The sequence below is a fragment of the Streptomyces sp. H51 genome, from assembly GCF_035656535.1.
Classification (GTDB): domain Bacteria; phylum Actinomycetota; class Actinomycetes; order Streptomycetales; family Streptomycetaceae; genus Streptomyces.
The window spans coordinates 113,510-228,852 of record NZ_JAYMHD010000061.1 but is presented as its reverse complement, the minus strand read 5'-3'; the positions used below and the strand labels follow the sequence as shown (position 1 = coordinate 228,852).

General features: G+C 72.2%; 76 protein-coding genes and 1 pseudogene (2 of these 77 running past the window's edge). 40 read left to right on the top strand and 37 right to left on the bottom strand.

Annotated features, from left to right (window positions below; translation table 11 throughout):
- The 8 genes from VKA29_RS21375 to VKA29_RS21340 form a co-directional block, all read right to left on the bottom strand.
- On the bottom strand, nucleotides 1–270 hold the start of the coding sequence (locus tag VKA29_RS21375; protein ID WP_324787493.1) for an ABC transporter ATP-binding protein. Its footprint begins 792 nt before the window's first position; 270 of the gene's 1,062 nt are visible here — the first part of the coding sequence; its start codon is at nucleotides 268–270; its stop codon lies off the left edge, out of view.
- A gap of 21 nt (nucleotides 271–291) precedes the next feature.
- On the bottom strand, nucleotides 292–1,272 hold the full coding sequence (locus tag VKA29_RS21370; RefSeq protein ID WP_324787492.1) for an ABC transporter permease: 981 nt from the start codon (nucleotides 1,270–1,272) through the stop codon (nucleotides 292–294).
- 95 nt (nucleotides 1,273–1,367) lie between these two features.
- Nucleotides 1,368–3,170 carry an ABC transporter substrate-binding protein gene (locus VKA29_RS21365; protein ID WP_324787491.1) on the bottom strand — a complete coding sequence of 601 codons (1,803 nt, stop codon included), beginning with the start codon at nucleotides 3,168–3,170 and terminating at the stop codon, nucleotides 1,368–1,370.
- A gap of 84 nt (nucleotides 3,171–3,254) precedes the next feature.
- Nucleotides 3,255–4,289, bottom strand: coding sequence for an ABC transporter permease (locus tag VKA29_RS21360; protein WP_324787490.1), 1,035 nt, complete (start codon nucleotides 4,287–4,289; stop codon nucleotides 3,255–3,257).
- A 634-nt stretch (nucleotides 4,290–4,923) separates the two neighbouring features.
- Entirely contained in the window at nucleotides 4,924–6,840 is a 1,917-nt protein-coding gene (typA, locus tag VKA29_RS21355; RefSeq protein WP_324787489.1) for a translational GTPase TypA, read from the bottom strand.
- 138 nt (nucleotides 6,841–6,978) lie between these two features.
- Nucleotides 6,979–9,201: an ABC transporter family substrate-binding protein gene (locus VKA29_RS21350; protein ID WP_324787488.1), complete on the bottom strand. Its 2,223-nt coding sequence runs from the start codon at nucleotides 9,199–9,201 to the stop codon at nucleotides 6,979–6,981.
- 529 nt (nucleotides 9,202–9,730) lie between these two features.
- Nucleotides 9,731–10,054, bottom strand: coding sequence for a hypothetical protein (locus tag VKA29_RS21345; protein WP_324787487.1), 324 nt, complete (start codon nucleotides 10,052–10,054; stop codon nucleotides 9,731–9,733).
- 4 nt (nucleotides 10,055–10,058) lie between these two features.
- Entirely contained in the window at nucleotides 10,059–11,045 is a 987-nt protein-coding gene (locus VKA29_RS21340) for an aminoglycoside phosphotransferase family protein (protein ID WP_324787486.1), read from the bottom strand.
- Nucleotides 11,046–11,402: 357 nt separating this feature from the next.
- Between VKA29_RS21340 and VKA29_RS21335 the strand changes: the two genes are divergently transcribed.
- Nucleotides 11,403–12,956, top strand: a complete 1,554-nt coding sequence (locus tag VKA29_RS21335; protein ID WP_324787485.1) for a hypothetical protein — start codon at nucleotides 11,403–11,405, stop codon at nucleotides 12,954–12,956.
- A 249-nt stretch (nucleotides 12,957–13,205) separates the two neighbouring features.
- On the opposite strand, the gene VKA29_RS21330 is transcribed toward VKA29_RS21335, so the two are convergent.
- The 8 genes from VKA29_RS21330 to VKA29_RS21295 form a co-directional block, all read right to left on the bottom strand.
- Entirely contained in the window at nucleotides 13,206–15,893 is a 2,688-nt protein-coding gene (locus VKA29_RS21330; RefSeq protein WP_324787484.1) for a SpoIIE family protein phosphatase, read from the bottom strand.
- A gap of 289 nt (nucleotides 15,894–16,182) precedes the next feature.
- Nucleotides 16,183–16,590: an ATP-binding protein gene (locus VKA29_RS21325; RefSeq protein WP_324787483.1), complete on the bottom strand. Its 408-nt coding sequence runs from the start codon at nucleotides 16,588–16,590 to the stop codon at nucleotides 16,183–16,185.
- A gap of 330 nt (nucleotides 16,591–16,920) precedes the next feature.
- Entirely contained in the window at nucleotides 16,921–17,325 is a 405-nt protein-coding gene (locus VKA29_RS21320; protein ID WP_324787482.1) for a (deoxy)nucleoside triphosphate pyrophosphohydrolase, read from the bottom strand.
- 42 nt (nucleotides 17,326–17,367) lie between these two features.
- On the bottom strand, nucleotides 17,368–17,559 hold the full coding sequence (locus tag VKA29_RS21315) for an SPOR domain-containing protein (RefSeq protein WP_324787481.1): 192 nt from the start codon (nucleotides 17,557–17,559) through the stop codon (nucleotides 17,368–17,370).
- Nucleotides 17,560–17,900: 341 nt separating this feature from the next.
- Nucleotides 17,901–18,653 (bottom strand): GntR family transcriptional regulator, encoded by a 753-nt coding sequence (locus VKA29_RS21310; protein WP_324787480.1) that lies wholly within the window; start codon nucleotides 18,651–18,653, stop codon nucleotides 17,901–17,903.
- A gap of 147 nt (nucleotides 18,654–18,800) precedes the next feature.
- On the bottom strand, nucleotides 18,801–20,075 hold the full coding sequence (locus VKA29_RS21305; RefSeq protein ID WP_324787479.1) for a DUF4190 domain-containing protein: 1,275 nt from the start codon (nucleotides 20,073–20,075) through the stop codon (nucleotides 18,801–18,803).
- A gap of 141 nt (nucleotides 20,076–20,216) precedes the next feature.
- Nucleotides 20,217–23,240 (bottom strand): SpoIIE family protein phosphatase, encoded by a 3,024-nt coding sequence (locus VKA29_RS21300; protein ID WP_324787478.1) that lies wholly within the window; start codon nucleotides 23,238–23,240, stop codon nucleotides 20,217–20,219.
- A 126-nt stretch (nucleotides 23,241–23,366) separates the two neighbouring features.
- A complete protein-coding gene (locus VKA29_RS21295) occupies nucleotides 23,367–23,981 on the bottom strand; it encodes a response regulator transcription factor (RefSeq protein WP_324787477.1) in 615 nt (204 codons plus the stop codon).
- A 752-nt stretch (nucleotides 23,982–24,733) separates the two neighbouring features.
- Here VKA29_RS21295 and VKA29_RS21290 point away from each other — a divergent pair.
- The 10 genes from VKA29_RS21290 to VKA29_RS21245 all read left to right on the top strand — a co-directional run bounded on the left by VKA29_RS21290 (nucleotide 24,734) and on the right by VKA29_RS21245 (nucleotide 55,653).
- Nucleotides 24,734–25,348, top strand: coding sequence for a response regulator transcription factor (locus VKA29_RS21290; RefSeq protein ID WP_324787476.1), 615 nt, complete (start codon nucleotides 24,734–24,736; stop codon nucleotides 25,346–25,348).
- A gap of 166 nt (nucleotides 25,349–25,514) precedes the next feature.
- Entirely contained in the window at nucleotides 25,515–25,853 is a 339-nt protein-coding gene (locus VKA29_RS21285; RefSeq protein ID WP_324787475.1) for a hypothetical protein, read from the top strand.
- Nucleotides 25,854–25,898: 45 nt separating this feature from the next.
- On the top strand, nucleotides 25,899–26,222 hold the full coding sequence (locus VKA29_RS21280; protein WP_324787474.1) for a WXG100 family type VII secretion target: 324 nt from the start codon (nucleotides 25,899–25,901) through the stop codon (nucleotides 26,220–26,222).
- A 101-nt stretch (nucleotides 26,223–26,323) separates the two neighbouring features.
- Nucleotides 26,324–26,794, top strand: a complete 471-nt coding sequence (locus tag VKA29_RS21275) for a type VII secretion system-associated protein (RefSeq protein WP_324787473.1) — start codon at nucleotides 26,324–26,326, stop codon at nucleotides 26,792–26,794.
- A 31-nt stretch (nucleotides 26,795–26,825) separates the two neighbouring features.
- The gene (locus VKA29_RS21270) at nucleotides 26,826–29,900 is read left to right on the top strand and encodes an AAWKG family protein (RefSeq protein WP_324787472.1); all 3,075 of its coding nucleotides are present in this window, start codon (nucleotides 26,826–26,828) and stop codon (nucleotides 29,898–29,900) included.
- Nucleotides 29,901–30,058: 158 nt separating this feature from the next.
- Nucleotides 30,059–30,484 (top strand): YbaB/EbfC family nucleoid-associated protein, encoded by a 426-nt coding sequence (locus VKA29_RS21265; RefSeq protein ID WP_324787560.1) that lies wholly within the window; start codon nucleotides 30,059–30,061, stop codon nucleotides 30,482–30,484.
- On the top strand, nucleotides 30,477–30,830 hold the full coding sequence (locus VKA29_RS21260; protein ID WP_324787471.1) for a hypothetical protein: 354 nt from the start codon (nucleotides 30,477–30,479) through the stop codon (nucleotides 30,828–30,830). The genes VKA29_RS21265 and VKA29_RS21260 overlap by 8 nt, the downstream gene beginning before the upstream one ends.
- A 19-nt stretch (nucleotides 30,831–30,849) precedes the next feature.
- Entirely contained in the window at nucleotides 30,850–53,031 is a 22,182-nt protein-coding gene (locus VKA29_RS21255) for an EndoU domain-containing protein (protein ID WP_324787470.1), read from the top strand.
- Nucleotides 53,032–53,174: 143 nt separating this feature from the next.
- Complete coding sequence (locus VKA29_RS21250) at nucleotides 53,175–54,335, top strand: RICIN domain-containing protein (RefSeq protein WP_324787469.1); 1,161 nt, start codon at nucleotides 53,175–53,177, stop codon at nucleotides 54,333–54,335.
- A 58-nt stretch (nucleotides 54,336–54,393) separates the two neighbouring features.
- Nucleotides 54,394–55,653, top strand: a complete 1,260-nt coding sequence (locus tag VKA29_RS21245; protein WP_324787468.1) for a phenylacetate--CoA ligase family protein — start codon at nucleotides 54,394–54,396, stop codon at nucleotides 55,651–55,653.
- A gap of 129 nt (nucleotides 55,654–55,782) precedes the next feature.
- Here the strand turns inward: VKA29_RS21245 and VKA29_RS21240 are convergent, their stop codons facing one another.
- The 3 genes from VKA29_RS21240 to eccD all read right to left on the bottom strand — a co-directional run bounded on the left by VKA29_RS21240 (nucleotide 55,783) and on the right by eccD (nucleotide 59,809).
- Nucleotides 55,783–56,265 carry a helix-turn-helix transcriptional regulator gene (locus VKA29_RS21240; protein WP_324787467.1) on the bottom strand — a complete coding sequence of 161 codons (483 nt, stop codon included), beginning with the start codon at nucleotides 56,263–56,265 and terminating at the stop codon, nucleotides 55,783–55,785.
- 271 nt (nucleotides 56,266–56,536) lie between these two features.
- The gene (gene eccB / locus VKA29_RS21235; RefSeq protein ID WP_324787466.1) at nucleotides 56,537–58,051 is read right to left on the bottom strand and encodes a type VII secretion protein EccB; all 1,515 of its coding nucleotides are present in this window, start codon (nucleotides 58,049–58,051) and stop codon (nucleotides 56,537–56,539) included.
- Between the two features lie 357 nt (nucleotides 58,052–58,408).
- On the bottom strand, nucleotides 58,409–59,809 hold the full coding sequence (eccD, locus tag VKA29_RS21230; RefSeq protein WP_324787465.1) for a type VII secretion integral membrane protein EccD: 1,401 nt from the start codon (nucleotides 59,807–59,809) through the stop codon (nucleotides 58,409–58,411).
- 205 nt (nucleotides 59,810–60,014) lie between these two features.
- Between eccD and eccCa the strand changes: the two genes are divergently transcribed.
- The gene (eccCa, locus tag VKA29_RS21225; RefSeq protein ID WP_324787559.1) at nucleotides 60,015–63,962 is read left to right on the top strand and encodes a type VII secretion protein EccCa; all 3,948 of its coding nucleotides are present in this window, start codon (nucleotides 60,015–60,017) and stop codon (nucleotides 63,960–63,962) included.
- Nucleotides 63,963–64,564: 602 nt separating this feature from the next.
- Here eccCa and VKA29_RS21220 read toward each other — a convergent pair.
- A complete protein-coding gene (locus VKA29_RS21220; RefSeq protein WP_324787464.1) occupies nucleotides 64,565–65,206 on the bottom strand; it encodes an MBL fold metallo-hydrolase in 642 nt (213 codons plus the stop codon).
- A 72-nt stretch (nucleotides 65,207–65,278) separates the two neighbouring features.
- Between VKA29_RS21220 and VKA29_RS21215 the strand changes: the two genes are divergently transcribed.
- A complete protein-coding gene (locus tag VKA29_RS21215) occupies nucleotides 65,279–65,797 on the top strand; it encodes a MarR family winged helix-turn-helix transcriptional regulator (protein ID WP_324787463.1) in 519 nt (172 codons plus the stop codon).
- Nucleotides 65,794–66,450: a fumarylacetoacetate hydrolase family protein gene (locus VKA29_RS21210; RefSeq protein ID WP_324787462.1), complete on the top strand. Its 657-nt coding sequence runs from the start codon at nucleotides 65,794–65,796 to the stop codon at nucleotides 66,448–66,450. The genes VKA29_RS21215 and VKA29_RS21210 overlap by 4 nt, the downstream gene beginning before the upstream one ends.
- A gap of 123 nt (nucleotides 66,451–66,573) precedes the next feature.
- Here VKA29_RS21210 and VKA29_RS21205 read toward each other — a convergent pair whose 3' ends face one another.
- On the bottom strand, nucleotides 66,574–67,791 hold the full coding sequence (locus VKA29_RS21205) for a S8 family serine peptidase (RefSeq protein WP_324787461.1): 1,218 nt from the start codon (nucleotides 67,789–67,791) through the stop codon (nucleotides 66,574–66,576).
- Nucleotides 67,792–68,045: 254 nt separating this feature from the next.
- Complete coding sequence (locus tag VKA29_RS21200) at nucleotides 68,046–71,378, bottom strand: right-handed parallel beta-helix repeat-containing protein (protein ID WP_324787460.1); 3,333 nt, start codon at nucleotides 71,376–71,378, stop codon at nucleotides 68,046–68,048.
- Nucleotides 71,379–71,752: 374 nt separating this feature from the next.
- Here VKA29_RS21200 and VKA29_RS21195 point away from each other — a divergent pair, with 374 nt between their 5' ends.
- Complete coding sequence (locus VKA29_RS21195) at nucleotides 71,753–72,022, top strand: type II toxin-antitoxin system prevent-host-death family antitoxin (RefSeq protein WP_324787459.1); 270 nt, start codon at nucleotides 71,753–71,755, stop codon at nucleotides 72,020–72,022.
- A gap of 33 nt (nucleotides 72,023–72,055) precedes the next feature.
- Here VKA29_RS21195 and VKA29_RS21190 read toward each other — a convergent pair whose 3' ends face one another.
- Complete coding sequence (locus tag VKA29_RS21190; RefSeq protein WP_324787558.1) at nucleotides 72,056–72,427, bottom strand: ATP-binding protein; 372 nt, start codon at nucleotides 72,425–72,427, stop codon at nucleotides 72,056–72,058.
- A gap of 362 nt (nucleotides 72,428–72,789) precedes the next feature.
- On the opposite strand from VKA29_RS21190, the gene VKA29_RS21185 reads away from it, so the two are divergent.
- The 4 genes from VKA29_RS21185 to VKA29_RS21170 all read left to right on the top strand — a co-directional run bounded on the left by VKA29_RS21185 (nucleotide 72,790) and on the right by VKA29_RS21170 (nucleotide 74,963).
- Entirely contained in the window at nucleotides 72,790–73,635 is an 846-nt protein-coding gene (locus VKA29_RS21185; RefSeq protein WP_324787557.1) for a helix-turn-helix transcriptional regulator, read from the top strand.
- Nucleotides 73,636–73,644: 9 nt separating this feature from the next.
- Nucleotides 73,645–73,836 carry a hypothetical protein gene (locus VKA29_RS21180; protein WP_324787458.1) on the top strand — a complete coding sequence of 64 codons (192 nt, stop codon included), beginning with the start codon at nucleotides 73,645–73,647 and terminating at the stop codon, nucleotides 73,834–73,836.
- 303 nt (nucleotides 73,837–74,139) lie between these two features.
- On the top strand, nucleotides 74,140–74,610 hold the full coding sequence (locus VKA29_RS21175; protein ID WP_324787457.1) for a prevent-host-death family protein: 471 nt from the start codon (nucleotides 74,140–74,142) through the stop codon (nucleotides 74,608–74,610).
- Complete coding sequence (locus tag VKA29_RS21170) at nucleotides 74,607–74,963, top strand: hypothetical protein (RefSeq protein ID WP_324787456.1); 357 nt, start codon at nucleotides 74,607–74,609, stop codon at nucleotides 74,961–74,963. Before VKA29_RS21175 ends, VKA29_RS21170 begins: the two co-directional genes overlap by 4 nt.
- 415 nt (nucleotides 74,964–75,378) lie before the next feature.
- Here the strand turns inward: VKA29_RS21170 and VKA29_RS21165 are convergent, their stop codons facing one another.
- The 3 genes from VKA29_RS21165 to VKA29_RS21155 form a co-directional block, all read right to left on the bottom strand.
- On the bottom strand, nucleotides 75,379–76,233 hold the full coding sequence (locus tag VKA29_RS21165) for a carbohydrate ABC transporter permease (protein WP_324787455.1): 855 nt from the start codon (nucleotides 76,231–76,233) through the stop codon (nucleotides 75,379–75,381).
- Complete coding sequence (locus VKA29_RS21160; RefSeq protein WP_324787454.1) at nucleotides 76,230–77,210, bottom strand: sugar ABC transporter permease; 981 nt, start codon at nucleotides 77,208–77,210, stop codon at nucleotides 76,230–76,232. Before VKA29_RS21160 ends, VKA29_RS21165 begins: the two co-directional genes overlap by 4 nt.
- A gap of 86 nt (nucleotides 77,211–77,296) precedes the next feature.
- Nucleotides 77,297–78,616, bottom strand: a complete 1,320-nt coding sequence (locus tag VKA29_RS21155) for an ABC transporter substrate-binding protein (protein WP_324787453.1) — start codon at nucleotides 78,614–78,616, stop codon at nucleotides 77,297–77,299.
- 297 nt (nucleotides 78,617–78,913) lie between these two features.
- Here VKA29_RS21155 and VKA29_RS21150 point away from each other — a divergent pair, with 297 nt between their 5' ends.
- Nucleotides 78,914–81,319, top strand: coding sequence for a glycoside hydrolase family 2 protein (locus VKA29_RS21150; RefSeq protein ID WP_324787452.1), 2,406 nt, complete (start codon nucleotides 78,914–78,916; stop codon nucleotides 81,317–81,319).
- Nucleotides 81,316–82,347: a LacI family DNA-binding transcriptional regulator gene (locus VKA29_RS21145; protein WP_324787451.1), complete on the top strand. Its 1,032-nt coding sequence runs from the start codon at nucleotides 81,316–81,318 to the stop codon at nucleotides 82,345–82,347. The genes VKA29_RS21150 and VKA29_RS21145 overlap by 4 nt, the downstream gene beginning before the upstream one ends.
- Before the next feature lie 297 nt (nucleotides 82,348–82,644).
- On the opposite strand, the gene VKA29_RS21140 is transcribed toward VKA29_RS21145, so the two are convergent.
- Entirely contained in the window at nucleotides 82,645–83,079 is a 435-nt protein-coding gene (locus VKA29_RS21140; protein ID WP_324787450.1) for a VOC family protein, read from the bottom strand.
- A 138-nt stretch (nucleotides 83,080–83,217) separates the two neighbouring features.
- Between VKA29_RS21140 and VKA29_RS21135 the strand changes: the two genes are divergently transcribed.
- Nucleotides 83,218–83,571, top strand: coding sequence for an antibiotic biosynthesis monooxygenase (locus VKA29_RS21135; protein WP_324787449.1), 354 nt, complete (start codon nucleotides 83,218–83,220; stop codon nucleotides 83,569–83,571).
- Nucleotides 83,572–83,645: 74 nt separating this feature from the next.
- Here the strand turns inward: VKA29_RS21135 and VKA29_RS21130 are convergent, their stop codons facing one another.
- Nucleotides 83,646–84,062, bottom strand: coding sequence for a PIN domain nuclease (locus VKA29_RS21130; protein ID WP_324787448.1), 417 nt, complete (start codon nucleotides 84,060–84,062; stop codon nucleotides 83,646–83,648).
- Nucleotides 84,059–84,310 (bottom strand): type II toxin-antitoxin system VapB family antitoxin, encoded by a 252-nt coding sequence (locus VKA29_RS21125; protein ID WP_019889147.1) that lies wholly within the window; start codon nucleotides 84,308–84,310, stop codon nucleotides 84,059–84,061. Before VKA29_RS21125 ends, VKA29_RS21130 begins: the two co-directional genes overlap by 4 nt.
- 451 nt (nucleotides 84,311–84,761) lie before the next feature.
- On the opposite strand from VKA29_RS21125, the gene VKA29_RS21120 reads away from it, so the two are divergent.
- Together VKA29_RS21120 and VKA29_RS21115 are read left to right on the top strand one after the other, a co-directional pair.
- Nucleotides 84,762–85,142, top strand: coding sequence for a CPCC family cysteine-rich protein (locus VKA29_RS21120; RefSeq protein ID WP_324787447.1), 381 nt, complete (start codon nucleotides 84,762–84,764; stop codon nucleotides 85,140–85,142).
- Nucleotides 85,139–85,870, top strand: a complete 732-nt coding sequence (locus VKA29_RS21115) for a HEAT repeat domain-containing protein (protein ID WP_324787446.1) — start codon at nucleotides 85,139–85,141, stop codon at nucleotides 85,868–85,870. The genes VKA29_RS21120 and VKA29_RS21115 overlap by 4 nt, the downstream gene beginning before the upstream one ends.
- A gap of 52 nt (nucleotides 85,871–85,922) precedes the next feature.
- Here VKA29_RS21115 and VKA29_RS21110 read toward each other — a convergent pair.
- Nucleotides 85,923–86,168: pseudogene (locus tag VKA29_RS21110) on the bottom strand (ATP-binding protein); the annotation flags it as partial.
- A gap of 249 nt (nucleotides 86,169–86,417) precedes the next feature.
- On the opposite strand from VKA29_RS21110, the gene VKA29_RS21105 reads away from it, so the two are divergent.
- The 4 genes from VKA29_RS21105 to VKA29_RS21090 all read left to right on the top strand — a co-directional run bounded on the left by VKA29_RS21105 (nucleotide 86,418) and on the right by VKA29_RS21090 (nucleotide 92,087).
- On the top strand, nucleotides 86,418–87,662 hold the full coding sequence (locus VKA29_RS21105; RefSeq protein WP_324787445.1) for a helix-turn-helix transcriptional regulator: 1,245 nt from the start codon (nucleotides 86,418–86,420) through the stop codon (nucleotides 87,660–87,662).
- Nucleotides 87,663–87,985: 323 nt separating this feature from the next.
- Nucleotides 87,986–88,777: a toll/interleukin-1 receptor domain-containing protein gene (locus VKA29_RS21100; protein ID WP_324787444.1), complete on the top strand. Its 792-nt coding sequence runs from the start codon at nucleotides 87,986–87,988 to the stop codon at nucleotides 88,775–88,777.
- Complete coding sequence (locus VKA29_RS21095) at nucleotides 88,774–90,759, top strand: hypothetical protein (RefSeq protein WP_324787443.1); 1,986 nt, start codon at nucleotides 88,774–88,776, stop codon at nucleotides 90,757–90,759. Before VKA29_RS21100 ends, VKA29_RS21095 begins: the two co-directional genes overlap by 4 nt.
- A gap of 239 nt (nucleotides 90,760–90,998) precedes the next feature.
- On the top strand, nucleotides 90,999–92,087 hold the full coding sequence (locus VKA29_RS21090; RefSeq protein WP_324787442.1) for a hypothetical protein: 1,089 nt from the start codon (nucleotides 90,999–91,001) through the stop codon (nucleotides 92,085–92,087).
- A gap of 631 nt (nucleotides 92,088–92,718) precedes the next feature.
- On the opposite strand, the gene ychF is transcribed toward VKA29_RS21090, so the two are convergent.
- Entirely contained in the window at nucleotides 92,719–93,807 is a 1,089-nt protein-coding gene (gene ychF / locus VKA29_RS21085) for a redox-regulated ATPase YchF (protein WP_324787441.1), read from the bottom strand.
- A 337-nt stretch (nucleotides 93,808–94,144) separates the two neighbouring features.
- Here ychF and VKA29_RS21080 point away from each other — a divergent pair, with 337 nt between their 5' ends.
- Complete coding sequence (locus VKA29_RS21080; protein WP_324787440.1) at nucleotides 94,145–94,582, top strand: DUF6542 domain-containing protein; 438 nt, start codon at nucleotides 94,145–94,147, stop codon at nucleotides 94,580–94,582.
- Between the two features lie 110 nt (nucleotides 94,583–94,692).
- On the opposite strand, the gene ppgK is transcribed toward VKA29_RS21080, so the two are convergent.
- Complete coding sequence (ppgK, locus tag VKA29_RS21075; RefSeq protein WP_324787439.1) at nucleotides 94,693–95,433, bottom strand: polyphosphate--glucose phosphotransferase; 741 nt, start codon at nucleotides 95,431–95,433, stop codon at nucleotides 94,693–94,695.
- 29 nt (nucleotides 95,434–95,462) lie between these two features.
- Nucleotides 95,463–96,473 (bottom strand): 4-hydroxy-3-methylbut-2-enyl diphosphate reductase, encoded by a 1,011-nt coding sequence (locus tag VKA29_RS21070; protein ID WP_324787438.1) that lies wholly within the window; start codon nucleotides 96,471–96,473, stop codon nucleotides 95,463–95,465.
- A gap of 91 nt (nucleotides 96,474–96,564) precedes the next feature.
- Between VKA29_RS21070 and xseA the strand changes: the two genes are divergently transcribed.
- Both xseA and VKA29_RS21060 read left to right on the top strand, forming a co-directional pair.
- On the top strand, nucleotides 96,565–97,773 hold the full coding sequence (gene xseA / locus VKA29_RS21065; RefSeq protein WP_324787437.1) for an exodeoxyribonuclease VII large subunit: 1,209 nt from the start codon (nucleotides 96,565–96,567) through the stop codon (nucleotides 97,771–97,773).
- 9 nt (nucleotides 97,774–97,782) lie between these two features.
- On the top strand, nucleotides 97,783–98,016 hold the full coding sequence (locus VKA29_RS21060; RefSeq protein ID WP_324787436.1) for an exodeoxyribonuclease VII small subunit: 234 nt from the start codon (nucleotides 97,783–97,785) through the stop codon (nucleotides 98,014–98,016).
- Nucleotides 98,017–98,128: 112 nt separating this feature from the next.
- On the opposite strand, the gene VKA29_RS21055 is transcribed toward VKA29_RS21060, so the two are convergent.
- Complete coding sequence (locus VKA29_RS21055) at nucleotides 98,129–98,650, bottom strand: DUF4245 domain-containing protein (RefSeq protein ID WP_324787435.1); 522 nt, start codon at nucleotides 98,648–98,650, stop codon at nucleotides 98,129–98,131.
- Between the two features lie 125 nt (nucleotides 98,651–98,775).
- Between VKA29_RS21055 and glpX the strand changes: the two genes are divergently transcribed.
- Nucleotides 98,776–99,810 (top strand): class II fructose-bisphosphatase, encoded by a 1,035-nt coding sequence (gene glpX / locus VKA29_RS21050; protein WP_324787434.1) that lies wholly within the window; start codon nucleotides 98,776–98,778, stop codon nucleotides 99,808–99,810.
- Between the two features lie 120 nt (nucleotides 99,811–99,930).
- On the opposite strand, the gene VKA29_RS21045 is transcribed toward glpX, so the two are convergent.
- Complete coding sequence (locus VKA29_RS21045; protein WP_324787433.1) at nucleotides 99,931–100,305, bottom strand: WhiB family transcriptional regulator; 375 nt, start codon at nucleotides 100,303–100,305, stop codon at nucleotides 99,931–99,933.
- A gap of 260 nt (nucleotides 100,306–100,565) precedes the next feature.
- Nucleotides 100,566–101,258: a DUF1707 SHOCT-like domain-containing protein gene (locus VKA29_RS21040; protein ID WP_324787432.1), complete on the bottom strand. Its 693-nt coding sequence runs from the start codon at nucleotides 101,256–101,258 to the stop codon at nucleotides 100,566–100,568.
- A gap of 183 nt (nucleotides 101,259–101,441) precedes the next feature.
- Between VKA29_RS21040 and VKA29_RS21035 the strand changes: the two genes are divergently transcribed.
- The 5 genes from VKA29_RS21035 to VKA29_RS21015 all read left to right on the top strand — a co-directional run bounded on the left by VKA29_RS21035 (nucleotide 101,442) and on the right by VKA29_RS21015 (nucleotide 109,032).
- The gene (locus tag VKA29_RS21035) at nucleotides 101,442–103,142 is read left to right on the top strand and encodes a fumarate hydratase (RefSeq protein ID WP_324787431.1); all 1,701 of its coding nucleotides are present in this window, start codon (nucleotides 101,442–101,444) and stop codon (nucleotides 103,140–103,142) included.
- A 208-nt stretch (nucleotides 103,143–103,350) separates the two neighbouring features.
- The gene (locus VKA29_RS21030) at nucleotides 103,351–104,361 is read left to right on the top strand and encodes an endonuclease/exonuclease/phosphatase family protein (RefSeq protein ID WP_324787430.1); all 1,011 of its coding nucleotides are present in this window, start codon (nucleotides 103,351–103,353) and stop codon (nucleotides 104,359–104,361) included.
- Between the two features lie 98 nt (nucleotides 104,362–104,459).
- Entirely contained in the window at nucleotides 104,460–105,863 is a 1,404-nt protein-coding gene (locus VKA29_RS21025) for a class II fumarate hydratase (RefSeq protein ID WP_324787429.1), read from the top strand.
- Between the two features lie 72 nt (nucleotides 105,864–105,935).
- The gene (locus tag VKA29_RS21020) at nucleotides 105,936–106,652 is read left to right on the top strand and encodes a DUF402 domain-containing protein (RefSeq protein ID WP_324787428.1); all 717 of its coding nucleotides are present in this window, start codon (nucleotides 105,936–105,938) and stop codon (nucleotides 106,650–106,652) included.
- A gap of 292 nt (nucleotides 106,653–106,944) precedes the next feature.
- On the top strand, nucleotides 106,945–109,032 hold the full coding sequence (locus VKA29_RS21015) for a SpoIIE family protein phosphatase (protein WP_324787427.1): 2,088 nt from the start codon (nucleotides 106,945–106,947) through the stop codon (nucleotides 109,030–109,032).
- Nucleotides 109,033–109,119: 87 nt separating this feature from the next.
- On the opposite strand, the gene VKA29_RS21010 is transcribed toward VKA29_RS21015, so the two are convergent.
- Entirely contained in the window at nucleotides 109,120–111,489 is a 2,370-nt protein-coding gene (locus VKA29_RS21010) for a transglycosylase domain-containing protein (protein WP_324787426.1), read from the bottom strand.
- A 369-nt stretch (nucleotides 111,490–111,858) separates the two neighbouring features.
- On the opposite strand from VKA29_RS21010, the gene VKA29_RS21005 reads away from it, so the two are divergent.
- The 3 genes in view from VKA29_RS21005 to VKA29_RS20995 are tightly spaced (each overlapping or abutting the next) and all read left to right on the top strand, a layout consistent with a single transcriptional unit that may run on beyond the window.
- Complete coding sequence (locus VKA29_RS21005) at nucleotides 111,859–112,383, top strand: PadR family transcriptional regulator (protein ID WP_324787425.1); 525 nt, start codon at nucleotides 111,859–111,861, stop codon at nucleotides 112,381–112,383.
- Nucleotides 112,380–113,090, top strand: a complete 711-nt coding sequence (locus tag VKA29_RS21000) for an ABC transporter ATP-binding protein (RefSeq protein ID WP_324787424.1) — start codon at nucleotides 112,380–112,382, stop codon at nucleotides 113,088–113,090. The genes VKA29_RS21005 and VKA29_RS21000 overlap by 4 nt, the downstream gene beginning before the upstream one ends.
- Nucleotides 113,087–115,343: the 5' portion of an ABC transporter permease gene (locus tag VKA29_RS20995; RefSeq protein ID WP_324787423.1), read on the top strand. It continues 80 nt past the right edge of the window; only the first 2,257 of its 2,337 coding nucleotides appear in the window; the start codon lies at nucleotides 113,087–113,089; its stop codon lies off the right edge, out of view. The genes VKA29_RS21000 and VKA29_RS20995 overlap by 4 nt, the downstream gene beginning before the upstream one ends.

Genomic DNA, 115,343 nt, shown 5'->3' with positions numbered 1-115,343 from the left:
CTCCTGTCCCTCCAGGAGGATCTCGCCCTCGACGGTGGTGAACATCGGGTTGTGCAGCCCGAGGATCGTCAGGTTGGTGACGGACTTGCCGGATCCCGACTCGCCGACGATGCCCAGGGTCTTGCCGCGCTCCAGGTCGAAGGAGAGCCCGTTGACGGCCTTCACGACGCCGTCCTCGGTCTTGAAGCTGACGTGCAGGTCCCGCACCGAGAGGAAGGCGCCCGCGTCGGCCGGCACGGGTGCTCCGGCTTCCTTGGTCAGAGTGGTCACGACTGTGCTCCTAAAGACGGCCTAGGACAGCCGCACGCGCGGGTCGATGAAGGCGTAGCAGGCGTCGACGAGGATGTTGAACAGCAGGATCATGGCGGCGGAGAAGAGCATCACGCCGAGCAGCAGCGGCAGGTCGCTGAACTGCACGGCCTCCACGGCGAGATGGCCGAGTCCCGGCAGGCCGAAGGTGTACTCCGTGATGATCGCGCCGCCCAGCAGCGAGCCGAGGTCGATGCCGAAGATGGTGACGATCGGGATCAGCGAACCGCGCCAGGCGTACCGGAAGAACACGTACTTGCGGGACATGCCCTTGGCGCGGGCGGTGCGGACGTGCTCCTCCTGGAGCTGCTCGATCATCGAGGAGCGCGCCATACGCGTGTACTGCGAGGCGAAGATCGTGGACAGCACCACCCAGGGGATGATCAGCCCGGAGAACCAGGTGACCGGGTCCTTGGTGAACTCGTTGTACGCGGGCTTGTCGAAGATGTGCGACTGGTACACCAGCGCCGCGAGGGCGAGCGGGCCCAGGAAGTAGATCTGCATCGAACTCAGCACCATCGACCCGGCGGTGACCGTCTTGTCGAGCATGCTCCCCCGCTTCCAGGCGGCGAGCATGCCGGTGCCCAGGCCGACCGCCAGGAAGACCACGGCGGCACCGATCGTCAGCGAGACGGTGGTGGGCAGACGGTCCGTCAGCGTGGACCAGACCTGGTCGTTGGTGTGGTACGAGTACCCGAAGCACGGGGCGGGGCAGGGACCCTGGGCGAAGTCGCTGCTGCCCAGGAAGAGGTTGTGCAGGAAGATCCCGTACTGCTCGGGGATCGACTTGTCGAGCCCCAGAACGTGGTGGATGTTCTCGATGTTCGCGGGGGTACACGTCTTGCCGCACATCAGCAGCGCCGGGTCACGGGGCATCCCGAAGAACAGCACGAATGTCACGATGCTCAACAGGAAGAGGATGACGACGGCACCGAGGATCCGGCGGACGAGGAAGCGCAGCATGACAGGGGCAGCTCTCTGACGTCGGCAGGCCGGGCGGTACCCGGTGCGGTGTCGCCCTCGTGGGGCTCACGCACCGGGTACCGGTCGGACGGTGGTTACTTGATGAACAGACGACGCGGGTCGAGGCCGCCGATCACGTCGTCGTAGACGAGGCCGCCGACCTTGGAGCCGGCGATCTGGGTCTGCTTGTAGTAGGCGGTCGGAACCTCGTTGACCACCTTGGTGAGCAGGTACTTGTCGAGCTTCTCCCACTCGGCCGCGGACTTGACCGGGTCGGTGATCTTGTTGATGCGGTCGATCTCGCTGTTCACGTGCGGGTCGTTGACCTGCGAGTAGTTCTGCGAGCCGTCGGCGATCAGCCGGCCGTCGTACAGCGGCGGGAGGACGGTGGAGGCGGACGGCCAGTCAGCGCCCCACGCGGTGTGGAAGATGTCGTAGCTGTTGTTGACCTTGCTGACCTGGTCGTAGTACGACTCGGCCGGGATCTCCTGGCGCTGGACGTTGAAGCCGGCCTTCTTCAGACCCGCCGCCATGGCCGTCGAGTACTGCTGGCCCTCGTTGGTGTTGATGTAGGCGAAGGTCAGCTTCATGTTGAGCTTGCCGGCCTTCTTCAGCAGCTCCTTGGCCTTGGCCGGGTCACCCGCGGGCTTCTCCTTCTTGCCGAACGGGTCGAAGGAGGCGTCGTAGCCGCTGACGGTCGGGCTGAGCAGGCCGCCGGCGACCTCCATCGCGTCCGTGCCGCCGTAGGCGCGGACGAACGGCGTGACCGGCAGCGCGTAGGCGATGGCCTTGCGGACGTTGATGTCCTTGAGCTCCGGCTTGGCCATGTTGATGTTCATCTGGCCGACGTACGGCTGGTAGCCGGAGACGATGCGGGACTTCAGCTTCGGGTCGGCGAGCACCTTGGACAGGTTGCCCGCGTCGACCGCGTTGCTGAAGCTGACGCCGGTCTGGTCGGCGCCGGTGTCGGCCAGCAGCGCCTTGGTGGACTGCTCGTACTGCTGGTTGAACTGGATGTTGAACTGGTCCACGTACTGGTGGCGGATCGGGTCCGTCTTCGCGTCCCAGTTGGTGTTCTTGACGAGCACCATCGACTTGCCCGACTTGAACGACTGGATCTTGTACGGGCCGCTCGTCATCGGCTTCTTGTCGTACTTCTCCTTGGTGTCGCTCTTGGCGGAGACGACGGAGTAGCCCGACATGGCGAGCGCGTACGGGAGGTCCGGGTGCGCCGTCTTGAAGTGGAAGACGATCGTCTTGTCGTCCGGCGTCTCCATGACGCTGTCAGGCAGGTGCTTGCCCTTGTACGGGCCGTCCTTCAGCAGCTTGCGGTAGTCCGTGGAGTCGGCGAGCCACTGCTGGATGTAGCTCGGGCCCTGGTTGATGAAGGGCGCGAACAGCCGCTCGAAGGTCTGGCGGACGTCCTTGGACGTGATCGGCGTGCCGTCGGCGAACTTGACGCCGTCCTTGAGCGTGTACTTCCAGGTCTTGCCGCCGTCGGTGGTGGTGCCCGAGTCGGTGGCGAGGTCGCCGACCACCTCGTGCGACTTGCCGTCGTCGCTGGTCGCCTTGTAGCCGGTGAGCCCGCGGTGGATCAGCTGCGAGAGCGCCATCTCGTCGGAGACGTAGATCTGGCCCGGGTCCAGGTGGGCGAAGCTGTCACGCTGGAGGACCTCCATCGTGCCGCCCGCCTTGGCGCCCTTCACCTCGGCCGCGGGGCCCTGGGAGGCCGCGGCGTCGCCGAACTTGATCGAGGATTGCTGCCGCTTGGCGTTCTCCTCGCTCTTCTTGTCATTCTTGCCGGTGTCGCTGCCGCCCTTGCTGCAACCGGTGAGCACGAGTGCCCCCGCCGCCAGCACGGACAAAGCGGCGTATGCGTGGCGTCCGCCCCTACTCATCACTCAGTTTCCACCCATCTGTGTATCACCAGTGCCGAATTCGGCCGTGCGGTATCCGGGGCGAGGACGCCCACAATCTGTCGGTCAGCGAGCCGTCTTGGGGTCGAAGGCGTCCCTGACCGAGTCCCCGAGCAAGTTGAACGCGACGACGAAAATGATCATCGAGATGCCGGGGAAGAACATGTACGTGATGTCGTTCTGCAGCACGAGCTCGGTCGACGCCTTGGAGAACATCTGGCCCCAGTCGGGCGTGGGCTCGACGATGCCGACACCGAGGAAGGACAGGCCGGCCTCGATCGTCACGAAGTTCGGCAGCATGTAGGTCGTCTGCACCAGCAGCGGCGTCACCACGTTGGGGAGCAGCTCCTTGCGGATGATCCGCCACGGGGACGCTCCGCTCACCCGGGCGGCCTCGATGAACTCACGTTCGCGCAGGGCGAGTGTGGTGCCGCGCAGGATGCGGGCGAGGCTCATCCACCCGAGGACCCACTGGACGACGATCAGCGCGACCACGCGCACGTAAGTCGGCGTCTCGTCACGCGGGCTGACGAACAGTGAGACCACGACCGGCATGCTCGCGATGAAGAACAGCTGCGAGGGGAAGGCGAGCAGGAAGTCGATGACGCGGCCGATCGCGTAGTCGGCCTTGCCGCCGAGGTAACCCGCCGTCACACCGAGCAGGATGCCGGTCAGCACGACCGCGAGCGTCACCGCCACGGAAATCATCAGCGAGGTGCGGATGCCGAAGATCAGCTTGGTGAACACGTCGTAGCCGTTGCCCGGTTCGAGACCGAACCAGAACTCGCCGCTGATGCCGCCGTTGGGCTGCACCGGGACGCCCGCGCTGTCGAAGAGTTCGGGGCGCTCGTCCGCGTAGATCGTGTACGGGTCCTTGCCGTACAGCTTCGAGATCAGCGGCGCGGCCAGTGCGACGACGAAGAAGAACGCCACGACGCAGGCCGAGATCACCCCCGTGCGGTCGCGCTTGAAGCGGATCCACATCAGCCGGCCGGGGGAACGCCCCTCGAGCTGATCGGCCTCGGCCTTGGCGTGAGGCTGCGGGGTGCCGTCGACGACGACCGACGCCTCGCCGCCTTCAACGTCGATAGGACTGGTCACAGTTGGCCCATTTCACAGGTGTGGGTGTACCGGGTCGCCGACCGCCGCGGGATGTGCGCGGTCACGGACCGGATCATGGGGAAGCCGCAGCCGGACGCGCGTAGCGTAACCACGCGGTGAGCGGCCTGCGCAATCCTCAGAGAGAACTGCCGTATGCGGTGAAGCAGTTGCGGGCGACTGTCGACCTGACCCACTTGGTGCTCGTGACACCGCGCATGGGGCTCCTCCTCGTGACTGCACATGCTCACCGACGATTGGGGGCCCACGCCTGTCCTCCGTCACCCCTGACGAAGGGTCAGACACCCCCTGGTGCTCTCGTGAGTCGCCGCTGTCCCCACAGCGAGACCCATCGACCCGAGCGCTACGCGGCTAACTATCTGCCATGAGCCGACGGCCGAACCACTGTCTTTAAATCTCAATTCAGTCACAGCTCGTGCGTACTTCTTCCGAATTCTGGACAAACGGTTCGGGACGAGAAGGCCGCGAAACGGACTTGTTACATGGCTATCGGGCAGTGATCTCCGCATTTCGGACACCTGGCGCCCGAAAACCGGTTGCAAAAAGCCCGGGTGCCCCCAAGATGGGGGCACCCGGGCTCGGAGGGTGCGGCCAGGACGCGGTCCCGGCCGTCGGCTCAGCCGTGCTTGGCGCGGCTCGCGGCGCGGGCACGCTCCCGCTGGTCCAGGTTGACCTTGCGGATGCGAACGGCCTCCGGAGTCACCTCGACGCACTCGTCGTCGCGGCAGAACTCCAGCGACTGCTCCAGCGACAGCTTGCGCGGCGGCACGATCGACTCGGCCACGTCGGCCGTCGAAGACCGCATGTTGGTGAGCTTCTTCTCCTTGGTGATGTTGACGTCCATGTCGTCGGAGCGCGAGTTCTCGCCGACGATCATGCCCTCGTACACCTCGGTGCCGGGCTCCACGAACAGCACGCCGCGCTCCTGGAGATTCGTCATCGCGAACGCTGTGACAACACCGGCGCGGTCGGCGACCAGCGAGCCGTTGTTACGGGTCTGCAGGGTGCCGAACCAGGGCTCGAAGCCCTCGTGGATGGAGTGGCCGATGCCCGTGCCGCGGGTGCTGGTGAGGAACTCGGTACGGAAGCCGATCAGGCCCCGGGAGGGCACCACGAACTCCATGCGGACCCAGCCCGAGCCGTGGTTGGACATGTTGTCCATCCGGCCCTTGCGCACGCCCATGAGCTGCGTGACCGCGCCCATGTGCTCCTCGGGCACGTCGATCGTCATCCGCTCGACGGGCTCGTACGTCTTGCCGTCGATCTCCTTGGTGACGACCTGGGGCTTGCCGACGGTCAGCTCGTAGCCCTCCCGGCGCATCGTCTCGACCAGGATGGCGAGCGCCAGCTCACCGCGGCCCTGGACCTCCCAGGCGTCGGGACGGTCGGTGTCCAGGACGCGGAGCGAGACGTTGCCGATCAGCTCGCGGTCGAGGCGGTCCTTGACCTGGCGGGCGGTGACCTTGCGGTCCTTGACGGCCGACTTCGCGTCGGCGCCCTTGCCGGTGCCGCCGCGGCCGACCAGCGGCGAGGTGTTGGTGCCGATGGTCATCGAGATGGCGGGCTCGTCGACCGTGATCAGCGGGAGCGGGATCGGGTTCTCGGTGTCCGCGAGGGTCTCGCCGATCATGATGTCCGGGATGCCGGCGACGGCGCAGATGTCACCGGGGCCGGCCTTCTCGGCGGGCTTGCGGGTGAGCGCCTCGGTCATCATCAGCTCGCTGATGCGGACGTTGCTGATCGAGCCGTCGCGCTTGATCCAGGCGACCGTCTGGCCCTTGCGCAGCTCGCCCTGCTCGACGCGCAGCAGCGCGATACGGCCGAGGAAGTTGTCGGCGTCCAGGTTGGTGACGTGGGCCTGGAGCGGGGCGGACTCGTCGTAGGTCGGCGCCGGGATGTGCTCCAGGATCGTCGAGAAGAACGGCTCCAGGCTGGTGGAGTCGCCCGGGACGGTCCCGTCCTCCGGCTTGGTCAGCGACGCGATGCCGTCCCGGCCGCAGGCGTAGACGATCGGGAACTCGATCTGGTCCTCGTCGGCGTCCAGGTCCAGGAAGAGGTCGTAGGTCTCGTTGACGACCTCGTCGATACGGGCGTCCGGGCGGTCCGTCTTGTTGATGCACAGGATGACGGGCAGACGGGCCTGCAGCGCCTTGCGCAGCACGAAGCGGGTCTGCGGCAGGGGGCCCTCGGAGGCGTCGACGAGCAGCACGACACCGTCGACCATCGACAGACCGCGCTCGACCTCGCCGCCGAAGTCGGCGTGGCCGGGGGTGTCGATGATGTTGATGGTGATGGGTTCCCCGCCGTCCTTGGGGTGATACTTCACCGCCGTGTTCTTGGCGAGGATCGTGATGCCCTTCTCACGCTCCAGGTCGTTGGAGTCCATCATGCGGTCGTCGACCTGGTCGAGCTGGTGCGCGGCGAAGGCACCCGCCTGCTTGAGCATGGCGTCGACGATGGTCGTCTTCCCGTGGTCGACGTGGGCGACGATGGCGACGTTGCGGATGTCGTGACGTGTTGCGGACACAGCCATTATTGCGGCGTTCTCCCGGAGTGTGAGGACGGCCTGCGCGAACGTCTGTGTTACGCGGGCCCTGCCGGGCTTGACACGCCACGGCCTCACCCCATGGTACGTGGCCCTGCGGCGAAGGCCGCCGCAGGGCCGCGCGGCTCAGCTCCGGGAAGGGCTCGGGGAGACCTTCGCGCCCTCCCTCAGGAAGCCGATGTCCTGGAAGACGGGCGTCTGGAAACCGAAGGCTCCGGCGTTGACCAGTCCCTTGCGGGCGGCCGTCAGCTGCGGGCGCTGGAAGAGCGGGATCGACCCGGCCGCCGCCCAGATGCGGGAGTCGGCCTTGCGCAGCAGACCTCGGCGTTCGGTGTCGTCCAGCGTCGCCACGGCCTCGTCGAACAGCTGGTCTACCTGGTCGGTGCCGACGCGGGTGTAGTTCTGCTCGACGTTCAGGGAGCCGTCGGCGGCCGGCACCGGCTTGGCGTAGATGGGCCGGGCGTCGGTGGCGGGGAAGGCGGAGGCGGGCCAGGACCACAGGGCGAGGTCGAAGTCGCCGGCGGCGATGTGGTCCTTGAAGTAGCTCGACTCGGAGACCTTGCTGATCTCGGTGCGGATGCCGACCCGGGCCAGCATCCCGCCGATCCGGTCGGCCACCGCGCGCAGGGTCGGGTAGCCGGACCCCGACGGGAGCACGAAGCGCAGCGCGAGCGGCTTGCCGTTCTTGGCGAGCGCCTTGACCGCGGTGCCGCCCGGGGCGGCGGTGCCCTCGGGGGCGTAGGCGCCGGGCGCGCTGCCCTGCGCGAGGCGCCGGCCGGCCTCCCCGGCGGGGTGCTCGTGGTCCTTCGGGTCCTCGGTGCTCCCGGCGGACTTCCCCTCCGCCGGGTCGCTCTCGCGCCCCGCCTTGTCGTCCTCGCCGGCGCTGGACGTCCCGTCGTCGGCCTTCGCGGACTCGGACTCGTGCCCGGCCTTCTTCCCGCCGGCACCGGCGTTCCCGCTGTCCTCTTCCTCCTCCGAACTCTCCCCGCTCTCCCCGCTCTCTTCCTTCTCTTCCTTCTCTTCCTTCTTCTTGACCTTGACGGGCCCGCCGGGCACCCAGCCGGCGTCCGACAGCAGCGCCTGCGCCTCTGCGGTGTCCTCCTTGCCCAGCGCGCCGCTGTTGTCGGCGTAGGCGGCCTGGCCGGACAGCGCGACATGGCTGCCGACCGGCACCGCGGGCAGCCCGAGCGGCTTCAGCACGGCCTCGGCCAGTGCCTTGCGGTCCAGCGCGCGGGCCACGGCCCGGCGGACGCGCTCGTCGGCGAGCGGGCCCTCGGCGCCGTTGAGGGCGAGCTGGGTGAAGGCGGGCTCCAGCGACTTGCGGACCTCGAAGGCGCGCAGGGCCTTCAGCCGCCGTTCGGCCTTCGTGCCGGCGTGACGGCCGCCGGGACCGTTGTGCGGCGAGGCGCCCGCGCCCGGGGAACCGCCCTTGTGCGCGGAGGCGCCGGTGCCCGGGGAGGCGCTCGTGCCGGCCGCCCCGGCGGTGATCTGCCCGGCCGCGGAGGGGTCGATCTCGGCCAGGTCGAGCTTCCCGGCAGCCAGCGCGGAGGCGCGCTTGTCACGCGGTACGACCTTCAGGTCGATCTCGGAGAGCTTGGCGGGGGCGCCCCACCACCGCGGGTTGCGGGTGAGGACGATCCGGTCGTTCTTCCGGTCGACCTTCTTCACGGCGAACGGCCCGGCGGTGACCTTGAGCTTGCGGCGGGCCCCGTCGTTGAAGGAGTCCGGGGTGCCCATGACGTCCTTCGGGTACAGCGGCGAGAACAGCGACCGCCAGTCGGCGTACGGCCGGGCGAAGGTGACCTTGACCTCGAGGTTGTTCGCGCCGCGCTCGACCTTCTCGATGCGCTCGTAGCCGGCGTTGCGGGCCGTCCAGTAGGCGTTGTCCTTGCCGGACAGGGCGCGCCACTGGGCGGCGAAGTCGGCGGCGCCGATCTCGCGTCCGTCGCTCCAGACGGCCTGCTGGTCGAGCTTGTACAGCACGACCTGCTTGGGCTCGGTGTCGACGACCTTGGCGGACTTAAGGAAATCGGCGTCGCGCTGCGGGCGCCCCGCCGCGTCCAGCCGGTACATGGCGGGCAGCACGGCCTGGGCGACGCGGGTGGTGGTGGCGTCGGCGTCCGACTGGAAGGTGTTCAGCGTCTCCGGCAGGTCGTCCACGGCCCAGCGCAGCGTGCCGCCGTCGGCGATCGCGGCGCGGCCGGCGGGCGCGATGTCCTGCCCGACGAGGGGCTTGCTGACCTCCTCCTCGGAACTGCAGCCGGCGAGGGTGGATACCGCGAGCGTGCCCGCGGTGAGGAAGGCGACCGAGCGCATGACCGCACGCAGTCCGACGCCGTCGTGGGACATCACGTCTACCTCCGGGGGTGGACCGCCGGTTCCGATCACGATTGGCGGTATTTGGAGCTGATCAGATGTATGGCCACTGAAGAGGAAAGGGTTCAGCAGGGCGGGGCGACACGGCGGCGGCGGCACCCAAGCCCACCCGTGCGGCGCAACGGACGCGTCAGCGCGGTCCGCGCGCGCCCCGCGTCGTGCGGTCACCACGAGGTGCGGACCACGTGCGGACCACGTGCGGACCCGGCTCCGTCCGGCGGATCACGACGGGGGTGTGGCAGGCCGCACCCCGAGTGGCCGGCGGACCGCAGTGACCGGGCGAGCGCGGTGCGACATGGTCATCGACACGACAGGAACGTCACGCCTCACCAGCGGGCACGGACCATCCGGATCCACGGGTGTCGCCGGTCGCGCATGCGCCGTACTCGCCGCTCTCGCCGCGGCCCTCGTCCCGGCTTTCGTCCTCGCCCCCGGCCCGTTGGCGGGTTGTCGACCACCGGCTCGACTACCACCTGGTCAAGGCCGTGGCTGGGCTCGAAGATCAGGCGGAGGTCTCCGCCGCAGCGTCACCGCCGCGGCGGCCGGGCCGGAGGCTGAGGTTCTGGAGGAACAGACCCGCCATGAATCCGCACCAGCCGATGACCGGCAGCGCGTAGAGGGTGGGGCGCGGCTCCACCAGCGGGCCCAGGAAGGCGAACAGGGCCATGCCCGCCGCGGCGAGCAGCGAGCCGTACCCCCACAGCTTCGGCCGCAGCACCTTGCGCCTGCCCCAGGGCGGCGTCCAGCCCCTGGCGACACCCGCGACGCCGATCGCGGCCAGGCCGGTCACGGCCACCGCCATGGCCACCCGCAGGAATAGGTACATACGATCACCGTCCCACAAGGGCCAGGGCCCGCAGCAGATTCCACTCCGCGATCGACCGCATCGGAGCCCGGTCCGGGAAGTCGCCGTCCAGCAGCCGCAGCGGGCCGGCGACCAGGGACAGATGCATGGCCAAGGAGTAGAGACGGAGACGGTCCTCGTCCAGGCCGGGCACGCGCAGCGCGTCGTAGTGCGGGCCGAAGCGCAGCCGCAGGAACACGTGCTCCCACTCGACGTCGAAGTACATCAGGCCCTCGACGTCGATCAGGACCGGGGCGCCGTCGGGTGTCACCAGCACGTGGTCCGGGCCGAGTTCGCCGTGGACGAGGGTGTGGCGGGCGCGTGGCCGCACCGCGGCGGCCGAACTCCGTACGGCGTCCGCCAGTTCGCCGCGGGCCGCGGCGACCCACGGCTCCCGGGCGGCGATCTCCTCGATGTCGCGCAGGGCCCGGTCCGTGACGGCGCGTTCGCACGAACCGCCCACCGGCAGGCCGCCGTTGTCGACCAGGGCGACCTTGCCGAAGGCCGGCCCCCGCTGGGCGTGCAGCGCCGCCAGCTCGTCGGCCAGCCGCCGCAGCGTCCGGTCCGCCGCGCGCGGGTCGCGGCGCAGCGCCTCCTCCAGGCTGCCGCCCCGCACGTCCTCGACGACGGCCGCGTCCGCCGCGAGGTGCGTGTGCGTGGCGTCGGCGTACAGCAGGCGGGGCGTGCGGACGCCGGCTCGCGCCAGGCGCTCGTGCGCGGCGGTGAGGAGGGCGAGGCCGGTGGAGTGCGAGAAGGGGTCGCGCGGGTCGGCGGGGCCGGCGTCCCAGTAGTCCTCGTCGGCGGACCAGACGTAGGCGACGGCCGTGGAGTCGTCGTCGAAGAAGAGGCGGTGGACGCCCTTCTTCGTGCCGCCGCGCAGGCGCACCACGTCGACGAGGACGCGGTGCGGGCCCAGCGCGGCGCGGGCGAGAGGGGCGAGGGCGGCGGTGTCGTGCTGTCGGATGCGGCTCACCGCATCCAGTCTCCCCGGTCGGCCGGTCCGACGGTCCGGCGGTCGGCCGGTCCGGCGGTCCCGCGGTCGGCCGGTCCGGCGGTCCCCCGGTCGGCCGGTCCGATGGTCCGGCGGTCGGCCGGTCCGGCGGTCCCGCGGTCGGCCGGTCCGGCGGTCCCGCGGTCGGCCGGTCCCGCGGTCGGCCGGTCCCGCGGTCGGCCTGTCCGGCGGTCGGCCGGTCCCGCGGTCGTCCTGTCCGGCGGTCCCGGGTCCGCCTCCGTCGCCATCGCCGCGGACCCGCCGTACGGGGCGGCACCGGTGGCCCTGGTGGGCCGCCCCCGGTCGCGCGTGCGCATTCCGGCTCATACGCTCCGAAAGGTGACCTCGTCCTTGATCCGGGGCCGGCCGCGGCGCGCGGCCTCCCACATATCCGTGCGGGTGCTGCACACCGTGCTCGGCGGGTTCGCCGGGATGGTGTGGCTGGCGTTGCCGGGGATGACGGCCCACGGCGGCGCGCCGGCGGCGGCCACCCGCACGGAGCACCGCCCCGCCGCGTCCACCGCCGCACGGTCGGCCGACGAGGCGTCGCCGACCGACCTGGTGCTGCCGCTCGCCGTCGGGGGCGCGGTGGGAGCGCTGGCCGGATTCGGCTACGTACGGCACACCCGGCGGGCCCGGCAGCGGACGGCGACGGCTCCCGGAACCGCTGCCGCGCCCGCCGCCGCGCCGCCGCTGCCCGAGCTGGAGGAGCGGGCGGGAACGCTGCTGGCCGAGGCCGACGACTGCGTGCGCGTCTGCCGGGAGGAACTCGGTTTCGCCGAGGCCCTGTCCGGGGCGGCGGCGGTGGCGCCGTTCGCGCGGGCCGTGCGGGACGCCGAAGCCGAACTGTCGGCCGCCTTCCGGATGCGGCAGCGGTACGACGACGGCGTGCCGGAGGACGAGCCGGCCCGGCGGCACATGCTGGCGGGCATCGTCGGACGGTGCCAGGAGGCGGGCAGACGGCTGGACGCGGAGACCGACGCCTTCGACCGGCTGCGCGGTCCGGACGGCGGCGTGGGCGGGGCGCTGGGGATCGCGGAGGTCCGTTTCCGGGAGCTGACCGGCCGCGCCACGGCCGCCGAGGCGACGCTCGTGCGGCTCACCGGGCGGTACGCGCCGTCCGCGACCCGGGCCGTCACCGGCCACGCCGAACAGGCCACGGACCGGCTGTTCTTCGCCACGTCGCGGCTCAACCGGGCGCACCAGGCGGCCGACCTCGGCCGCGGCGGACCGGCGGCCCGCGACCTGCGTGCCGCCGAGGGCGCGACGGCCCAGGCCGCCACCCTGCTGACCGCGGTGGACCAGCGCGCGGCCGCCCTGTCCAGGGCCGAGGAGCTGCTGCCGGCCGCGCTGACGGGCGCGGAGGCGGAACTCGCGGAGGCGCGGGCGGCGGGGGCGGCGGGGGCGGACACCGCGCGGGCCGACGGGGTCCTGGCCGACGTGCGGGAGGAGGTGGCCTCCGGCCGGTACGACCCCCTCGACGCGCTGCGGCGCGTGGTGCGGGCGGTGGTGCCGCTCGGCGCCGGACGGGCCGGAGTGCTGTCGGCCGCCGCGCTGCTCGTCGCGCGCGACGCCGCCGACACCGCGGCCTGCTTCGTCGCGACCCACCGGGGAGCCGTCGGCGGCACCGCCCGCACCCGGCTGGCGGAGGCGCAACGGCTGCTCGTCGCGGACGCCCCGGGCCTGCTCACCGCCGAGTCGCTGGCCCGCAGCGCCCTCGAACTGGCCGAACAGGACGCCCGCGACCGCGCACGGGAGGCGATGCGGCACGCGAACGACCTCACCGACGCCGTCCTCGCCGGGGTCCTGCTCGACACCGGCACTCCCCCGGCCTTCGGCGGCCCTCGAACCCGCGCCCGCCTCGGCACCCCGCCCCCCGCGCAGCCCCGGTAGCCCGCGGGGCCGTCAGCCCGGGGGCCCCGACGGCCAGGGCTCGGCAGGGGTCGTAGGCGCCGTCACGACACCCTGGTCACCGCGCACACCCTGGTCACCGCGCACACCCTGGCCGGTGACCACCGGGCCGCGGCTCGGGCTCGCGACGAGGCCGCGGAGCGGCGGAGGGCCTGAGAGGGGGCCCGCGCCGTCCGGCCGGCGTGTCTGCTCAGGGCCGCCGGGCCGCGGGCGGTTGCCGGGGCCGGTGGGTCAGAACAGGCTCAGCAGGGCCTCCGCCGGGTCGGTCAGGCCCGTCTCCCCGTCGGGCAGCGGGAGTTCGAACCAGACCGTCTTTCCGAGGGGGGTGCGGCGGGATCCCCAGGCGGCACTGAGGAGGCCGACCAGTTGCAGGCCCCGGCCGCCCTCGTCGGTGTCGCGGGCGCGGCGGCGGCGCGGCTGGACCAGGCCCGAGTCCCAGACCTCGCAGACCAGGGTGCGGTCCAGCAGCAGTCTCAGCCTGATCTCGCCCTCGCCGTAGCGCAGCGCGTTCGTCACCAGTTCGCTGACGAGCAGCTCCGTCGTGTCGACGAGCGGTTCCAGGTCCCACGACAGCAGCTGCCCCCGCGCGTACTCGCGGGCCCGGCCGACGCTGCGCGGCTCGCGCGGCAGCGTCCAGTCGCCGACCGACTCCACCGGCAGGCCCTGGACGCGGGCCATCAGCAGGGCTATGTCGTCCTCGCCATGGTGGGTGTCGAGGGTGTGCAGGACGTGGTCGCAGACGTCCTCCAGCGGCCGCGAGGGGTCGGTGAGGGCACCGACGAACGCCTGCAGGCCCTCGTCCAGCGGGTGGTCGCGCGATTCGACCAGACCGTCCGTGTAGAGCGCGAGGAGGGCACCCTCGGGCAGTTCGACCTCCACCTCCTCGAACGGCTCGCCACCGACGCCGAGCGGCATGCCCGGCGGCACGTCGAGCATGAGCGCGGCCTCGCCGGGTTCGACCAGCACGGGAGGCAGGTGGCCGGCGTTGGCGAAGGTGCAGCGGCGGGTGACGGAGTCGTAGACCGCGTACACGCAGGTGGCGAGGTAGACCTCGGACAGGTCGGCCTCACGGGGGCGGCGGGCGGCGCGGGTGGCCTGCTGCACGCCGCCCGGGGCGCCGAGCCCCCGGGCGATCTCGTCCAGCGCGCCCAGCACCTCGGCGGGTTCGAGGTCCAGCAGGGCCAGTGTGCGGACCGCGGAGCGGAGTTCACCCATGGCCACCGCGGCCCGAAGACCGCGTCCCATCACGTCGCCGACGACCAACGCCGTACGGTGACCGGGCAGTTCGATGACGTCGAACCAGTCGCCGCCGACCTCGGTGGGCCGGTCGGAGGAGGAGTTGCCGGGCAGGTAGCGACAGGCGATGTCCAGGCCCGCGGCCACCGGGTCACCCGGCGGCAGCAGCGAGCGCTGCAGTATCAGCGCGCGCTCGTGCTCGCGCCGGTACAGGCGGGCGTTGTCGATGCAGACGGCGGCCCGGGCGGCCAGCTCGACCGCGAGGTCGCGGTCCCGGTCGCCGAAGGGCTCGCTGCCCTTGGTCCGGGCGAACTGCGCGAGCCCGACGACGGTGTCGTGCGCGACCATCGGCACGGCCAGCGTGGACTGCACGAGCCCGCCCTCCTCGGCCGGGACGAACTTCGTGCGGGCGGTGCGCAGGGCGTCCGCGCAGGGCGAGTTGAAGGGGTAGTGGTGGACCGCGCCGACGGCGACGGGCGTCCCGGTGCCGGCGAACGGCGCGTCGGAGACGGCGCTGGCGAAGGCCACCCGGCGCAGTTGGGCGCTGCCGTCGGCGAGGCCGGGCGGGGTCTCGTCGCCCGCCAGCAGGCCCTGGTAGAGGTCGACGGTGGCGAGGTCGCAGAAGCCGGGGACGACGACGTCCAGGAGTTCGCGGGCGGTGGTCTCCAGGTCGAGGGAGTTGCCGATGCGGGCGCCGGCCTCGTTCAGCAGGGCGAGATTGCGCCGCGCGGCGGCGGCCTCACGGGCGGCGGCGCGCCGGGCGGTGACGTCGATCCCCAGCCAGGCGACACCGATCGGGCGGCCCGAACCGCTGTGCACCCGGTAGAGGTTGACCGACCAGTGGCGGCGCTCGTCGGAGCCCGGCAGGAAGCCGGTGACGTGCATGTCCGTGATGGAGTCGCCGGTCTCCAGGACGCGGCGCAGGGTGGCTGCGACCCGTTCGGCCTCCGAGCGCGGCAGGTAGTCGTGGACGCCCTTGCCCCGGTGCTCGCCGGGTGAGCCGCCGAAGAGGGCGGCGAACCGCTGGTTGGCACGGCGGACCCGCAGGTCGGTGTCGATCAGCAGGAAGCCGAAGGGAGATTGGCCGAATATCGCCTGCGACGCGGCGAGATCGGTCTCGATGTTGCGCAGGGTGCGGACGTCGACCACGATGCAGACGGCGGCCTTCTCGCCGTCCTCCGTCCGGGTCGGCATCACGTAGACCTCGGCGAGGCCCTCCCGCGCCCCCGTGCCCCGGACCGATCCGCGCAGCCGGTAGGGGACCACTCCGGTCCACTCCCGCCCGTCGAGGATCTCCGCCATCTTGCGGTGGCCCCGCTCGCGCAGATCGGAGTCGACGAAGGCCTCGATGGGATCCATGCCCACGGCCCGCTCGACCGGGATCCCGAAGATCTGCTCGGCGCGCAGGCTCCACTGGTCGACCAGCCCGTCCGGGCCGATGGAGAAGGACGCCACCTTGATGTAGTCGTAGATCGAGCCGGGCGGGTTGCTCTGCCACACGGCGTCGCCGGGGGGCGGCACGTCCCCGAAACCCATGTCCCGGCTCGCGTCACCGAAGGAGGACAGCCCCGGACCGCCCGTCGTGCGGCGGGTCGCGGACGCGCCGGAACCGCCCGCGGTCCTCGTCCTCGCGCCGTCCGACGGGTCCTCGGACTCCGTGGCCTTCGCTGGTATCTCGCTCACGCGAACCGTCCCCTCCAGCTCACCGCCTCCGGCACCGGTCACCGGCGGCGGCTGCCCGCAGTATCCAGCACTACGGCCCCTTACAACACGGTGTTCACGATCACAGCACGGTCCCGACGGTTTTCGGTCCCGGCTCCGAGAACACTTCAAGTCTTCTAACCAGCCGACAGGTCCTCGAATCCCACCCGCGGGCGGCGGTCACTGACGCGAACCGGCCGGTGGACAGGGCACGGTGGGCCGTAGAGGGTCCGGGGACGCGCTCCGGCCGGTTCCGGCCGGCCGTACGCCCTCAGCCCGGCAGGGCGAGTTCGAACCACACCGTCTTTCCGCTCGCGCGGGGCCGGGTGCCCCAGCGGCGCGAGGTCATCGCGACCAGCATCAGGCCACGGCCGCTCTCGTCCTCGGCGCGCGCCTCACGTTCCAGGGGCAGGTCGGGGAGCGGGTCGGAGACCTCCACCAGCAGGACGTCGCCCGGGGCGGCGGTACGCACGAGGCGGACCCCGATGGGGCCGGTGGCGTGGCACAGGGAATTGGTCACCAACTCGCTGACCAGCAGGGCGGCGAGGTCGCCGAGGGAGTCGAGGCACCAGGTGCGCAGCCGGCCGCGGACAGCGGCCCGCGCGGCCCGGGCGGCGCCCGGTTCCGCGGCGAAGGTCCATTCGGCGCAGTCGCCCACGGTGTCGAACACACCGATCACTTCCCAGAACCCCCGAACACACCCATGCCCTTTTTCGTGGGCTTGATGGGGAGATACCCGATATTGGGCATCCCGTAATCCGCCCATCGCAGACGGTCCACGGGGGCGGGTCCGCGGCGGCGGGGCCGCGGCGGCAGTGTGCGGAGGCGGGGCCGCGGCGGCGTGGTGCGGGAGCGGGGCCGCGGCGGCGCGGTGCAGGAGCGGGACCGCGGCGGCGCGGTGCAGGAGCGGGACCGCGGCGGCGCGGTGCGGGAGCGGGACCGCGGCGGCGCGGTGCGGGAGCGGGACCGCGGCGGCGTGGTGCGGGAGCGGGCGGGCGCGGGTTCGGGGCTATTCGGCGGGCAGGTGGGCGGCTGCCTCGCGGACCGCGGGCACGTCCTGGTCGAGCCAGTCCACGTCCCACAGTTCGCCGGGGCCGAGCCAGCGCAGTGCGTCGTGGTCCTGGAGGGGCTCGGGGTCACCGGAGCCGGGGCGCAGCCGGGCGGTCCACACCGCGAGGACGTACGGCGGTCTCAGCGGCCACTCGCCGGGGATGCGCTCCACGGGCTCGGCGTCCACGCCGAGTTCCTCGCGCAGTTCGCGCACGAGGGCCGCTTCGGGACTCTCGCCGGGCTCCACCTTGCCGCCGGGCAGTTCCCAGCGTCCGGCGAGGTCGGGGGGCGCGCTGCGGCGCGCGGCGAGCAGGCGTCCGCCGTCCAGCAGGGCGGCTCCCACCACCACGATCCGTTCCGTCATGCGCGGGAGCCTACGGCAGGCCGGAGGCGGGGTGCGTGGGCGTCAGCCGTCGACGCCGGGGGCGCTCGGGGTGATCCGCTCGACCCAGTAGAGCTGCTTGTGTCCGCGGTTGTCGAGGCTGTCGGCGATCTTCTGGGCCTCGGCGCGGGTGGCGTACCGGCCCACGCGGTAGCGATTGCCGTTGTCGTCCTGACGTATGACGAGCCAGGGAAGAGTGATCGTGCCGTCGTTCATCGCGTCCCACCGCTCTTTCCCGCTTCGGCCCGTGCACCGCCGCTCGACGGCTGGCGCCGGGCCCCGCCCGCTAAGGAAACCGCAATCCGCATATGCCCGAGCCTACGCCTAACCTTTACGCACCGAACACGGCTTTTTACGAAGAGGTACGCAACCGGCCAGCACCAGGGGGGCGCACGATGCCCCGTGCGCCGCCCGGGAAGCGTACTGCCTCCGGTCAGCGGCGTGCCGGGCAGCACGGGGACGACCTGCGAGAACGGCCAATTCCGAGCGGCCCGGCGAGGGGGCGCGCGACCGCCGGGAACGGGAGCCGCGGGGCGTGGGCGGCGCGGGGGTGTGCGCTATTTCACCGGGAGGTGGTACGCGACCCGGTAGCGATCGGCCGGAACGACCACGTCCGCCGTCTCCACGGCACGGCCCGATGCGTAGAAGGTGCGCTGGATGACCAGGACGACATGACCGGGGACGCCGCCCAGGGCGTGCAGTTCCTCGGCGAGGCCGGGGCGCGCGCCGACCTCCTCGGTGACGTTGTCCACGACGATGTCGATCGCCGCCATGCGCTCGACGACGCCCATGCCGCCGAGCGGGCCCTCCTCGGGGAGCATCACGGGGGTGCGGCCGGTGACCTCCAGGGGCTCCCAGGAAGTGGAGAGCATCATCGCCTCACCGCCCTCGCGGAACACGTACCGCGTGCGCATCACGCGGTCGCCGGGGTCGATGCCGAGCCGCGCGGCGACGGCGGCACAGGCCGTGGTCTGCTCGCTGCCGGACTCCCAGGTGCCGTGCGCCTCGCCGGCGGCCTGCTCCTGGCGGAAGGGCGTGGCCCCGCCGTCCGGGCGGAAGCCGGAACGGAAGACGCGCCGGGGCACGGGGCGCTCGCGCACGTACGTCCCCGAGCCGGAGCGGCCCTCGACCAGGCCCTCGGCCATCAGCACCTTGCGGGCCTCCAGGGCGACCGTGTCCGAGACCCCGTACTCCTCGCGGATCCTGGCCTGGGAGGGGAGGCGGGTGTGCGGGGGCAGTGAACCGTCGACGATCTTCTTGCGGAGATCACCCGCGACGCGCAGGTACGCCGGCTGTTCACCGATGGTCACTGGCCGCTCCCGTCAGGTTGTACATGCGGCAACAGCCTGGCAACCGAGGCTCGGAGCGTGCAACTGAAGGCCAGACAATCACTCGAAGTGATGACTTGTGCGGGCCGGGGGTTTCACGCAGGCACTTTCTCCCCGCTCCGGCCGTTGTCACACCTCCAGTTCGCCGCCGCCTCCCCCGCCGTCGCCTTCCGCGTCGGCGGGCGGGGTGCTGTCCAGCCCGAGGGCCTTGCGGGCGGTGACCGAGTCGTCGGTGGCTGAGTGGGCCATCGCCCGGCCGTAGTGCTCGTAGAAGGTGTCCGGGTCGGTGGCCCGCGCGGCCCGCGCCCACTCCTTCTGGGCCGCCCGGACGTCCTCGGCCACGGCCGCGACCGGCTGCTTCGCGGCGGCGGGCCACGCGTGGCCGCGCAGCAGCCCGGCTTCCTCGGTGAGCGCGGCGGACAGCCGCCCGGCCCACTCCCGGCTTGCGTCGAGGTCGTCGTCGGGGGTGTCCACGGGCTGTGTGTCCAGGACCTTGTTCTCGACGTTGACGGCGTGCAGGTAGGCGATCTGGTCGGCGTTCAGCCGGGAGCCGTCGTTGCGCAGGGAGCCGGTCAGGGTGCCCCGCTCGTCCGTGTTGCCGAAGACGCAGGTGACCCCCCGGTCGCCGAGGGCCCAGCTCTGCCGGGTCGGCGTCAGGTAGTAGACGTCCACGTCGTCGGGCACGGCCCAGGCGTCCATCGCGTAGTCGTAACGCAGCGCGTAGCAGCGGGCGTCGGCGACGTCCGTGACCTTGCCGTCGCCGGGGTAGGAGCGGTAGCCCTTCATCGTGAAGGAGGCGAAGACCTCGCCGTCGTGCTCGCCCGCGCACGGCACCTCGTCGACGTCGTAGGTCTCGCCCTCCAGGGAGCCGCCGGGCTCGTCGAAGCACTCGCCGGTGCGGAGGGAGTAGGCACTGCCGTCGCCCCGGGCCGCGTCCTTGAAACCGGCCCAGACGTCGGCCGGGACACCGCCGGCGATCGCCAGCGCCCACAGGGCGAGCCCGGTGCCGGACAGGACCGCGCCGGCCACGGCCATGCCCCGGCCGCGTTCCTGACGCCGCCTGATCTGCCGCAGCGCGACAAGCCCCAGCACCAGTCCGGCGCCGGGGAAGAAGCACATCAGGCCCAGGACCAGCGCGCCGACGGCGACCCCGTTGACCGGGGCCGGCCGGTTGAACGGGTGGTAGCCCTGCGCCCACGGCTGGTACGGGGGAGTCCCGTACGGGTTCTGCGGCCCCTGCGGACCTGGCGGGTGCGCCGGGCCCTGCGGCGAGGTCGGTCCCTGGGGGGAAGCAGGTCCCTGGGAGGGCCCCTGGGGGGAAGCCGGTCCCCGGGGGTGCGGCTGATGGGGCGGCTGCCAGGGCTCTTGCGGCTGCTGGGGGCCGGGGGGAGGGGGTATGGACACCGGTTCCGTGCTCCTGGGTCGGGCGGCGGCCGCACAGGACCGGCGACGGGCCGGCGGCTGGACTGACGTACGGCTGCGCATGGTAGGCGGGACGGGAAGCGGGAGCGGAACGAGGGTGGCGAAGCCCTCCGGGAATGCCGCTCAGAATCCGGCGCCGGCCGCCGGCTCCCACGGCGGCTCGTGGCCGTCGGCGGACAGCGCCTGCTCGGCCCAGATGCACTTCCCCGTCGCCGTGTAGCGCGCGCCCCACCGCCGGCACAGCGCCGCGACCAACTGCAGACCGCGCCCGCCCTCGTCCATCGCGGAGGCGTGACGGATGCGGGGTGTCGTCAGGCTCCCGTCGGACACCTCGCAGACCAGCCCGGCCGGCCGCGTGTGGAGCAGCCGGAGCCGCGCCGGCCCCCGCGCGTGCCGGACCACGTTCCCGACGAGCTCGCTCACGATGAGTTCGGTCGTCATCACCAGCTCGTCGAGCCCCCAGCGGGGAAGCTGGTCCCGGACGTGCTCCCGCGCCCGACCCGCCGCCCGCGGGTCGTCGGGCAGCTGCCAGGCGGCCACCCGGTCGCCGGACAGGGTGTGGAGACGGGCGAGGAGGAGGACCGCGTCGTCGGAGGCAGTGGCCGGCTCGTCGGGAAGCAGCTTCGAGGTGACGAGGTCGCAGAGCCGCTCCAGGTCGTCACGGCCGGCCGTGCGCAGCAGCGCCGCGAGGTCGGCCATGCCCTGGCCGATCTCGCGGCCCCCGGACTCCACCAGACCGTCGGTGTACAGCGCGAGCAGAGTTCCGTCCTCCACCCTCAACTCGCTTGCCCGGAAGGGCGGTTGCGCCGCACCGAGCGGCGGGTCGGGGGACAGCTCGGGGAAGTGGACGCGGCCGTCCGGCTCGACCACGGCGGGCGGGGGGTGACCGGCCAGCGTCAGGGTGCAGACGCCGGTGGTGGAGTCGTGGACCGCGTAGAGGCAGGTGGCGTACGAGTCCCCGCCGAGGCCGCCGACGATCTGGTTGAGGCGGCCCATCAGCTCGTCGGGGGGAAGTTCCAGGTCGGCCAGGGTGTGCACGGCGGTGCGCAGCCGGCCCATGGTGGCCGCCTCGGACAGGCCGTGCCCCATGACGTCCCCGGCCACCAGCGCGACGCGGCCCCCGGACAGCGGGATCACGTCGTACCAGTCGCCGCCCACGTCCTGCGTGGCGGGCAGGAAACGCGCCGCGACCGTGCACTCCGGCAGTCGCGGGAGCTCCCTGGGGAGCAGAGCGCGCTGCAGTTCCTGGGAACGGGTGTGCTCGGCGTCGTAGAGCCGGGCGCGTTCGAGGGCGTGCGCGACCAGGGCGCTGATCGTCGTCAGCAGGGTCTGCTCGTCGTGGGCGAGGCGGCGCGGTTCGTCGAAGGAGACCACGCAGACGGCGAAGGTACGCCCGGAGACGGTCAGCGGCAGGAAGGCCCACGCCTGTTTGCCCGCCAGGCTCGGCAGGCGGGCCCTGCGGGGGTAGCGCCTGGCGAACTCCTCGGCCGACGGTACGAACAGCGGGGCACCGGTCAGCAGCGCTTCCCTGACCGGGTCGCCCGGCTCGATCCGGAGGCCGTCGAGCGTGTCGAGCATCGGCACCGGGTAGCCGACGGCTCCGACGACGTGCGTCCGGGTGCCCACGGTCGTGATCACGACCAGCCCGCTCGCTCCGAGCGGCGGGAGCACCCGCTGGGCGACCGCGTCCACGACGTCGCTCGACGTCATCGCCTTCGCGAGCGCGGCGGTCAGCTCGGCGATCCGTGCGGAACGCTCGGCGGCGGCGCGCCGGGCGGCGGCGCGTTCCGCCTCGCGCCGCCGCTTCTCGGTGACGTCCGTGAGATAGACGGTGAGTCCGGAGGGCCCCGGGACGAGCCGCAGGCGGTGGCAGTGGTCGGGGTTCAGCCACACGTCGAAGCTCACCGGCGCCGCCGCGGCGGCGCCGGCCTTCCGGCAGCGGGACTCCAGGTCGGGGACGCCCCGCACGGCGGGCAGCTCCCACAGCAGGCGCCCCAGGAGTTCCTGCTCGGGAGCGCCGAGGACGCGCTCGGCCTCCAGGTTGACGAAGACGATCCGCCCCGTGTCGTCCAGCAGGACGAAGCCGTCGCTCATCATGCGCAGTGCGCGGGCGAGGGCGTCCCGGGCGCTGCGGGACTCACTGCTGTCCCAGACCACGCCCACCATCCGCACGGGCACGCCGCTCTCGTCGCACACCACCGAGCCACGGGCCTGGCACCAGCAGTAGCTGCCGTCGGGCCGCCGCATCCGGTACTCGGCCTCGTACCCGGTGCAGTCGCGGATCGCCCGCTCGGCGGCCGCCATCCCCGACGGCAGGTCGTCGGGGTGGACGGACTTCAGCCAGTTCTCCATCCGGGGCTCGTAGTCGGCCGGGAGGGCGCCGTAGATGGCGGCGGCGGTGTCGGCCCACTCCAGGTGGCCGGTGTGCAGGTCCCAGTCCCAGGTGCCGATCGGGACGCCCCTCAGCGCCTGCCGGAGCCGGTCGCCCGCGAGCACCTCCTGGGTCTCCTGGGCCGGCTGGGTGCGCGGCGGTGCCTGGCGCATGCGCTGCTCGGTCCACGCGGCGACGGCCCGCAGGTAGTCCCACTCCCGCGCGCCCGGCTCTCCCCGGTCGCCGGTGAGCAGCGTGATCGCGCCGACGGCGCGGTCCCCGCTGAAGAACGGGACGGAGGCGAGCCCGGTACCGGGCCATGGGCTCGCCGGGATCCCGACGGTGTCGGCGGTGCTGCCGGTGTCGGCGGTGCTGTCGATGCCGTCGGTGCTGCCGGTGCCGTCGGTGCTGCCGGTGCCGTCGGTGCTGCCGGTGCTGTCGGTGCTGTCGGTGCCATTGGTGTCGCCGGTGTCGGCGGTGCCGCCGGTTCGCGCCGGAACCCAGGTGTGGCGCCCCTCGCGCACGGCTCCCGCCGGAACCGTCGGTCCGTCCGCCATGACGATGTCCCAGCGTTCGGCCGACGCCGGCGGCAGGCCGGCCGAGCACACCAGACGCAGCGCGGAGGTCGGCCCGCGCAGGTGCACGGCGCCCGCCACCGCCTGCAGTTCCGCCGCCGCGTGGTGCAGCGCCAGACGGAAGATCTGGCTCTCGGCGATGCCGGGCTCGGTCGCCGCCAGGAGGGCCAGCCGCGTGTGCGCGGACCCGTGCACGTCCATACTCCCGAGACTAGTCGCGCGGCGCCCCGCCGACCGCACCGCCAATCGCCCTGGCGACCGCCCCGGCGACCGCCCCGACGTCATGGCTCGCGGTGATCCGGGCGGAGCGCCGGACCGGGCCTCCGGTCAGATGAGGCCCCTGCGGATGGCGTACGACACCGCTTGCACGCGGTTGCGCAGCCCGAAGCGGAGCTGGAGGGCGGAGAGGACGTTCTTGATGGTGCGCTCGGAGTAGTTCAGCTCGGCGGCGATCTCCGACAGGGTCAACCCTTCGGAAAGCAGCCGCAGCACGTCGAGTTCCCGGCCGCTGAGCCCGGAGCAGGTCAGGCCCCTGGGTCCCAGGACCTCGCGCTGGACGCATGCCAACTGGTCCAGCAGCCTGCCCTGGACACCCGGCGGCAGGCAGGCCCGCCCTTCCGCCACGTCACGCACCGCACGGACCAGCGCCGGGCCGTCCACCTCCGCGCGCCGCAGCACCGCCCTTATCCCGTGTTCCGCGACGACCGCCAGGTCGGTGTGCCAGCCGCCGCTCACCACCAGCACGAACCGGGTGCCCGCCGGTGCGGGCAGGCCGCGCAGCACCTCCAGCGCCGGGGAATCGAGCACCGTGACCGCGACCACCGCGGCCTCGGCCTCCTCCATCGCCGTCAGGACGACCCGGGGGCTCTCCTGCAACCACGTCAGCAGGCCGATCCTGGTCAGCGCTTCCGCGGCGTGCAGCGCCACACGGACTGGTTTCACGTTCTTCCCCTCAGCAGCCCGGCGGGCGACGCGACCGCCCTCCGTTCTCCCCGGGGGCCGAGCGGTGTGGTGCGGTCGGCGTCCGGTGATCGCCGTCGCCCGCGGGGCCGGAGCGGTGTCGGCGCCGCGGGCGGGCTCCGGCCCGCCGGTGACATGGTCGTGGTGGAGGCGCGGCTCCGTGCTGCTCGGCATCTCTGCTGCCGGCCGGGCCGTCGCAGCGACGGACGGGGCCGCGTGGCGCGGCGAGGCGGCCACGGCGATCCGGCCGCTACCGCTCGCCGCAGGCCGGGTGGCCGCGGTCGCCGAGCCCTGTCGGCATGGTGTCGATGAAGAACACGCCGGGCACCCCCTCAGCCGCAGAATCACCCCGAGGGGCACTGGTCGGGGTGAGGATACCTCCGCCATATGTCATGACAACAGCATGCGCCTGAACACCGGGTTCACCGCCCGCCGTTCGAGGTGCCGGCCCGCGGGACTGCGTGCTCCTCGCGCTCTCCGCGTGCTCTCCGCGCGCTCTTCCCGCCCACTTCTCGCGCTCTTCTCGCGCTCTCCGCGTAGCTCCTAGTCCTCCGGGCGGGCGTCCGGAATCCCGTGCTCCGGGCGGCCGGACGGGCTGTCGTAGGCTGAGCGCCGCACTGCGGACGGCGCACCGGGCGGTGATCACGGGGCCCTGAGCAGCGGTTCCCGGCGGGGCCCTGAGCAGCGGTTCCCAGCGGGACCCAGCGGTTCCCGGCGAGTCCCGAGGAGGACGGATGAAGACGGTGCTTGCGGCGGTACACGCGGAGGAACCGCTCACCGAGACCGCCCTGAAGGCGTGCCTGGCCCGGAGTCCGCAGATCGCCCTGACGGCCCTCGGGGAGGCCGCGGTCGTGGTGGTCGGGGTGCAACGGGTGGACGCCTCGGCACTGGAACTGCTGAGTGGCCTGCCCTCGCCGGCGCAGGCCCGCTTCGTCCTGGTCGCGGACGGCGGCTGGTACGCCGAGCCGGCCGCTGTCGTGAGGCAGCGGGTGCGGGCGGTGCTGTGGCGTGCCGAGGTCGACGCGGCGAAACTGGTGCGGGCCGTGCGCGCCGCGGCGCTGGGGCAGGCGTACCTGCCCGCGACCGTCCAGGGCACATTGCTGGACCAGTTGGAACACATCCAGCGGGAAGTGCTCGGGCCGAGGGGCCTGACCGCCTCCGGGCTCAGCCACCGTGACCTGGAGGTGCTGCGCCTGGCGTCGGCCGGAATGACGCTGCCCGAGATCGCCGCCGAGCTGAACTACTCCGAGCGCACCATCAAGAACGTCCTCACCTCCGTCCAGCTGCGCCTCGGCATGCGCAACCGCGTGCACACGGTCGCCCACGCCATACGCGCCGGGCTCATCTGACGCCATGTCCGGACGCGGCGACCGGCTTCCCGCGGGTGTACGAAAAGGCAGCTTCCCAGAGACCGACAGCTCAGAAGTTGCTCAACTGAGAGCGCTCCCAGTCATGTTCGGCCCTAATCTACGTCTCGGTCTCACCCAGCGACTCATCAACCCCAGGAGCAGACCCATGGCAGGTGTCGGACAGCAGTCGAGCGCGCAGTCGACCCGGAACGGTATCCACGCCCTCGAGTCCGCCCTCAACGGCATCACGAGGTGCCGTCGGGACGTGGACAGCACCCGGGGCGACCTGGCGCGGGGTTACCAGGGCAGCGACGGAGCGCAGTTCGGGCAACTGCTGCAGCTCTGGGACGAGCAGTGCGGCGTCATCCAGAAGAACCTGCAGGACATGATCGAGAAGCTCGGTCTGAGCCTGCGGGAGCACACCAAGACGCAGGCAGCGTCGCACGACGCGGTCCAGCAGGCGTCCCAGGCGTCCCAGGCGGCCTTCCAGGCGCTCTCGGGCTGATCCCGTTCTCCTCACCCCACACCCCGACTACGAGACGAGAGCGTGATGTCCGACAACCTGACAGACGGTTACATCCACGTCGACTACGCGTACGTGCAGAACGCCGCCGACGACATGGTCCAGCAGACCAAGGCCATCGCCACCACCCTGGCCTCGCTGGAGGCGGAGCTCGGTGAGCTGAAGAAGACCTGGTACGGCGCGGACGCCGACGTCTACCGCGAGAAGCAGGCCGCCTGGGACCGCGCGGTCGCCACGATGGAGCAGCTGCTCACCTCGCACGCCTCCCTGCTGAACGACATCCACGGCAGCTACAAGTACAGCGAGAACTCGCTGTCCCAGATGTGGTCCGAGGTCGGCATCGGCCGCTAGTCCACCCCCGGGCGCGAGCCCCCTCCCCCGTCCGCTCGCGCCGCCGCCCGCCGTCCGTCCCTGAGGGGCCGGACGGCGGGCGAGTATCCAGGAGACAGACAGTGACCGATCTGACGCATCTCGACAGTGGGCAGCTCAAGCGGTTCCTCGAGGAGGACGTGGCCGCGTTCATCAAAGCGCTGAAGGAGATCCGCGAGGACCTGCCGGGCAGTGGGAGCACCTCCGTCCGGGCGCTCAGCAGTCTGGTGGAGGGACGTACCAGCCCCTCGACGCTGAACCAGAACCCGGTCCTCGCCATCGGCACCATGGGCGCCGACGACCTGGTCCACGGCAAGAGCCTGGTCACGCAGGTGACCGGCATCGCCAAGTCCGCCGACGAGGTCTTCCAGGCACAGCAGATCCTCTTCAAGGACCTCGAGCGCAACCTGCGGACGACTCTGGACACTCTGCTGAAGAACCAGGGCGACAGTCTCACCGCCATCGACGGCGAGAAGCTTCTCGACCTGTTCGCCGACGTGGACGGCGACCTCGCTTCCGGGGCCGGATCGAGCGGTTCCTCCACCAAGTCCTGATCTCTTCCTCCCACCCACGGAGTGCCCCGCTGTGGCCGACGACACCACCACCGACGACGACTACTGGGCCAGGGCCGTCACCCTGTTCACCGGATTCGCCATGCCCAGCCGCGGCGAGCTTTTCGAAAAGCTCAAGAGCAAGGAGGGTGTCCCTCTCTTCAGGCACGGAGTGGAGACCCTGCCGACCCGGGCGGTGGTGAAGTCCGACTTCGGGCGCAAGGTGCACAACGAGGGTGAGGACTACGACCTCGTCTTCTACACCACCTCGGGCGGCGACGGCGCTCACAGCGGCGTCAAGATGCACGGGGTCCGGATCGTGCTGATCGGTGTGCTGACCAACGACAACGGCCGTGCGACGTTGTTCGAGGAGAACGGCGACGAGGTGGGCGACCAGTGGAACGGCAACAACACGTTCACCGGCATAGGGGGTGAACAGTGGGACGCCTCCGCCATGGCCAGGTACATCTTCGGGGGCAGGCAGGCGATCGGGGCGCTCTTCCACAAGTACACCACGCAGGACTTCTCCTTCGACGGCCAGCGGGTGCCGGACAGCAACGCCGTCGACCTGGGGTCGTTCGAACGCACGGCGCAGGCGTTCGACCGGGCGAAGAAGTTCTTCGTCGACCAGGCCGATGTGCTGGACCAGTGGGAGAAGGCCCTGGGCTCGGAACAGTCCGCCTGGCGCGGAAAGGCCGCCGGGGTCTTCCGTGGTCTGATCAAACAGTTGCGCAGGAACTACACCGGCTACGTCGATCAGCTCGGAGGCAGGGACTACACGGCCGCGAACCTCACCCTCAACAACTACTGGTCCACCTCTACCGTGGGTGACGCGCTGGCCAGGGCCCAGTTCGACCTGCGGGACCAGGCCCGCTGGTTGCAGCAGGCGTGGGCCGAGTGGGCCGCGACGGGTCAGCACGATCCGCACAAGGTCGTCGTGGACAAGCTGGACGAACTCAGCGATTGGCTGATCGCGAACAACGCCGCGCACGTGCTCACCCACCGCCGGCGTATGAGCGGGCGGTTCGGCGGATACGACGCGGACTCGTTCAGCACGAGGGCCGCCTTCAGGCAGAACCACCCCAGCTACGGGGACCTCACCAAGCCCGAGGCCTGGAAGCGGCTCGGCGAGGCGGCGGTCAGGGAGTGGCAGAAGGTACAGGACTCCTACGTCGAAGAGGCCGCCCGCGGCGCGTTGTCGACCCTGAACAACCGGTGGATAGACCTCTCGAAGGCCGTCGGGGCTCCGCTGCGGACCGTGGGGACCAGCACCCTCACCGAGATGTACCAGGCGGACGAGGCCAAGCTCAGCAAGGAGGAGGCGGAGAAGGAGGGCGACTCCCTCAAGAAGGCCATGGAGGGGCTGAACCAGTTCGGCCAGAACATGAACAAGGGCCTGAACGAGTTCACCGAGGACCTGAACAAGGGGCTGAAGAACTTCGGCGACGACATGTCGAAGGGCATGAACGACTTCGGCAAGGACGTCACCGAAGGTCTGAACGACACCGCCAAGGGGATCGGCGAGAACGTCACCGGCCTGAACGACAGCCTGCGGGACTTCGGCGACGACGTGACCAAGAACCTCAACGACCTCGCCGGCGCGGGTGGCACAGACCCGGGCACCGGGTCGCTCGTCGACTTCGGCAACGGCACGGCGGACGGAAAGTCCGTCGACAGCATCAGGAACCCGGACGGCAGCACCACCACCCTGAACTCGGACGGGACGCTGACCACGGCGTACCCCGACGGCACGATGTCGGTGCTCAATCCGGTGACCGGGACCCTGACCACGACCTCGCCCGACGGCAAGAGCACCACCGGCCCCGTCGACCGGGGCAAGCCGGTCACCAACCCCGACGGCAGCACCACGGTGCTGAACCCGGACGGCTCGCTGACCACCAAGTACCCGGACGGCACCGTACAGACCATCGAACCGGACGGCACCGTCACCACCACCAAACCCGACGGGACCGTCGACACCACGCAACTGAACCCGGCACAGGACACGGTCACCGGGCCGGACGGCTCCACCACGAAGCTGAACCCGGACGGCACACTGACGCGGACCTTCCCGGACGGCACCACGGAGACCGTCGACCCGTCCAAGGGCACGGTCACCACCACCGCACCGGACGGAACGACCCACACCGACCCTCTCGGCACCGGCAAGCCGGTCACCAACCCCGACGGCAGCACCACGGTGCTGAACCCGGACGGCTCGCTGACCACCAAGTACCCGGACGGCACCGTACAGACCATCGAAACGGACGGCACCGTCACCACCACCGACCCCGACGGCACGGTCACGACCTCCGACCTCAACGGCACCCCGGCCGGCTCCGGCAGCTCCGGCGACTCCGGGAAGACCGACACCGCGGGCGGCTCCGGTGCGGGCGGCTCCGGTGCGGGCGGAGACACCTCCGGGCTGAACGACGACCTGCCCACCTGGAGTCCGTCCAGCCTCGACGACCTGAACTCCGGGCTTCCCGATCTCAGCGGCGGCGGGTTCTCGACCACTCCCTTGAGCCAGGACCTGGCCGGCCTCGGCGGAACCGGTGACACCACGACCGGAGGCGCCGGCGCCGACTCGTGGGAGGAGTACGACAGCACCCCGTACGACGGCGGCTCGCTCGGCGGCCCCACCGGTGACTCGACCGAGGCCACGGGCGGCTCCACGGCCGACCAGCAGAGCTCCGGCGGAGTGCCGCTGAACCCGATGGCGTTCGGCGGCATGGGCGCCATGGGCATGGGCGGCATGGGCGGCATGGGCGGCATGGGTGGCGGGGGCGGCATGGGTGGCGGGGGCGGCACCGGCGGCTCGAACGGCGAACGCGTCCGCTCGGTGCTCAGCGACGGCGACGGCGCCGCGCTGCGCCGCCGGCCGAGGTCCCGGGCCGCGTCGGCCGACGACGAGGAGGACGTGGTCATCACCAGGGGCGGACGGCCCGTCACGACCTCCACCCCCTACGTCCCGATGGGCATGCCCGGCGGTCAGGGCGGCCGGGCCACCGAGTCCGGCGACCGCGTGCGGTCGAACTGGGAGACCGAGGAGGAGGACGACGTGTGGGGCACGGACGAGGGAGGCGCTCCGGCGGTGATCGGACGATGAACGCGGACCGGACGAGGAACGGAGAGCGGACGAGGAGCGGAGAGCGGACGGTGAACGCGGACCGGGCGGTGAACGGGGAGCGGACGGTGAACGGTGGTCGTGGCGGCGGCGCGCCCCAGGACCCGGTGGCGTCGATCGAGCAGCGGCTGGCCGAGGCGATGGCCGAACTCGAAGCCACCCAGGAGGCCGTGGCCAGGGCGGAGGCGGAACTGCGCGAGGCCTCCTGCACGGTGCGCTCCCGGGACCGCGCCGTCGAGGTCACGGTCGGCCACCAGGGCGAGCTGACCGGACTGCGGTTCCTGGACGGCAAGTACCGGACCATGACCGCCGGTGAGCTCGCCGGCAGCGTCCTGGAGGCGGCGGAGCGCGCCCGGACGCAGATGGCCCGGCAGGTGATGGAGACGTTCGAGCCCTTCACCCGGCCGAGCGACGCGGTACCGGAGATGACCGGGATGGACGTCGACTGGCGCGCGATCTTCGGCCCCGCCGTCCTGGACGACGGGACGGAACGGCCGGGTCACCGGGCGTCCGACCGGCTGCGGGACGAGATCCACGAGGACGCGGAGGACGAGCGCGATGTCTGACGTGAGCGGCGGCTACACCGCGAACGCGGAGGAGGTCCGCAGGGCGGCCGAACTCATCAACAAGATCGCCGCCATGTCCGGTTCCATCGTCGCCGACTTCGCCGACGGCGCGGCAGCGACGAGCGGCTGGGAGGGCGACGACGACTACGGCAAGTCCCTGCGCCCGAACCTGGAGGCGGAGCGTACGTCGACGCTGGACACCGGCAGGGCGGTGGCCAAGGCGATCGAGGCCGCCTCGCACGGCAGCCTCGAGAACGCCCGGAACATCCTGCAGACGCAGGACGCGAACCTCGGCGCGATCCACCAGGCACAGAACGACACCGTCAGCACGACCACCCGGCACTAGCGGAAAGAAACGATCCAGCGTGGCGATCCAGGCCTCGAAGTCCGTCAACAACATGCTCTTCGTCCTCATCGGCGAGAAGCTGATCCAGGCGAACGAGGACCTGGCGCGGGGGAGCCACGCCCCGTACCGCAGGCTGGCCAGGAACCTGGAGGAACTGTCCGACCTGATCGAGAAGTCGATCGGCAGCGCCGCCCGGGCGCTGCCGCCCCAGGCCGGGCAGAACTACGTGCGCGCGATGCGCATGTTCGTGGACGAGGGCGGGACCGCTCATCTCAAGCACTTCTCCAAGCAGTTGGACGACATCGCCGACGGCCGGGTCCGGACCTCGTACCAGATCATGGAGACCAAGTGGCAGATCATCGCCGAGGTGATCCGCCTCATGGCCGAACTGTTCGTGGTCTTCGCCCTGTCGGTGTTCAGCGGCGGGGCCGCGGCCGGCCGTGCGGCCGTGGCCAGGGCCCGCAGCCGCGTCGTGATCCTCACGCTCATGGAGACCCTCCTGCGGCGCACGCACATGATGCCCGTCCTCAGTGAGGCGCTGGAGGAGGCGTTCCAGTCGTTCGCGGTCCGGCTGGGCATGATCGCGCTGACCGCCGGCGAGTTCGCCCCCAAGGACTTCGACTGGAAGGCGATCGCCGCGGACGGCGTCATCGGCGGTATCGCGGGCGCCTTCATGGCACCGATCGCCAAGGGGGGCCAGAAGGCCTTCGACGCGATGAAGAAGAGCTTCAAGGGAAACACGACGGTCAAGAACGTCGCCGACGACGTCCTGCCCAAGGTCGGCGCGAAGACGCCCCCGACAGCGGTCAACCACCTGCCGGACCGGAAGAAGGGCGCCGGGGCCGGGGTGCCGACGCCTCCGCCGGGACAGCACCTGTCCGGCGGGAGCCAGGCCCTCGGCGAGGCCGGCGCGGAGTCCGTGGCCGAGTTCCTGGGCGGCGGCCTCATGTACGGCAACTGGTCCACGTCCTGGTCGTCGTTCGTCGGGGCGGGCCTGAGCAACAGGTCCGAGCACGTGCTGCACACCGGCGCTGTCGGCTCGGGTACGTGGATCAACAGCAAGTTCTCCGGCTCCCAGCCCGTCGGGCCGGTCAACGGGCCGGACGCCGGGCTCGACGCCGGGGGCGAGGACGAGCAGGGCACCGTCCCCGGGTCCCCGGTGGGCGGTGCGCCCGCACGCACCGGCGGCGGATCTGGCTCCGGGGCCGGGTCCGACCCGGCGTCGGCCGTGCCCACCGTCGGCGCCGACTTCACCGACCCGGGTCACATCGCCCCGGCGGTCCCTTCCGTCCAGGTCGGAGGCCCCGGGGCCCTCGGCTCCGTCGCGGGCTCGGGCGGTGCCGGGTCCGTCGCGGTGCCCGCGGGCGGTGTTCCCCAGGGCACCGCGCCCGGAACCCCCACGCCGGGTACCACCACGCCCGGTACGGCGTCGCCGCAGCCGGGTACGGCGTCCCCGCAGCCCGGCACGACCGGCGGGACGGGCGGGACGGGCGGGGCCGGCACGACCGGCGGGACGGGCGGGACCGGCGGGAACCGGACACCGGCCGCGGGCGGCGCGGGCACGCAGCCCGGCACCGGATCCGACGAGGACACCGAGGGCACGCCGACGCACGTCACCGGACCCGCCGACGGCGCCGAGGACACGCCCACACCCGTCACCGGGCCCGACGGTGCCACTCCGGCCGCCCCGGCCGCGACGCCGTCCGGCGACGCGGCCCCCGGCCCCGGCACCGTCTCCCCCACGGCTCCGACCGCTCCGGGCGCCGCGCCGCACAGCACCGCGCCGGCCCCTCGGCCCGCCACGGTGGCGGAACCGGCGGCGCCGCCGCGTCCGGTCCGGGGTGCCACGGATCCCGTAGTGACGGACGACGCCCCCACCACCGGGGACGACACGGCCACCGACGACCCGCAGACCGAACCGGCGCACACCGAACCGGCGCAGTCCGTCGGGCAGACCCCGGCCGACCCCGACGGCACCACCACGCCCGCACCCGTCACCACCCAGGCCACCACTCCGCCCACCCCCATCGGCACACAGGGCCCCTCCGGCGTCCCCACCGCCGTGCCCACGACGGCCCCCGACCGCACCGCAAGCACCACCCCGGCCGCCCCGGTCAGCACCCCGGCCACCGCTGCCAACCCCACGCCCGCACCACGCCGGACCCCGCCCACCGCCACCGACTCCACGGCGAACGACCCGACGGCGACCGACCACCCCTCCACCGCGGACGACACCGTCACCGACGACACGCGCGCCGAACCGGTACGCACCGTCGGGCAGACCCCGGCCGACCCCCACGCCACCACCACACCCGAACCCGTCACCACCGAGACCGAGTCGGCCGACCAGGTCCACGACCCGGTCCCGGCTCCAGCCCGGGTCTCCACCGTCTCCGGCGGCGGCACCCCGGCCGCGAGCGGCTCCGCCGACGCCGCTGACGCACGAGCGGCGCAGGAGCAGGAGGAGGCCCCTCCGTCCGCACGCCCCGCCACCGCCACCGCCACCGCCTCCGAGGTCTCACCCGTCAGCGGGCGGACCGTCCCCGCCATGCCGACGGCCGACGTGGCGCCGGCGGTGGACTACAACATGGTGAGCGGCGACGACTTCCACCTCTTCCCCTACCCGGAGAGCCGCGAGGGCGAGCAGGTCTGGCGGTTCTCGAACCTGCCGCCGGAGCAGGTGTTCCGGGAGGGGTTCCACCCGGACGACCCGGCCAACGTCGTGCCCGTCATGGAATGGGTGAGCGAGAATCCGCCCGCGCAGTTCGTGGCCACCACCCGCGACCGCGAACTCCGGTACGGCGACCGCCGCTACCGCTACCAGATCGACACCACCCGCAACGCGCACGATCCCACCGGCATCGACGTCAACGCGACGATCGGCATGGACCTCGCCGAGCAGGAGATCGCGTTCACCGGCCCGATCGCCGGGCCTGCGGTCGTCAGCGTCTTCGACCGCGAACTGCACCGCACCGGCACCTGGAACCCCGCCACCGAATCGGTCGACTGGACCACCGGTGAACTGCTCGCGTCGGGCGAGGTGGACACCGACCGCTGGATACCCTTCGGCGGCGACGGCAACCCCGAGGCGTTCACCTTCGCCCCCGCCGCGCCCGGCACCCGCACGGTGAGCCGCCTCGTCGACGGCGAGCTCGTCGAGTTCGACGCACCGTGGCAGGTGAGCCGCCCGCAGGGATCCGGCGAGCGGACACAGGCCGGCTACACGTGGGCCCACTACCGCGGCGCCAGCCCCGCACAGGACACCGTCCACCTCACCCGCCGGGTACACCTGGCCGCCCAGGACGCGTCCCCCGAGCAGATCACCGCCCTGCGAAACGGCCTGCGCACGGCGCTGGACGACGTGGTCAACCGGCGCGACCACCGCCTGCCCGCCCTCCAGCCCGACCAGGTCACCGGCCCGGCCCTGCCCGGACCGCTGCTGCGCGTCGACGTGCGCTTCGTCGACTCCCCCGCCGACGCCGACTCCGTCGTCACCGTCCGCGACGGCCTGCCCCGCCCCGGACAGTCCATGGTCCAGAACGCCTGGTACACCGACGTCCACCCCGCCGCCTACGTCCACGAGATCGTCCACGGCCTCGGCGTCATCGACGACAACCCCGACCCCCGGACCCTGCTCACCCCCGGCGGCCGCGGCGAACAGCACCTCGCCGACGGCGAGTCCAGCCTCATGGGCCCCTTCACCGACCCTGCCCGGCAGAACTTCGTCCTCACCACCGACCACCTCCAGCAGATCGCCGACGTCCTCAGCCCGTATCTGCACCGCAGCGCGCGGGGGACCGGGGCCGCTCCGGAACTCCCGGTCGCCCAGGAGGCGGTCGCACCGTCCACCGAGGCGGAGGTCGTCTCCGAGCCGGTGGACGGGGAAGCGGCGCGGCACCCGGGCCCCGACGGGCTGCCGGCGGTGAACTACGCCATGGTCCCGGACCCGCGCCGGTTCGTCGTCGAGGTCCGCGGCGAACGCCTGTTCAGGTTCTCGGGCAAGGCGCCGGAAGTGGTGTTCGAGAACGGATTCTCCGCCGACACCTCCGAAGCCGGTCCGACGCTGATGAGGTACGCGCAGCTGAACGGCCCCGCTCCCTTCGTGTCCACAACGCGCGACATCGACCTGTGGTTCAACGAGCGCCGCTACCGCTACGAGATCGACTCGAGCCGCAACCCGGACCCGGTGGGCATCGACCTCAACGCCACCCTGGAGGCGGAGCGCCTGGGCGGTTTCGTCGCGATTCACCAGGTGTCGCCCTTTCCGCACGAACAGGAAGTCACCTTCACGAACGCGGTCGCACCGATGGCGATCGCGAGCGTCTACGACCGGGAGCACAGGCGCACGGGTTTCTGGAACCCGAACGCCAGACGCGTCGAGTGGCTGCCGGGTGACCGTCATCCCCCGGTCCCGGTGGATACGTCCCTGCTCGACCCGGATGACCGTTCCTACGTGGTCACCAGCGCCATCGGGGAACGCCTGTGGCGGTTCTCCGACGAGGCGGAGAACCCGGACCTGGTCCTGCGGGACGGTTTCCGGGCCGCCGGCTCCGGCGAGGCGCCACGGCTGGTGGACTGGGTGGAAGGGGACCGGTCTGCTCACTTCGTGCTGACCACGCGGAATCACGCACCGGGCCGCGGCACACGGCGCTACCGCTACGAGATCGACCCGACGTGGAACTCCGTACCCGCCGGGGTGGATGTCGCCGCCACCATTCGCAGGCAGCAGCAGGCGGGAGTGGTCCCGGCCGAGTGGACCCACCCCCGGCTGGCGGATGAGGTGGTCTTCCCCGGCAGCATCGACTCCTGGGCCGTCCTCAGCGTCTATGACACGGTCGAGAACCGCACCGGCCGGTACGACCCGGACACGGACACCGTCGAGTGGACCGACGGGCAGCACCAGCAGGTGCAGAAGGGGCGGGTGCAGCAGCTGCTCGACGACCTGATGGGTTCTCTGCAGGCCATCTGGGAGGCGGTGCGCACCCAGGGCCGGGCCGCCCTCCAGTGGTTCACGGGGCTGCTCGCGGCCGTGCGCGAGCGTCTCCACGGACTGACGCGCCCCCACGCCGTGGCGGCCCCGGGCGGCGGGCCGGAACAGACCGACGGGCCGTCGCCGTCCCCGTCGGCGGGGCAATCGCCCGCCCCGGCTGCCGGCACCCCGCGTCCGACGGCCGCGGAGCACACGGGGCCGGAGACGGTCGCCGACGGGCACACCGCACCGGTCGCCGGTCCCGCGCCGGACGACCAGGGGACGCTGCCGGAGGGTCCCCGGCCCGAGAACGAGAGCCGGAACGCCGGCACCGCCGTGCCCGGTACGTCGGCGGCCACGGGATCCACTCCCGTGGCGACCGAATCCACTCCCGTGGCGACCACGGAATCCACTCCCCTCGCGACGGCGACGAACGACCCCGACGTTGCGCCCGCGGTCGACTACCGGGTCACCGGGGACGGCACCCGGGCGGCGGACGGACAGCGCGGGGACGATGCCGTTCCCCAGGACGACGGACGCGACGGGTCCGCACGGGAGGACACCGCCCAGGCCGGGCGCGAGAGCGCCGTCACGGCCGCACCGCCTGCTGAACTCACCCGCGCGCGGGCCGCGTTCGAACAGCGCATCGGCGCCCACCACCACGCCGATCCGGCGGCGCTCGCGGCCGCGCGCTCGGCCGTCGTGCGGCTGCGCGAGGTGCTGCGCGCCGCCTACCCGCCTCCCGGACACAGCGCCGAGGTCGTCGACTCGTCGTTCTTCACGACCGACCCGACCAGCGCGGGGCAGACAGCACTGGTCGAGGGCACCTCCAGCACAAACGCCCTCGACCAGCTGATCGCCCGGGGATCGGTGCGCGAGCTGATGACGGCGTTCTTCAACGCCGCCGGGAAGAAGGCGCTGTACGAGAGGGACGCGGAGGTTCCCTCGCTGACCGCCGTGCTGCGGTCGGTTCTGAGCCCCGGTGACGTTTCCTCCGCCGCCCACACCGGCATGCCGCCGGCCGACCGGCTGGGTCTCGACCGCGACGCGCTGGAGACCTATGCCCGGTTCGTGCACAACGGTGCCCGGCACGAACTCCAGGAGTCGCTCGAGGCGGATCCCGAACTGCGCGGGCAGGCCTACCTGTTCGACGCGTCGGACCCCTTCGCCCTGGGCAGTCTGGCCGCCCACAGCACGACGGGCGCGGCCAAGGACCCCTGGGAGATGGTCCGCAGCCAGATGTCACGTGTCGCACGGCCGGCCCCGGAGCAGGAGACCGGCCCGGCGAAGAAGACCCCCCGCGACTACACCTACCTCGGCGCCCGCCTGACGGACGGTGAGCGGACCTTCCTGAGCCGGAACGAGCGGCCGCTGTCCCTGGTCGGCTTCGACATCGAGGAGGTCCCTCTCGACACCCTCACCTTCGACCCGCTCACGGACGACCCCGACGTCACCGGCGTCCTGTCCCGCCCGGACGTCACCGCGGTCGAGATCCAGCGGGCCGCCGCGCCGGCGGACACGACGGCGGACCACGATCCCGGCGTCCCTTCGGCGCAGCCGCGTCCTCCGGTGGAGCGGGTCTTCGCCGTCGTACGGAAACCCGTCACGGTCGAGGCACTCCGCGCCGGCGATCTGAGGGACGCCGCCGAGCAGGGGCCGGAACTGCCCCTGAGCTGGGTCGAGGGGATCGCCTACTGGACCCTGGACGAGCGGTCCCGGTGGTACCGGCGCTGGCACGACGGGCAGGGGATGCCGCTGATCGCCGGCGTCTCCGGTACGACGCTGCGCATGCTCAGGGCCTTCCAGTGGCTGAACGTCCCGGCCACGAGCGCCGTCGACTTCCGCAAGGCCCTGATGGGCTGGATGCTCCCCGGCCAGGACCACTCGCTGTTCGAGATCGTGCGTGCCTCGCACCTTGCCGACGTCTCCTCGCCGCAGGAGGAGGCGGCGCTGGGCGCGGGCGTCACCGGCCTCTACACGATTCCCGGAGTCGTTCCCGCCGGGCTGGTCCCGCCCGGCGCCGGGCCGGCGACCGGGCCCGCGGGGCAGGGTGCCGCCCGTCCGGGACAGCGGTCCGCTCCGTCGTCCCCGGCTGCCTCGTCCGCTGAGGCACCGGCAGGGAGCGAGGGGCCCACGGATACGGCGGACGCCTCCGGCACGGTCCAGGCCGGGGAGGACACCGCCGGGCAGGAAGCGGCGGCGGAGGAAGCGGAGACGCCGCGGGAGCGGTCGCTGCGCGCCATGGGACCGGCCGGGGACTGGGTGCTCAGGCGGGACGCGACCGGGGCGCGGGAGGTGGAACGTCTGGAGGTGGGGCCCCCGGAGGCGTCTCCCGACGGCAAGGTCCCGCGGCCCTGGGTGGGCGCGCTCGGTGGGGCGCTCGACATCAGGAGGTTCGAGGCGCGCCGGTACCGGCTGCCCTCGGGCGAGTTCGCGACCAGCGCGGTGGTGCGCGTGTATCTGGAGAGGTCCTTCGGAGGCTCCTCCTTCGCCTCCGACGAGCAGTTGGAACGTCTGCGGGAGTCGGCCCGGGCAGGCGTCGACGCGATGTGGAACACCGGGCACCGGCTGCCCGACGGGGACGTCTTCCGGCTCGACCTGGAGTTCGTCGCCGATCCCGGCACCGCCCATCACACGGTCACCGTGTACGGCCACCTGGAGCGCGCGAACCACCTGGAGTGGGGAACGAACACCAGGCCGCGCACCATCGCGCACGAGGTGGGCCACCTGCTGGGCCTGGAGGACGAGTACCGCGAGAGCGACGAGTACGGCCGGCGCGCCGTGTACCTCGACGGAACGCTGATGGGGGCGAGCCACATCGACCCCACAGGACGCTTCCTCGTGGACACCGACCTCATGTCCGAGGCCCGGCATTCGGGCCGGGGCGCGCAGCGGATCCCTCCCCGTCATCTGCGGCAGCTCGGTGCGGGCATCGAACAGGCCCGGGAGCGGTGGGCCCGGGACAAGGCCTCGCTGGAGGGCACGCTCCACGACTGGGAAACCCCGGAACCCCCGGCCCGGGCCGACGGGGCCGGGGACGACGCGCCGCCGGACACGGCGGCCGTCCCCGGCGGCGCGGACCGGAGCAGGGCGGATCAGGACAGGGACCTGTTCCGGCCGGCTTCGCCGCCGGCCCGGGCGCGGTTCTCGCCGGATGTCCTGCGCGCGGTGCTGCACGGGGAGTCGCGTCCCGGACGCGGTGGCCGTCTGGCCCCGGGCGCCGGGTCGTCCCGCCCGAGGCCCCTCGTGCTGGACGGCACCACCCGTCCCAACGGCACCTACCGGGCCGAGTACCCGGGGGGCGGGCCCTCGGGTGCCGAGGACCGCTGGCTTCCCGACGCCGGTGACCTGGCCGGGGTCCACCGGGAGCGCGGGCTGATGATGTTCCCCGCGCACTGGACGGAGGAGGACGCGGTCTACGCGGCCGAGCAGGCCTACCTCCACGCCCTGCGGGAGGGGGCCGTCCGGCCCGCCTCAGGCCGCGGCGCCACCCAGGTGTGGACCGGTGAGTACGCGGGCGTGCGGATCGAGGGAGACCTCGTCGGAGGCGTCTTCGCCGGTTTCCGGCCCAGTGACGACCAGCCCGGCGCGCCCGCCCCGGCCTACGCGCCGCCGGTGCCGCCCGGCACGCCGCAGAACGGCCCCCTCTTCGGGCAGCGGGTCGAGGACCTGGTCCGCTACGGCGACCGCCGCACCCTCAGCGGCGCCCACCACGCGCCCAAGGTCGACGAGACCCGGTACGGCCTGCTGATCGGCCCCGGTCAGGAGAACGACAACGGCACCTACCAGGCCGAGGTCCGGTTCCTCGACCCCTCCGTGTCTCCGCACGACGCCGAGGGCACGGCGGACACGAGCAACTGGCGCCCGCACCGGGACGGCGACCAGCACGTGATGTTCCCCGCCGACTGGGCGTCTCACGAGGTGCTGGACGCCGTCTCGGCCGCCCACGACACGGCCGTGGCGCGGGGGATGTCGAGGCCGGTCGACGACCGCGGCACCTATCACTGGGTCGGCACGGCCCAGGGGGTGCGGGTCGAGGGGCTGGTGCGTGACGGCCGGCATCTCGTGTTCCGGCCCACCGCGGTGCAGCCGTACCCGCGCTGGCCCGGCCGCGCGCCTGTCGGCGAGGCCTTGGACTCCGCTTCGGTCTCCGGTGCCGGGCGGTCCCTGCCGCTCGATGTCCGGCACGTGCTGTTGGACAACGGGCAGCAGGGCATCGAGCTGGCGATCCGGTTCCACCTGGCCGCCGCGCCCGGCACCGACACCGCTCGGCTGGACTCCCTTTTCGACAGCCTGCGGAGGTCCACGGCCTCCTCCTACGCCCGGGCGTGGCGGAGGTCCGGGAGCGACGGCCCCCTGCTGCGGTTCGACCTCGTCCGGGTCGACAGTGCGGCGGAGGCACACCACTCCCTCCAGGTGGGTCCCGAGAACGTGGACGGCTTCTCACAGCAGCTCATGGAGCTCGTACCGGCATCGGCCGATCTGCGGCGACTCGCGGTCGACCTGCTGGACGACGGGGCGCCGGGCGCCGACCGGTGGCGGCTGCCGGCCGACACCGATCCGGAACTCGGACAGGAGGAACTGCGCCACGCCCTCGACGTGGCCGACCCCTTCGGCCGTCCCACCACCCTGCGTGAACCCGATCCGACGGAACGGGGCGACTGGCCGTCGCCCGCCGTCCGGGAGGACGAGAGCCTGTCGGAGCCGGGCCGGCCCGGCTCGGACACGGCACAGGGCTGGCCCGGCCTGGACACGGAATCCGGCTGGCCCAGCTCCGACACCGCGCAAGGCTGGCCCGGCTTCGACTCGACGCAGGGCTGGCCCGGCTCGGACCCGGCACAGGGCTGGCCCGGCTTCGACACGACGCAGGGCTGGCCCGGCCTGGTCACAGAACCCGGCTGGCCCAGCTCTGACACCGCGCAAGGCTGGCCCGGCTTCGACACGGAATCCGGCTGGCCCGGCCTGGACCCGGAACCCGGCTGGCCCGGCTCGGAAGCCGCGCAAGACCGGCTCGGCTTCGACACGACACCGGGTTGGCCCGGCTTCGACACGGAATCCGGCTGGCCCGGCCTGGACACGAGCCGGTCCGGCGACGACAGCCCGCGCAGCGACGAGGGCACACCCGGTTTCGACGCGGGAGGGAGCTGGCGTTCCGGTGCGCGCTCGGCCCCCGCCGAGGGCGCACCGAGCACGGCGGAGGGCGTGGGGAACGCCGGGGACGCCGGGCCCGGGTTCGCCGACGGTGTCGAGATCGGCCGTGCTGTGGTCACTCCGCCCCGCGAGCAGACGACCACCCTGGCCCCCTACACCTCGCCCGCCCCGATCAGGCATTTCGAGGCGCGCCGGTACCGGCTGCCCGGCGGGGACTTCGGTACCAGCGCGGTGGTGCGTGTCTTCCTCGGCAGCGCGGACGGCGCGGCCGTGACCGAGCAGCAGAGGAACGAGGTCGCCCGGCGGGCGCAGCAGGGTGTCGACGCCCGTTACAACCGCGGCTCCCGTCTTCCCAACGGAGACCGGTTCCGGGTGTTCCTCGACTTCGTCGGGACCGCCGAGGAAGCGCACCAGCGCATCACGCTGCACCCCGAGATCAGCCGGGTGGACGCCCTGAACTGGGCGCTCGACACCGATTCCGACGTACTGGCCCACGAGGTGGGACACCTGCTGGGCCTGCACGACGAGTACCGCGAGGTGGACGCCGGCCGGCGCCCGGTCTACGCGGACGGGGCGCTGATGGACGGCCCCGCGCGGGTGGACGAGTGGGGGCGCCCCGACCTGGACATGGCGCACCCGAGTGAGGGCACGGCCGTCGGCCGCTGGTGGATCCCGCCGCGCCACCTGCGGCAGATCGGAGCGGCCGTGGAGAGGGCCCTCGCGGCCACCGGAGGACACGCCGTCGGCGATCCGTCCCCCGCCACGGAGACCGCGCTGCCCGGAGAGGACGAGCTGCCGGAGCGTGCGCACTTCTCCCTCGAGGTCCGGCAGACCGTGCTGCACGGAGACCTGCGACTGGACACGGGCGGTCATCTCCCGCCCAGCGGCATGTCGGAGCGGCCGGCCCCGGTCGTAATGGAGGGGACGCACAACCCGAACGGCACCCACCGCGCGGAGTATCCGGACGCCCCCGGGACCCGTCCCCGGCCGGCGAGCGACGTCTCGCCGTACCTCGACGTCGCGGAGCCGGCCGGCACCCAGCGGCGGCCGGGGGCCGGACAGATGATGTTCCCCGCGCACTGGACGGAGGACGACGCCGTCTACGCCGCCGAGCAGGCGTACCTCGACGCCCGGCGGCGCGGCGGGGTCCACCGTGCTCCGGGCCGGCCGGGCAGCCATGTCTGGGTGGGTGAGTACGCCGGAGTGCGTATCGAGGGAGAGCTGCGCCACGGCGTCTTCACCGGGTTCCGCCCCTCGGACAGCCAGCCCGACGGGCCTGCCCCCGGCTACGTACCGCCGCCGGTCTCCGGCTCGCGGAACGGACCCGCCTTCGGGCAGCGGGTCGAGGACCTGTCCAGGTACGGCGACCGGCGCACCCGGACCGGCGTCCACCACAGGCCCGCGCAGGCCCTCGACCTGAATGGCCTCCGGATCGAGGACGGCCCACGGCAGGAGAACGGCACCTACCGGGCCACCGTCTGGTTCCTCGACCCCACCGTGCGTCCCGGCGACCCGCGGGCGGCCGTACCGTCCCGCTGGCGTATGCACTCGGACGGACCCGACCATGTCATGTTCCCCTCCGCGTGGAGACCCCGGCAGGTGCTGGACGCCGTGGCCAGGGCGCACGACGCGGCCGTGGCGACGGAGACGCGGAGGGAGCTGGAGGACGGCCGGACCTACCACTGGGTGGGCGAGGCCGACGGAGTCCGCATCGAGGGACTGGTCCGGGACGGGCGGCACGTCGCCTACCGGCCCACGCCCGTGCAGCCCCGCCTGAGATGGCCCCGGCCCGATCCGGTCGCCGAGACGGCCTCCGTCCCTGCGGTCGTCTCCCGCGACGGGAGCGAGACGCGGTTCTCCGTCCAGCGGGTGATGTATTCCGACGGTGCCCAGGAACACAACCTGTCCGCACGGCTCCATCTGGCTCCGGAGCCCGGTGTTCCGGCGCCCCTGCTCAACACTCTGTGGACGTACATGGAGAAGGTGGCCGACAGGTACAACGACCTGTACTCGAGGATGACCCAGGCACCGCCGGTCCGGCTGTCGCTGCTCCGTGCGGACACCCCGGAGGGAGCCGATCACGTCCTGCGAGTGGCATCCGACGGACTCGTGCAGCTGCTGGACGGGCTGCCGGGGCTCCTGGGCCTGCCGCAGACAGCCGCCGACCTCACCGCTCTGGTCCAGGACCTGGACCAGGTCGCGCCGGCCACGGGGTGGTCGCCACTCGGCGGCACCGAGCCGGCTACGGAACAACCGGTGGGCGAGACGGCCCCGGTGACCGTCTCCCTGCCTCGCGGCGGACGGACCGTCGACGTCGACGTCCGTCACGTGCTGTTCGCCAACGGGCAGCGCGGCCTCGACCTCACGGTCCGGATCCACCTGGACCCGGCGCACGGCACCGAGCCGACCGTGGCGGACCGGCTCTGGGACCGCATGCGCGCGGCCGTCGCCCGCGCCTACGGCGGCATCCGGCGGGCGGATCAGGCTCCGCTGGTCCGTGTGTCGTTGGCCCGCGTGGACAGCCCTCACCAGGACGCGCACCACGTGGTCCCGGTGGGGATGGAGGGGGGCCCGTCGGCCGCGGACGACCTGCCCGGGCTCCTCGGTCTGCCCACAGCGCCCGGGGAGCTGGCGGGCGTCGTCCGGGCTCTGGACGCGGCCGCGCCGCCGTCCACCGGGTGGCTGCCGTCGGACGGCGCCGACCCGGCGCGGGCGCGGGCCGCCCTCGCGCGAGCCCTGGAACTGGCCGACCCGTTCGGCGGGGAGACAACGCTCCGTGAGGCCGGCACCGCGGCGAACGGCACGCCGGGCGCGCGGGTCCCCACGTACATGCAGACCGAGATCGACGGGGTGCTGGCGAGCGTCTTCGCTCCCGGGGCGCCGCTGACCGCGCACGACGAGGCGGGCTTCCCCGCCGGGTGGTCCCGCGAGGACGTGCGCTACGTCGCGTACATGGTCTCGCGGACCACGGACCCGCAGGCGGCCGTGCCCGACCCCACGCGCCTCGGGCGAACGAGGGTCCGCGGCTCATTCGCCGGGGTGGAGATCGACGTCCTGTCCGAGAACGGCAGGATCGTCGACGTCCGTCCGGTTCCGGCAGCGGCGGAACCGGCCCGGAACGGCGAAGCCGGGCCGGACGCCCAGCAGCCGGAGGAACAGGAGACCCCGGGTCCGGACGAGGAGACCCCGGGTCCGGACGAGGAGACCCCGGGTCCGGACGAGGAGACCCCGGTCCGTCGCGAGGAGACCGCGGCGCCCTCCACCGAAGCCGGCGGCCCGGACGAGGAGACCACCGCGGGTGCCGATGACGCGTCCGGCGGGACGCGGCACGCCACCGACGACACCGTGGACCCGGCATCCGCCGGGTTTGATCCGTCCGAGGCCCGGCGTCCGGCGGAGGACCGTCCGCCCCGCTACGACCCGTCGGACGGCACTCGGCGACAGCATCCCACCGCGCCCTTCAGCAGCGTCCTCAAACTCCTGTGGGCGAAGGAGCAGCAGAACCGGAACCCGTCTGCCGCGTGGGAGGCGTTGGCCGACGCGTTCAGCGACGGTGAGGTCGGGGTGAGCCCGGAAACGGTGCGCGACTGGCGGGACGGCAGGTCCTCCCCGGACCAGGCGATGCGCGAGCGGATCGCCGCGTACGCCGAACGCGTCATCCCCGAGGAACTCCACACCTACCGGACCACCCTGTCCCACCTGACCGAGCTGGTCCGCGCACTGGAGTCACAGACGGCCGTGGCCGGGCGACTGGGTGTCACCCGCCAGACGGTGAGGTTCTGGCTGGACGGCACGCGCATGCCGGACGCCGTATCCGCCCTCAAGATCAACAACCTGTACCAGCAATTGCCGGCTCCCGATGAGGAGGTGTCGTCCGGAGGACGGCAGGAGGAGCCGTCCGGTGGTGTCGTAGCGGCCGACGCACCCCTCCAGCCCCCGGCAGGCGGGTCCGTGAGCACACCGGACGCCCAGCCGGAGGAGCCAGAACCGGAGGACGGCGCCGCACCAGAGCCGAGCGATGACGAGGAGCAGCCGGAAGCCGGTGACGAGGCCGGTCAGCCGGAACCGGAGGACCACGACGCCGCCGCCCCCGGCGAGCGGACGCCGGCCCCCTCCCGTATCGAGACGCAGCTCGACACGCACCGTCCGCCCCGCATCGACCACGCGATGCCGGCGCCGTCCGCCGCCGAGGACGGGCCGGTGGTCTTCACCGACGGCAGCAGGCTGCCCGAGTACCTGACGGCCGGATACGGCACCGGGGACGACCGGTCCCGCAGCTACGGCCACAGCCGGGTCGCCCTGCGCGGTGCCGACCTGGTGGTGGCGGAGATCGCCGGGCGTCTCGGCAAACCGGACGCCGAGCCCGGCCTGCGCGAGGCGCTCGACGACCTGCGCCGGGCCATGGACGCCAGGCCGCAGGCGTTCACCGGTGACGGATACGAGTCACCGGCGTTCGGCGACGGGACCAGGACGGCGCTGCGGGTGGTCACCCGTCCGCACGGCAACTGGGAGCGGTTCACCGACGTCCACGCCACCCCCGTCAAGATCGACGCCGCCCACCGCAGCCAGACCGGTGACGGCCGGACCGGCGTGGGGGGCAGCAAGGCGAAGGCCGGGCTGGGCCTGACGGTCGGCCCGTCGTCGGGAGTGGCCGGGTTCGGCCGCGTCAACTTCTCGGTGGGCGTCGCCGAGTCCCACGAGCACGTCTTGCAGGACCAGACGCTCAGCCAGGTGGAGAGCAGGGCGGCGGAGAGCTCGCACCTGCACCTGGACGACGTGCGCTACGAGGTCACCGTCGTCGCTGCGGCCGCGGACTCCGCGGCGGGGCACGACCGGTTCGCGTTCTCGGTGCGCAACGGGCTGACCGTGCGGCTCGCCGACAGCGCCACCTCCCCCGGCGAGCCGGGGCGGGTGCCGCAGCGGATGACGCTGGACGGGCACGCCGACTACCGGCTGGTGCACACCGAGGGCTTCGGTCCGATCAGGCCGCTGCGGGACCGGCTCGCCGCGGAGATCGGCGCCGAGCCCGGCACCGAGGCCCACACGTACCTCTCCGCCTTCTTCGGCGCGGAGCACTTCCAGCGGGCCGCCGACCGGCTGGCCAGGGGCGGCATGGCCACGGAGGTGCTGTTCGACGCGGACGGGGCACCGCTCGGCGCGTTCACCGTGGACCGGGTCGTGCCCGGGGAGGCCGTCCTGCTCACCGAGAGCCAGGTCGTCGAGATGCGCCACACGCTCCAGCAGACCGCCAGGACCGAACGGACGTTCTCCCGCTCGACCACCCTGGGTGTCGAGGTCACCGTCGGCCCCAGCGCGGAGCTGGGGGTCCTCGGGAAGGCCCTGGCCGGAGGTGTCATCGGCCGGGAGCACACGGTCACGCACAGCACCGCGTTCGGCGGCTCGGGCTCCCTCAAGGTGGTCGGCCGGGCGAAGAACGTGCCCACCCTCCTGTACCACGTCCGCAAGACCGTCCACGTGCGGCGGAGCGGCAGCGCGGAGCCCATCCGGTTCGAGACCTGGAGCCTGGACCGGATGACGCACACCGAGGCCCGCCGGCTGGCCGGCTGGGACGACGGCACCGCCCTGCGCGCCCGGCACGGCAACGAGCCGCGCCCCCCGGCGTACCTGACCGGCGACCGCCCCGCCCTGCTGGGCATGAGCAGGCCCGAGGAGTTCCGCTGGGAGGACGGTGAGATCCCGGCAGACGCGTCGACGGGCTGGCTGCAGACCTTCACCGACCAGGTGGTCCGGACGGCCGCCGAGCGGTATCCGGGCGTCCTGGCACCCCTGGAGGCGTTCACCGGTCCGGCAGATGCCCGCTGGCGCGACCGGGAGCACTTCGTCATGGCACTGCAGAACACCCTGCGGGTGCGCAACGCCCTGTCCCACCACAGCGTCGCCGGCAACCTGGGGGTGATCACCACCACCGGGCTGACCATCCCGCTGGACGTTCCGCGCGCCACCTGGACACGCTCGCAACTCACCCTCCGCGTCGGCGGCGAGCTGACGCAACGGCGCTACGAGGGGACCCAGAACGACCTGATCCTGCGGACCAGTGCCCCGGGCACGGAGCGGCTGGACGGCTCCTCCGCGGTGAACGACACCACGAGCTGGGGCCTGGAGGCGCGGACCGGTGTCACGGACCACGCCACCGTCTCGGGCCGCGCGATCTGGGGGCGCAGCCGGGGCCGCGGCACGCAGTACGGGGCGAGCGCGTCCTTCGAACCGCTGGCCGCCAGCGCCCGCCCGTCCCACCTGCACAGCTACCGGCTGAGCCTGACGGTGGCCGTCGAGGGCTTCGCCCGCTACCGCTCGGTGCCGAGAGCACTGTCGCTGGGCACCCTCGGGGCGCGGCCCCAGGAGAGCCGGGACCTGATCGGGGGCGAGGCGGGCACGCCGTTCACCGGCCGCGTCGTACTGGCCGTACCGGACGAGCACGCGCTCCCCGCGCTCGACTCCGTGCCGGAGGACCGGGCGGTGAGCGAGCACCCGCCCGTCCCGCACGGACCCGACTCCGTCGGCGAGAGCCGGCCGTCGGACGCCGGCCCCGAGCCGGCGGCGGACGAGCGGACAGCACCGGACGCGGAGTCGACGCCGAGCGCTGAGTCCGAGGAAGAAGCTGGGGCCACGCCGGACGCCGACTCCGCACCGAACGCCGACTCCGCACCGAACGCCGAGTCCGCACCGGACGTCACCCCGGCACCGGTCGCGGAGGCCACACCGGACGCGGAGGCCACACCGGACGCGGAGGCCACACCGGACGCGGAGGCCACACCGGACGCCGAGCCGGTCGTCCCCTTCGAGGTCCTGAGCCAGGCGCGGGCACGGGCCCTGCTGGACGGCGTACCGGTCCTCGACGGGGCGGCGGCGGGCGAGGCCCGGGAGTGGGACGCGTTCGGCGGCCACGCCCATCAGACCGTCAGCGTGGGCTCGCCCCTGGCGCTCGCCGGTGCCGCCCAGGACCTCATGGCAGGGCTGTCGGGCGGCGCCTGGCACTTCACGCGGACCGGGGCCGTCCCGCACGACGCGATGGTGCGGCTCTTCCAGTCGCACGCCCTCACCAGCGGCTTCGACCAGGCGTCCGGTCCGGCCGGCTCCCGGGCGACGTTCTTCGCCGAGGGCCTGCTGCGGCACCGCGTGGCCGAACTGGTGCACCAGGTCCGGGTCCAGGACCTGCGGGTGATCTCCAAGCCCGTCAAGATGGGCACCGAGCTCGCCATCGGCAGCGACCTGAACATCGCGGGATCGGTCACCACGGGCAGCAGCTTCACCCTGGCCCTGACCGCCGGCGGCAAGTACGGCACGACCCCGGGCGGTACCGAACTCACCTCCACGCACGGCCTGCGCTACGGCCGGGGCAGCTCGCGCACCGAGACCACCAGCGTGACCCGTACGGTCACCTCGGACGCCAACGCCGACGACGGCGGCCACAAGGTCCTGGTGGCCGGTGACACCCGGCACGACATCGCGGGTTCCGTCCGCCTCGAGGGGCTGCTCCGCCCGGTGCTCACGCCCTTCCACCGCGGCGGTCCGGCCGGCGTCCGGCTCATCCTCCCGGACAGCTACCTCGGCCACCTCGGGGAGAAGACGGCCCACCGGCTCGGACTGCTCCGGGACGGCCTGGGCACGGTGCCGCTGTACACGTCGCACGAGTGGACCACCACCACCTGGTGGCAGGACCACCCGTTCGGCTCGTACCCCGTCAACTCCCTGGACGCCACCCAGGTGCTGGCCGACTTCGACCGGCAGCTGCGGAGCTGGCGGGTCGCGGAGGCGGACCGTGAGCGGGTGCGCTCCCTGGTGACCCCCCGTGCCCTGCGGGCCCTGCGGGAGCAGATGACCAGCGGCGGCAGCACGGGGCGTACCCGGGTCGGCCGCTGGATCATGGGCGTCCACCTCGGCAGCCGCTTGGGCACCCTGCGGGTGGAACTGGTCGCCGAGGAGTCGCGGTTCGACGGCCTCGACCACGGCGTGAACATCGAGGACACCCGCGTCGCGACCGTGACGGAGGCGCGCGGCGGCTCGACGGGCAGCTCCAGGGCCTACGGGATCGGCATCAACGAGACCGTGCTGACGGTCCCGTCGAAGCGGGACCCGCGGCCGGGCGAAGTCGCGTCGGTTCCGGTGACGTTCGACGGGTCGGTCGTCACGTCCGAGCAGGCGTCGAGGAGTCTCTCCCGCACGCGGACCCGGACGCAGCGGTTCTACGCCCGCGAGCCGCACGCCCAGTACCGCACCGGGTACCGGCTCCGGCTGACGCTGGACACGGGGCAGGGCACGACGATCCGCGAGGAGAACACGGTCGGGACGCTGCGCGAGTACGTACCGCTCAGCATGACCGCTCCGGCCCAGCGGTCGGTGCCGGCGGCCGACCCGCTCGGTCCGCCCGCCGTGGCCCGGCCGCCGCGGGCCGTCACCCGGTGGACGCCCGGCGCCACCGAGGGCGAGGTCGAAGCCTGGCGGTCCACCGGGCTCCCGGACGGCACCCGCGGCCCCTTCCGGCCGCCCGCCGTCGGCTGGATGGTGCGCAGGGTCGTGGGCCTGGACACCCTGCGGCAGGCCGCCACTGTGGCGCTGGGCGAGGCGTACGGGACTTCCGTGGCCCCCGACGGCGACGGTCCGCGCGAACTCACCGGTGCGGAACTGGACGCGGCCGCGGAGCGTGCCTCCCGTACCGGGCTCACCCGCCCCGGTACCGCGGCGGCGCTCGCGCTCGACAACGCCACCCGGGACGCCGCGCTGGCGGCCTTCTTCGAGGAGAGCGGCACCGCCGAGGGCTACACGGTCCCGGGCCTGCACGGAGAGGGGAGCGCGCGCGGCGACTTCCGTCTCCACTCCAGGCCGGACCTGGGCCGGGCCACCCTGCTGGCGGTGGTGCCGGAGAGCACGATGGAGATCGCGGAGCGGGACACCGGGGCCGCGAGCCAGGCCCGGTCCCGCACGAGCGGATACGACTCCGCCGTCGGCGCCATGGCGGCGGTGGCCGCCGAGGGCGTCGGGTCGGTCGTGCCCTCCGCGAACCTCGCGGGGCCCAACGTCTCGGCCACCGACCGCCGGACGCGGGGCACCGCGGACGGCGCCCAGCTCACCGAGAAGCCGGCCGGCCGGAGTTTCGTGTTCGCGGTGCCGACCGACTGGCTCGGCGTCGCCGAGGTGGAGCGCTCCCGTCATCTGTTCGGCCGGGTCCGCCGCGTCCGGGCCGTCGAGGCACGGACGCAGCTGATCGCGGTGGTGCACGAGGACACGGCCCGCGAGCTGGGCCTGATCGACGAGGCGAACTTCCCGTCCCGGGTCGCGGACGCCTGGAACCAGGTCACCAAGGCGTCCAAGGCGTGGATCGCCGCCGACGAGGCCTACTGGAAGTTGCGCCGCACGCTCGCCGATCAGCCGGGGACCACGCCGGAACCGGCCGGCGGCGACCCGGTGGACGCGGTGAAGCGGCAGCTCCTGCAGCCCCTGCTCGACGAGGCCGAGGCCGCCGCCGCGGAGTTCCACCGGGTCCGGGCCGCGGCCGACCGGCTCACCCGCTGGCACCAGCTGCCCGCGGAGCCGGGACCGTCCGGTGAACCGGAGCGGCGGCAGGGCCTCACCGAGCCCCCGCCGGTGGTGTACCGGGCACCCCGGCCGGCCGGTGAAGGCACCGGGCCGACGGCCGCCCGCTTCACCTCACCCGACGGGACACCGGACCGGCTGGTCTCACCCGAGGGCGTCTTCTACACCGTCCATGACGTCCCCGCCGACGGCGACGGGTTCTTCCACGCCTTGGCCGAGGGGGTGTACCACGCCTCCCCGGAGGAGTTCGGGCACTGGGCGACCGCGGCGGACCGTCAGGAGATCGTGCGTGACCTGCGGGAACGGCTCGCCGATGAGCTGGACGACACGCGCGACGACGATCTGCTGCCCTTCACGTCTCCCGACACGAAGGACAGGTTCGACGACGCGGAACTGCGGGAGAGCGGGGTGGCCTTCGCTCCGGAATCGCCCGAACTCCGCGAGTTCGAGGCCTCGGGGCACATACCGCTGCACGCCGAGCTGCCCGCCGGACAGCGCGCCGCCCTCGCACGGGCGCAGCTGCTGCGTTCCGGTGACGCGGCGAAGGACGCCGGCTGGGACCACGGCGCGGCCGACCTGCTGCCCGCGCTGGCCGCGCGGCACTTCGGGGCGCGGATCACGGTCGTCCGAGGGGACGGCGCCTTCCAGGACTTCACGCCGCCGCCGTCCGGGGAGCCGGACGCAGCGGACGGGCTGCCGGAGGGGGAGGAACTGCCGCGCGTCGTGATCCAGTTGAAGGACCGGCACTACCGGCCGGCGTTCCCCGCCGGAGAGGGCCCGCGCACACCCGCGCTGCCCGCGCCGTCGCCCGCCCCGTCACCCGCGGCGGACACCGGCCCGGAGGCCGTCGCACCCCAGGCCGGCCGGCCGCCGCGGCCCGCGCACGGCTCCGTGCCGTGGACGGCGGGCTCCGGCGACTGGCGCCCCGCCTTCACGCCGGGGCGGGTGCCGTCGCTGACCGGCCCGGACGGCACGGTCCACGCCCTCGTCGCGCCCGAGGGCGACGGCAACGGCTTCTGGTCCTCCGTCGCCGACGGCCTGCCCGGGCTCACCGGCGAGGAACGCGCACTGCTGCCGGCCGGGCCGGCCTCGTCCCGCCCCGGAGGCGACCCGGGTGCGGTCGCCCCCGGGAACGGTGTCTGGGACGACGCCGCCGAGCAGGAGGCGGCCCGGTACGCGGCCGACGTGCTCGGCGCCGACGTCACCGTGGTCGGCGAGGACGGCACCGTCCGCACCCGCGCCACCGGCGACCGATCGGACGGACGCTCGGTGGTCCTGTACCGGAGAGGCGGGGAGTACCTGCTGGCCCGACCGGAACGTGGGACCGGCGACGGTTCCCCGGCCGCGCGGCGCGACGGGACCGGTCACGCTGTTTCCGCCGGGTCCGACAGCGGGGCCGAGGCCGCGCGCGACTCGGCGGACGCCGCCGCGGTGGACGCGGCGGTGGACGCGGCGGTGGACGGGACGGTGGAGGGTGCCGCCGCCACTCGGCCGGACGGCGACGCCACCGACACCGGGCCGGACGCCACCGGCGCCGGGCCGGACGGGCAGACCCCGGACGACGCCTCCGAAGCCGAAGCGGCCCCGGAAGCCCTGACCGCCTCCGAAGCCGAAGCGGCCCCGGAAGTCACGACCCCCTCCGAAGAAGCTCCGGAGGTCATGACCGCCTCCGAGCCCGCCCCCACCTCCGAAGCCAGAAGCGTCCCCGAAGCCGTGACAACCCCCGAAGTCGTGACAACCCCCGAAGCCAAGTCGGTCCCGGAACCCGCCACAACCCCCGAAGCCGCGGACACCACCCAGGCCGAAGCGGCCCCTCGGGTCACGGCGGCCTCGGAGGCCAAAACCCCCCTCCGAACCACCACAAGCGCGGAAGCCATGGAGGTCCACGAAATCTCGGACGCCTCCCGAGCCGAGACCGAAGTCGCCCTTGGTCTCACGGAGGCCCCCGGGCTCGAACACACCTCGGAAGCCAAGACGGCCCCCCGAGCCGCCGCAGCCCCTGAAGCCATGGATGTCTCGGAGGTCTCGGAGATCGCGGAGGTCTTCCCGGCCACCGTCGGCTCCGAAGCCACGGACGGGCGCCGGAGCGCGGACCCGGCGCAAGCCGCGAACGGCTCCGGCGGAAGCTCCTCCGCGCCGGAACCCGACGCCGGGCAGGACGTCGCCGCGGAGCTCCGTGCGCTGCTCGACTCCCCCGAGTTGCTGGCCACACCCGTGGGGCAGCACGACGTGGAGGGGCTGGCGTACGCGCCCAAGGCCGCGGCCTTCTGGCAACTCTCCCCAGGGCAGCAGCGACTTGACCAGCTCGGGCTCGGTCCGGAAGATCGCGAACGCCTGCTGCGCCGGAACCCGGCGCTCTTCCCCCCGGAAGTGCGGGCCGCCTTCACCCGGTTGAGCGCCCGCCGGCATCCCGAGGCGTCCCACCGGGACGGACCGGTGGACCCGGCCGAGCCCGCTGCCACAGCGTCAGCCGCCGCCGCGGCGCCGGTTCAGGAGCCCGCCACCACACCTGCCCCAGCAGGCACCTGACGGCGCCTCGGCCGCAGGATCGCCACGTCCTTCATACCGTCCCTGTCGTACCCGAGAAGGAAACAATGACCCCTTCACAGCCCCAAGAACCGCAGAGAACCCCTGACCGGGCCGGCCCGTCGGCGCAAGGACCGGACGCCCCCGTGGCCCGGACCGCCGAGGCCGGCGAGGCGACCGGGGCCGCATCGCCCCCCGCAGCCCCGGCCACCCCGGAGGAGCCGACGGCGCCGGCCACCGCCGCCCTCCCCGTTCCAGACGCCACCGGCGAGGCCGTGGAGGAGCCGGAGGCGACCGGTGCCGGGGCCGCTCCCGACCTCGCTGCCGCTCCCGAACCCGGTGCCGGGGAGGCGGGGACCGCGGCCGCGTCCGGCAGGGAGGAGCCGGAGGAGGCCGAGGCGGCCCCCGCGGGGATGCCCGAGCCGGCGGCGCCCGCCGCCCCCGCGGGACGGCCGCACAAGAGCCTGCTGGCCGGCGCCGCCATGGTCGGGGCACTGCTGCTGGCCGTGCCGTTCCTGGTGGGCGGCGATGACGACGGCAGCCGCGCCCAGGCGGCCGGAGCGACCCCCGGTACCGTGCTCGGCGGCCCCGGCGAGGACGGTTACGGTGCCATCGGATCGGCGTCCCCGACCACCGGAGCCGGACCTGCGGCGCGCGGCACGTCCGGCAAGGACTCCGGGTCGCACGACACCGGGCGCCCGGACACGCACGCCCGGGCCGGCAAGGTCACGTCCACCGGTGGAAAGGGCGCGCAGGGCGGCAACGGCGCCAAGCACACGAGCGCCGGGAAGTCGACCGGCCACACCACGGGCGGCCAGGCCGGCGGTTCCACGTCCGGGAAGACGGACACCACCAAGACCACCTCGGACAACACCCCGTCCGGCACGAGCGGCAAGACGTCGTCCGACGGCGGTACCGTGACGCCCCCGGGCGTCTCCATCCGGAGTTACGCCTCCGGCCGCTGCATCGACGTCACGGGCTCCGGGGGCGACGGCACACCGCTGCAGATCTGGGACTGCACCGGGGCCTCGCAGCAGACCTGGCGGTTCATGAACGACGGCACCGTGCGCGCGCTGGGCCTGTGCATGGACGTCGCCTGGGGCGCCACCGGCAACGGCGCGGTGATCCAACTGGCCAGGTGCAGCGGCAACCCCGCCCAGCAGTTCCGGCTCAACGCCGCGCACGACCTGGTCAATCCGCAGGCTGACAAGTGCGTCGACGTGAAGGACCGCGGCACCGGCAACGGCACCCGGCTCCAGCTGTGGGACTGCAACGGCGCGAGCAACCAGAAGTGGAGCGCGGGCTGACCGACCGTACTCCCCCTCCCCGAGGCCCTTGCTGACGACGTCCGAGTGAAGGATCGACATGACCGCGTCACAGCTGCGGGAACTCGTCGAGTTCGCCCGCCGCGACTCCCCCTACTACCGGAACCTCTACGCGCAGGTCAGGACGGACGGGAACCTGCGCCTGGAGGACCTCCCCGTCATCGACCACTCCGGCTTCTGGGCAGCCAACACCACGGAGAACAACCAGGTGCTGACCGGCCGCCAGCTGGAGGGCGTCGTGTTCCGGACGGGCGGCACCACCAGCCGCCCCAAGCTCACCGTCTTCACCCGTGCCGAACTGCACGCCATGGCACGGCTGTGGGCGGACGGGTGCACGGCGGCCGGCCTGCGTCCCGGCGACCGCGTCGCCAACCTCTTCTACGCCGGTGAGCTCTACGCGAGTTTCCTGTTCAACACGCTCGCCCTCCAGGAGTCCTCCGTTCCCGCCGTGCACCTGCCGATCGCGGGCAGCCCCGCACCCGAGGTCGTGGCGGAGACGATGGCGGAACCGCGGGCGACCGTCGTGCTGGCCACACCCACGACCCTCGCCCGCGTCGCGGCGCACTTCGTCGCCCGAGGGGAGTCGCTGGCGTCCGTCCGCCTCTTCCTGTTCAGCGGTGAGGCCTTCCACGCGGATCAGCGGCCGTTGCTCACGAAGGCGTTCCCCCGCGCGGACATCCGCTCGCTGGGGTACGCGTCCGTGGACGCCGGTGTCCTCGCCGCCCCGGTCGGGGGAGAGCCGGACACGCGGGTGCACCGCGTGCACCGGCCGCACAAACTGGTGGAGATAGTCGACGAGCACACCGGCGAACCGATCCGGGAGCCGGGCCGGCCGGGGCTGGTGCTGGCGACCGATCTGGTCCGGCGCCTGATGCCGGTCATCCGTTACCCCGTGGGCGACGTGGCGGAGTGGGTGGACCAGGAGGACGGGCGCTTCCGCCTGCTCGGGCGCTCCGAAACGGGTGCGAGGCTCGGACCGATGACCGTCTACCTGGAGGATCTGCGGGCCGTGGTCGACGAGGTGTCGGGCGGCCGGCCGATCTCGGGTATGCAGGCGGTGCAGCGGCGCCGGGACGCCAAGGACGAGCTGGTCCTGCGGATCGCCGGCGAGATCGAGGACCCCGAGCGGTTCGCCGCCCTGGTCGTCGCACGCTTCGACGAGCTCCGCCCGGCCTTCGGTGAGCACGTCGGAGCGGGAATGATCCACCCTCTGACGGTCGAGCACGTTCCGTTGGCGAAACTCGCCGTCAACCCGCGCAGCGGCAAGCTCGTCCGGCTGCTCGACCAGCGGTCCGGCTGAGCGGGAGCGGCTTCCGCCTCCGGTGCCGCCGCCCCGTCGGCGCGGGAGGCGGGCGACGGCGAGCCGACCGGAAGCGGGATGCCGGCCGGAGGCGGGATGCCGGCCGGTCCGCCGTACGGTCGCGGCCGGTCAGCGGCGGAGCCGGGCGGGGCCTGGCTCCAGGGCGGGCAGGGCGGGGTCCATCGGGGTGCACACCGCCGTCACCTCCTCCAGTTGGCGGAAGGAGATGTTCAGCGCGTGCAGAAGGCCCAGGGTCTGGGTGAAATTCCCCGGCCACTGGTTGTTTTCCTCGGCCCTTGTGTAGTCGTCGACGTGCATTCCGATGTCCCGGGCCAGTCTCGCCACGGTGAATTGCCGGGCGAGCCGGAGTTCCGCCAGGGTGCGGGGCTGGTCCATTCCCATCAATTCGATGGTCCGGCACCACAACACGTCCGCCAGAGCGAACAGTTCGCCCTCGGTGGGTCGATGGGTTCCGGTCTCCCAGGCGGCGACCGTGTCGGTATCGACGGGAGTGCCGACCAATTTCATCTGCCGAGCCACGTCGAACGTCGAAATACCCAGGCGCTGCCGCGCCGAGACAGCGGCTGCCGGGCGGAAGGGAGGCCGATCCATTACTCGGTCTTTCCTTAGTGTGGGGGAATGTGCGGGCTTGTGCTCACGGGTGTCGCGTGGTTGCCGCACCCCGGGGCGCACCGTCGACCACGAGGTCGTCCGCGCTCGGTGACCGCCGGGGGGAGGAACCCTGCACGAGACTAGGCCCCAACTACCCTGTGAACGCTCTCAATTGAGGGACATCTGAGCTATTGGTCCTTCGGACTCTGCACGTTCGTACACCGGCACCGCCCCTCCGGCGCCCGCGACGCCCGAGAGGGAACCGGGCCGCTCACCGGCCTCGGGCGGCGGACTCCTCACCGCAGGCGGGAGGAGTGGTCCCGGTCCGCTCGCCGGCCGCCGCGGCCCGGGTGTCCAGGTCCGGTCCCGACGGCAGCATGGACAGCAGCGGAGAGGGCAGCGCGACCGCGTCCCCCTCCCCGTACCCCAGCGCCTTCAGCGCGTCGCCGGAGGTCACCCGGTACTTCACGCCGTCCTCGGCCACGAGGTACGCCGTGCCGCCCACCGCCGTGCCGCCCGCGCCCAGCGTGCGCACCAGGGCCGCGTGGCCCGGCCGGACCACCACGGCGTCCACCGGCAGGCACGCCGCCGCCGACTCGCCGGGCGCCGGCTGGGCCGCGGGGGCCAGGCCGTCCCGGCTCACCAGGACGGTGCTGACGCGTACCACCCCGTCCACGGCCTGCACCCGGGCGCAGGCCGTGAGGCCGTCCGGCACGCCGGTGACCCGGGGCGGGGAGTCCGGGAGCCCCGCCGAGCCGGACGACCGGACGCCGGGGGCGAGGTGGTCCCGGAGCAGGTCCGCGCCCAGCGGCTCGGCCTCCGGAGAGCGGCCGCCGTAGGCCTTCTCCCGGGTCGCCGGATCCCCGAGGACCAGCGCCGCCCCGGTGGCCGTGAGCGGGGTCAGGCCCTCCTTCCGCAGCTGGTAGTACTTGGGGTCCGAGCCGGGCACCCGCACCACGTACACCCGGCCGACCGTGCCGCGTGCGCCGCCCAGCGACGGCCCGGCGTCGCCACGGCCGGGCACGGCGGGCGGGGCGAGGTCGGGGCCGGGGACCATCGCGTCCAGGAACGCGGCGGACACCGGTCGCGGTGTGACCGAGCCGTAGCCCAGGGAGACGGCCGCGCCGGAGGCCCGGTCCAGCCGGAGCCGGCTGCCCCGCCAGACCAGGTAGGTCGTCCTGTCCGGACCGCTCACCACGAGCGCCTGGTCGTCGGCCATCGGCCGGCTCGGCACGGGCGCGCCGGCGACGAGGGTGGTGAACGTGGCCGTGCCGGACGCGCCGGACGTGGTGGCCGTGCCGGACGTGCCGGACGTGGTGGAGCGGGGGGCCGAGCAGACGTGCCAGGCGCCGCCGTCCAGGTCCTTCGCGCTCGGCACGGAGTCCGGGGCCCCCGGTATGCCGACCGGGGTTCCGACGGGCGTGCCGCGCAGCGAGGCGGCGCGCACGTCGGTGGTCTTCAGGTCGCCCGCGCCGATCAGCAGGGCGGAGGCGTAGTTCCGCACCGGCCTGAGGCGGCCGTCGAGGTACAGATAGCGGCCACCGGTGTCCCGGTTGACGATCAGGGTGTCCGAGGCCCGCCACGAGTCGTCGCCGCCGGGCGAGATCAGCCCGTACACCACCGCACCGGCTCCGACCAGCGCGGCGACGAGGACACCGACGGCAGCGCCCCGCGTGGTGCGGGCCAGCGGGCTCTCCGGGGCGTCCGGGTCGGCGAGCAGCATGCCGGAGGTGAGCCTGCCGATGGCGAAGGCATGGGCCTGGACCTGGTCGCGCTTGGACTGCATGGGATGGCGTTCCCTTTCGGTTCTCTGTGCGGTTCGGCCGTCTTCGACGAGGGGGCGGACGCCGCCTTCGGCGACGTACCGGGTGGCGGCGGCCCGACGGGCGGCGGGCCGGACGTACGAGCCCGCCCGGCGCCGGACGTGCGCGGCGATCAGCCGAGCGTGCGCGGCGATCAGCCGAGCGTGCGCGGCGGTCAACCGGGCTTCGGCGGTCAGCCGGACGTGCCCGGCGAAGCCCGCCGATGTGCCCGGCGAAGCCCGCCGATGTGCCCGGCGGCAACCGCACGCTCGCGGCGGTCACCGTCCATACCCGGCGGTCGACCGCCCGTACCCGGCGGTCAGCCGCCCAGGGCCCGGCGGTCAGCCGCCCAGGGCCCGGAGGGTGCCGAAGACCCCGAGCACCCACAGCGTCAGCGGCAGCAGGGCGATCGCCAGCAGCGACTGCAGCAGTTCCGCCGCGCGGCCCCAGTACGGCAGCATCCGCCGGCCCGGCACCGTCCAGGAGGCGACGGCCAGCACCGCGGCGAGTGCCAGCAGCCCCGCCACGAAGCCGGGGCGGTCGGCCGGGGAGAGCCGCGCCGCGGTGGCGACGGCCAGCAGGAACCCTCCCCACAGGCCCGGAACCACCAGCGCCAGCCGCTGCCACACGTTGACCATGCCGCGTCCGTGCAGCAACAGCAGCAGCGACAGCACGGCCGCGGTCAGCCCCGCGGGCAGGCCGGGCTGCCGGGCGAGGGCGGCCAGGCAGCCGGCGCAGACGGCGCCGGTCGCCGCGTACAGGGCGGTCATCCAGGCGCCGGCGAGTTCGGTCCGGGTGGCTACGTCGCCGCCGTCGTAGGGATCGATGCCCTCCTGCAACTGCTGCGGGCTGGTGGGCAGCGGGGGCATCCGCAGGCCGGCCAGCCGGAACGACAGGGCGGGCACGAAGGCCCCCAGGAGCACGGCCACGGCGGCCATCGCGGCGCCCGCGCCGTCCACCGGCACGTCGGCGACGCTGACCAGGGCCCCCGCGCAGGCGGAGGCGACCGCCACCACGGCCGTGGCCATGAACAGCGGGGTGTACACGGCCGTCGCGGCCACCGCCAGCGTCGCCGCGCCGGCGGCCGTCGCGCCCGCGGCCAGCAGCCGCGCGCCGAGGACCTGGTGCGCGTGCGGGCCGGAGAGGTCGCCGCCGGGCAGCAGCCAGCCGGCCAGTGCCAGGGAGGGCACCGCCAGCAGGCCGAGGGTCGCGCCCGCCGCCGCGTCGCCCACGGCCCGGCCGGCCGAGGCCGCCCCGGCCAGCAGCAGCAGACCGGCCACCGCGGCGGTCACCGCACGGGCGACGACCGGGCCTCCGGGCCAGGCCAGCACGCCGAGCGCGGTCAGCACGCAGACCGCGACGGCCGCCCGGAACAGCCGGCGGCCGGCCTCCGGGCCCCAGCCGTGCAGCCGTTCGCGCGTGACCTCGGCGATCCCGTCGACGAGGTCGTCCAGCCGCACCTCGGGCAGCGCGTCGGCGTGCGGACGCAGGTGGAGCACCTCGCCGTCCTTCAGGTCGAGCGACTCCAGGGTGGCCTCGTCGTCCAGTGGTGCCTCGCCCAGCCGTTGCAGCACCCAGCCGCCGTGTTCCAGGCCGTTCTCCTCCAGTTCCTCGCCGGAGTAGCGCAGTACGGCGGGCAGCAGGTCGGCGACGGGAACGTCGGCGGGGACGGCCAGGTCGATGGTCCTGGCCGGGGCACGGACGGTGAGGTGGCACAGCGACGCCACCGGGCTGTCAGTCATGTGAGGGCCACGCTTTCCAGGAATGTCATCGACGAGCTTGGTATTGGCAGTTGAACGGATGCAGACTACTGACACCCCGAAGCATTCGTGAACGCCCCGGGGATTTCGCACTCTTGGCCCGGTCCATGAGTAGCGCGCCACGGTTAGGAGCCCGTTCTTGAGCGTCGTCCTATTCCGCCGCCCCGCCCGCAGGCGCGGGCCGGAAATGCCCGAGGGTGAATTGGCCCTCCAGGAGCCGCCGACCCTGCCGGAAACGGTTCCGGACAATTCGGCGGTCTGGACGTACCTGCCGATGGGCATGATGTCCGCCTCCATGATGCTGGCGTTCCTGCGGCCCGGCGGAAGCGGAGGCGCGCTGATGTACGTGGCGCTGGGCGTCATGGTCATCGGCTCCGCGCTGATGGTGGTCGGCCAGGTGATGCGCAGGAGCGGCGAGCGCAAGCAGCGGCTGCGCGGCGAGCGCCGGGACTACCTGCGCTACCTGTCGCAGACCCGGCGCAAGGTCCACCGGGCGGTCGTCGAGCAGCAGTTGGCACTCGCCTGGCGTCATCCCGAGCCCAGGACCCTGCGTTCCATGGTGCGGACCACGCGGCTGTGGGAACGGCGCACCCGGGACGAGGACTTCGCCGAGGTGCGGGTGGCCGTCGGGGACCAGCAGATGGCGATGCGGCTGGCCCCGGTGTCCGCCAAGCCGGTGGAGGACCTCGACCCGATGTGCGCGCACGCGCTGCGCCGGTTCATGCGGGCCTACAGCACGGTCCCCGAGCAGCCCATCGCGCTGTACCTGCGGTCCTGGGCCCGGGTGCTGCTGCGCGGCGACGAGGCGGCGGTACGCGGCCTGGTGCGGGCCGCGCTGTGCCAGCTGGCGGTGTTCCACGCCCCCGAGGACCTGTGGATCGCGCTGTGCGTCAGCGACGAGCGGCGCGCGGAGTGGGACTGGGTCAAGTGGCTGCCGCACAACCTGCACCCGTACGAGCAGGACGGCGCCGGGCCCACCCGCATGGTGGCCGGCGACCTGGGCGGTCTGGAGGACCTGCTCGGGGTGGAGTTCACCGAGCGGCCCGCCTTCGACCCGGAGGCGGTTCCCGGCCGTGACGAGCCGTTCACGGTGCTCGTGGTGGACGGCGGCCGGGTGCCCGCCGGGCACCGGCTCGACGGCAACGGCCTGCGCAACGTCGTCGTGCTCGACCTGTCGGAAACGCTGCGGTGGCGGCCGGGACGCACCACGCTGCGGCTGGACGTGCGGCCGGACGGGATGCGGCTGGTGCGCACCGACCGCAGCCGCAAGGAGCAGTCGACGCTGCTGGGCCGCCCCGACGCGGTCGGCCCGGCCGGCGCCCGGGCGCTGGCCAGGATGCTGGCGCCGTACCGGATGGGTCTGAGCGCCGAGACCGCCGAGCCGCTGTCCACGGACATGGAGCTGACCACCCTGCTCGGCATCTCCGACCTGCGGCGCCACGATCCGGCGGCGTTGTGGCGACGCAGCACGGGCTCGGCCCGGCTGCGTGTCCCGGTCGCGGTGGGCGCCGACGGGGCCCCGGTCGAACTGGACATCAAGGAGGCGGCGCAGGGCGGCATGGGCCCACACGGCATGCTGATCGGCGCGACCGGCTCGGGCAAGAGCGAGCTGCTGCGCACCCTGGTGGTGGCGCTCGCGCTGACGAACTCCTCGGAGACGCTGAACTTCGTCCTGGTGGACTTCAAGGGCGGGGCCACCTTCCTCGGCCTGGAGGAGCTGCCGCACACCTCGGCGGTGATCACCAACCTGGCGGACGAGGCGGCCCTGGTGGAGCGCATGCGGGACGCCGTCCACGGCGAGCTGATACGACGCCAGGAGCTGCTGCGGGCGGCCGGCAACTACACCTCCGCACTGGACTACGAGAAGGCCCGCGCCTCGGGAACGCCGCTGGCGCCGCTGCCGAGCCTGTTCATCGTGGTCGACGAGTTCAGCGAACTGCTGGCCGCGCACCGGGACTTCATGGACCTGTTCGTGATGATCGGCCGGCTGGGCCGGTCCCTCGGGGTGCACCTGCTGCTGGCCTCGCAGCGTCTGGACGAGGGACGCATGCACCAGCTGGAGAGCCATCTGTCGTACCGCATCGGTCTGCGCACCTTCTCGGCCATGGAGAGCCGTGGGGTGCTGGGGGTCCCGGACGCCTACCAGCTGCCGTCGCAGCCGGGCGCCGGTTTCCTGAAGAGCGGCGTGGAGGCGCTGACCCGGTTCCGGGCGGCGTACGTGTCGGGCGCGTACCGGTCGCGCGGGGGCGCGGTGGTCCGGGCCCGGGTCGCCAGCCAGGTGGTGCCGTGGACCGCGGACTACGTGGTGCCGCGCTCACCGGCCGCGCTGCCCGAGCCGGAGCCCGAGACGGCGGAGGAGGACGAGAACGCGCCCTCCCTGCTGTCGGTGGCCGTGGAGCGGCTGCGGGACGCCGGCCCGCCGGCGCTTCGGGTGTGGCTGCCGCCGCTGGACCTGCCGCCCACCCTGGACGGACTGCTGCCCGGCCTGTCGGAGGATCCCGAACGCGGACTGGTCTGCGCCGACCGGCCGGGACTCGGCGGGCTGCGGGTGCCGGTCGGTGTGGTGGACAAGCCGTTCGAACAGCGGCGTGACCCGCTGGTGGTGGACCTGTCCGGGAGCGGCGGGCACATCGCGGTGGCGGGCGGTTCGCAGAGCGGCAAGTCGACGGTGCTGCGCACCCTGATCGCCGCCCTCGCGCTCACCCACACCCCCCGCGAGGTGCAGTTCTACTGTCTGGACCTGGGCGGCGGAACGCTGGCCGGGCTGGCCGGGCTGCCGCACGTCGGCGGCGTGGCGAACCGGCTCGACACCGAGCGGGTCAACCGTACGGTGTCCGAGGTGAACACTCTGCTCAACCATCGTGAGCAGTTCTTCCTCGACCACAACATCGACTCGATGGCGACCTACCGCAGGCGCCGCGCGGCCGGCGAGTTCGCGGACGAGCCGCACGGCGACGTCTTCCTGGTGGTGGACGGCTGGGGCACGCTGCGCCAGGACTTCGACGCGCTGCTCCCCACCCTCAACCAGATCGCCGCGCGCGGCCTGAACTACGGCATCCACCTGGCCGTCGCCACGGCGCGCTGGCTGGAGCTGTCCCCCCAGGTGCGCGACCAGGCGGCGACCCGGCTGGAGCTGCGGCTGGGCGACGCCATGGACTCGGTGGTGGACATCCGCAAGGCCGGGACCGTGCCGCGCAGCCCGGGACGCGGCCTGGCGACGGACGGCAAGCTGCATTTCCTGGCCGCGCTGCCGCGCATCGACGGCCGGGAGAGCGCCGACGACCTCACCGAGGGGGTGGCCGGGCTGGTGGAGCGGGTCGCCGGGTGCTGGCCGGGCCCGGCCGCGCCGCCCGTACGGACGCTGCCGCACCGGCTGTCCGTCTCCGAACTGCCGGAGCCGGAGCTGGCCGAGGGACTGCGCGTTCCGCTGGGCCTCGACGAGGAGACCCTCTCGCCGGTGTGGCACGACTTCAGCCGGACGCCGCACCTGATCGGCGTCGGCGACACGGAGAGCGGGAAGACCAACCTGCTGCGGCTGGTCGCCTCGGCGGTCACCGCCCGCTACAGCCCGAACGAGGCCCGCATCCTGGTGGTGGACTACCGCCGCACGCTGGTCGAGGCGGTGCCGGAGGAGTACCGCCTCGGGCACGCGGTGTCGATGGACGCCCTGCGGGAACTGGTGGACGGCTCGGCCCGGGCCATCGCGACCCGGCTGCCCGGGCCGGACATCAGCCCGAGCCGGATGCGCCTCGCGGACTGGTGGACGGGGCCCCGGCTGTTCGTGCTCGTCGACGACTACGACATGGTCGGCGGCGGCTTCTCCGTGGGTCACCCCTTCGACCCGCTGTCCGACCATCTGACCCTGGGGCACGAGGTGGGGCTGCACATGGTGGTGATGCGGTCCGCGACCGGCGCGGCGCGGGGCCTGAACGACCCGCTGCTCAGGCGCCTGGACGAGGTCAACACGCCGGGAATGCTGCTGTCCTGCCCGCCGTCCGAGGGCTACCTGTTCGGCACCGTCAAGCCGCGCAACCTGCCGCCCGGCCGCGCCCAGTACATCGCCCGCCGCAAGGGCGTCCTCATCCAGACCGCACTGCTGGACGAACAGCCCGGCGAGGCCCCGACCGGGACCTGATGCCGGGCCGGCGAGGGGCGGCCGCGCGGCCGCGACGCCGACCAGCGAGAAGTGCCGTACGTCGCGGCGGCCGAGCCCCCGTTCGGCGGCGGCGGGCGCGGAGGTGGCCGAGCCGCGCCGCGGCCGGTAGGACACCCTCAGCTCCGGCGAGAACCAGCTGAGCCCGCCGGCCTCGCGGACCCCCCTCACCCGGCGGCGGCCTCCGGTCCGCCGCTCGCCGAGCCCGGTCCGCCGCCAGTCCGCCGCCCGTCGGCCGCCTCCGGTCCGCCGCTGGCCGGCCGCCTGCCGCCGGCGGCCTGTCGTCGCCACCGCCCGGACCGACCAGGCGGCCACACCCGTGCGTGCCGCGCCACACCCGTGCGTGCCGCGCCGCGGCAGGACGGCGACGCCACGCGCCGTGCCGGGCACGGCGCGCCATGCCGCTCCGTCGCCTCGCCCGCAAGGCCGGCCAGGCAGCAGAACCCTCGCCGACCTGATCGCGAGCGCCGAATGAACAGCACGTCTCCCATGGTCCCGTCGCTCAGGGGGGCAATCCCGCGCCGACGGCAGGTGCGGGGCGGCCGCCCTCCGGCCGCGGCCGCCCCGCCTGCACACGCCAGGACTCATACCGCGACGGTCTCTCCGACCGGCACGATCGCGAGGGGTACTTCGGTGAGCATCTCCGGGCTCAGGAAACGGGCGGTCGACTGCTGCCCGATCGGGCCGAGCATGACCTCATGGATCTGGATCAGGTTGTCGGGCGCGACCTCTCTGACGTAGTCGGCCGCCTCGCCGAGCTTTGTCCACGGCCCGCTCGTGGGCAGCAGCAGGGTGTCGACGGGGGCGTCCGGTACGTGGTAGGCGTCTCCGGGGTGGTAGAGGCGGCCGTCGACGAGGTAGCCGACGTTGGCCACGCGCGGGATGTCGCGGTGGATGGAGGCGTGCAGGTCACCGAAGACCGAGATGTCGAAACCAGCGACCGCGACGTCGTCCCCCGCGGCTACGACGGTGACCTGGCCACGGCGGGCCGACCACCGTTCGACCACCGACGCCGGTCCGTAGACCCGCAGTTCGGGCCTGGTCTCCAGCGACCTTGCGATCAGCTCCTCGTCGAAGTGGTCGAAGTGCTCATGGGTGATCAACACGGCATCGGCGGCCGCCACCGCCTGCGCGGCGTCGGGGGTGAAAATGCCCGGATCGATGACGATCCGCGCGTCCTCCTTGGCCACGGTCACGCAGGCATGCGCGTGCTTGGTCAGCTTCATCAGAACTTCCCTTCTGCCACATGTACAGCCCGGACTGTACAGTCTCTCCTGTATTCCCGGTAGCATGACCGCATGCCCAAGCAGCCCGAAGTGCCCGACGTGCCCGACGTGCCCGACGTGCGCGTACCCTCGCCCGACCAGCTCGCGGACGCCTTGAGAACCACGGTCGGCGCCCTCGTCCGCGCCACGCGGTCCTCCGACCGCCTCGCCTCGATCCCGGCGACGGTCCTGGACCTGCTCGACCGGCAAGGACCGATGACCACGGCCGACCTCGCGGCCAGCCGGGGAGTGCGCCACCAGACGATGGCCGCCACCGTGAAGGAGCTGACCGAGGCCGGCTTCCTGGCCGTCGGCCCCGACCCGGCCGACGCACGCAAGCGGATCCTCACGTTGACCTCGGAGGGGACGAACGCGATCGAAGCCGACCGCTCCGACCGCGTCAGCCTGCTCGCCCGGACCATCGCCGACGGCCTGACCGACGACGAGCAGCGCCTCCTGGCCCATGCCCTGCCCGTGCTCGACCGCATCGTGGCGAGGATCGCCCGCAGCGGCCCGACGGACGACCGCGGTCCCGTCACCGGGGCCTGGTGACTCCCACGGACACCCGCGTCGCGCCGGACTTCCGTCCGGGGAAGATCATCGGGGTCGGCCTGAACTACGCCGGTCATGCGGCCCAGGTCGGACGCCCGGCACCGCGAAGGCCCCAGATCTTCCTCAAGGCGCCCAGCGCTGTCATCGGCGACGGCCAGGCCATCGTGCTGCCCGCCGAATCCGCACGGGTCGAGCACGAGGCGGAACTCGCCGTCGTGATCGGCCGGACGATGCGCCGCGTGACCGCCCGCGGCGCGCTCGAAGGAATCGCGGGGTACTGCTGCGCCAACGATGTGACCGCCCGGGACGTCCAGCACTTCGACGGACTGCCGGACTACGCCAAGTCCTTCGACACCTTCTGCCCCCTCGGGCCGATCGTCCCCGCCTCCCGCGTCGACCCGCACGACCTGCGGATCGCATGCCTGGTCAACGGCAGGTTGCGGCAGGACGCCCGGACCTCGGACATGCTGACGCCGGTCGCGGACCTCGTCGCCCACATCTCCGCAGCCATGACGCTGCGACCCGGAGACGTGGTGCTGACCGGCACACCCGCAGGAACCGGACCGCTCAAGGCGGGCGACGCGGTCACCGTGACGATCGAACGCCTCGGCTCGCTCACCAACTCCGTCACAGTCGAGGCCGCGAGTCCATGAAGCCACCGCTGTCCGACGCGCGCCCGAGGCGCCCATCACCGGGCGCGCCGGTCCGCCCGTACGGCCGCGCCCGGCGCCGTCGCGGCGTGGTCAGCCCGCCGCCGACGCGCCGTCGCGGCGTGGTCAGCCCGCCGTCGAGGTGTCGTTCCCGGGTGGGCGCCAGCGGCGGGCGCGGCCCTTCGGGACGAGCACGGCGGCCCAGACGGTCACCAGGATCAGGCCGGCGGCGGCACCGGCCGGCCACAGGGCACGTCGCGTCGCCCGGGCACCGGCCTCGTCCCTCTCCAGGCGCACCGGCCGGGAACGGTCGGCCGGCGCCGGGCCGGGGGACGCGCCCGGCACGAAGGTGAGCGCACCGTACGGGTCGAGGCGGGGCACGTCCGCCGGGTAGGCCGTCGTGACCAGCCTGCGGGCCGTCTCGGCGGCGGACAGGTCCGGATGCGCGGACCGGACCAGGGCCGCCGCCGCGGCGACGTACCCGGCGGCGAGCGAGGGCCCGGAGCCGATGAAGTGGCCCCGCCCGCGGGGACCGATGCCGAGGACGCCGTCGCCCGGGGCGGCCAGGTCGGCGTGGCGTGGCGTGAACGCGCCCTGCGGCCGCTGTCCGCGCACGTCGACGTCGACGACGGACAGCACGCCGTCCGAGGCCGCCGGCCAGTAGTCGGCGGGCGGCGCGGCGGAGGACGCGCCGGCGCGGGGGGCGTCGGGAGCCGCGGCGGCCACGACCAGGGCGTCGCGGGCGGCGGCGTGGGCGAGGGCGCGCCGGAGGGCGGCGGAATCGCGGGTGAGAGCCGGCGACACCACGATCACGCGGGCTCCGGCGTCCACCCCCGCCCGGATGCCGTCCGCGACCGTGCCGTCCGTCGCCGCGCCCCGCTTGTCGGTGCCCCGCACGGCCACGACGCGGGCCTGCCGGGCCGCCCCCGAGAAGCCGACGCCGTCCACCGGGGCGGCGGCGATCAGCCCGGCCACGAAGGTGCCGTGGCCCACGCAGTCGTCACCGGCCCCGTCCACCGCGGTGACCCGGCCCGCCAGGGCGGGCGCCTCGATCGAGACCCCGGTGTCGACGACGGCCACCGTCACCCCGGCGCCGGTGCCGAACTGCCGTGTCCTGGACAGCTGCAGGTTCACCTGTTCCCAGGGGACGGCCTCGGCGACCGTGGCGGAGCCGCCGGTGCAGTCGGCGTCGGCCGGAAGCCGGGACGGCATCACGGGCAGCCGTACCGGATCCCCGGACGCGGCGGAGGCCGCGGTCGCGGTCGTCGGCCCGGCCGCCACCGCCGACGCGGAGAGCAGGGTGACGAGGGTCAGCACCGCCCGGCGTAGCCGCGGCCGGCGCATGCTGCCGTAACCACTGCCGGAATCACTGCCGGAATCACTGCGGGGACCGCCGCCGGAACCACTGCCGGAACCGCTGCGGGGACCGCCCCCGGAACCACTGCCGAAGCCACTGCGGGGACCGCCGCCGGAACCACTGCCGGAACCGCTGCGGGGACCGCCTTCGGAACCACTGCCGAAGCCACTGCGGGGACCGCCCCCGGAACCACTGCCGCCGCCGGGCCGGGGCGCGGGGCCGCGCCGTTCCACGGTCGGGGTCATCCGGTCACCGCCCTGCCCGGCGCCACGTCCTCGGGAAGCAGCAGCCGCAGATCCTCCAGCCCGGGGGCGGCCATCGTGCTCAGCCGCCCGGCCTGACGCGTCATCATGCCCTCCAGGACCTGACGGGCGAGCCGCGCGTTGCCGAAGGAGCGGTCACGCGGGAGCGACTCGAAGTACGAGCGCAGCACCTGGCCCGTGCCCGGCCCGCACTCGTAGCCGGAGGCGGCGGCGTGCTGCCGCACAATGGTGACCAGTTCGTCCGAGGAGTAGTCGGCGAACTCCACCCGCCGGGAGAAGCGCGAGGACAGGCCCGGGTTGGAGGAGAGGAAGCGCTCCATCTCCTCCGTGTAGCCGGCGACGATGACCACCGCCTGGTCCCGGTGGTCCTCCATGAGCTTGAGCAGGGTGTCCACCGCCTCCTGCCCGAAGTCCGACCCGGAACCCGGCCCGCCGGGAGTCAGCGTGTAGGCCTCGTCGACGAACAGCACTCCGCCCAGGGCGCGTTCGAAGGCCTCCCGGGTCAGCTGCGCGGTGTGGCCGACGTACCGGCCGACGAGGTCGGCGCGGGCCACCTCGACGAGCTGGCCGCGCGGCAGCACGCCCAGCGAGACGAGCAGTTCGCCGTAGAGCCGCGCCACCGTCGTCTTACCGGTGCCCGGCGGCCCGGTGAAGACCAGGTGGTGGCTGATGCGGGGCGCGGGCAGTCCCGCCGCCTCGCGCTGGCGGGTGACGGACAGCAGGTTGACCAGGTCGGTGACGTCGCGTTTGACGGCTGCCAGGCCCACCAGATCGCCGAGGCGGGCCAGCGGGTCGCCGTCCGGGCCCGCGCCGGCCTCGTCGGCGACCGCGCGGGCGGCCTCCTCCCCGATGTCCTCGGGGAGGAGCAGCTGGAGGTCCTGGTCGGTCATGTCGGTGAGCGTGGCGAGGCGGGTGGCCTGGCGGTCCACCATCTCCTCGAACACCTGGCGGGCGGCGCGGCCGTTGCCGAAGGCCGCGTCCTTGGGCATCCGTTCGAAGTGCACGGCGAGGGCCTTGCGGGTGGCGTCGTCGAGCACGTACTGGTGCCCGGCGCACATGCTCTCCACGATCGCCACCAGTTCCGGCACCGCGTAGTTCTCGAACTCCACGGTCCGGGAGAAACGCGAGGCCAGGCCCGGGTTGGAGGCGAGGAAGTCCTGCATCTCGGCGGAGTACCCGGCGGCCACGACCACCACGTCGTCGCGGTGGTCCTCCATGAGCTTGAGGAGGGTGTCGACCGCCTCCCGGCCGAAGTCGGCACCGGAACCGCGGCCGTCGGAGAGCAGGGTGTATGCCTCGTCGACGAACAGCACGCCGCCCAGGGCGCGGTTGAACGCCTCGGTCGTCTTGATGGCCGTACCGCCGATGACCTGGGCCACCAGGTCGGCCCGGGAGACCTCGACGAGGTGTCCCGAACGCAGGGCACCGAGTTCGGCGAGGACCGCCCCGTAGAGCCGGGCGACGGTGGTCTTGCCGGTGCCGGGCGGACCCGCGAAGACGAGGTGCCGGCCCATGGGCGGAGCGGACATGCCGAGTTTGGCGCGGCGCTGGGCCATCCGGGTCAGGTTGACCAGCGTGCGCACCTGCTGCTTGACGTTGTCCAGTCCGATCAGCGCGTCGAGGGCGCCGAGGGGACCGTCCGGCCGGGCGAGCCGGGCCTCCTCGCCGTCGGCGCCCTGCTGGCCCGCGGGGTGCGGGCCGTCGGTCCCGTCGGCGCCCCAGGCGTCCGGCCTGCCGTTGCCGGTGCTGGTCAGGCCCTCGACGGCGAGCCGCTCCCCGGGCCTGGAGCGGACGAGTCCAGCGCCGCCGTTGTCCCGGACGGTGCAGTTGACCACGGACACCGGTTCCGTCGACTCGACGCACAGACCGTCCTGCGTACTGCCGCTGATCTCACAGGAGTTGAACGAGCCGCGGCCTGAGTCGGCGACCAGGACCCCGTACCGGCCGCTGCCGGCCACCCGGAGCCGGGTCGCGGTCAGCTCGCCGCCGCCCTCGACGGTGACCCCGGACTCCTCGGCCCCGCTGATCTCCAGGTCCCGCACCGTCATGATGCCGCCGGCCCCGACCGACACACCGCCGGCGGCGGGCGCGAGGACCGCTCCGCCGCCTACATAGACGTTGCCGTCGTCCTCGGCCCGGACACCGCAGCGCCCGGCCCGCTCGACCGTGCAGTCCTCCAGTCGGCCGCGGCCGTCCTTCAGGACCTCCACCCCGTGCTCGCGCGGCGCGTTGACGCGGGCCCGCCTGATCAGCGGGTTGGCGCCGGTGCGGATGGAGACGCCGGTGCCCTGGGCGTCGGTGACGTCGAGCCGGTCCAGTTCGGCGGCCGACTCCTCCTCCAGCAGCACCGCGGTGGTCGCGCAGTCCCGGACGGTCAGGCCGATCAGGACGGGCGAGGAGTGCCCGTTCACCCGGAGGGCGGGAGCCTGGGCCGCGTCCAGCCAGCAGTCCTCGTACGTTCCCCGCGACCGGTCGGTGACCAGCAGCCCGTGGCCCTTGGTGCGTGCCGTACGGCAGCGGCGGACCACCGGGTCGCTGCCGGCGCTGACCACGATGCCGACGCCGGTGGTGCCGGTGACCCGCACGTCCTCGAGTTCCGTCCTGGCCCGGCTGACGAGCTGGACCCCCGTGCTGGTGTCGTGCACCACGGTCCGCAGCACCCGTGTGGTGCTGTGCCCCTCCAGGGCGACGGCGGGCTTGTCGGTCGAGGAGATGTCGCAGTCCTCGACCGAGGCGTGCGCCTCTCCGTTGGCGAGGACGCCGTTGCCGCGGGCGTCGCGGACCGTGCAGCCGCGCAGGGTCAGCCGGCCGCTCTCACCGACGACCACGCCGGAGGTGCCGAGGTGCTCGATGGTGCAGGACTCGACGGAACTCTCCACCACGGCGGTGACCACGACCCCGGCGCCGCCGGGATTGCTGACCCGGCAGTCCCGCAGCGCGAGCGAGCCGCCCGCCCGGGCCAGCAGGGCCGTCCAGGCGGCGCCGGTGACCTCGCACCCCTGCATCGCGACCTGGCCGCGCGGCGCGTCGATGACGGGGAGTTCCTCGTCCCGGCCCTGGAACACCAGGTCGGTGAGCATGGCGGCCTCGGCCTTGAGCACCAGCGCGCTGCCCCGGCGCGGCGCGATCCGGACACTGCCGCGGGCCTGCTCCGCCACGATGGTGACCGGGATGCTGATGGTCAGGTTCTCCGCGTACGTCCCGGGAGCCACGCTGACGACGGCGCCGCTGCGTGCCCTGGCCAGCGCCTCACCGATCGTCCGAAAGCCGTCGGGTCCCTCCGGGCTGACCGTAAGTACCTGGCGTGACAAGCGCGTTCCTCCTTCTCGGCGCCGCACGGCACGAGTCCGCCACGGATTGCCTTTGCCTGACCATCATGCCGGGCCCCCGCCCTGCCCACCCGCCCGGATCCCAGCAAATACCCTGGTCCTGAGCGTTACTTGAGCTTCAGAGCGCTTGGTCTTGGCCAGCTCCCGGCCTCTCGCGCGAGACGTGACACATCTCATGCCCCGCTTGACCGAGCAGCCCCTCTCCCCGGTCGGCGAGGGGCGCCGACGGGCCGAGTGTCCGACAGCGGCAACGGTCACGAGGATCACGACGCCTGGCCCGCCGGCCGACCGTTCAGTCGCCTCTGCGGACACCCCTCCACTTGTGTACACACATGACACTTCGTACCTTCGAGCGCATGACGCCCCCACTGTCCGGAGAGTCGATCCGCGATGTCCGGGCACACCTGGCCGAGGTCGTGGAGCACGCCGGCCTCGACGACGTAGCCACCGTGATCACTCGGCGGGGAAAGCAGGTCGCTGCCGTCGCGTCCATCGAGGTGCTGGGCAAGTACCAGGAGCGGGAAGAGCGCGAGATCAACCGGATCATCGACGAGCGCATGGCCGGTCCGGCGCCCGGCATCCCGATCGAGGACGTCATGAGGGAGACGCTGACGCGCGGCGAGTGAGTACCGCGTCCTCCGGCCCGAGGCGCAGGCCGTTCACGCCCTGCCCGGTCCGCCGGGCCGTCGGCCTCCTCCCCGGCCGACGGCTTCGCCTGGTCGACTTCCCTGGTGGAACGACAGTCCCGCGATGACGGACGTTCCGCGCGTGGGGCGGGGGCGGACGGTCCAGGCGGCGGCCAGACCGTCGACGAGGATCAGGCCCCGGCCGCCCTCGGAGTCCGCGTCCGGTCGGGCCGGTACCGGCTTGCCGGTGCCGGGGTCCGACACGGCGAGCCAGTAGTGGCCGTCGGCCGGCCACAGGACGAGTTCGATCAGGTCCTCGTCCTCCCGGCAAGCGCCGTGGCGGATGGCGTTGGTGACCAGCTCCGACGTCAACAGGCCCAGATCGTCGCCGAGATGGGGGCGCAGGACGTGCGGCAGCGATTCGGCGACGGCGTGCCGGGCCCGCCGTACGGAGGCGGGGGGGCGGGGAAGTGCCAGTGGGCGGGTACGAGGGGGATCTCGGGCATGGCGAACTCCACGGCGGTGTGAGGGGTTTGGGTTCGCCGGTGGCCTGCCGCCCTGGCCGCGGCCACACCCGCCCAGGGCAGGCGGGCATGACCGCGCGGCGCGCTTCCGGCGTTGCGGTGTGTAACTTGCACGTGACCCGAAGCTAGCGGCTCCTCATGGCGCGACGCCACAAATTCGGTGGCAAATTGCCACGATTGAGTTGGGCCAAGGGTGAGAAGCGCGGCAGACTGACGCAGTCGGGCAGAGAGGACAGCGTGTCGATGCGAAGTGCACCCACCGAACGCCAACAGCGACTTGGCGCTGAGCTGCGCAAACTCCGCGTCGCGGCAGGTGCAAGCACGCAGTACGCGGCCGGTCTGCTGGGTCTGGACCGCGCGAAGATCTCCAACATGGAGGCCGGGACTCGGATCACGAGTCCGGAGCGAGTGCGGACGCTTGCCAGCAACTACGACTGCTCTGACCAGATGTACGTCGATGCCCTGGCGACCATGGCCAACGAAACGGAACCGGGCTGGTGGGAGGAGTACCGCGGCGCCTTGCCGTCTGGGCTGCTCGACATCGCCGAGCTTGAGTGGCACGCCAAACGCCTGCTCACCGGGCAGATCGTCCATCTGCCCGGCCTCCTGCATACCGAGGAGTACGCCCGTGCGGTGTTCAACTCCGGGCTGCCGCGCATGTCCCGTCTCGAGGTCGAGTTGCGCGTGAAGCATCGGATGGCTCGGCAGCAGATCTTGGATGAGCCGATCTCGCGTCCGTATATCGGGTACATCCACGAGGCGGCGCTCCGGATGCAGTTCGGTGGGCGCAAAGGCACCCGGACCCAACTCGACCATCTACAGGTCATGTCAGAGCGCGACAACATCACTCTGCGGATCATCCCCGTCAGCTGCGACGGCTTTCCCGGGGCGGGGCACGCCCTCCTGTATGCCGAAGGCCCGGTCCCACAGCTCGACACAGTCCAGTTGGATTCGACGCACGGCCCCGAGTTCCTCCACGCCGACGCCCAACTCGCCAAATTCCGTGCTCACCTCGACTGGATGGATGCGCACTCGCTGAGCCCCGAGGCATCCCGGGATCTCATCCACTCCGTCGCCCGCGAACGCTAAGGAGCCCTCATGCCAGTCATCACGTGGGAAGCCCCCTACTGCGCGGAAGGCAACAACTGCTTCCGCCTAGGTACCGACGCCGACGGCAACGCCTACATAGCCGTCGCCGGCCAGGAGGAGCACTACCTCACCGACTCCCTCGACGCCCTCCGCACCCTCATCACCGACATCAAGGCCGGCAAAGCCGACCACCTGCTGTAGGGGTCGCCGCGCGCTTCGCCACCAGCCCATTCGGTTGGTGGTGTGGGTCACCTCGCCGCATTCTCCGACGCCATGGAGTCGCCGCTCAGCCGAGGGCAGGTTCCTTCGTCGGCAGAGCGGCGTAAGGCTGCCCTTCCTGGGGTCACGGTGGCCGGCGGACGCCTGGGCGAGGACAGGTGCCGGTCGGCGTCTGCGAAACGCTCGGGCCGAAGGCGGCCCCGCACTCCTCGGCGATGGAGGACTGTGGCAGTTGCCCTGGTCCGCGACCGCTGGATCAGAACGCATTCTGATTGTGCTGGCAGCATGAACGTCACGGATGCCGACACCGTCACCTTCTCCGACCTCTCGCGTCGCCCCAAGGAGGTCGCGGAGCGGGCCGCACACCTCGGCCGGGTCCGCGTCACACACCGCGACGCCGACGACTTCTACCTCACCGCCGCTGACAAGGAAGACCTGCGCGACCAGTCCCTGACCACCGCCTCGCGCATGTTCCTGGCCCTGATGAAACACGACGCGGCGGCCCGCACCCTGCTGCTCGCCATGCCGGACGTCTTCCCCTGGGTACGGCACCTCACCGAAGACGAAGTCCGCGAGTTCACCGTGGAACTGGTGGTTGCGCTGTCGGATGCCGCCGAACTGGATGCCGACGTGACCACCCAGGAGGTCATCGCGGGCTGGCGGGCCACCGCCCGCATCAAGGCCGACCCCTCCGCCTACCGTGATGCCAAGACTCCCACCAGCGGCGACTTCGGCAGCGTGGACGCCCCCGCGTGAGCCCCAAGCGGGGCGACCGCGTGACTGTCCCCGCGCCGGACGACGAATGGGAGATCCGCTTCGGTACCAGCGATGCCGTACGCGGCTGGGAAGAACTGTGTCGCCTGGCCCTGGCCAACACCCGCCGCTGCTTCGAGGTCCTGCGCGTCGACCCTCGCTCACGAGCGAACCCCGACCGCCAGCACCGACTCCGCGGCGACCTCGCCACCCACCAGCACAACGGAGCCGATCTGGAGCAGTGGGAGTACGAAGTCACCAGCGGTGGTCGCGTCCGCTACGTTGTCGACGACGCCACCCGCACCATCTGGCTCTTGTACGCCTCACCCCGCCGTCCCAAGGACACCGACCGGTGAATCGACTGCCAGAACCGGTCCCCCGGGATGCGAAGGCAGTTCCAGCTCCTGCTTCCACCTCGGCACCGACGCCGACCCGAGCGGGTGCCGGTGCCGGAGAGGACCACGAGGAGACCGGCGGGATCGCCGGCCTCCTCGCCCGGCTGCGCGGTACGGATGGGGCACGCCCCTACTGACAATCCGGCGTCATTCGGCCCGGATGTCGTCCACGAACACGACGCCCTTGGTCGCCGCGCCGCTTCCGTGGCCGAGGTACAGGTTGAACACCGTCACCTTGCGGTGGGTCGGGGCCGGCCGACGCCCTCGGCCGGCCCCGACCGCCGCTCGAAGCGAGCCGAGCGCTGGCCGAGCGCGGGCCGAGCGCTGGCCGAGCGCGGGCCGAGCGCGGGCCGAGCGCGGGGCGTACCGCCCCCGATCACTTCGTGGCGCCCCGCGCGAACCCGTTGTAGATGTAGCGCTGGAGGAAGAGGAAGACCACGAGCGTGGGCACGATGACCAGGATCGCGCCGGCCGAGATGTCCTCCCAGTGGGCGCCGAAGGGGCCCTTGAAGCGGAACAGGGCGGTCGACATGGTGCCCAGTTCCTCGGAGGGCATGTAGAGGAACGGGATGTAGAAGTCGTTGTAGACCGTGATGCCCTTGATGATGACGACGGTGGCGATGGCCGGCTTCAGCAGCGGGAAGATGATCCGCCAGTAGATGGTGAGCGCATTCGCGCCGTCGAGCCGGGCGGCCTCGTCGAGGGAGACCGGAATGGAGCGGATGAACTGCAGGAAGATGTAGATGGACACGATGTCGGTGCCCATGTAGAGCAGGATCGGCGCCCAGCGGGTGTCGAACAGGCCGAAGCCGTTGACCACCTGGAAGGTGGCGACCTGCGTGGTCACGCCCGGGACCAGGGTGGCGACCAGGAACAGCCCCATGACCAGCTTCTTGCCGCGGAAGTGGAAGCGGTCGATGGCGTACACGGTCATCGAGCCGATGATCACCGTGCCGGTGATGGAGAACAGCAGGATGAACGCGGTGTTCCCGAAGGCCGTGAGCATCTGGCCGTCACGGAAGGCGGTGACGTAGTTGGAGAAGTTCAGCCAGTCGCCCGGGAGCTGGAACGCGCCGCCTCCGTCGGTCGCCTCCTTCGCCGTCTTCAGCGAGGTGAGGAACACGACGGCCAGCGGGATCAGGACCACCAGCGAGGCCAGCACCAGGGACAGATAAATGAGGGCCGAGCCGATGCCCCGGGGGCGACGGCCGTCCACCGCGTGGGCGGTCATACGAGGTCCACCTTTTCGTCGGGCGCGAGGCGGCGCTGGATCCAGGTGATCAGCAGGATGAACAGGAGCAGGACGACGGCGGCGGCGGAGGCCAGACCCGTCTTGTTGAACTGGAACGCGAGCTTCACCGTCTGGATGACGAACGTGGTGGTGCCGGTGGCGCCGCCGGTCATGATGTAGGGGATCTCGAAGACCGACAGGGAGCCGGACACCGCGAGGATCACGCTCAGGCTGACCACGGGCCGGATGCTCGGCAGGATCAGGTAGCGGAACTGGTGCCAGCGCGAGGCGCCGTCGAGCTCGGCCGCCTCGTACAGCTCGCCAGGAATGGACTGGATCGCCCCCAGGAAGAGCACGAAGTTCAGGCCGGTGAAGCGCCAGACGGACACGCCGGCCAGGGAGACGTTCGCGGACGTCGGTGTGCCGAGCCAGGCGTGGTCGGTGCCGACGCCGAACCAGGACAGCACCGAGTCGAGGGTGCCGCCGTCCTGGAAGAAGTACAGGAAGACGAACCCGATGGCGACGCCGTTGATGAGGTACGGGAAGAACAGGATTCCCTTGAAGAGGCTGCGCAGCCGCAGGTTGAAGCTCAGCACGGTCGCGAAGTACAGGGCGACGACGATCTGCACGGCGGACGCGGCCAGGTAGTAGAAGCTGACGAAGAACACCCGGAACAGCTCGGGGCGGGTGAACAGCTCGACGTAGTTGTCGGTCCCGGTGAGGTGGATCTCCGGGCTGACGCCGTCCCAGTCGGTGAAGCTGTAGTAGATCATGTTCGCCACGGGCACGTAGGTGAACGTGATCAGCAGAACCAGCGGGACCAGCAGGAACAGCCACGGGGTGGCCCTGCGCGGCGCTCCGCGGCGGGGACGGGAACGGGAACCGCCCGTCGCCCGGCCGGAACCCCCCGTCGCGCGGCCGGCGCCGGTGCTCTCCTTGCCCACGCGGGCGGTGGACCTGTGGGTGGTGTGGGTCATGTCGGCCTTTCGGTCGTCCGCGGACGCGGTCGGCGGGCCGGGCCCGGTGAGGGGAAGTCCGTCACCGGGCCCGTGCCCGCGGTCCGTCAGGAGCCCGCGGTCTTCTCCGCCTCGCTCCACTTCTTGTCGAGCTCGGCGAAGTAGTCCTTCAGACTGCCCTTCTGGACGCCACGCGCCATGTCGACCAGCTTCTGCCGGTAGTCGGGCTTGGCCAGGCCGATCTCGGCGGCGTTGTCGATGGCGCTGACCCGGCTGCTCTTGGCGTCGGACCGTTCCAGCATCGTGACACCGTTGTCTTCGAAGGGCTTCAGGGTGTCGGGCAGGGCGCCGGACCTGAGCGTCGGTATCGAGCCCTCGTTCTGCGCGAAGCCGGACTTGTCGGTGAACCAGTCGACCCACGCCCGCGCGGCGGCCTTGTTCTCGGAGTGGATGCTCACCGCTTCCTGGTAGTCGGAGGAGAGCATGCTGCAGAACTTGCCGTTCGTCTGCGCGGGGAACGGCATGAAGCCGATGTCGTCGGGGTTCTTCCCGGCCGTCTTCGCCGCGTTCTGCATCTGGCTGATGGCCCAGGAGCCGAGCTGCATGGTGGCGATCCGACCGCGGGCGATCATGCCCTTGGAGTTCTCCCAGTTGGTGGTCGTCGGGTCCTTCTCGACGAGCTTGTCGTGGACGACGTCGTAGAGCAGCGTGTCGATGACGTTGAGGTCGGTGCCCGCGGCCCACGGGGCGGAGGAGGTGGCCAGCTTGTCGTTGGCCTCGGCGTCGCAGGTGACCGAGCCGATGCTCGCGGCGCCCGCGGTGAGCGGCCAGAGGTCCTTGAAGTTCGTGTAGTACGGCACCGCGCCGGTCTTGGCCCTGACGGCCTCGAGGTCGGCGACGAACTGCTGCGGGCTGGTGGGCCAGTCGGTGATGCCGGCCTTCTTCCAGACGGCCTTGTTGTAGACGAAGCCGTCGGCGTTGCCCACGGTGGCGAGGCCGTAGACCTTGCCGTCGACGTTCGCCTTGTCGGTGAATCGGTACTTCCTGCTCAGTTCACCGGCGCTGCCGAGGGAGGCGAAGAAGGAGGGGTAGTCCTTCTTGGCGATCGCGTTCGGGATCATCAGCACGTCACCGTAGTTGTCGGTGTTCATACGGATCTTGACTTCACCCTCGTAGTCGGTGATGCCGTCGAACTTCACCGTCACCTTGGGATAGATCTTGTTGAACGCGGCCGCGTACTTCTTCAATGTGCCGTTCTGCACCAGGTCCGTGCGGTGTGTCAGGACCGTGATGGTGCCGGACACCTTCGCCGGGTCGGTCGCCGCGTCGGCGGACTCGCCCTTCGTCGCCGCCGCCCCGGTGCACCCGGTCGCGGTGAGCGCCGTGACGGCGATCAGTGCGGCGACGGCCAGCGTCTTCCTCCCCATGTACCCCAGCTCCCTCTGTCTTGCGGCTCAGGCCCGCCTTTGGGCTGTCGGCACTATGGCACCGACCGATTGAACCGGTAAAGCTCACCGCCTCGCCGTGATGCTCAATCGTTACGCGAGGATTTCCGGATGGGGTGGAATTCGACCACTTGGACCTGCACAAAAACGGCAGAAAACACACTGAACAGGCATGCACCGCGCGGCACTATACCGGTTTATGGACATCGCTTGCCGGTACAGCTAAGTTGGCGGGCGTCACGACCAGAACGACCTTGCATCAGGTGAGGGGAGCCGCACATGAGGGACGTCACCCTGCTCAGCGACGGGTGGGGGCTGCGCCATGAGGACGCGGTGCTGCCCGCCCGGGTACCGGGCTGCGTGCACAGCGATCTGCTGGCGGCGGGGCTCATCCCGGACCCCTTCATCGGCGCCAACGAGCACGAGGTGGCCTGGGTCGGCGACCGCGCCTGGACCTACGTCGCCCGGCTCGCGGCCGACACCGCGCACGAGCGCACCGACCTCGTCTTCGACGGTCTGGACACCGCGGCCGAGATCACCTTGGACGGGGAAACGCTCGGCCGGACCCGCAACATGCACCGCAGCCACCGGTTCGACGTCACCGGCCGTACCGGAGAGCTCCAGGTGCGTTTCGCCCCGGCCCGCGAGGAGGCGGAAGCGGTCCGGAAGACGGTCGGCGACCGGCCCAACGTCTATCCGGAACCCTCCCAGTACATCCGCAAGATGGCGTGCAGCTTCGGCTGGGACTGGGGCCCGACCGTGGTCACCGCCGGGATGTGGCGGCCCGTCCGCCTGGAGCACTGGTCGACCGCCCGCATCTCCCAGGTCCGGCCCCTGGTCACGGTCAGCGGGAACCGGGGCCGCGTCGAGATCCACCTCACCGTGGAACGCACCGCCGACGGCAGTGGCCGCCCGCTGACCGCCCGGGCGTCGGTGGCCGGGGTGGACACCGAGGTCACCTTCGCGGACGGCCGGGCCGTGCTCGAACTGGACGTGCCCGACCCGCGGCTGTGGTGGCCGCGCGGCTACGGCGCACAGCCGCTGTACGACCTGGCCCTCACCCTCGCCGACGGCGACACCGCGCTGGACACCTGGCAGCGCCGGATCGGCTTCCGCACCGTCGAGCTCGACCGCGGCGCCGACGAGCACGGCACCGGCTTCACCCTGGTCGTCAATGGCGTACGCCTCTTCGCCCGCGGCGTGAACTGGATCCCCGACGACGTCCTGCCCTCCCGCGTCACCCCGGAGCGCTATCGGCACCGCCTCAACCAGGCCGCGGCGGTGAACATCGACCTCGTCCGCATCTGGGGCGGCGGCATCTACGAGGACGACGCCTTCTACGACGTCTGCGACGAACTCGGTCTCATGGTCTGGCAGGACTTCCTGTTCGCCTGCTCCGCCTACCCCGAGGAGCAGCCGCTGCGCGGCGAGGTGGAGGCCGAGGCGCGGGAGAACGTCGTACGCCTGATGCCGCACCCGTCGCTGGTGCTGTGGAACGGCAACAACGAGAACCTGTGGGGCTTCCGGGACTGGGGCTGGGAGCCCGAACTCGCCGGTGACTCCTGGGGCGAGGGGTACTACCTCGGTCTGCTGCCGCGTGTCGTCGCCGAGTTGGACCCGACCCGGCCGTACACGGCGGGCAGCCCCTGGTCCGGTTCCTGGGACCACCACCCCAACGACCCGGCGCACGGCACCCACCACTCCTGGGAGGTGTGGAACCGTCGCGACTTCGCCGAGTACCGGGACAGCGTGCCCCGGTTCGTCGCCGAGTTCGGCTGGCAGGCGCCGCCCGCCCTGGCCACCCTGCGCCGCGCGCTGCCCGGCGAGGACCTCGCCCCCGACTCGCCCGGCATGCTGCACCACCAGAAGGCCGAGGACGGCAACGGCAAGCTCAACCGCGGCGTCGAGCGGCACTTCGTGCTGCCCGAGGGCACCGGGGACGCCTTCGACCGCTGGCACTACCTGACCCAGCTCGTCCAGGCCCGGGCCGTCGCCGCCGGCATCGAGCACTGGCGCACCCACTGGCCGCGGTGCGCGGGCACCGTCGTATGGCAGCTCAACGACTGCTGGCCGGTCAGCTCCTGGGCGGCCATCGACGGGGACGGCCGGCTCAAGCCGCTCTACCACGAGCTGCGCCGCCTGTACGCCGACCGGCTGCTCACCCTCCAGCCCTCCCCCGGGGGCGTCGTGCTCGGCCTGGTCAACCAGTCGGCCGAGCCCTGGCGGGCCGAGGTCACCCTGCGCCGGACGAACTCCGACGGGACGGTGGCGGCCCAGGTACCGCTCACCGTGGAGGTGGCGGCACGTGACGCGGTACGCGCCCCGCTGCCCGTGGACGCGCTCGGCCTCCCCGGCGACGGACAGTTCCTGGTCGCCGACGTGGACGGACTGCGCGCCGTGCACTTCCCCGTGCCGGACCGTGAATTCCCCTACCCGCGTCCGGGGTTCGACGTCCGGGTGGAACCGATCGCCGGTGATGCCGATACAGTCGATGTCGTGGTCACAGCGCACACCCTGGTACGAGACCTCTTCCTGCAGCCCGACCGCCTCGCCCCCGACGCGGTGGCCGACACCGGTCTGGTCACGCTGCTCCCCGGCGAGGAGACGAGGATCCGGGTCGGCGGCTGGCCCGGCCCCGACGCCGACCGGGCCCGCGCGGCGATCTTCTGCGTGGAACCGGCGTGAGCGCACCCACCCAGCGCGTCACCATCAAGGACGTCGCGGCCCGGGCCGGCGTGTCGAAGGGGGCGGTGTCGCTCGCCTTCAACGGCAGGCCCGGGGTCTCCGACGCCACCCGGGACCGCATCTTCCAGGCCGCCCGGGAACTGGGCTGGGCGCCCAACGCCCGCGCCCGCTCCCTGTCGACCGGCACCAAGGTGGACACCATCGGCCTGGCGATCTGCCGGCCGGCCCGGCTGCTCGGCCTGGAGCCCTTCTACATGGAGTTCATCTCCGGGGTCGAGAGCGTGCTGGCCGAGCGGTCCTGCTCGCTGCTGCTGCACCTGGTGCGGGACGTGGACGAGGAGATCGAACTCCAGCAGCGGTGGTGGCAGGGCCAGCAGACCGGTGGATCGATCCTGGTCGACTTCCGGGAGAACGACCCCCGGGTGCCCGCGCTGCGCGCCATCGGGCTGCCCGCGGTGGCGGTCGGCCACCCTTCGCTGACGGGCGGCTTCACCTCGGTGTGGACGGACGACGCCACCGCCGCGACCGAGGCCGTGCGGTACCTGGCGGCCCTCGGCCATCGCCGCATCGCCCGCGTCGGCGGTCCCACCGGGCTCGGCCACAGCGCCATCCGCGCGAGGGCCTTCTCCGAGGCCGCCCGGGAACTGGGCATCTCCGACGACCTGCAGATCGCCACCGGCTACGAGGGCGAGGAGGGCGCCCGCGCCACCCGTTCCCTGCTGCTCATGGCCGAGCGGCCGACGGCCGTCCTGTACGACAACGACATCATGGCCGTCGCCGGTGCCGCCGTCGCCGCGGAACTGGGCCTCTCGGTGCCGCGCGACCTCTCGCTGCTCGCCTGGGACGACTCCCAGCTGTGCCGGCTGACCCACCCGCCGCTGTCCGCGATGAGCCACGACGTGCACGGCTTCGGCGCGGACGTGGCGCGGACCCTGTTCGCGGTCATCGACGGCGAGGAACCCGCCTCCCACCAGGTCGCGACCCCCTCGCTCACCCCCCGCGGATCCACGGCGCCGCCGCTGAGGTGAGGCGCCGGTGCCGGTGCCGCGGCGGGCGGCATCCGATCGGGGTGCCGACGCGATCGGGGTGCCGGACGCCGGGACGCCGCTCGCCGGGGCGCCGGCCCGCCGGGCACCGGCCGTGCAGGATGGCCGGGTGTCCTCGGGGACACGCGCCCCGGACCGCGGCCGGTCCCGGGGGCCGGTCCCCGGGACCATGCCGTCAGGAGCCGTCGGCCACCGGGCCCCTGGCGTGCAGCCAGGGGCCCGGTGCTCACGCGGACTCCCCCGAACGCGCTCCCGTCTCCGTGCGGCCCGGCACAGTGCTCAGTCGATACAGAACTCGTTGCCCTCGATGTCCAGCATCGGGATGCACGACTCGTTCTCCCCGTCGGCGTACAGCGTCCGCACGTGGGTGGCGCCGAGCGCGACCAGTCGTGCGCACTCGGCTTCGAGTGCGGCGAGGCGCTCGTCCCCCACGAGCCCGGTGCCGACCCGGACGTCGAGATGCACCCGGTTCTTGACGATCTTGCCTTCGGGGACGCGCTGGAAGTACAGGCGCGGGCCCACGCCCGAGGGATCACTGCAGGCGAACCATGATCCCCGCTCCTCGGCCGGCAGGGTGCGGTTGAAGTCGTCCCAGGTGGCGAACCCCTCCGGTGGCGGCGGTACGACGTACCCCAGCACCTCGCACCAGAAGCGAGCGAGGCGCTCCGGGTCCGCGCAGTCGAAGGTGACTTGGAACTTCTTGATCGCTGCCATCGGCGCACGGTACCGCGCGCCGGGGGACCCCGCCGCCCTTTTCCACCGGCGGATCCGCCCGCCCGCACCGATCTCTCATGTGTCCCGGTCGGGGAAAGACGCTGGATCATCGGGCGCGCCCCGCCTTACGGTGGCGCCATGAGCGATCACCCGGAAGCGCCTGTCGCGCCCGTCGAGGCTTTCGAGCCCCCCTACTACGTGGCCGTCTTCACCACGGTGCGAAGCCAGGACCAGAGCGGCTACCGCGAGACCAACGCCCGCATGGAAGACCTGGTGAAGGACGTCCCCGGGTACCTGGGGATGGACCACGCGCAGACTCCCGGCGGGCTGGGCATCACCGTCGGGTACTTCCGCGACGCCGACGCCCTCACGGAGTGGCGGACCAACGCCGAGCATCTCGCGGCGCAACAGCGCGGGCGAGCCGACTGGTACCAGAGCTACACGCTGCACGTGGCGAAGGTGGAGCGCAGCCACGGCTTCACGCGAGCGTAGGCCCCGCCGAGTCCGACAGCGCGACGACCGATCGAAGTCGCCTCCCGTCCGGCACGGCATGCGGCGCTCCCGGCTCAGTCGGCGGTGCCGGGCTCCACGACCCACTCGGCTCGCAGCCCGCTCACCGAGGCGATCATGTCGAAGTCGCCGTCGTAGTGCAGGACCGTGGCCCGGTGTCGTTCGGCGGTCGCCGCGATGAGGACGTCTGCCAGCGACAGCGCCCGATGAAAGCCGGCGTTCAGCGCCAGCGTCTGGATCGCGAGTGCCCGCTCGAACTCCTCATCGTTGCAGGGCAGATAGTCGAAACCGCGGAGCAGAGTACGCAGGCGCAGCGCCTCGGGCTTTCCCCGTGCCGAGTACAGAACCTCGTACTCGGTCGGTGCGCAGACCGCTAGGAGTCCGTCGCGGTCCAGCGCATCCAGCCGCGCTCGCACCTCCGGCTTGGCCCGGCGAGCCAGCGCGGACTTGTCGATGAGGTAGCGTCCCTTCACGCCGCCGAGGCCCCTCCTTCGCGCTTCAGCGAGCCGTCCGGATTCCGCGGCCCCGTCTGCGACCGGATCTCCGCGAACACGTCCTCGAACTCACCATCGTCAATGGCATCGAACAGTTCCCGGCGCAGCCGCAGCCTCACCCCCTCCTCCATGGCCGCCCGCACCGCGGCGGCCTTCGTCTTCACCCCGTACACCCGCATCGCCTGCTCGACGATCTCCTCGTCCAGATCGATCACAGTCCTGGCCATCAGCCATCCCTCCACACAACCCAACGACACAGCAACGATATCAATTTAAACCCAGAAATGACATCACGATGTCGGGGTGACGATGCCGCGGGCGCACGGAAACGGGAGGCGGCGAAGGGTACATCCGTTACTGAGCCGTACGCCGGGTTCAATGCCGGCACGGGAAGACCAAGGATCCGACTCCGAGGAGTCGGACCCTCTGAGCTGCACATTCAGCAGCCGCGACATGCCGACAGGTCAGCCGCTACATGTTGAAGCGGCATGTCTGCGGTCTGATCCTGACCTGCGACGGAGCCCCCTCCAGAGCTCTGACCTGCGTTTTCCTGGTTGGCATGCGTTGGCTCGCGACGGCCAATTACAGGTGTCCTGCGGACTGACTGCGGACTGGCCGGGGATCCCGAGGCAGAGAAATTCATGGCACACCAACGGGACCTGCAACAAGACTGCGCAGGTGAGCGACTCCTACCCCTGCCCCTGCTGCGGGCACCGCGTGCTGGACGCGATACCCGGCTCGTACGAGATCTGCCCCGTCTGCTTCTGGGAGGACGACGGGGTCCAGTTCCGCTGGCCGACCATGGGAGGCGGCGCGAACAAGGTCTCCCTGATCGAGGCCCAGCGGAACTACCAGAACTTCGGCGCCTGCGACGAGCACGGCCAGCGGTTCGTCCGCGCGCCGGCCGAGGACGAGCCGCTCGACCCCGCCTGGCGCCCCATCGATCTGACACGGGACTCCTTCGAGGACTGGGCGGCTGAGGACCGCGCCCCGTGGCCCGCCGACCGCTCGGTGCTCTGCTGGTGGCTGCCTACTTTCTGGCGCCGGGACCGCCCATGACCACTCACATCGAGAGTCTCATACAGCAACTCGACGACTCGACCGGCCCGTCGTACGACGCCCGCGCAGAACTGATCGGCATCGGCTCCAACGCCATCCCCGCCATCATCGACGGACTGCCCTCCCTTGGCGGGTTCGGTCAGCTGACCGCCATCGAGGTCTTCGAAGAGGTGGCGGACCCACGCTGCGGCCGCACCCTGATCACCCTCCTGTGCAGCGACCACTCCACCGTCCGGGCATGGGCGGCGATGGCCCTGGCGAGCCTGAAGATCGATGGCGCGGTCGAGCCCGTGCGTCGTGCCTACCGCGCCTGCCTGGAACGGGCGACGCCACCGGACTGGAGCGAGCCGGAAGGCATCCGCTGGACCCTGACCGAACTCGGCGCCCGCACCCCCGTCGTCCCACCGCTTACTGCCCACCTACGAGCCACCGCTGCAAACAACGCTCCTGGCTGGCCCTCGGCTCGCTTCACCGAGATCATCAACGACCTAGCCGACCACGCCCAGGTGATCCTCTACTCCCAATTCTGGCGCGTGGACGCCGGCCGCACGTACGGCGTCTCCGACACTGGCCTGGACTGGGACATCGACTGGACCGCGCCCTGGGAGCACCTGGTTGAAGAGTCCCGCACGTGGTCCCTGCTGGAAGCCTCCGAAGCCCCCGTCGGCGACAACATCTTCGTCGCCCCCACCTGGATCGACCGCACCGACCTGCACCCTGAGAGGTGACCGATGCCGTTCCAGCACCCCGAGGAGATCGGCTACGGCTACGTGATCGAGCACTACGTGACGAGGAAGGACTCGGATCACCCGCGCTATCGAACGCGGCATCCCAGCTCTCCGGCCGCGCGGCGGCCACGAGCCGCGCCATCAGCAGCTTCGACGCCTGGGCGTCCCGAGACGAACTGCCAAGGTCACCTCCAGGGGAGGCGCAGGTTACCGCATAGAACAAGAACGGTGCTCCGGACCGCTTCGCAAACTGTTCGACCAGCCGTGACTTGCCCACCCGACACCGCCTGCTCAACATCACGCACCGACCGGGCCGCTCCCCCGCCGCCACCTTCTGCAGCTCGGCAGAAGAGGCAACGGGCAACCCCACCGAAGCCCGATTCTTGAGGCGCGCCTCATGTCAGACTCGTCCTCGGATGCGAAGCGAAATGCCGCGGTCACAACAGGTGTTCGTCGTCGGCCTTCGCATCGGCCAGTAGATGTCGAACGAAAGTTCCCTGCAGGAGCGCACAACTCTCACAATCACTATTCAAGAGGGAGGCTAACGATGAGCACACCTTTACGTTTCGGCCCAGAACTTCGCCGTTTACGGCAGGAAGCGGGGCTGACTCTGACCGAGTTCTCCACGGCACTCAACTACGACAAGGGGCACCTCAGCAAGGTCGAGCGCGGGGAACGTTCCGCATCCCCCGAACTGGCCCGTCGGTGCGACGCCTTCCTCGGCGCGAACGGCGAGCTGCAATGCTTGGCCGTCCGCCCCGAGAGCGACTCGGACACCACCGAAACCCCCGCCGCCACGAACCTCTGGCTCGTCGGGCGCCGGGCGGTCCTCTCGGCGGGTACGGGGGCGCTGATCGACCTCGGCCTGAAACTCGGCAGTCAGGCACCCGCTGCCGCCGCCCCCCTCCTCCCCTCCTTCCGCGCGCAGTTCGACCAACTACGAAAGCTCGGCCAGTCCACCGCGCCGAAGGCCCTGCTTCCCCTGCTGGAGACACAGACGCGCACGGTCGCCGGGCTGGCCGCCGGCGCCCCGTCCGCCACTCGTGCCCCCGGGTTCCTGCTCGCGTCGCGGTTCGCGGAATTCACCGGCTGGATGGCCCAGGAGGCCGGGGACGGCGGCGCGGCTCTCGGCTGGACCGGTGAGGCCGCCGAACTGGCGCACGCCGGGGGCGATCCCTACCTCGGTTCGTACGCGCTCGTGCGACGCGCCCTTGTCACGCTCTACGACGGGGACGCCGGAGGCACCATCGCCCTGGCCCGGCGGGCTCAGAGCAGCGAACTCCCGCCGCGCATCCGGGGACTCGCCGCCCAGCGGGAGGCGCAGGGACACGCACTCATCGGCGACGAACACGACTGCCTCCGCAGTCTCGACAGGGCGCGGGAACTGCTCGATAGCGACGACGCCCGCAGCGGCGCCGAGCCTCTGATCGGCACCACCCACGTGAGCGATCCGGCGGCGATGACGACCGGCTGGTGCCTGTACGACCTCGGTCGCCCCAAGGCCGCCGCCGAGATCCTCGACCGGGAGTGCCGTCGCCTCCCAGCGCACGCGCTGCGCACCCGCGCCCGGTACGGCTTCCGCAGGGCTTTGGCCCACGCCGCCTCCGGAGAGGCCGAGCACGCGTGCGCGATCGCCGGGGAGTTCCTGAGGATGATGCCGACTGTGCCCTCGGCGACGGTGAACAGCGACGTCCGGCGTCTCGCGCGGGAACTCTCCCGGTTCCGGAGCAACCGGGCCGTACACGATCTGCAACCGGCGCTGGCACGGGTACTCGCCCCCGCGCACGACTGATACCGCTTCCACGACCGACGCCGGCTCGTCGAGCCGTCCGGCTCGCCGGACTGTCCGGTCGGCCCTCCGGATCCCACGATCCCGACGGGACCCTCTGATCCCCGCCCGACGTGTCACGCCGTGCCCCGCCTTCCTCGGGCTACCCCCGACCAGGGAAGCGCCGGGCGGCGCACCTCCATCCGTACGCCCTTCCGTGGACGCGCCGTGCTGTCACGCGGTCGGGGGGCCTCATGCCCCGGGTGGACCAGAGCCCCGGAGCCCTGTCTACAGCCCTCGCGCCCATACCCATGTGCCTCCGTCCTCCTCTCACGAAGGGAGCCTTCATGCCCGACGTCTTCGTCAACTACCGCACAGGTGACGTGGAAAACGCCGCGACCATGATTGCTCGAGAGCTCTCCCGCCGGTTCTGCGACGAGCGGATCTTCTTCGCCAGCAACTCGATCGAGGCCGGGCGCCGTTTCCCGGTGGAACTGATCAGGGCTATGGAGGAGTGCCAGGCACTTCTCGCCGTGATCGGCCCGCGTTGGGCGGAGGTGCAGGGGGCCGACGGCCGCCCCGCCCTCGAAGCCGAACAGGACTGGACCCGTCGTGAGATCCAGACCGCGCTCGACCGCGGGATCCTGGTGATCCCCGTGCTCGTCGGAAAGGCCACGCGGATCGACCCCTCCGTCCTCCCGGAAGACCTGCGGGAACTGGCAGACTGCCAGTACAGACGGTTCGACCACCGCAACGCCGAGTCGGACCTGACGTCGCTCGGCGACACCCTCGCCCGGCTGCTGCCGGAGCTGGGCGAGGCGGACCGCGACGCCCGTGCGGCGCGGGAGCGGGCGGGGGCGAATTCCCGCAAGAAGTCGGACCGGGCCGCTGGACATACCAAGTCGCGGACGCGCGACGTCGAGCAGCGCGTGCGCGGCGGCATCGGAAACCTCAACGGGGACCTGGGCACCTTCGTCAACGAGCCGCAGGGTCCCGTGAATACTGGTCGAGGCCACCAGTACAACGCCCCTCACTTCCAAGGCGACAACACCGGAGTCCAGTTCACGGCGGGCGACAACAGCAGTACGGTCCACCAGCGCTTCGAGCGTAAGAGCCGACGCTCGGACGACGGACGATGACCGGACAGGACCGCGTCACCGTCAACGATCCGCGCGCCCCGGTGAACAACGGCGAGGGGCACCAGTACGTCTTTTACGGCGTCGGCGGGGACTGGATGATCCGAAGAGGGGTTGAGTCCCTCCGGATCGCCCGCGAGGACCGGATGCGCCTGGCTGACCGGTTCGTTCCGCCGCGGAGCTACCGCGTCGCCGCCGACCGCCTGGAGAAGCCCGGATCGGTGGTGCTGCTGGAGGCTCCGCCCGGCAGCGGCCGCCGCGCCGCGGCGATCATGCTGCTGCATGGGGTCGGTGAGGACGGGGGCGCCGACGAGGAGGGAGTCCGGTTCGAGGAGTTTCCCGTCACGGGCAAGGACGAGAACCCCCTCGCTCCCGGTGAAGGAGACCGTTTCCTCCTCGACCTGTCCGGGATCGTCGACGAGGAGGCGTACACCAAGGCCCAGCACCACCTGGCCGTGCGCCGGTCACAGGTTCAGGATGCGGGGGCCCACATGGTCGTCGTCCTGCCGTCGGGCATGGAGCACGCCCATGCGCCGGGCCTGGAACCGCACACGGTGACGCTGGGGCGCCCCCGGGGTGTCGCCGTCGTCACTCGGTACCTCCGCATGGACCGGATGGCCTTCCGCCCCGCAGACCTGGAGAGCGCCGGACTTCAGCGCCTGTGCGACCGCTCTCCCATGCGGGAACTGGCGCGGTTCGCGGGGCTGGTGAGGGCAGCTCGCGACAGCGACCGGTTCGGCGCCGACTTCGCGGGATGGCTCGACCAGGCGATGCACGCGGTGACCGACCGCGCCGGTGAGGTGGGCCGACAGGTGGCCTCGGTCCGTACTGCGCCCGAGCGGGCCCTGCTGCTCGCGACGGCAATGTTCGAGGAGGCCGGCGCCGACATCGTCTACGAGGCGTGGCATGACCTGATGAGGACGGTGAGGCACGAGGAGGAGGCGACGACCGAGCTCGCGCGGACGGATTTCGGGGAGCGGTTGGCGGGGCTCGGAATCGAGCGGGACCCGGACGGACGGCTCCGCTTCGAACGGCTGGCCTACGCCGACGCGGTACGGACGTATTTCTGGGCGAACTTCCCCGGAGTACGCAACGATCTCAGGGACTGGATAGGCCACGCCGCCGGGCTGCGCGGTCTGACCACCGACGACCGGGTGAACGTCGTTGTCCGCTTCGGTGAGCGGTCTCTGGCCGTCGGGCGACCCGACCACCTCTTCGACCTTGCGGTCCGCTGGGCGGACAGCGCGACCGGGGCGTCCTGCGATCCGCGAGCCGTGGCGGCCCTCGAACTCGGCCTCAGCCACGAGAGGTTGGGAGGATGGTTCCGCAAGCGGATCTACAGGTGCGTGAGTTCCGGCTCCTTGCCGGACGGTCTCGCCCGCGTCCTGACCGTCGCCTGCCTGCAGAGCCTCGGCGCGACGCACTCGGACCAGGCGATGGTACGGCTTCACTACCTCGCCGTACGGAAGGGGGAGGCGGCACACGAGGCCCGGGAGGCACTTCTCGGCCTCGTGGGCCGCGACCGCCGGCTCTACCGACTGCTGATCGACCGTCTGCGGGACCGGACGCATCGGGAGCCGCGCAAGGCGGAGCCTCATCTGCGCCTGCTCACGGAGCTGCTGAGGAGCGACCGGGCACCGGACCCGCCACCGTGGCCGGACCTGTTTCTGGGCTGGGAGACCGTGTTCTCCCAGCCGCCGACGAACCTTTGGAACCTGTTGGTGAGCAGCTGGCTGAGCGCCGCAGCGAGCGACAGTGCACGGGAAATGGCGCTGGGCGTGATGGTCGGGGCAACGCACGGCCGCACGGCCGCTCTCCAGCGCCTCTACGTCATTGCCTGCAGTTGGGTGGGGTCCGCGCGTCATCCGTCCCGGGCGGGCGTCGCCGCCCTCTTCTGGCAGCACATCGACCACGCGCAATACGCCCGCACGGAGAACACGGAGCGTGCGGGCGCCGGACCACGGACCACGGAAGAGGCACGATGAGACACCGCTTTCCCAGCCTGCTGTTCGTCGCTCTCTGCGGCCTCACACCGGCTGTGCTCGGAAACCTCCTGCACTGGTCGCCATGGCTGTGGGGCTTCATGTCCATGGTCACGGCCTCGGGATCCCTGCTGCTCGTGATGACGGTCCTCAGCGGTGGCCACGCGTCGGCCGGCCCGTACGAGCCCGGGGAACCCGTGCCGCCCGCGGCGCCGACGGAGCAGCCGTACCAGGAGACGCGGGTGATCGACGCGGCACTGCCGAGCGGGGCAGACGGCTACGACTTCCTCTTCTCCGCCACCGTGTGGTGGAGACCAGTCCCCGACCACGCCGGCCGGTCCGACGGCGCCTCACCGGCCCTCGCCGTGTCCTCTGTCGTCAGCCGGGCCCTGGAGGTCGTCCGCCACGAGAAGCCCGGCCGGGCGAGCTTCGCGCGGTACCTCCTGGAGGGAGAGCTGAGCGCCCCGCTCCCCGACCGGAGCGGACGGGTGAAGGCTCTCGCGGCCGAGGTGACGCTGACCCTCGCCCCCGCCGACCGCGAGCGCCTGCGGAAGCTGAGCGCCCTTCGCAAGGACGAGGAGGTCTGGGAGTACGAGCGTCAGCACGAGCGCAACAAGCGGCGCTACCTCGGTGATGACGTGCTCAAGAGCGCGGGCAGCGCGGTGGTGTGGTGGCTCGCCCGCCACGAGAATGAGATCGAGAAGGCAGTCGGCATGATCGGACCGCTCGCTCAGATCGCGGCGGCGGCCAATGACGAGGAGGTGCCCGAGCTCTTCCGTCACCTGCTCGTATCGCACGTGGGCGCGCGGAGCGAGGCGACCGTCGGGGGCCAAGTGTGGGACGGACACGGCCATGAAGGAGAGGTGTTCGACCCTGAGGAGGAAGTAGGCGTCTCGGATCGGCTGCGCCTGTTGCTGGCGGCGGCGGGCCTGAAGCCGGACATGGACGGTCACACGGTGCTTGTGCACCGTGTGGTGCGGAGCCTGGAAGAGGAAGGGCTGGGCGAGGCCGCCGAGGAGATCAGGCGGACCTTTCTCCCGGCGCCCGACGAGGACGACGACGAGGGCCGGGAGACGGGCCTTCGAGTGAAGGGGACCACACGGGACCCTGGTCGCTACCCTTCCCGGACCCCGGGAGTTCACCGTTCACTAACGCGGCCGCGGACCCGGATGCCGACTCGGGCGAACGGAACCAAGGTCGGCGGGAGGCGAATGAGAACGACACGACACCTCCGCACTTCCGCGACACCTCGCACAGCCAGCACCGGCCCGCCGCACCTCGTGCAGGGGACGAGGACGGCGAGTACGGGGGCTGATCCGGTAGACGGTTGACTCTCCGTGGCTTCCCTTCACCGCACACCGCGGCAGGGGAGCCCTTTCTCTGTTCCTGGATTAACTGTAGGCGAGCGCAGGAACCGACCAGGGGCCCGACCTGGAAAGGTCGGGCCCCTCATGGCCCGTATGTTTACCAGGTCATCGGAGCACCCGCTACACGCTGAAGCGGAATATCTGCGAGCCGAACCTGACCTGCGGCGGAGCCTCGCGCAGGGCCCTGACCTGGGATGCCTCGTTGGCATGTGTTGGCTCCCGACGGCCGTTTACGGGTGTCCTGCGGACTGGCCGGGGTGCCGAGGCAGCGAAATACATGGCACACCGGGCGGGACCTGCAAGGAGCTGCGCAGGTGAGCGACTCCCACCCCTGCCCATGCGATAGGTGCTCTGGGCGGTGCCGGGAATCGCCTGACAGTTGAGGGGCAGATCCGGTATGTCTATGCGAGTGGACAACTCCGCAGAGACCCCCGAAGTCAACGACCGGACTCCTGCCGGGCCTAGCTAGGCCGACGAAGGGGCGTAGCCACTCCCCCGCGCGCTGACCGAAGTCAGCACGCTGCGGACTCTGTGCGGACCGCAAAGGCCGCCCACCCCGCTCCGCCGCAGGTCAGGCGGCCTTTCGCCGAACGTATTACACGTTGAACCTGAACTCCACCACGTCGCCGTCCTGCATCACGTAGTCCTTGCCCTCCATGCGCGCCTTGCCCTTGGCGCGGGCCTCGGCGACCGAGCCGGTTTCCACCAGGTCGGCGAAGGAGATGACCTCCGCCTTGATGAAGCCCTTCTGGAAGTCGGTGTGGATGACGCCGGCGGCCTCGGGGGCGGTGGCGCCCTTCTTGATGGTCCAGGCGCGGGTTTCCTTCGGGCCGGCCGTCAGGTAGGTCTGCAGGCCGAGGGTGTCGAAGCCGACGCGGGCGAGGGTGGCGAGGCCGGGCTCGTCCTGGCCGACGGACTGCAGGAGCTCCAGGGCCTCGTCCTCGTCCAGCTCGGCGAGGTCGGCCTCCAGCTTGGCGTTGAGGAAGATCGCCTCGGCGGGGGCGACCAGGGTGCGCTGCTCGTTCTTGAAGTCCTCGTCGATCAGCTCGTCCTCGTCGACGTTGAAGACGTACAGGAACGGCTTGGTCGTCAGCAGGTGCAGGTCGTGCAGGAGCTCGTTGCGCTCGGTGCCCTGGACGATGCCGTGCGCGAAGAGGGTGTCGCCCCGCTCCAGGATCTCCTTGGCCTCCTCGACGGCCTTGACCTTCGCGGCGACGTCCTTCTTGATCCGCGACTCCTTCTGCAGACGCGGCAGGACCTTCTCGATCGTCTGCAGGTCGGCGAGGATCAGCTCGGTGTTGATCGTCTCGATGTCGTCCTTGGGCGAGACCTTGCCGTCGACGTGGACGACGTTCTCGTCCTTGAAGGCGCGGATGACCTGGCAGATCGCGTCCGACTCGCGGATGTTCGCGAGGAACTTGTTGCCGAGGCCCTCGCCCTCCGAGGCGCCGCGCACGATGCCCGCGATGTCCACGAAGTCGACCGTCGCCGGGAGGATGCGCTGCGAGCCGAAGATTTCGGCCAACTTGGCCAGCCGCGCGTCGGGCACGCCGACCACGCCCACGTTGGGCTCGATCGTGGCGAACGGGTAGTTGGCCGCGAGCACGTCGTTCTTGGTCAGGGCGTTGAACAGGGTCGACTTACCGACATTCGGCAGACCGACGATTCCGATCGTGAGCGACACGTTGCGACTTCCCGTACGTGAGAGGGGGCTGGGCTGCGGGCCCGGTCCTTCTTCGGTGCGCGGGCGGGCCGATCCCCCAGTCTACGGCGTGCCGGGGGCGGCCCCGGTTCCGCGCCGGTGCCTGGCCGAGCTGCGTCCGTCGGCGTGTCTGAGGGGCTATTCGACACATAAACCGACCTAAGTTGGTCCAGTGGAGCATCACAGGACGCGACCCCCGCACAACGGACCGCGACGCGGCACCCCGCCGCTGCCCTCACAGGCGGCACGCGGCGGGGGCGGTGGTGCGCGGCCCGGACAGCGCCGCCCGGCCCACCGGCCCCCGCCTCGGCGGGCGCCGGTGCGGCAGTCCGCGCCGCCGCCGGCCGATGCGGCGCGGCGGCTGCCGAACCCGCGGCTGACCGGGCTGGGCGGCGGGCTGTTCAGCTGTGCGGCGATGTTCGCGCTGGGCTGCGTGGACGCGGTGCTGTTCGGGTCGTCGCTGACGGCCTACGGCGTGCTGTTCCTGCCGGTGTGCGCGCTGACCGCGGCGTGGATCAGGCGGGGCGATCTGGTGACCGCGCCCATCGTCGTACCGATCGCCTTCACCGTCGGGCTCGCCGTGGTGGCCGACGGCAAAGGCGGGCCGGCCGCCTGGCTGATGGGCCTGGTGACCGCCCTCGCCACGCAGGCGGGCTGGCTGTACGGGGGGACCCTCGTCGCCAGCGCGATCGTCGCCGTACGCAGGCTGCGTGCGGCCGGGCGGGGGGCCGCCTACCGACGCCCGCGGCCGGGGTGAGCCGTGAGCCACGGCCCCGCGAGGGGAGGCGTCCCCGTTCAGCGGCCCCGCTCGACGGCCCCGCTCGGCTGCCCGCTCGACGGCCGCCTCGACGGTCCCGTTCGACGGCCCTACTCGGCCGCGTGCATCGCCGCGCCCACGATGCCCGCGTTGTTCTGCAGCTGCGCCGGGACGACCTCCGCCTTGATGCCCTCGATGAAGTGCAGGAACTTCTGCGACTTGCGGCTGACGCCGCCGCCTACGACGAACAGCTCGGGAGAGAACAGCATCTCGACGTGCGCGAGGTACTTCTGCACCCGGCGCGCCCAGTGCTCCCAGGTCAGGTCCTCGTCGTCCTTGGCCTTGCTGGAGGCACGCCTCTCCGCGTCGTGACCGTGCAGCTCCAGGTGGCCCAGCTCGGTGTTGGGCACGAGGACGCCGTCGACGAACACCGCGCTGCCGATGCCGGTGCCGAAGGTCAGCAGGATGACCGTGCCCCGGCGGCCCTTGCCGGCGCCGAAGCGCATCTCCGCCACGCCGGCCGCGTCCGCGTCGTTGACCACCGTGGTGGGCAGCCCGCCCAGCCGCTCGGTGAACAACGCGCGCGCGTCGGTGTCTATCCAGCTCTTGTCGACGTTCGCCGCGGTGCGGACGGTCGCCCCGCCCGTGACCACGCCGGGGAAGGTCAGCCCGACCGGACCGGTCCAGCCGAAGTGGTCGACGACCTGCCGCACGCCGTCCGCCACCCCGTCGGGTGTCGCCGGCTGCGGGGTGAGCACCTTGAAGCGCTCCTCCGCGAGGTCGCCCCTGTCGAGGTCCACAGGGGCGCCCTTGATTCCGGATCCACCGATGTCAACGCCGAAGATCTGCATGGCTCTACGTTACGACGGACGACTGACAGTCACTCCGCCGAGGTGCCGGTGCGCTCCGCGACGATCGCCGCCGCCTCCTCGCGCAGGTCGCGCCGCAGCTCCTTCGGCAGCGAGAAGATGATGGACTCCTCGGCGGTCTTGACGATCTCGACGTCCTCGAAGCCGCGCCGCGCCAGCCACTCCAGCACCTGCTCGACCAGGATCTCCGGGACGGAGGCGCCGGAGGTGACACCGACCGTGGACACACCCTCCAGCCAGGCCTCGTCGATCTCGTCGGCGAAGTCCACGAGGTGGGCGGCGCGGGCGCCGGCGAGCTTGGCGACCTCCACCAGCCGCTTGGAGTTGGAGGAGTTGCGGGAGCCGACCACGACGACCAGGTCGGCCTCGGCGCCCATCTGCTTCACCGCGAGCTGGCGGTTCTGGGTGGCGTAGCAGATGTCGTCGCTCGGCGGGGAGATCATCTGCGGGAACTTCTCCCGCAGCGCGTCGACGGTCTCCATGGTCTCGTCGACCGACAGCGTGGTCTGCGACAGCCACACGACCTTGGACGGGTCGCGGACCTCGACCTTCGCGACGTCGCCGGGCCCGTCGACGAGCTGGATGTGGTCGGGGGCCTCGCCGGAGGTGCCGATGACCTCCTCGTGGCCCTCGTGGCCGATCAGGAGGATGTCGTAGTCCTCGTTGGCGAAGCGGACTGCCTCCTTGTGGACCTTGGTGACCAGGGGGCAGGTCGCGTCGATGGTGGCGAGCCTGCCGCGCTCGGCCTCCTCGTGCACGACGGGCGCCACGCCGTGGGCGGAGAACATGACGATGTTGCCCGGCGGGACCTCCTCCGTCCGCTCGACGAAGACGGCGCCCTTCTTCTCCAGGGTCTGCACGACGTACTTGTTGTGCACGATCTCGTGGCGCACGTAGATCGGAGCCCCGTACTGCTCCAGGGCTTTCTCCACGGCGATCACGGCGCGGTCGACACCCGCGCAGTAGCCCCGGGGAGCGGCGAGCAGGACACGTCGGCCAGACGAAGCAGTCATGGCACCCATCGTAAGGCCGCGTCCGGGGCCGGAGATCACTCCCGGGGCGAGGCCGGGCCGAGGGGGCCGCGCTGTCGGTGGCGGCCGTTACCCTCGCGGCATGGCTGTCAACACGTCCGCGGAAACGCCCCTGCCCGTGGGGGAGGTCTCCCGGCTCATCGGGGGGTGGATCGACCGGCTCGGGGCCGTGTGGGTCGAGGGGCAGATCACCCAGCTGTCGCGGCGGCCCGGCGCCGGCGTCGTCTTCCTCACGCTGCGCGACCCGTCGTACGACATCTCCGTGGGCGTGACCTGCTACCGGCAGGTGTTCGACGCCGTCGCCGACGTGGTGAGCGAGGGCGCCCGGGTCGTCGTGCACGCCAAGCCGGAGTGGTACGCCCCGCGCGGGCAGCTGTCGCTGCGGGCCGCGGAGATACGGCCGGTGGGGGTCGGCGAGCTGCTCGCGCGGCTGGAACAGCTGAAGAAGTCCCTGGCCGCGGAGGGGCTGTTCGCGGCCGAGCGGAAGAAGCCGCTGCCCTTCCTGCCGCAGCTGATCGGGCTGGTGTGCGGGCGGGCGTCGGCCGCCGAGCGGGACGTGCTGGAGAACGCCCGGCACCGCTGGCCCGCCGTCCGCTTCGAGGTGCGCAACGTCGCCGTGCAGGGCGTGCACGCCGTGCCGCAGGTCGTGCAGGCCGTGAAGGAGCTCGACGCGCTCGACGACGTGGACGTGATCATCGTGGCGCGCGGCGGCGGGAGCGTGGAGGACCTGCTGCCCTTCTCCGACGAGCAGCTGGTCCGCGCCGTCGCCTCCTGCCGTACGCCGGTGGTCTCCGCCATCGGGCACGAGCCCGACAACCCGCTGCTGGACTTCGTGGCCGACCTGCGGGCGTCCACCCCGACCGACGCGGCGAAGAAGGTCGTGCCGGACGTGGGCGAGGAGTACGAGCGGGTGCGGCTGCTGCGCGACCGGGCGCGGCGCTGCATGGCGGCGTTCGTGGAGCGGGAGGAACGCGGCCTGGCGCACGCGCTCGCGCGGCCGGCGATGGAGGACCCGCACCGGATGATCGACGCGCGCGCCGGCGACGTGGACGCGTTGCTGGAGCGTGGCCGGCGCTGTTTCGGGCACCAGCTCGACCGCGCCCTGTCGGAGCTGACGCACACGCACGCGCGTGTGGTGGCCCTCTCCCCCGCCGCGACCCTCAAGCGCGGGTACGCGGTGCTGCAGCGGGCGGACGGCCACGTCGTCCGCGCCCCGGACGAGGTCGCGCCCGAGGAGGCGTTGCGGGCGCGGGTGGCCGAGGGCGAGTTCACGGTTCGAGTCGACGCATAGGGTGGGCGGATGACCAGCAAGGCGGATGAGGCGCTCGGGTACGAGCAGGCGCGGGACGAGCTGATCGAGGTCGTACGGCGGCTGGAGGCGGGCGGGACGACGCTGGAGGAGTCCCTCGCGCTGTGGGAGCGCGGCGAGGAGCTGGCGAAGGTCTGCCGGCGCTGGCTGGAGGGGGCGCGGGCACGGCTGGACGCGGCGCTGGCGGAGGAGGAAGCGGCCGAGGGGGAGCGCGACGGGGCGTAGCCGCCCCGCCGACGGCCTCCGGCCGCCCCGATGCCCGGCGGTGCCCCTGGGCACCCCTGGGCGCGGCTGGGTGCCCCTGGGCGTGGCTTACCCGCCGGCGCGTCCGGTGCGGCTACTTCAGCTCGAGCGCGCGCACCATCTCGGTGAGCTGCCCGAAGGAACCGGTGCCCGCCACCACGGTCGTCGAGTTCTTGCCCGGGAGCACCAGCGCGTCGTACCGGCCACCGCTGTAGCGCTTCCACGTTCGGCCGTCGATCTTCTGGGTGACTTCGGTCGCCCGCGCGCCCTGGCTGGCCCCGTCGATGAAGACGGCCGGCTTCTGAGTCGACTGCTCGATCTGTACGTACTGGTCGTCGGGGGTGTGGAAGCCCAGATGCCAGGAGTCGAAGTGGTCGCCCCGGAAGCGCACGGAGGTCGCCTTCCAGGTCTCCGGCAGCCCCTCCGGCGCGGCGATCGGGTACGACGCCGCGCGGCGGGCTGTGATCAACTCGATCCGGTAGTCGACCCGCTTGATGTCCGGTGCCGAGTCGTCGTGCGGGATGAAGACGTAGATGACCGCCGCCGCGATCCCGATCAGGCCCAGGGAGAGGATCATGTCCCGGACCGTCTTCTGCTTGCCGTTCGAACCTGCCACGCCCCCTATGGTCGCAGGTGCCGGACCCGCTCATCCGTGGGGCCCCCTGCTCATTCTGTGTGCTCGACGATAGAGTCGTGGGTAACCCTCATCCGGCCGTCGTCGTATCAGAAAGGTGCGCTCCGATGACCGAAAACCATCATCTGCCGTCCGAACTCGAAGTTCCCAGCGAAGCCCCCGACCGCAACCTCGCCCTGGAACTCGTCCGGGTGACCGAAGCCGCCGCCATGGCCGCCGGCCGCTGGGTCGGGCGCGGCGAGAAGAACGGCGCCGACGGTGCCGCGGTGCGCGCCATGCGGACCCTCGTGTCCACGGTCTCGATGAACGGCGTCGTCGTCATCGGCGAGGGCGAGAAGGACGAAGCCCCGATGCTGTTCAACGGGGAACGCGTCGGCGACGGGACCGGGCCCGAGTGCGACATCGCCGTCGACCCCATCGACGGCACCACGCTGACCGCCAAGGGCATGCCGAACGCGATCGCCGTGCTGGCCGCGGCCGACCGCGGGTCGATGTTCGACCCGTCCGCCGTGTTCTACATGGACAAACTGGTCACCGGCCCGGAGGCGGCCGACTTCGTCGACATCGACGCGCCCATCTCGGTGAACATCCGCCGGGTCGCCAAGGCCAAGCGCTCCAGCCCCGAGGACGTGACCGTCGTCATCCTGGACCGGCCGCGCCACCAAGGCCTCATCAAGGAGATCCGCGAGGCCGGCGCGCGCATCAAGCTGATCTCCGACGGCGACGTCGCCGGGTCGATCTACGCGCTGCGCGAGGGCACCGGCGTCGACATGCTGCTCGGCATCGGCGGCACGCCCGAGGGCATCATCTCGGCCTGCGCCGTGAAGTGCCTGGGCGGCACGATCCAGGGCAAGCTGTGGCCCAAGGACGACGAGGAGCGGCAGCGGGCGATGGACGCGGGGCACGACCTGAACCGCGTGCTGACCACCGACGACCTGGTCTCCGGTGAGAACGTCTTCTTCGTCGCGACCGGCATCACCGACGGCGAGCTGCTGCGCGGCGTGCGGTACCGGTCCGAGACCGCCACCACCGACTCGATCGTGATGCGGTCGAAGTCCGGGACGGTGCGGCGGATCAACTCCGAGCACCGGCTGAGCAAGCTGCGGGCCTACAGCGCGATCGACTTCGACCGGGCCAAGTAGCGGCGCGCGGGCCGGCCGCAGGAGCCGCCCGCACCGGGACTGCTCGCGGCTGCCCGCGCCCCAGCGCGAGAAGGGGCGCCCTCTGGTGCGGAGAGGGCGCCCCTTCGGCGTTGGTGCCGGCTATCCCGCGGCCGGTATGCGGGCCGCTCTGGCAGCCTTCTTCAGCTCCATGTCCCGGCGGCGGCGCCGGGCCAGGACCACGCGGCGCTCCGCGGCGGTGAGACCGCCCCAGACGCCGTACGGCTCGGGCTGCAGCAGTGCGTGCTCGCGGCACTCGACCATGACCGGGCAGCGCGCACAGACGCGCTTGGCCGCCTCCTCGCGGGACAGCCGGGCGGCGGTGGGCTCCTTGGAGGGGGCGAAGAACAGGCCTGCCTCGTCGCGGCGGCACACCGCCTCGGTGTGCCAGGGCGCGTCTTGGTCCCTGTCTCGCACAGGCACCCGCTGGGCCGGCACGGCAGCTACCTGCAGGGACGAATGCGGCGGTTGCAGCACGGTCTACTCCTGACGACGGCTTCGCGAGCGAGAGACGATGCAGCAAGGCCTACCCGCTGTACGCGTGCCTATGCACTGAGTCCCCGACGGCCGGTGGCCTCAGCACCGCCCCCCGCGCCACCGTCCGCCGGCGCCGCCACCCCGCCCACCCGGTGTCGCGCGAGCGGCCGGACCCAGCCGGACCACGACCGGATCCACGACCGGACCACGACCGGATCCACGACCGGACCACGACCGGACCGCGACCGGATCCACGGCCGTCAACGGTCCAGGTGCCTGCGCAAACCCTTGTCGACCTTGCGCTGCACCCGGTCGAGGATGTCCGCGACGACCTTGCCCCGCTTCGGCCGCCCCTCCACGTTGCCCAGCACGGCCCAGCCGTCGATGTAGACCACCGGCGCCTCGGGCTCGGGCGAGTCGAGCGCGTCCACCTCGAAGTTGCCGAGCACGCCGCCGCCGGTGCCGCGCAGCGACACGTTCTCCGGCACGCGGACCTGGACGTCGCCGAAGACCGAGATCGCCTTGATCATGACCTGCTGGTGCTCGAAGAGCGCCTCGCTGAGGTCTATCTCCACGCTGCCGAACACCGCGTACGCGTGGATGCGGCGCCCGGCGCGCCAGCGGCCCCGGCGGGCGGCGGAGGAGAAGACCGCGACGACGCTGTCGTCGGCGTCCGCCGGTATCGCGCCGGCGGGGGGACGGCCCGGGGCCGCGGCGTAGGCGGGCGCGGCGCGGCGCTGGTGCGCCCCCGGCAGGTCCTTCACCAGGGGTTCGAGCTGGCCGACGGTCTTGGCCCGGTAGACCTCCTCGACCCGCTCGGCGTGTTCCTCGGCGGTCAGGCGGCCCTCGGCGAGGGCCTCGCGCAGGATGTCGGCGATACGGTCGCGGTCGGCGTCCGAGGCGCGCAACTCGGAGACGGCGGGCGCGGGCGGCGGCTGCTTCTGAAGGTCCACGGCAGCAGCGTACCGAAACGCGATAGATCGCGACTACCCCTGGTCCCGGGCCTGTGGAAAACCCGTGCCGCCGCGGCGTCCCGCCGCGGACTGAGCCCAACCTCACAAGCTCCGCGCCGACGGCAGGTTCTACGCTGGTGAGCGCCCGTCGGCGCTGACGGGCCGCCGTCCGTCGAGTGAGGAATGGGCACGATGCCTGAGTTCGCGTACACCGATCTGCTCCCCCAGGGAGAGGACACCACCCCCTACCGGCTGGTGACCTCCGAAGGTGTCTCCACCTTCGAGGCCGACGGGCGGACGTTCCTCAAGGTGGAGCCGGAGGCGCTGCGCAAGCTGGCCGAGGAGGCCGTCCACGACATCCAGCACTACCTGCGCCCGGCCCACCTCGCGCAGCTGCGCCGGATCATCGACGACCCGGAGGCCAGCGCCAACGACAAGTTCGTCGCCCTGGACCTGCTGAAGAACGCCAACATCGCGGCCGCCGGCGTGCTGCCGATGTGCCAGGACACCGGCACGGCGATCGTCATGGGCAAGCGCGGGCAGAACGTGCTCACCGAGGGCCGTGACGAGGAGGCCCTCAGCCACGGCATCTACGACGCCTACACCAAGCTGAACCTGCGCTACTCGCAGATGGCTCCGCTGACCATGTGGGAGGAGAAGAACACCGGCTCCAACCTCCCCGCCCAGATCGAGCTGTACGCCACCGACGGCGGCGCCTACAAGTTCCTGTTCATGGCGAAGGGCGGCGGCTCGGCCAACAAGTCGTTCCTCTACCAGGAGACCAAGGCCGTCCTGAACGAGGCCTCCATGATGAAGTTCCTGGAGGAGAAGATCCGTTCGCTGGGCACTGCCGCCTGCCCGCCGTACCACCTGGCGATCGTCGTCGGCGGCACGAGCGCGGAGTACGCGCTGAAGACGGCCAAGTACGCCTCCGCCCACTACCTGGACAACCTGCCCACCGAGGGCTCGCCGCTCGGCCACGGCTTCCGGGACGAGGAGCTGGAGGAGAAGGTCTTCGAGCTCACCCAGAAGATCGGCATCGGCGCGCAGTTCGGCGGCAAGTACTTCTGCCACGACGTGCGCGTGGTGCGCCTGCCGCGCCACGGCGCGTCCTGCCCCGTCGCGATCGCGGTGTCCTGCTCCGCGGACCGCCAGGCGGTCGCGAAGATCACCGCCGAGGGCGTCTTCCTGGAGCAGCTGGAGACCGACCCGGCGCGGTTCCTGCCGGAGACCACGGACGAGCACCTCACCGAATCCGACAGCGGCTCCGCCGCGGGGTCCTCCGACGTGGTGAAGATCGACCTGAACCAGCCGATGGAGACGATCCTCGCCGAGCTGACCAAGTACCCGGTCAAGACGCGCCTGTCGCTGACCGGTCCGCTGGTCGTGGCCCGCGACATCGCGCACGCCAAGATCAAGGAGCGGCTGGACGCGGGCGAGGAGATGCCGCAGTACCTCAAGGACCACCCGGTGTACTACGCGGGCCCCGCGAAGACCCCCGAGGGCTACGCGTCCGGCTCCTTCGGCCCGACCACCGCCGGGCGCATGGACTCCTACGTCGAGCAGTTCCAGGCGGCGGGCGGTTCCAAGGTGATGCTCGCCAAGGGCAACCGGAGCAAGCAGGTCACCGACGCGTGTGCCGCGCACGGCGGCTTCTACCTGGGCTCCATCGGCGGGCCCGCCGCCCGGCTCGCCCAGGACTGCATCAAGAAGGTCGAGGTCCTCGAGTACGAGGAGCTGGGCATGGAGGCGGTCTGGAAGATCGAGGTCGAGGACTTCCCGGCGTTCATCGTCGTCGACGACAAGGGCAACGACTTCTTCCAGGACCCGGCACCGCAGCCGACGTTCACCAGCATCCCGGTGCGGGGCCCCGGCCTGTCCTGAGCCGCCGCGAGAGCCTCACAGACCCCTCGGCGTCGCCGGGGGGTCTGTGCATGCTCCGGGAGGGTCCGGCAGCCGTCGCACGGCGGGCCGGGCGGATCTCCCGGGCCCCAGCGATGTGTGCCGCCAGGCCTGCGGAACGCAGAACCTGATCCACCAGGTCGCTCGTCATGGGGGGAGAGCAGGGGCAACGGAAGTGCGGGGGGCAGCCATGAGTGAGCGGGGCAGCGGTGCGACGGCGGCGGTGGAGGCAGCGACGTCCCGGGCGGCAAGGTGGTGGTCCGCGGGCGGCCGGGCGTCCTGGGCGCGGGGGCGGGCGCTCGCCGCGTCGGCCGTGCTGACAGCGGTGCTGCTGGCGTTCCACCGGCTGGTCCCCGACACCCCCGGGCATCTGGGCAGTCTGCTGGAGAGCTTCCTGCCCTGGTCCGGCCTGGTGATCACGGTGCTGTTCGGCCTGGCTCTGCTGCGCCGCTCGGGTGTCGCGCTGGTGGCCCTGCTGCTGCCGGTGGCGGCATGGACGCACCTCTTCGGCGGGCTGCTGCTGTCCGGGACCAAGCCCGGTGGGCCCGGCCTGGTCGTGGTGCAGCACAACGTCAGCGACGAGAACACCGACCCCGCGGGAACAGCCCGCTCGCTGGCCGAAGCCGGGCCCGACCTCATCGGCCTGGAGGAACTGCTGCCCGCGGCACTGCCGGTCTACGAGAGAACCCTCGCCGCTCGCTACCCCTACCACGCGGTGGTGGGATCCGTCGGACTGTGGTCGAAGCTCCCGCTCAGCGATGTCCAGAAGCTGGACATCAAACCCGCCGGGATCACAGAACCCTGGAGCCGCGGACTACGGGCAGTGGCCCACACCCGGCACGGTGAGATCGCGGTCTACGTCGCGCACCTGCCCTCGGTCCGCTTGCACGCGACCGGCCTCGCCTCCTCCTGGCGCGACGAAAGCGCCCGCCTGCTGGGCGAGGCCGTCGCCGCGGAGGAACTGCGCACGGTGATACTTCTCGGCGATCTCAACAGCACGGCCGACGACCGCGGGCTGGCCCCGCTGACCTCACGGATGAACGTGCCGGCCCGGGGCTTCGCCTTCAGCTTCCCCGCTGTCTTCCCGGTGGCCCGGATCGACCAGGTGCTGGCTCGTACGGCGACCGTCGGTCGCATCCGCACCCTGCACCCCACCGGCAGCGACCATCTCCCGGTCGTCGCCCGGGTCACACTGGGCTGAGGCGACCTCCCCGGAGCCGACCGGACAGGGTGACGACCCGCCCGTGCGGGGAACAGGGGGTCCGTCGTCGGTGCTGTGGGACATGGAGGTGATCGTCGATGGGCGACGAGCAGGACAGGGGCGGGTACCGGATCGAGCGTGACTCCATGGGCGAGGTGCGGGTCCCGGCGGACGCCAAGTGGCGGGCGCAGACGCAGCGGGCCGTGGAGAACTTCCCCGTCTCCGGCCGGCGCCTGGAGCGCGCCCACATCGAGGCGCTCGCCCGGATCAAGGGCGCCGCCGCCGAGGTGAACGCGCGGCTCGGGGTGCTCGACGAGGACGTCGCCGGGGCGATCCAGGAAGCGGCGGAGGAGGTCGCCCGCGGTGACTGGGACGAGCACTTCCCGGTCGACGTCTTCCAGACCGGGTCCGGCACCTCGTCCAACATGAACGCCAACGAGGTCGTCGCCACCCTGGCGAGCGAGCGTCTCGGGCGGGCCGTGCATCCGAACGACCACGTCAACGCCTCGCAGTCGTCCAACGACGTCTTCCCGTCCTCGATCCACATCGCCGCCACCGCCGCCGTCACCCGCGACCTGATCCCGGCCCTGGAGCACCTGGCCGCCGCCCTGGAGCGCAAGTCGGAGGAGTTCGCGGACGTCGTGAAGGCGGGGCGGACGCACCTGATGGACGCCACGCCCGTGACGCTGGGGCAGGAGTTCGGCGGGTACGCCGCCCAGATGCGCTACGGCGTGGAGCGGCTGCACGCGTCGCTGCCCCGGCTCGCCGAGCTGCCCCTCGGTGGCACCGCCGTGGGCACCGGCATCAACACCCCGCCCGGGTTCTCCGCCGCGGTGATCGAGGAGGTCGCCCGGGTCACGGGGCTGCCGCTCACCGAGGCCCGCGACCACTTCGAGGCGCAGGGCGCGCGGGACGGGCTCGTCGAGACCAGCGGGCAGCTGCGGACCGTCGCCGTGGGGCTGACGAAGATCGCCAACGACCTGCGGTGGATGTCGTCCGGGCCGCGCACCGGACTGGCCGAGATCAGCCTGCCGGACCTGCAGCCGGGTTCGTCGATCATGCCGGGCAAGGTCAACCCGGTCGTCCCCGAGGCCGTGCTCATGGTCGCCGCGCAGGTGATCGGCAACGACGCCACCGTCGCCACCGCCGGGGCGTCGGGCAACTTCGAGCTGAACGTGATGCTTCCGGTGATCGCCGAGAACGTGCTGGAGTCGGTCCGGCTGCTCGCGAACGTCAGCCGGCTGCTGGCCGACCGCACCGTCGACGGGATCGTCGCCCACCGCGAGCGCGCCCGCGAGTACGCCGAGTCGTCGCCCTCGGTGGTCACCCCGCTCAACAAGTACATCGGCTACGAGGAGGCCGCGAAGGTCGCCAAGAGGTCGCTGGCGGAGCGGAGGACGATCCGTGAGGTGGTCCTGGAGAGCGGATACGTGGAGCGCGGGGACCTGACCGTCGAACAGCTCGACGAGGCCCTGGACGTCCTGCGTATGACGCGTCCGTAACCTTTCGCCGCGGCGCCGTGAACCGTGCCGCGTTCCGCGGCGTCGTATGCCTGGGGCACCTAAAATCCGTTCATGGCAGAGGGTGGAGCGGTGAAAGCGGTGAGAGCGGACGGGGAGTCGGACGGCGGACCGGACGGGACGACGGCGTTCTGGGCGCCCGGGAGCCAGATCCTGTGGCGGTACCGGGAGAACGCCGGCGAGCGCTTCCACATCGCGCGCCCGGTCACCGTCGTACGGGACGACGAGGAGGTCCTCGCCGTCTGGATGGCGCCCGGGACGGAGTGCGTGAAGCCGGTGCTCGCGGACGGCACCCCGCCGCACCGGGAACCGCTGCGGTCCCGGTACACCAAGCCGCGGACGGTCCGGCGCGACCGGTGGTTCGGCACGGGTGTGCTGAAGCTGGCCCGGCCGGGCGAACCCTGGTCGGTGTGGCTGTTCTGGGAGCCGGGCTGGACGTTCAAGAACTGGTACGTGAACCTGGAGCAGCCGCTGGCCCGCTGGGCGGGCGGGGTGGACTCCGAGGACCACTTCCTGGACATCTCCGTGCGGCCGGACCGCAGTTGGCGCTGGCACGACGAGGACGAGTTCGCGCAGGCCCAGCGGGACGGGCTGATGGACGCCGGACTGGCCCGGCGGGTGCGGGAGGCGGGCGCGTCGGCGGTGGAGGTGATCCGCGCCTGGGGGCCGCCGTTCTCGGACGGCTGGCAGAACTGGCGCCCGGATCCGTCCTGGGGGGTACCGTCTCTGCCGGAGGACTGGGACCGTACGCCCGCGCACGTGTCCGCGTGAGACCCTTGCTGCGCCCCCGGCTCACAACCGTAGGATCGTCCTCCGCAAGGGCGCACAGCGGCAACTCCCGGAGCATGCGCTGGGCTTGACGACGTCACCGAGGGGCGGCAGGAGTGAGCGAGGGGTACGAGGGGAACACCGGCGCGAGTCGCGAGAGAGTCGCCGGTGACACAGGAACAACCTCTGACCACGCGGGAATTCCGTTCCGGGGACACGTATTCCGGGTATCGGGATTCCTGCGGGACGAACTGCACGCACGGCGCGCAGCCCCGGACGGACGGATTCGACACGCGTGACGGAGCAGCCCATCTCCTTCGAGCGCCCACAGCCCGGCGCCGACCCCGCGGACCCTCGCGGGGCGCTCCTGCACACCCCGACGCCGGCCACGCCGCCGGCCGGTGCCGCGGCCTTACCTCTTCAGGCGCGTACGGGTGAGACGCCCTCGACGCCGGGGACGGCCGTGCCGCGGGGCGCGGGCACGGATCCCGTCGGCACCGACCCCGAGCACTCCCAGCCGGCCGGCGTCGAGCCCGGCACCCACCGTCCGCGGCCGGTGTCCGAGACGATCCCGGTCCAGCCGGGCGGCGAGCAGGAGCGGCCGCCGGGCGGCCCGGGCGCGGAGCGGCGCACCGGTCAGGGGCTGCCGCCCGGCCGGCCCACGCCCATGCGGCGGGACGGGGACCGGCTGAGGTTCGTGGGGGCCGCGACCCGGCGGATCGCCCGCGGCATCGACCTGGACGAGATCGTCATGGGGCTGTGCCGGGCCACCGTGCCGACGTTCTCCGACGCGATCCTCGTCTACCTGCGCGATCCGCTGCCGGTCGGCGACGAGCGGCCCACCGGCCCGCTGCTGCTGCGGCTGCGCCGTACCGACCGGATCCCGGCGGAGCGGGACACCGAGGGCGGCTTCTCGCCGGTGCCGCAGACGGACTCGCCGGACTTCCCGGAACTCGCGGCGCTCGGCGCGGAGCTGTGCGAGGTGCGGCCCGGCAGCGCGCTCGCCGAGGTGCTGCGCGGAGTCCGCCCGGTCTTCACGGACGCGCCCGCCGCGCGCGCGGCGCTGCCGGAACTCCTCGGCGACGGCGGCGAGTTCTGTGTGCCGGACGGGCAGCGGGCGATCCTCGCGCCGCTGCGCGGCCGGCGCCGGGTGATAGGCGCCGCGCTGTTCCTGCGCCGCCCGGAGCGCCTCGCCTTCGATGCGGACGACCTGCTGGTGGCGGCCCAGCTCGCCACGCACAGCGCGCTCGGCATCGACAAGGCGGTGCTGTACGGGCGTGAGGCGTACATCGCCGACGAGTTGCAGCGCACCATGCTGCCGGAGACCCTGCCCCGCCCGACGGGCGTGCGGCTGGCGTCGCGTTACCTGCCGGCCGCCGAGACCGCGCGCGTCGGCGGCGACTGGTACGACGCGATCCCGCTGCCGGGCAGCCGGGTCGCGCTGGTCGTGGGGGACGTGATGGGGCACTCCATGACGTCGGCCGCGATCATGGGCCAGCTGCGGACCACGGCGCAGACCCTCGCGGGTCTGGACCTGCCGCCGCAGGAGGTGCTGCACCACCTCGACGAGCAGGCGCAGCGGCTCGGCACCGACCGCATGGCGACCTGCCTGTACGCCGTCTACGACCCGGTCTCGCACCGGATCACCATCGCCAACGCCGGCCATCCGCCGCCGGTCCTGCTGCACCTGGGCGGCCGGGCGGAGGTGCTGCGGGTGCCGTCGGGGGCGCCGATCGGGGTGGGCGGCGTCGACTTCGAGGCCGTGGAGCTGGACGCGCCCGCCGGGGCGACCCTGCTGCTCTACACCGACGGCCTGGTGGAGTCCCGGCTGCGGGACGTGTGGACGGGCATAGAACAGCTGCGCGAGAAGCTCGCCGCGACCGCGCAGCTGACCGGGCCCGACCACCCGCCGCCGCTGGAGGCGCTGTGCGACGAGGTGCTGGACATGCTCGGCCCGGGCGACCGGGACGACGACATCGCGCTGCTCGCGGCCCGTTTCGACGGGATCGCGCCGAGCGACGTGGCGTACTGGTTCCTGGAGCCGGAGGACGCGGCGCCCGGCCGGGCCCGCCGGCTGGCCCGGCGCGCGCTGGCCCGCTGGGACATGGAGGAGCTGACTGACTCCGTGGAGCTGCTGATCAGCGAGGTCGTCACGAACGCGGTGCGGTACGCCTCCCGGCCGGTCACGCTGCGGCTGCTGCGCACCGACGTGCTGCGCTGCGAGGTCGGCGACGACGTGCCGCAGCTGCCGCGGCTGCGGCAGGCCAGGGCGACCGACGAGGGCGGGCGCGGGCTGTACCTGGTGAACAAGATGGCCAGGCGGTGGGGGGCGACGCGGCTGAGCACCGGGAAGGTGGTCTGGTTCGAGCTGAACCGGACGTAGGCCCCCTCCTGAGCCCCCACCGGCCCCAGGAACGCGTGAAGGGCGCCCGGCGAATCCGCCGGGCGCCCTTCACGCGTGATCGCCTGCCTATGGGGCCACCGGGTTGACCGGGTCGACCGGGTTGCCGGTCGTCGGGGTCTGGGACGGCGTCTGGGACGGCGTCTGCGTGGGCGTCTGGGACGGCGTCTGGGAGGGCGTCTGGGACGGTGCCTGCGACGTCGGCGCCTGGCTCGTCGGCGTCTCGCTGGGCGTCTCGCTCGGCGTCTCGCTCGGCGTCTCGCTGGGCGTCGCGCTGACCGTCGGCTGGACCGCCGCGCCCTGCGTGGTCTCCAGGTCGAACTTCAGGCCCGTCTTGGAGACGCCGAAGGTGTACGCCGCCCAGATCTGCGCCGGGAAGCCGCCGCCGTTGACGCGGGGGAAGCCGCCCGCCTCGTACATCGAGACCTGCGCGCCGGTCTTGGCGTCCTCGCCGAACAGGCCGACCGAGGTGACCAGGTCGGGCGTGTAGCCGGTGAACCAGGCCGACCGGTTCTCGTCGGAGGTGCCGGTCTTGCCGGCGACCTTGCGCCCGTCGCGCTGGGCGTTGTCCCGCACCGACACCTTGGCCGTACCGTCGTCGACCACGCCGGTGAGCACGGAGGTGACCGTGTCGGCGGCCTCCCGGCTGATCACCTGCGGGCCGATCGGATCGGGCAGTTCGACGCTGCGGGTGCTGTGCTCGACCTCCTTGATGATGGTCGGGGTGACCTTCTTGCCGTGGTTGTCGAGGGTGGCGTAGACGCCGGCCATCTGCAGCGGGCTGGCGCCCATGGTGCCGAGGGTCTGCGCGGGCACCGCCTGCAGGTCGGCGGTGTCCATGCCCAGGTGTCCGGCGACCTCCAGCACCTTGTTCATGCCGACGTCGACGCCCATCTGCGCGAAGACGGAGTTGACGGACTTGTTCATGGCCGTCTGGACGGTGATGTCGCCGTAGTTCTGGTGGTCCTCGTTCTCGGGGGCGAACCCGACCTTGCTGCCGCCGTCGACGACCTGGCGGTTGCTGGTGCCGTCGTAGAGGGTGTTCGCGGTGATCGGCTTGCCGTCCTGCGTCTCGGCGCCCTCGTCGAGGGCGGCGGCGAGGATCACCGGCTTGAACGTCGAGGCGGGCTGGTAGTCGGTGCGGGTGGCGTTGTTGCGGTAGTGCTCGTAGTAGTTCTTGCCGCCGTACATCGCGACGACCGCGCCCGTCTTCGGGTTCACGGACACGGCGCCGGCCTGGACGTTGCCGTCGACCTTGCGCTTCTTCTTGTCCAGCTTGCTGGTGAGCTGGGACTTGGCGGCCTTCTCCAGCGCCGTCTGCTTCTTCTTCTCGATGTTGAGGGTGATGGTCCAGCCGCCGGCGTTGACCATGGTCATGGCGTCGTTGGTGTTGTCCGCGGTGCCCTGGGCCACCAGCTGCCGGGCGAGCTGGGCGTTGGCCGCGTCGACCAGGTAGCCGACCTGGCCGCCCATGCCGGGCGCGGCCTTGGGCGCCTTCGGGACCGGGAACTTCATGCCCTGGCGCTTGGCCTTGTCCAGCCAGCCCTCCTCGACCATGTTGTCCAGGACGTAGTCCCAGCGCGCCCTGACCAGCTTCCGGCCGGTGTCGGAGGCGACGGCCCAGTCGTACTGGCTCGGCGCCTGCAGCAGCGCGGCCAGGTAGGCGCCCTGCTCGACGGAGAGCTCCTCGGCGTCGACGCGGTAGTAGGCCTGGGCGGCGGCCTGGATGCCGTAGGCGCCGCGGCCGTAGTAGCTGGTGTTGATGTAGCCGGCGAGGATGTAGTCCTTGGACTTCTCGCGGTCCAGCTTCAGGGAGATGACCAGTTCCTTCAGCTTGCGCGTGATGGTCTGGTTCTGGGTCAGGTAGTAGTTCTTGACGTACTGCTGGGTGATCGTCGAGCCGCCCTGCGCGCCCTTGCCGGAGAGCGTGTTGAGCAGACCGCGGGCCGTGCCCCGGAAGTCGACGCCGGCGTCCTTGTAGAAGGTCTTGTTCTCGGCGGCGACAAAGGTGAGCTGGACCTTCTTGGGCACCTTCGCCAGGTCCACGATCTCGCGGTTGCGCTCGCCGCTGCGGGTCATGAGGCTGCCGTCGCTGTACTTGTAGACGTTGCTCTGCAGCGTCGCGTCGGCGTTCCCCTTGGGGATGTCGATCATCATGTAGAGCACGACGAAGGCGAGCATGCCGAGCAGGGTGAAGCCGAAGACCGTGCCGACGATCTTCTTCCAGGTGAACATCCGGCGTATGAGACTCCTGCCGTCGCCGTTCCTGCTGCCGCCCTTGCCCTTGCCCTTGGCCGCCCTGCGGGCCGCGGCCCGGCCTCCCCCGGCCGCCGACGCCCCGGACGCGTCCGTGGAGGCCGTCGTCGTCTCGGACGAGCGCAGGGGCGTCGCGCGGCGGGCACCGCGCTGCCGCGCTCGTCTCTCTTCCGCTCGTCCCATTGGTCCGTTCCGCTCCGCTTCGCTCATGTGTGCTCGGATGTCACACAGGTTCGCCGCACAGGTCAGCTCAGAAAGCTAACACCGTGAGGTGCGGCAAAGGCCCACCGATCCGGCCTTCCGCGGGCGTGAGAATCAGCACCCGCTCCAACAGAGCCGACGGCCGACGGACGCCGAGGGTTGCCTCCGGGAGGCAAAGTGCGACGCACGCGACAGTGCGGGCGCCCGGCTGCGAGCCGACCGCGGCCACCGGCCGGGCCGCTGTTCCAGAACCGTGACAATCGGCCGCCACCTGCGCGGGCGCACCGGCCGCCGCGTCCCGGGCATCCGACGTATACACACCGCGTATACATCGTGCGTATAGTGCTTGCCATGTCCATCGGTCACACACTCCTGGGGCTCCTGGAGTCCGGGCCCCGCCACGGTTACGACCTCAAGCGGGCCTTCGACGAGAAGTTCGGTCACGACCGGCCGCTGCACTACGGCCAGGTCTACTCGACGATGTCCCGCCTGCTGAAGAACGGGCTCGTCGAGGTCGACGGCATCGAGCCGGGCGGCGGACCCGAGCGGAAGCGGTACGCGATCACCGAGGCCGGCGTCACCGACGTCGAGCGGTGGCTGGCGACGCCGGAGAAGCCCGAGCCGTACCTGCAGTCGACCCTTTACACCAAGGTCGTCCTGGCGCTGCTCACCCGGCGCGACGCCGCCGACATCCTCGACACACAGCGGGCCGAGCACCTGCGCATGATGCGGGTCCTGACCGACCGCAAACGCAAGGGCGACCTGGCCGACCAGCTCATCTGCGACCATGCCCTGTTCCACCTGGAGGCCGACCTGCGCTGGCTGGAGCTCACCGCCGCGCGCCTGGACAGGCTCGCGGCGGCGGTGACCCGGTGAGCCCCACGCCCTCTGCCCCGTCCGCGCCGGCCGGCTCCCTGCTGGTGGCCCGGGACCTGCACAAGGCCTACGGGCCGACGGCCGCCCTCGACGGCGCCGGCTTCTCCATCCACCCCGGCGAGGTCGTCGCCGTGATGGGCCCGTCCGGGTCCGGCAAGTCGACGCTGCTGCACTGCCTCGCCGGGATCGTGACCCCCGACTCGGGATCGATCCTGTACGACGGGCGTGAGATGGCGACGATGAACGACGCCGAGCGCAGCCGGCTGCGGCGGTCGGAGTTCGGGTTCGTGTTCCAGTTCGGGCAGCTCGTGCCGGAGCTGACCTGCGTCGAGAACGTCGCCCTGCCGCTGCGGCTGAACGGCACCCCCCGCAAGGAGGCCGAGCGGACCGCGCTGTCCTGGATGCGGCGGCTGGAGGTCGACGACCTGGGCAGGAAACGTCCCGGCGAGGTCTCCGGCGGCCAGGGGCAGCGCGTCGCGGTCGCCCGGGCGCTGGTCACCAGCCCCCGGGTGGTGTTCGCCGACGAGCCGACCGGCGCGCTCGACTCGCTCAACGGCGAGCGCGTGATGGAGCTGCTCACCGAGGCCGCCCGCTCGGCGAACACCGCCGTGGTGCTCGTCACGCACGAGGCTCGGGTGGCCGCCTACTCCGACCGGGAGATCGTCGTACGGGACGGCCGGTCCCGGGACATGGAGCACGCGGTATGAGCGCTCGGCGGTGGGCCGGGGATCTGGCCCTGGGGGTCCGCTTCGCCTTCGCCGGCGGACGTGAGGGCTGGACGCGCGCCCTGCTGACGGCGGTCGGCGTCGGGCTCGGGGTGGCGCTGCTGCTGCTGACGACCGCGCTGCCGAACGCGCTGGCGGTACGGCAGGACCGGGGGAACGCGCGCTCGGACATCACCTACGGCCAGGACCCGCTGCCGAAGGCGGACGACACCCTGCTCGTGGCGAACCTCGAATCGTCCTTCCGCGACAAGGACATCCGCGGCCGGGAACTGGAGCCCGAGGGGGCGCGGGCGCCGCTGCCGCCGGGGCTCACGAAGTTCCCGGCACCGGGCGAAATGTACGTCTCCCCGGCGCTGAAGCGGCTGCTGGAGTCCGGCGGCGGCACGCTGCTGCGTGAGCGGCTGCACGAGAAGATCGTCGGGACCATCGGCGAGAGCGGTCTGATCGGCTCGGCCGAACTCGCCTTCTACCGCGGCGGCCAGGGGCTCGCGTCGAGGATCGACAACGGCCAGGTCGCCCGGATCGACCGGTTCGGGGACCAGCACCCGAGCTCCGATCGGTCCGACCCGGTGCTGATCCTGCTGGTCCTCGTCGTGTTCGTGGTGCTGCTGATGCCGGTCGCGGTGTTCATCGCGGCGGCCGTGAGGTTCGGCGGCGAGCGCCGCGACCGGCGGCTCGCGGCGCTGCGGCTGGTCGGCTCCGACAGCCGGATGACCCGGCGGATCGCGGCCGGGGAGGCGCTCGGGGGCGCGTCGCTCGGGCTGGTCCTCGGCGCCGGTCTCTTCCTGATCGGACGTCAGCTCGCGGGGTCCGTGGAGGTGTTCCGCATCAGCGTGTTCCCGAGCTATCTCAACCCCTCCCCCGCGCTGGTCCTGCTGGTCGCCGTCGCGGTCCCGGCGGCCGCCGTGCTGGTCACACTGTTCGCGCTGCGCGGAGTGGTCATCGAACCGCTGGGCGTGGTCCGTACGGCGAAGCCCACGCGCCGCAGGCTGTGGTGGCGGCCGTTGCTGCCGCTGGCCGGCCTGGCGATGCTCTACCCGATGGTCGGGATGGGCCGGGACAGCGGCGACTTCAACCAGTACCTGGTGATCGGCGGCGTCCTGCTGCTCCTTGTCGGCGTCACCGCGCTGCTGCCGTGGATCGTCGAAACGGTCGTCGCCCGGCTCGACGGGGGCGGGGTGGCCTGGCAACTGGCGGTACGCCGACTCCAGTTGAGCAGCGGCACGGCCGCCCGCATGGTCAACGGCATCGCGGTGGCGGTGGCCGGGGCGATCGCGCTGCAGATGCTGTTCGCCGGCATCGAGGGCGACTACACCAAGGACACCGGGTTCGACATGAAGCGGGCGCAGATGCAGGTGACGGTCCCGGGGGAGGTGCGGCTCGACCGGGCGGCGGGGCAGTTGCGGGGGACGCCGGGGGTGCGCAAGGCGTACGTGTACTCCGAGGGCTACGTCGGCGACCGGCGCGGCGATCCCCGGATCACCGCGAGCCTGACGGTCGGCGACTGCGCGTCGCTGCGCGAGCTGGCCGACCTGCCGTCCTGCCGCGACGGAGACGTCTTCGCCGTGCACGGCGCCGACGACGGGGAGACCCAGACGGCCGCGCTGGCGAAGGGTTCCGGGACCGTGTACCTCGAGCCGGGCCACCAGGACACCCGCAAGGGCGCGGAGATCCCCTGGAGCCTCCCGGCGACCCTGAAGCCGGCCGCGTCGCGCAAGGACATGACCGGATACAGGCGGAACGGCTTCCTGGCCACGCCGAAGGCGGTGACCTCCCAGGTGACGCCGGCCCTGACCGGGCAGGTCTACCTCGACGTCGACGAGTCCGTGCCGGACGCGCGCGACCGGGTGCGGAACACGACGGCGGCCATCGACCCGCTGACGGAACCGGTGATGTGGACCTCCAGCCGGCAGTCGAACCGGTTCGCCTCCATCCGCACCGGCCTGAACGTGGGCGCCGCCTGCGTGCTGGCGCTGATCGGCGCGAGCCTGCTGGTTTCGCAGCTGGAGCAGTTGCGGGAGCGCCGGAAGCTGCTGTCGTCCCTCGTCGCCTTCGGCACCCGGCGCCGCACCCTCAGCCTGTCGGTGCTGTGGCAGACGGCGGTCCCGATCGGTCTGGGGCTGCTGCTGGCGGCCGCGGTCGGGCTGACGCTGGGCACGGTGCTGCTGCGGATGACGGGCACGACGGTGCGCGTGGACTGGGCGTCCGTCCTGTCGATGACCGGTGTCGGGGCGG

Excerpts from the sequence above, each read along its gene's own strand:
- typA (WP_324787489.1), bottom strand. The coding sequence starts at position 6,840 with ATGGCTGTGTCCGCAACACGTCACGACATCCGCAACGTCGCCATCGTC.
- VKA29_RS21315 (WP_324787481.1), bottom strand. The coding sequence starts at position 17,559 with ATGAACGACGGCACGATCACTCTTCCCTGGCTCGTCATACGTCAGGAC.
- VKA29_RS21205 (WP_324787461.1), bottom strand. The coding sequence starts at position 67,791 with ATGCGCCGGCCGCGGCTACGCCGGGCGGTGCTGACCCTCGTCACCCTG.
- VKA29_RS21290 (WP_324787476.1), top strand. The coding sequence starts at position 24,734 with ATGAAGACGGTGCTTGCGGCGGTACACGCGGAGGAACCGCTCACCGAG.
- VKA29_RS21245 (WP_324787468.1), top strand. The coding sequence starts at position 54,394 with ATGACCGCGTCACAGCTGCGGGAACTCGTCGAGTTCGCCCGCCGCGAC.
- VKA29_RS21095 (WP_324787443.1), top strand. The coding sequence starts at position 88,774 with ATGACCGGACAGGACCGCGTCACCGTCAACGATCCGCGCGCCCCGGTG.
- VKA29_RS21060 (WP_324787436.1), top strand. The coding sequence starts at position 97,783 with ATGACCAGCAAGGCGGATGAGGCGCTCGGGTACGAGCAGGCGCGGGAC.
- VKA29_RS21175 (WP_324787457.1), top strand. The coding sequence starts at position 74,140 with ATGAACGTCACGGATGCCGACACCGTCACCTTCTCCGACCTCTCGCGT.
- VKA29_RS21345 (WP_324787487.1), bottom strand. The coding sequence starts at position 10,054 with ATGTACCTATTCCTGCGGGTGGCCATGGCGGTGGCCGTGACCGGCCTG.
- VKA29_RS21105 (WP_324787445.1), top strand. The coding sequence starts at position 86,418 with ATGAGCACACCTTTACGTTTCGGCCCAGAACTTCGCCGTTTACGGCAG.
- VKA29_RS21125 (WP_019889147.1), bottom strand. The coding sequence starts at position 84,310 with ATGGCCAGGACTGTGATCGATCTGGACGAGGAGATCGTCGAGCAGGCG.
- VKA29_RS21150 (WP_324787452.1), top strand. The coding sequence starts at position 78,914 with ATGAGGGACGTCACCCTGCTCAGCGACGGGTGGGGGCTGCGCCATGAG.
- VKA29_RS21220 (WP_324787464.1), bottom strand. The coding sequence starts at position 65,206 with ATGAAGCTGACCAAGCACGCGCATGCCTGCGTGACCGTGGCCAAGGAG.
- VKA29_RS21160 (WP_324787454.1), bottom strand. The coding sequence starts at position 77,210 with ATGACCCACACCACCCACAGGTCCACCGCCCGCGTGGGCAAGGAGAGC.
- VKA29_RS21025 (WP_324787429.1), top strand. The coding sequence starts at position 104,460 with ATGGGCGACGAGCAGGACAGGGGCGGGTACCGGATCGAGCGTGACTCC.
- eccB (WP_324787466.1), bottom strand. The coding sequence starts at position 58,051 with ATGCAGTCCAAGCGCGACCAGGTCCAGGCCCATGCCTTCGCCATCGGC.
- VKA29_RS21010 (WP_324787426.1), bottom strand. The coding sequence starts at position 111,489 with ATGGGACGAGCGGAAGAGAGACGAGCGCGGCAGCGCGGTGCCCGCCGC.
- VKA29_RS21260 (WP_324787471.1), top strand. The coding sequence starts at position 30,477 with ATGTCTGACGTGAGCGGCGGCTACACCGCGAACGCGGAGGAGGTCCGC.
- eccCa (WP_324787559.1), top strand. The coding sequence starts at position 60,015 with ATGCCCGAGGGTGAATTGGCCCTCCAGGAGCCGCCGACCCTGCCGGAA.
- eccD (WP_324787465.1), bottom strand. The coding sequence starts at position 59,809 with ATGACTGACAGCCCGGTGGCGTCGCTGTGCCACCTCACCGTCCGTGCC.
- VKA29_RS21365 (WP_324787491.1), bottom strand. The coding sequence starts at position 3,170 with ATGAGTAGGGGCGGACGCCACGCATACGCCGCTTTGTCCGTGCTGGCG.
- glpX (WP_324787434.1), top strand. The coding sequence starts at position 98,776 with ATGACCGAAAACCATCATCTGCCGTCCGAACTCGAAGTTCCCAGCGAA.
- VKA29_RS21020 (WP_324787428.1), top strand. The coding sequence starts at position 105,936 with ATGGCAGAGGGTGGAGCGGTGAAAGCGGTGAGAGCGGACGGGGAGTCG.
- VKA29_RS21035 (WP_324787431.1), top strand. The coding sequence starts at position 101,442 with ATGGGCACGATGCCTGAGTTCGCGTACACCGATCTGCTCCCCCAGGGA.
- VKA29_RS21320 (WP_324787482.1), bottom strand. The coding sequence starts at position 17,325 with ATGACGGAACGGATCGTGGTGGTGGGAGCCGCCCTGCTGGACGGCGGA.
- VKA29_RS21005 (WP_324787425.1), top strand. The coding sequence starts at position 111,859 with ATGTCCATCGGTCACACACTCCTGGGGCTCCTGGAGTCCGGGCCCCGC.
- VKA29_RS21180 (WP_324787458.1), top strand. The coding sequence starts at position 73,645 with ATGCCAGTCATCACGTGGGAAGCCCCCTACTGCGCGGAAGGCAACAAC.
- VKA29_RS21155 (WP_324787453.1), bottom strand. The coding sequence starts at position 78,616 with ATGGGGAGGAAGACGCTGGCCGTCGCCGCACTGATCGCCGTCACGGCG.
- VKA29_RS21350 (WP_324787488.1), bottom strand. The coding sequence starts at position 9,201 with ATGTCCCACGACGGCGTCGGACTGCGTGCGGTCATGCGCTCGGTCGCC.
- VKA29_RS21030 (WP_324787430.1), top strand. The coding sequence starts at position 103,351 with ATGAGTGAGCGGGGCAGCGGTGCGACGGCGGCGGTGGAGGCAGCGACG.
- VKA29_RS21265 (WP_324787560.1), top strand. The coding sequence starts at position 30,059 with ATGGCCGAACTCGAAGCCACCCAGGAGGCCGTGGCCAGGGCGGAGGCG.
- xseA (WP_324787437.1), top strand. The coding sequence starts at position 96,565 with ATGGCTGTCAACACGTCCGCGGAAACGCCCCTGCCCGTGGGGGAGGTC.
- ppgK (WP_324787439.1), bottom strand. The coding sequence starts at position 95,433 with ATGCAGATCTTCGGCGTTGACATCGGTGGATCCGGAATCAAGGGCGCC.
- VKA29_RS21070 (WP_324787438.1), bottom strand. The coding sequence starts at position 96,473 with ATGGGTGCCATGACTGCTTCGTCTGGCCGACGTGTCCTGCTCGCCGCT.
- VKA29_RS21135 (WP_324787449.1), top strand. The coding sequence starts at position 83,218 with ATGAGCGATCACCCGGAAGCGCCTGTCGCGCCCGTCGAGGCTTTCGAG.
- VKA29_RS21115 (WP_324787446.1), top strand. The coding sequence starts at position 85,139 with ATGACCACTCACATCGAGAGTCTCATACAGCAACTCGACGACTCGACC.
- VKA29_RS21280 (WP_324787474.1), top strand. The coding sequence starts at position 25,899 with ATGTCCGACAACCTGACAGACGGTTACATCCACGTCGACTACGCGTAC.
- VKA29_RS21285 (WP_324787475.1), top strand. The coding sequence starts at position 25,515 with ATGGCAGGTGTCGGACAGCAGTCGAGCGCGCAGTCGACCCGGAACGGT.
- VKA29_RS21240 (WP_324787467.1), bottom strand. The coding sequence starts at position 56,265 with ATGGATCGGCCTCCCTTCCGCCCGGCAGCCGCTGTCTCGGCGCGGCAG.
- VKA29_RS21300 (WP_324787478.1), bottom strand. The coding sequence starts at position 23,240 with ATGGACGTGCACGGGTCCGCGCACACGCGGCTGGCCCTCCTGGCGGCG.
- VKA29_RS21185 (WP_324787557.1), top strand. The coding sequence starts at position 72,790 with ATGCGAAGTGCACCCACCGAACGCCAACAGCGACTTGGCGCTGAGCTG.
- VKA29_RS21140 (WP_324787450.1), bottom strand. The coding sequence starts at position 83,079 with ATGGCAGCGATCAAGAAGTTCCAAGTCACCTTCGACTGCGCGGACCCG.
- VKA29_RS21215 (WP_324787463.1), top strand. The coding sequence starts at position 65,279 with ATGCCCAAGCAGCCCGAAGTGCCCGACGTGCCCGACGTGCCCGACGTG.
- VKA29_RS21165 (WP_324787455.1), bottom strand. The coding sequence starts at position 76,233 with ATGACCGCCCACGCGGTGGACGGCCGTCGCCCCCGGGGCATCGGCTCG.
- VKA29_RS21100 (WP_324787444.1), top strand. The coding sequence starts at position 87,986 with ATGCCCGACGTCTTCGTCAACTACCGCACAGGTGACGTGGAAAACGCC.
- VKA29_RS21195 (WP_324787459.1), top strand. The coding sequence starts at position 71,753 with ATGACGCCCCCACTGTCCGGAGAGTCGATCCGCGATGTCCGGGCACAC.
- VKA29_RS21370 (WP_324787492.1), bottom strand. The coding sequence starts at position 1,272 with ATGCTGCGCTTCCTCGTCCGCCGGATCCTCGGTGCCGTCGTCATCCTC.